Genomic DNA, 112856 nt, shown 5'->3' with positions numbered 1-112856 from the left:
CCACCGAGGGCGCGTGGCACTTCCTGCCCATGATCCCCTACGCCTACGTGCTGCCGATGTCGCTCGGCATCCCCTGGGAGGTCAGCGGACGGCTGATAACCGTCGCCGCCGACGTGGGGCTCATCGTTCTGGTCGGGAGGCTCGCCGGCAAGCACGAAGCCTTGGCCCGCTTCCAATACGCCTGCAACCCGATCGCGCTGATGGTCGCCGTCATCCATTCGCAGGTCGAGCCGGTGGCGCTGGTGTTCCTCGTCGCCGCGTACCTGATGGCCCGGTCGGCCCGTACCGCTCACGAGGCGTCCGCGCCCTGGGTCGTGAAGTGCGTCAGCGCGGGAGCGCTCTTCGGCCTGGCCCTGTCGGCGAAGAGCTGGCCGATCATCCTGCTCCCGGTGCTGCTCTCGATGCTGCCGACCTGGCGACAGCGTTTCTGGGGACTGGTGGCGGCCGGCGCTGTGCCGCTGCTGTTCCTCATCACTCAGCCTCTGTTCGTGCATACGACCTTCAAGAGCCTTCTGAACGTTGCCCAGTACCTCGGTGGGGTGCGCCCCATCGTGGGCGAGTGGGGATGGACCGCGCTGCTGACCGGCGGGAACTGGACGCTGGTGCCCGCCTATTCCCAGATCGGGCAGCTCGTGCTCTACACCACTCTCGCGATTGTGGCCTGGACGTGGCGGCGGGGCGACCGGGTTGACATCACCCTTGCCATGCTTTTGGTCTTCATGGTCGTGACACCGCGGATGGGCGCGCAGTATCTGCTCTGGTTCATCCCGTTCCTCGTGGCGAGGCCGACCCGCTGGGGCAACTGGGCGATCGCCGCCTCGGCGGTGTGGGCGGGCCTCGGCTACATCTACCTCACGCAGTTCGGCGACGCGGAGTGGTGGATCAACCATCGCTGGTGGGCCCAGAGCTCGATCCTGGTCATCCCGCTGCTCGTCGCAGCCATGCCGTGGGCACGACGCAAGACGCCCGCCGCGCCACCGCCGGAGGCGCCGCCCAGCGCGAAACCCGAGCTGGTGGGCTCGGCCTGACGCCGCACCTGGGCGGCCGACGGCCGCCCGGGTACCGTGCCGACCGCGATGTTCAGACCGAAAGCCACGCCAGAGGGATCACTTCGTCCATGGCCCGGTGACGCGCAAGGCCGACGCGCCGGGCGCGGATCAGTACCGGTCGATCTCGGTCAGGTCGATGTCGAGGTCGAAGGGGACGGTGACCTTCAGTCGCTCGTGGTGGATCCCGGTGAGGCAGTAAGAGCCGGTGGCGGGGTCGATCTCGTACACATAGACGGTGGGCCGCCCGGAGCTGTTCTCGACCCGCCAGAAGTGCGGGATACCGGCCTTCGCGTAGAGCTGCGGCTTGCGCTCCCGGTCGCGTTCCTCGGAGTCCGGCGAGACCACCTCGACGGCGAGCAGGACCTCGTCGGGCCGGAAGGTCGTCTGATCCGGTCCGCTGACGGCGTCCGCCCGGATGACTATCACGTCGGGCTCGGGGCGCTGTCGTCTGCCGAGGGTGACCGTCATCTCCCGGCGCACCCGCCGATCCGCGGGGGCGCTTTGGCGAAGAGCGCTCTCCAGCAGGGAGATGGTCAGCATGTGAAAGTTGGCCTGGGGGCTCACGAACACCAGGCTGCCATCGATTAGCTCTGTGTGAGCGGGCAACTGCGGAAGGTGATCAAGATCTTCCGCGCCGAAACCCTCGGGCGGCGGGATCAGCCAGCCCGGCACGGCAGAGGCCGGCACGGCAGAGGAACGCTCGGGAACGGGCCCGGGCGGAGGATCGGGCAGAGGTGCCGCTGTCATCACTGCTCCCAGATGGAGCCGACGGGTTCGGCCGGCTTTCTGTAGCCCATGTTACGCAAAGCACAGGCCGGGTGACCGAACGACGGCGGAGACGGCTCAGCCGGGTTCGCGGCGTACGGAGCCGAGTGCGAGCAGCGCGACGTGCAGGGACGCGCAGGACTCGACGTCGTCCAGGTCCACGTTGAGCACACGGGCGATCCGGTGCAGCCGCTCGTAGAAGGCGGGGCGGGACAGGTGCGCCTGCTGGGCGGCGACCGCCTTGTTGCGGCCGCTGGCCAGGTAGAGCGTGAGGATGCGGGTCAGGTCGGTGTCGCGCTGGGCGTCGTACTCCAGCAGGGGGCCGAGTTCCCGCTCGACGAACGTCTGCAGCCGCGCGTCGTCGCGCAGCAGATGCAGCAGACCGCGCAGCCGCAGGTCGGGCAGCCGGTAGAGCGGCCGGTCGCCGGCGCCGCGGGCGGCGACGTCCGCCACCTGCTCGGCCTCGAGGAACGAGCGGCGTATGTCCCGGACCGACTCGACCACCGATCCCGCGGCCATCACGTAGTCCTGCCCGAACTGGGCGCGCAGCCGCGAGGCGACCTCGCCGAGGGTCGCCTCCACCTCGGCGCGCGCGGGCAGAGACACTAGGACGCCCACTCTGGCCTGTGGGGTTCCCTCGCCGAGCACGCCGACCAGGGCGGCCAGGTTCACGTCACGGCCGGCCGCGGCGGTGGCCTCGGCGAGTTCGGTCAGCCGCTCCGGGGGCGGCGGCGCTCCGTGACCCGCCGCGGGCCGGTCGCCGGGGCCCGGCCGGCGCGGGCGCAGCATCACGCCCAGCAGCCGCCGCCCGTACAGGGGCACGCCGAGCGCGCGGGCCCGTGCCGCCGCCTCGCGCGGATCCGAGTAGGCGTGCGCGAGGATGCCGGAGATGATCGTGCCGTGCGCCTGCCGCTCCAGGCTTTCGGCGTGCTGGTCCAGGAGCCGCCCGAGGGCGAGCGTGGTGGCCGCCCGCTCGATCAGGACGACGTCACGCGAGGACGGGGCCGCACCGCACAGGATGATGAGCCGCCCCCAGTCCTCGCCGCGGGCGCCCACGATGGTGACCAGCCATCCGGAGGCCTCGTCGAAGGCCGTGCGCTGCTCCGGCCGCACCCCCCGGGAGCGGGTCTCCCAGGTGGCGAGCAGGTCGGTGGTGTCGGTGCCGGCAGAGTCGGCCGCCAGCACCTGGTGCGAGAGGTTCTCCAGTACGACCGGTCGCCCGCTGATGGCGGCGACCTGGCGTACGACCTCGGCCGGTGAGGCGCCTTCGACGGACAACTGGGTGAAGATCTCGTGCAGTTGCTCGGACGCGCGGAGCTCGGTCAGCTGGGCGTCCATGATCCGGGCGTGCAGCGCCTCGGTGACGTCCACGAAGATCGTCTCCCGGGCCAGTGCGATGACCGGGAGGCCGTGCTCCTCGGCGGCGGCGACCAGCGCGGCCGGCAGCTCGCTCGCGTAGCGCCGGCCGAGCTCGACGACCAGCCCGCTGACCCCGACGCGGGCCAGCTCGGCGACGTAGGTCCGGAGCCGGTGCGGCTCGTCGGGCAGCGCGATGCCCGTGGTCAGTACCAGTTCCCCGCCGCGCAGCAGGTGCGCTACGTCGGGCACCTCGGCGACGTGCACCCACCGGACCCGTGCGTCGAGCCGGTCGGCGCCCGCGACCACGCGCGGCTGGCCGCGGCGCACCGGCTCGAGCTTGAGGAAGTCGGCCAAGGTGGGAAGCATCTACCGTGATCCTATTCGATGGCCCTGGCCAGGCCGTAAAGCCGCCGGGTCGCCGGGCTCACACCCTGTCGCCCACCCTTGGCCCACCCTGTCGTCCCGCCGTGGACCCTGGCCCGGCGATGTGCGAGGCTCGAAACATGGAGCTGCTCGACGACGACGCGATCGCGCGGGAGCTGACGGATCTCCCGGAGTGGAAACGGGACGGGGACGCCATCGTCAAGACGGTCCGGCTCGCCGACTTCAACGAGGCGATGGGCTTCGTCAACCGGGTCGCTGAGGTCGCCGAGGCGCAGAACCACCATCCTGACATCACCATCCGGTGGAACAAGGTCACGCTGACCCTCTCCACGCACGCGGCCGGCGGGCTCACGCCGTTCGACTTCCGGCTGGCCCGGTTGCTCGACGGCCTTGACCAGGGCGCCCGCTGACGAGCACGTTCGCTGACGAGGTACGGGTGGCCGTGAGCATGCCTGACACCCTGTAACCCGCCGGGATGCAAGTCCGTCACTGTGCATCTGGCCCCACAGGGGTCTGAAGGGAAGAATTCCCCCATGTCGGATCGCACAGAGGACCTCCTGGCACGTCACCGCGCGGTCATCCCGAACTGGGTGGCGCTCTACTACGACCACCCCATCGAGATCGTGCGCGGCAAGGGCAACCGCGTGACGGACGCCGAGGGCAACACCTATCTCGACTTCTTCACGGGCATCCTCACCAACATGATCGGCTACGACGTGGCCGAGGTGCGCCAGGCGGTCGAGCGCCAGCTCGCCACGGGTGTCGTGCACACCTCCACCGCCTATCTCCTGCGGGGCCAGGTCGCGCTGGCCGAGAAGATCGCGAAGCTGTCCGGGATCAAGGACGCCAAGGTCTTCTTCACCAACTCCGGCACCGAGGCGAACGAGACCGCACTGCTCCTGGCGACCTACGCGCGCAAGACGGATCAGGTGCTCGCGATGCGGCAGAGCTATCACGGCCGCTCCTTCGGCGCGATCGGTGTGACGAGCAACCGGAACTGGAAGAACAACTCGTACTCGCCGCTCAACGTGCACTTCCTGCACGGAGCGGACCGGCACCTCCCGCAGTTCGCGCGGCTCTCCGACTCCGACTACATCAAGGTCTGCGTCGAGGACCTGCGGCACGTGCTCGCCACCGCCACGGGCGGCGACGTCGCGTGCCTGATCGCCGAGCCGATCCAGGGCGTGGGCGGTTTCACGATGGCGCCGGACGGGCTGTTCCTGGCCTACAAGGACGTACTCGACGAGCACGGCATCCTGTTCGTCTCGGACGAGGTGCAGACCGGCTGGGGCCGTACCGGTCAGAGCTTCTGGGGGATCGGCAACCACGGCGTCGTGCCCGATGCCATGACCTTCGCCAAGGGCCTCGGCAACGGGTTCGCGGTCGGCGGCGTGGTGGCCCGCGGTGACCTGCTCGACTCCCTGCACGCGGTCGGGCTCTCGACCTTCGGCGGCAACCCGATCTCGATGGCGGCGGCCAACGCCACTCTGGACTACGTCCTGGACCACGATCTTCAGGCCAACGCGGCCCGGACCGGATCGTCGATCATCGAAGGCCTCAGCAAGGCCGCCGAGGGCCTCTCCGTCGTCGGCGAGGTCCGCGGCAAGGGGCTGATGTTCGCGATCGAGATGGTCGACCCGGTCACCGGGGAGCCGAGCCCGGCCCTCGCCGGGCGGATGATGGAGGAGACCAGGACGCGTGGTCTGCTCGGCGGCAAGGGCGGTCTGTACGGCAACGTGCTGCGCATGGCCCCGCCGTTGACGCTGACCGATGCGGAGGCCGAGGAGGGTCTCGGCATCCTGGTGGACGTCCTGGAAGAGATCGACCGCGAGATGAGAGTGACCCTGTGAGCGCAGTGGCCGGCGGCCCGCCCCAGAACGCGACGCACGACGAGACGCAGGACGAGACGACCCGCAAGCACGTGACCCACTGGATCAACGGCAAGCCGTCCGACGCGCGAGCGGAGCGGCAGGGCGAGATCTTCGATCCGGCGACCGGCCGGGTGGCCGGCACGGTCGGCTTCGCCGCGCCCGCGGACGTCGACGCCGCGGTCGCCGCCGCGAAGGCGGCGTTCCCCGGCTGGCGTGACGCGTCGCTGTCGAAGCGGACGCAGATCCTGTTCCGGTTCCGCGAACTGCTGACCGCCCACCGGGGTGAGCTCGCGAAGATCATCAGTTCCGAGCATGGGAAGGTCGAGTCCGACGCGGCCGGCGAGATCGCCCGCGGGCTCGAGGTCGTCGAGTTCGCCTGCGGCATCCCGCACCTGCTCAAGGGCGGTTTCTCGGAGAACGTCTCCTCGCGCGTGGACGCCTATTCGATTCTCCAGCCGCTCGGGGTCGTCGCCGGCATCACGCCGTTCAACTTCCCGGCGATGGTGCCGATGTGGATGTTCCCCGTCGCCATCGCCTGCGGGAACACCTTCGTGCTCAAGCCGTCGGAGAAGGATCCGTCGGCGTCGGTACGGATAGCCGAACTGTGGGCCGAGGCCGGCCTGCCGGACGGCGTGTTCAACGTCCTCCACGGCGACAAGGTGGCCGTGGACGGGCTGCTCGAGCACCCCGACGTCAAGGCCGTCAGCTTCGTGGGCTCGACTCCTGTCGCGCGCTACATCTACGAGACAGCGGCCCGTGGCGGCAAGCGCGTCCAGGCGCTCGGGGGTGCGAAGAACCACATGGTGGTGCTGCCCGACGCCGACCTGGACCTGGCGGCCGACGCGGCGGTGTCCGCCGGCTTCGGCTCCGCCGGTGAGCGGTGCATGGCCATCTCGGTGGTGGTCGCGGTCGACCCGGTGGGCGACGAGCTCATGGCCAAGATCGGTGAGCGGGTGGCCGGGCTGCGGATCGGTCCCGGAGACGACGAGCGTTCGGAGATGGGGCCGCTCGTCACGCGTCAGCACCGCGACAAGGTCGCGTCGTACCTGGACAGCGGCGTCGAGCAGGGCGCCACCCTGGCCATCGACGGCCGCGAGACGCCGGTGCTCGGCGAGCGCGGCGACGGCTTCTGGCTCGGCCCGTCGGTGCTCGATCACGTCACGCCGGAGATGGACTGCTACCGCGACGAGATCTTCGGCCCGGTGCTCTCGGTCGTACGGGTGGCCTCGTACGACGCGGCCATGGACGTGATCGCGGACAACCCGTACGGCAACGGGACGGCGATCTTCACCAACGACGGCGGCGCCGCCCGGCGGTTCCAGAACGAGGTCGAAGTCGGGATGGTCGGCATCAACGTGCCGATCCCGGTGCCGATGGCCTACTACTCGTTCGGTGGCTGGAAGGCCTCACTGTTCGGTGACAGTCACGCGCACGGCATGGAGGGCGTGCACTTCTACACCCGGACCAAGGCCGTCACGGCTCGGTGGCTGGATCCGAGTCACGGCGGAGTGAACCTCGGCTTCCCCACCAACGGGTGAGCCGGCGGGAGGCCACGCGGCCGAGGTCCTGTAGCGGCGTGAGGGCGAGGCCCGCGGCGAGGCAGGCGAACGGCAGCGTCGGCACCACGTAGCGGTAGTCGAAGTCGGCGGTGGCGATGGGGAACACCAGCAGCGTCGCCGCCGCCGACCAGGCCGTCAGCGCGGCCGTCCGCCGGCGGTGCGCGACGGCGATCCCGGCGGCCCCGGCGACCAGCAGCACGCCGAGCGCCGGGCCGGGCAGGAAGACGTTCTGCTGGTAGCGGCGCATCCGCCCGGCGTACGGCTCCACCACCCTGCTCGGCGGCCCGGGGTCGTAGGCGCGCGCGTCACTGAGCGCGGTGCCGCCTCCGGCCCACGACCGGCCGCCGGGGAACAGCTGGGGGCGCTCCCGGAAGTGGTAGAGCCGCTCGGTGTTCGGATTCGGGTACCCGAACCGCTGTGAGCTCACGGCCATCTCGACGCCCTGCCGGATCGCGTCCGCGTAGTCGCCCGGCTGGGCCTTGACGGCGTGCAGCGCGAAGCTCCGGAGCAGCCTGTTGTTCTCGGGCGTGATCGGGCCGCCGGGGATCTGCCGGGGCGGCACCTCCTTCCGCCAGATCAGCGTGCCGGGGGCGATCCGGCCGGGCGGGTTGTCGTACAGGCAGAGAGGGCGCTCGGCCTCCGGTGGCCGGATCTTCGCGCAGTCCGCGAAGGTCGAGGTGCGTCCCCACAGATAGAGGCCGTCACTCATGGTCAGCCCGTACCTGCCGTGCTCGGAGTGGAACCACACTGCGTACGCGGCGAGGGGGGCCACTGCGCCCACGGCGGCGGCGACGCAGGCGCGCCACCCGGCGCGGCGCACGACCAGGCACGCGAGCGCGACGGGGATCATCGCGGCCCCGGCCGAGCGCACGAGCACCGCGTAGCCGAGCAGCAGTCCGGCGAACAGCGCCACCCACCACAGCGGCCGGCGCCGCCACAGGATGAGGGTGACGCTGACCGCGATCAGGAAGGTGAAGACCGACTCGGCCATGAGCAGGTGCTCGAGCTGGATCTGGTAGGCGTCGAACAGGATCGGCAGCGTGACCGCCGTGGCGGGCAGCGCGGGCAGGCCGTGCCTGCGCAGCAGTGCGTAGACCAGCACGGCGACCGCCAGCCCCATCAGGTGCTGCAGGGCCGCGACCAGCGTCAGGCTGTGGAACGGCTCGAGAACCTGCAGCAGGAAGGAGTACCCGAGGGTCTTGCTGAGCGACGGCTGCGGCCGTAGCGCGCCGCCCAGGTAGAAGTAGGAGTCGCCGGTGAACCACAGGACGCCTGGGTATCCGCGCATGGTGATCAGGCGGACGTATGTTCCACCGAGCAGTGCGAGGACGAATAGCCCGTGGTGCCACAGAAAGCTGATTATTGACCGTTTTGCCCGAGTGATGAACGGGGCCACTCTTTTGATCGTCATTGAGGGCGGAGAGCGTAACCAGCCGAGATGGCCGCGCGGTGAACGAACAATGACGGGTGGTGACCATATCCGGGTCATAGAGCGGCGATCACGGGAGTCGCCGCCACTCATTGCCCGCTTTTCTTGGGGTGTAAATAATTTCTACAACGCTTGACCCCAAGTGTGTCGTGCGACACAGTATGACTGTCTTGATTGATATGGGCAGAATGCCATATAGGCCCTGGTCGCAGGGAGTTACGACATGCCTGCTGACGACCGCGCCGCCGAAATGGATGTGCTTCGGAGGCGATATCCGCGCTGGACCATCTGGTTCGGTTCGAGCACGAACCATTGGTGGGCCCTGCCACCGGACGATCGAGACGTCTGTGACTTCGTCGAGGCCGAGACCGCCGCGAACCTCATCGCACGCATCGAGGTGATTCAGTACGCCGTCATCCTGGACAACCCCCGGAGGCAGAAGGAGAGGCGGCGTTCGGTGTCCCTCCTTCGCCTGGACGGTGCCGCCACCCCGCCGTTCGGCCGGGTGCCGGTGGCCGCATGGCCAGGCAGCGTTGCAAAGTGACCCGCTGTCCCAACCTGGTCATGCCACCGATGCCGCCGCGGCCCCGGGACGAGCAGGACCGCGCCACACCCCCTCCACCCACCTCCGTGTGTGGCGCGGATGCGCACCCACTGCTCCCCGGGCCCGTGGCGGTGTTCCCGCCCGTGGTACGCATCGAGGCCCCGAAACCCCGAGACCCGAGACCTGCCCGCGGTGATCATGCGATGGTCCCCACGCCCCCGGGGGGCCATCGCGTGATCACGGGCCGCGGGCGGTCCTGAGATCACACTCCGCGTGCGCGGCTGATGAGGTCCCGTAGCTCCGCGACGTCCCTGTCCTCGGTCGCCGAGGCCAGCTCGGTCACGTGGCCGGACAGCTCGTCGAGGCCGATCCGCGGTTCGCCCGGAACCAGTCCCCGCGTTACGAACGGTCCGGCGGAAGGAGTCACGTACGGGCTCTGCGGCGCGTGACCTGGATCCCCGTCGCGCAGATGCTCGGCGAAGAGCGCCGCCACCGCCGAGACCCGCAGCCGGGGGGAACCGTCCGACCACAGGCCGGGCGCGAGGTCCTCGACGGTGACGGTCCGCCCGGTCTCCTGGGCCTTACGGGTGTCCGGGTCCGCCCAGCGCACGGTGATGTCGGCGAGGTGCCCCTCGGCGTCCGGCTTGAGACGCACGGCGAACAGGGCCGTCACCGCGTGGCCCGGGCCGATCTCGCCGCCGTCGGCCGCGTCGTTGCGGAAGTCCTCGCTGCGCAGGCCCCGGTCGTCGAATCCGATCAGCCGGTACGACTCCACGCGCTGCGGATCGAATCCGACCTGTGCCTTGGCGTCCCGCGCCCGAAGCTCGACGGTCGCCGGCAGCTCTCGGCTGAACAGGTCCCGGGCCTTCGCCCGCTCCGAGACGTACACGGCGCGACCGTCGCCGTTGTCGGCGAGCTGTTCCATCAGCTTGTCGCCGTAGTCGCTGCCGACGCCGACGCAGAGCAGCGAGACGCCCTTGGCGGCCTCGTCGGAGACACGTCGCAGGATCGGGGCGGCGACGGTGGCGCCGGTGTTGGCCAGCCCGTCGGAGGTGAGGATCACCCGGTTCGTGACGCCCTCGCGGAAGCCGCGCCTGGCCACCTGGTAGCCGAGCACCATGCCCGCCTCCAGGTTGGTGCTCGCGCCCGCCGACAGCGAGTCGATCGCCCTGTGCAGTTCGGGCTTGCGCGTCGCGGGCGTCATCTCGCGCACCAGGCGGGCCCGGTCCTCGTACGCCACGATCGCCACGGAATCGCTCGGCCGCAGCTGGTCCACGAGAGTGTGCAGGGCGTCCTTCACCAGGTCGAGCCGCCCGGGCTCGGCCATGGACCCCGACGTGTCGATGACGAAGGTCAGATTGGCGTCACGCCGGGTGCCCGCGGAGGCGGAACGGGTCTGCAGGCCGACTCGCAGGAGCCGGATGTCGCCGTCCGCGGCCCCCTCGCCGGGCGACCCGGTCAGGCGGCCGCCGTCGGCCGCCACCGAGAAGCCGTCGCCGGACGGCTCCGCGTAGTCCTGGCGGAACTGGTTGACGAACTCCTCCGGGCGCACGGTGCTCGGATCGGGCCGCCGGCCCTCGGTGAGCGCCCGGCGGGCGAAGCCGTACGAGGCGGTGTCGACGTCCAGAGCGAACGTGGACAGGTAACGGGAGGGAGCCTCGCCGGGCAGGCGCGCCTCTTCGGGGGGACGCCGGTTCGGGCCGGCCGGGGCGCCCGCCTGGGGCGCCCGCGCGGCCTTGCCCGCTTCGTCATTGGTCGAGCGGCCCTCTTCACCGGTGCAGCCGGTGGCGACGAGCGTGACGCTGAGCGCGGTCACGGCGAATGCAGTGCGTCGGATCCTCATGGTGTTCCGACGCACCCACCGGCGTCCTGGGCTTCACCGGAGACCGAACCGAGACTTCTCGTACTCTTTCCGAGACCTGCCGAGCCCTTTCCGAGACCTACCGAGCGGCACCTCGGATTCCCGCGCTCCGTGAGATCGGTACGCTCAGTGCCTGCGGCGGTCGCGTGCGATCGATCATCTGTGGCCGGGCCGCGCCGCGCTGCGGAACGGCACTGGAACTTCGTCGGGGAGCGACATGGGGCATCCACGCAGGACACCACGGGTGATCGTGGCACTGGCGGTCGCGCTGGCGGTTCTCGTGGGGTGCAGCGACGACGGCGAGAAGCAGACGAGCACCGTACAGGTGGCCCGCACCATCGGGCAGGGCGAGGGCGCGCTGACACTGGTGGCCTGGCCCGGATACGCCGAGAACGGTTCCAGCGATCCCCGGGTGGACTGGGTCAGGCCGTTCGAAGAGCGCACCAAGTGCAAGGTCAGCGTCAAGCAGGCGGCGACCGCGCAGGAGATGGTCGAGCTCATGTCCAACCCGGAGCGGCGCTACGACGGCGTCTCGGCTCCCCCCGAGGCGGCCGGGCAGCTGATCGCCTCCGGGCAGGTCGCCCCGGTGAACCCGGACCTGATCGACGGCTTCAAGGACGTCGACCGGGACCTGCGCAGCCAGCTGACCAAGGACGAGAAGGTCTACGGGGTGCCCTTCGTCTGGGGCGTGAACCAGCTCATGTACGACCCGAAGGTCGTCCAGCCGGCGCCGACGAGCTGGTCGGCGCTGTTCGACCCGGCCGAGGCCAAGAAGTACGGCGGGCGGCTGATCGTACGGGACAGCCCGCTGACACTCGCGGATGCGGCCCTCTACCTGCGGTCGCGGGACCGGTCGCTGGACATCACCGACCCCTACTCGCTCACCCGCAAGCAACTCGACGCCGCCACGAATGTGCTGGCCGAGCAGCGACGCCATGTGCGGTCCTACTGGCTGCACCCCTCGGACGCGATCAACTCGTTCGCCGGCGGCGATGCCGTCCTCGGCGAGGTCTGGCCCTACCACGTCGACGTGCTGAGCCGCGCAGGGCGATCCGTCACCGGGGTCACCCCCAAGGAGGGCGTGACCGGATGGATGGACGCCTGGATGGTCGGAGCCCGTGCCGAGCATCCGAGCTGCATGTACCAGTGGGTGAACTGGATGACCTCGCCCGACGTTCAGCAGCAGGTGGCGGAGTGGGCCGGGGTCGCTCCCGCGAACCCCGAGGCATGCTCGCGCGACCGGCTGAAGGCGGAGTTCTGCACGACCTACCACGTCGGGGACCGCGCGTACATCGACAAGGTGGTGTTCGCCCACACGCCCTCCCGTGACTGTGGCGGCGGGCGGCGTGACTGCACCGACTACGAGGACTGGATGCGGGCCTGGAACAAGGCGTTGCAGGGCACCGGATGAGGGAAACGCGGCCGGCCGAAATGAAATGCGGGCCGCGGTGAATGCTTTGTGTGGGTGCGCGCCCGACCGCCCCCTGCCGGACGCGCACCCGGCGGCGCCTCGGGCCGTCCCCCCAGATGGCCCGAGGCGCCTTTTCCAGGAGCGGTCTAAAGCGTCGTCAGTTCCGGTTCGCGGTTTCGCCGTGTGGCGTCCGCGACCGATTCCGCGACGCGCGGTCTTGGCAGGGCGGGCGCGCAGTCGGCGCAGGCCAGCACCCTTGATCCGTCAGGAAGCCGGCCGACGCGCACCCGTGGCCGCGGCCATTTCTTATGGCAGACGACACAGGCGTCTCCGTAGATCTGCTCGGCGCTCAGTGCGCCGGGATCGAACGTCAGCTCGTCGGTATGGCTCATTTTTTACCCCCAACCCGGCTAGAGCCAACTCCATGGACTTCCTTTATAGGGGGACGCATGTGTGGTCTTCGTGACCTGTGATGCAAGCACGGGCAAAACCTCGCCGGGGTGGATCTCCTTGGCCCCAAGAGGTGGTCGGCCGCGTTCGTGTGACGGGGGGTCGGCGACCTCATGGCGTGTTTGGGACATGTGGTCGTCGGGCCCGTGCGCGCCGGACGCTAGTCGCAGGTCACAGGTGCTTCTCGAAGCACAGGCTGAGGATGCCGCCGGCGTACGGCCGGAAGTGCGGTACCCGGACATAGCCGGTCGATTGGTAGAGCCCCAGCGACTCGGGCTGGAGGTCGCCCGTCTCGAGCCGCAGGGTCGACTCCCCGCGTTCGCGCGCCAGCCGCTCGACGGCGACGAGCAGCAGCCGCGAGATGCCCTGCCCGCGGTGGGCCGGCCGCACGTACATGCTCTTGATCTCGGCCACTCCCGGCTCGAGCGCCTGCAGCCCGGCACAGCCGACCGGCTCCGCGTCCGCCCGGGCGACCAGGTACGAGATGTCGGTTCGGAGCCCCAGCGGGCCGTCGGCGGCACCGCCACGGCGAGGCTCCTGCAGTCCGGCCAGCTGCTCGGCGCAGAGCGCGATGACGGCCGGGTCGTAGGGCCTCGCTGCGCTGACCTCGACGAACACGGCGTTTCGCTTCACGCCTCGAACGTACGTCCGCTGTGTTAGCGCGGCGTTAAATGGACATGTCCATCGGCTGCGTCGTGCCCGCGGGCCATGCCCGTGACCGCTCACCCGCTCGCCGCGCGGCCGGTGCGCAATAGATCGCCCGCGGGCCCGGCCCCGGCCGTGGCGCGCAGGGGTGAGAATGGTGCCGTGATGCCTGCCTCGACTGTGATGCGCGATGTCGTCGTTCTCGGTTCCACCGGATCGATCGGCACCCAGGCCCTCGATGTCATCAGCCGCAACCCGGGCCGGTTCCGGGTGGTGGCACTGGCTGCCGGCGGAGGGCGGGTCGAACTGCTCGCCCGGCAGGCACTGGACCTGCGGCCCGAGGTGGTCGCGGTGGCGAAGGCCTCGGCCGCCCAGGATCTCCAGCTCGTCTTCTACCAGGAGGCGCAGCGACGCGGCTACGCCTCCGGCGACTACCGCATTCCCAAGATCATCGCAGGCCCCGACGCGGTCGCCGAGGTCGCCGCACTGCCGTGCGACGTCGTGCTGAACGGGGTCACCGGCGCACTCGGCCTCGCTTCGACGCTGGCCGCCCTGGACGCCGGCAGCGTCCTGGCGCTCGCCAACAAGGAGTCCCTCATCGTCGGCGGCGCGCTGGTCAAGGAGCGGGCCAAGCCGGGCCAGATAGTGCCCGTCGACTCCGAGCACTCGGCCCTGGCCCAGTGCCTGCGGGGCGGCGCGGCCAAGGAGGTCCGGCGGCTGGTGCTGACCGCCAGCGGCGGGCCGTTCCGGGGACGGAGCCGCGCGGAGCTGGGGGAGGTGACCCCCGATCAGGCGCTGGCGCATCCCACCTGGGACATGGGCCCGGTCGTCACGATCAACTCGGCCACCCTGGTCAACAAGGGGCTGGAGGTCATCGAGGCGCATCTCCTCTTCGACATCCCGTTCGACCGCATCGGCGTCGTGGTCCACCCGCAGTCGATGATCCATTCAATGGTCGACTTCGTCGACGGATCCACGCTGGCCCAGGTCAGCCCACCGGACATGCGGCTGCCGATCGCGCTCGGGCTGGCTTGGCCGGATCGAGTCGAGGACGCCGCTCCCGGGGTGGACTGGGCCCGGGCGCACACCTGGGAGTTCTTCCCGCTCGACGACGAGGCCTTCCCGTCCGTCGCGCTCGCCCGGCACGTGGGAGAGCTCGGCGGCACGGCTCCCGCGGTCTACAACGCCGCCAACGAGGAGTGCGTCGAGGCCTTCCGGCAGGGGCGGCTGCCGTTCCTCGGGATAGTCGACACGGTCGCGCGGGTAGTCAACGAACACGGCAACGAGACGGGGGGCCTGACACTCGGCGACGTCCTCGCCACGGACGAATGGGCCCGGATCCGGGCCAGGGAGCTGATCTGACACAGGGGGGCGGATGGCCTACCTCTTCGGCGTGATCGCCTTCATCGTCGCTCTCATGGTGTCGGTGGTGTTGCACGAGGCGGGCCATTTCCTCGCCGCGAAGCGGTTCGGCATGCGGGCCACCCAGTTCTTCGTGGGCTTCGGACCGACCCTGTGGTCGCGGCACCGCGGCGAGACCGAGTACGGGGTCAAGGCGCTCCCGCTCGGCGGGTTCGTCAAGATCGCCGGATATACGCCGCTCGAGTCCATCGCCCCTGAGGACGAGCCCCGGGCGTTCTACCGGCAACCGGCCGGCCGGCGGGCGGTCGTGATCGTCGCCGGTGTGGTCATGAACTTCGTCCTGGCCTTCGTGCTGCTCGTGGTCCTGGCCATGGCCGTCGGGCTGCGCACCCCCGGGACGGGGACCACGACGGTCGACGCGGTCAGCGCCTGCGTACCCGCCCGGCCGCAGAGTGCGTGCGTGGCGAGCGACCCGCCGTCGCCCGCCGCCGAGGCCGGGCTGCGCGCGGGGGACAAGGTGGTCTCTCTCGGCGGCCGGCCGGTCGCCGACTGGGAACAGCTGCGGCGGGCGATCCATGCCCAGCCCATCGGCACGCCGGTGCCGATCGTGGTCGAGCGCGGTGGGCGGCGGGTCGAGCTGAGCGTTCGCCCGGCGAAGGTGGGCGGCGGCCCGTTCCTCGGCATGACCGCGCGCGTCACGGGGCAGGGGTACGAGCGGCTCGGGCCGATGGGCGCCTCGGTCTTCGCGATCGAGGGCATCGGCCGGGTCCTCGGCGGGATCGGCACGGCGGTCGCCGATCTGCCCGCCGCCCTGCCCAGGCTGTTCTCACCCGAGCGGGCGGACACCCCTGGCGGCCAGGTGGGCAGTGTGGTCGGCGCCACGCAGGTGTCCGGTCAGATCTTCTCGGCCAAGGACTCCTGGCGTGACCGCATCGCCCTGTTCCTGTCCCTGGTGATCTCGGTCAACGTCTTCCTCGGGGCGCTCAACGTGCTGCCCCTGCTGCCGCTGGACGGCGGTCATCTCTCCGTGCTGGCGTACGAGCGGGCACGGGGGGTGGTCATGCGACTCAGGGGCCGCCCTGACCCCGGTAATGTGGACTTGGCGAAGTTGCTGCCGGTGACCTACATCGCCGTGATGCTGCTGATCGGCCTCGGGGTGCTGCTCATCCTCGCAGACGTCTTCAACCCGCTGACACTCCCGCGATAAGAGGAAAAGTGAGCGTCGAACTCGGAATGCCCAGGGTCCGGACCCAGCAGGCTCAGGTGGCCCAGCGCCGCAGGTCCCGCCAGATCATGGTGGGGCGTGACAAGAACGCGGTGGCGGTGGGCGGGGATGCCCCGGTGTCGGTGCAGTCGATGACGACCACGGTGACGGCGGACGTCAATGCCACGTTGCAGCAGATCGCCGAGTTGACCGCCTCGGGCTGCCAGATCGTACGGGTGGCGGTGCCGTCCCAGGACGACGCCGACGCGCTGCCGCAGATCGCCCGCAAGTCGCAGATCCCGGTGATCGCCGACATCCACTTCCAGCCGAAGTACGTCTTCGCCGCGATCGACGCGGGCTGCGCGGCCGTACGGGTGAACCCGGGCAACATCAAGAAGTTCGACGACAAGGTCGGCGAGATCGCTCGTGCCGCCAAGGACGCGGCCGTGCCGATCCGGATCGGGGTCAACGCCGGTTCCCTCGACGCGCGGCTGTTGGAGAAGTACGGCAAGCCGACGCCCGAGGCACTGGTCGAGTCGGCGCTGTGGGAATGCTCACTGTTCGAGGAGCACGACTTCCGCGAGATCAAGATCTCGGTGAAGCACCACGACCCGGTGGTGATGATCGAGGCCTACCGGCAGCTCGCCGCCCGGTGCGACTACCCGCTGCATCTCGGCGTCACCGAGGCGGGCCCGGCGTTCCAGGGCACCGTCAAGTCGGCGGTCGCCTTCGGCGCCCTGCTGGCCGAGGGGATCGGCGACACGATCAGGGTGTCGCTGTCGGCGCCTCCGGTCGAGGAGGTCAAGGTCGGCAACGCGATCCTCGAGTCACTGGGGCTGCGCGAGCGCGGCCTCGAGATCGTGTCGTGCCCGTCGTGCGGTCGTGCGCAGGTGGACGTCTACAAGCTGGCCGAGGAGGTCACGGCGGGCCTGACCGGGTTCCCGGTGCCGCTGCGGGTCGCCGTGATGGGCTGTGTCGTCAACGGGCCCGGCGAGGCCCGCGAGGCCGACCTCGGCGTGGCCTCCGGCAACGGCAAGGGGCAGATCTTCGTCAGGGGCGAAGTGATCAAGACCGTGCCCGAGGCGCAGATCGTCGAGACGCTCATCGAGGAGGCGATGCGGATCGCCGACGAGATGGGCATCGAGGTCGACCCCGATGGTGAAGGCCCGGGTCCCGACGTCGTCGTCTCCTGATCACCGGGCACCCCGCCGCGGTCGTTCCGTCCGGCGGCACCGACATGAGGATCGAGACGTTGCGCGACACCCGGCTGCACATCGCCGCGTTCGCCGACCTGGACGCCGCCACCCTGTACGGCCTGCTGCGTCTGCGCGTGGACGTGTTCGTGGTCGAGCAGGGCTGCCCCTATCCGGAGCTCGACGGGCGTGACACCGAGCCCGGAACGCGGCATCTGTGGCTGACCGACGGGTCCGCCCGCCCGGTCGCGTACCTGCGGATCGTCGACGAGCCCGGCGGCGTGCGGATCGGCCGCGTCGTGACCGCCGTGAACGCGCGAGGCGCCGGGCTCGCCGGGCGGCTGGTCGACGCCGCGCTCGAGACGGTCGGCGACCGGACGGCGCGGTTGCACGCCCAGGTCCACGCCACCGGTCTCTACACGCGGCGGGGCTTCGTCGCCGACGGCGAGACGTTCGTCGAAGACGGCATCGCGCACGTCCCGATGGTGCGCTCCCGGCCGTCCTGAGCCTCCGCCCGTCATGCTCATTCACCGGACGGCCGATCGGGTGCGTCCGCGTTGCCTCGATGTCCGCTAGTGGTCACATCTTCCTTCACATAGCGAACAAAGCTGACAATCTTCCTCTGATGGATCGTTGGCTCGCAGCCGAGCCGATGGCGGAGGGACTTCTGTGAAGAGACTCGCAGTCATGACGGCCACGGTCGTCTGCCTGGTGGGAACCGCGGTCGGAGCGCCGGCGAGGGCGGCGACCACACCCGCGAAGGCCCAGGCCGCATCGGTCGGATCCGTCGCATGGGCCCCGTGCCCGGCCGACGACCCCGCCCTCGGCGGGCTGCTGCAGGGCCTGGAGTGCGGCACTCTCAGCGTTCCGCTGGACTACCGCAAGCCGCACGGCAAGCAGATCGAACTCGCTCTTAGCCGGGCGAAGCACACCTCGCCCGACTCGCTGTACCAGGGCGTCGTGCTGCTCAACCGCGGCGGCCCCGGCGGCTTCGGACGCGATCTGCCCACCCGGTTCGCGAGGGGCACCTTCGGCCTGCCGACCGAGGTCGGCGCACAGTACGACTGGATCGGCTTCGACCCGCGCGGCGTGGCGGGCAGCGAGCCGGCCATCGCCTGCGACCCGAGTTACCTCTACCCCGGCAAGGCGCGGGCCGACTACGTGCCCGCGAACAAGGCCGAGGAGGACGCCTGGCGGGCCCGAGCCGGTGCCTACAGCGCGGACTGCGGCGCGAAGTACGCAGCGGTGCTGCCGCACCTCGACACCGAGAACGTCTCGCGCGACATGGACCGGATCCGCACGGCGCTCGGTGCCCCGCAGATCAACTACTTCGGGTACTCCTACGGCACCTACCTCGGCTCGGTGTACGCCTCGATGTACCCCTCGCGGGTGCGGCGCATGGTGCTCGACAGCGTCGTACGGCCGAGCGGCGTCTGGTACGAGGACAACCTGGACCAGAACGAGGCCTTCGAGAAGCGCGCCGACATCTTCTTCGGGTGGATCGCCCGGCATCACGCCGTGTACGGACTCGGCGCCACCGCCGGCGCGGTGGAGCGCAACTACTACCGGGGCATGGCGAAGATCGAGAAGAATCCGGTGGACGGCAGGATCGGCCCGTCGGAGTACAACGACATCTTCGTGGCGGACGCCTACCGCAACTACACGTGGCCCGACCACGCGCAGGTGCTCGCCGACTACGTGCTGCGCGACGACCCTCAGGGCCTTCGGGACAACTTCGGCGAGCCCGCCTGGCTGGACCAGAACAGCTACGCGATCTATCTCGCCGTCCAGTGCAGGGACGCCTCCTGGCCGCGGGACTGGAGCCGGTGGCATGCCGACCACTCCACGCAGTACGGCAAGGGCTACAAGTTCCTGACCTGGAACAACGCCTGGTACAACGCCCCCTGCGCCACGTGGCCGGTCAAGGGCGGCCCGCCGGTGCGGGTCGGCGGCGACGCGCGCGGCCCGGACATCGTCCTGGTCCAGCCGGAGAACGACGCCGCGACCCCGTACGGCGGAGCCCTCGAGGTGCACAAGCGGTTCCCCTCCTCGCGCCTGATCGTGGAGAAGGGCGGCAACAACCACGGCGCCTCGCTGTCGGCGAACGGCAACGCCTGCCTGAACGAGCTCGTCTCGGCCTACCTCGGCGACGGGACGCGGCCGGCGGCGCGGCCGGGTCCCGACGCGACGTGCGCGGCGAACCCCGCTCCCGAACCGGCGTTCACCACGTCGGCGGCCACGGCCGCACCCGCCGCGTACGAACCGCCGCTCGTCCCATGACCGATCAGGGCCGCTCCCCCGGAGACGGGGGCGCGGCCCTGGTAGTTTCCGAATGAATATCACGGTTTTGCATAGCTTTGGTCGACATCTATCGCGAAATCGCCCATCGGCAGCACAATCGCCGTCGGCAAGCACGCGGGCGCATTGGTGCGCCCGCGCCGACAAGGGGGTTTCGTGAAGAAGCTCGTACTCACCACAGCCGCGGTGAGCCTGGGGTTGGGCACCCTGGCCCTCGCGGTTCCGGCAGGGGCTTCGGGCGGCTCCGCGCCACGCGCGAAGGAGACCGTCGCCTGGACCCAATGCCCGGCCGACAATCCCTACCTCGAGAACGCGCAGTGCGCGCAGGTCGAGGTGCCGCTGGACCACCGCAAGCCGCACGGCAAGAAGATCTCGGTGGCGATCTCTCGGGTGAAGCACACCGCGCCCGACTCCGAGTACCGGGGCGTGCTCTTCGGCAACCCGGGCGGTCCCGGCGGCAGCGGCCTCTACCTCTCCGGTGGCCTGGCGAGCTGGCTCGCTCCGGAGACCGCCGCGAAGTACGACATCATCGGGTTCGACCCTCGGGGCGTCGGCGCCAGCAAGCCCGCGCTGACCTGCGACCCGGACTTCTCCGCCCCGGTGCGGCCCGACTACGTGCCGGCGTCGGCGAAGGAGGAGCTCGCCTGGATCAAGAAGTCCAAGGCGTACGCCGAGGCCTGCGGCAAGAAGTTCGGCTGGCTGCTCCCGTACATGCGCACCACTGACGCGGCCCGCGACGTCGACGCCATCCGCGCGGCGCTCGGCGTCAGCAAGATCAACTACTACGGCTTCTCGTACGGCACCTATCTCGGCGCCACGTACTCGACGCTGTTCCCGCAGCGGGTCGGCCGCATGGTGCTGGACGGCAACGTCGATGTGCGGACCGTCTGGTACGACGCGCAGCTGGAGCAGGACAAGGCGTTCGAGCGCAACATCGAGCTGTACTTCGGCTGGATCGCGAAGTACGACTCGGTCTACCACCTCGGCAAGACCGCCGCGGCCGTCGAGAAGGCCTACTACAGGCTGCTCGCCCAGGCGGAGAAGAAGCCGCTGGGCGGCAGGGTCGGACCCGCGGAGCTCACCGACACGCTGCTGAACGCCGGCTACTCGACCGGCTGGTACGAGGCCCCGGCCGAGGCGCTCGCCGCCCAGATCAACGACGGCGACTCCAGCAAGCTGGTCTACCTCTTCGACAACTACATCGCGTCGACCGACGACAACGGCTTCGCGGTCTACCTCGCCGTGCAGGCGGTCGACGCCCCGTGGCCGCGGAAATGGAGCACGTGGCACCGCGACGCGGTCAAGCTCTACAAGGCCGGCGTCACATTCGAGACCTGGGGCAACGTCTGGTTCAACGCTCCGATCGCCTTCTGGCCGGTCAAGGGCGGCCCCGCCCTGAAGATCAACGGCAAGGGCATGCCGCCGGCGCTGCTCGTCCAGTCCACCCTGGACGGCGCGACGCCGTACCCCGGCGGCGAGCAGATGCACAAGGTGCTGCCGTCCCGTCTGATCGCCGAGGTCGGCGGAAAGACGCACTCCAACACGCTCAACGGCAACGCCTGCCTCGACGACCGGGTCAACGCCTACCTGTCCACCGGCGCCCTGCCGGCGGACCGGCCAGGTAACGGTCCGGATGTCAGCTGCGCGGCGCTGCCGGACCCCGACCCGACCGCCGCCACCATGCGGGCCAAGTCGGCGGGCGGCTCACCGCGTGCTGAGGTGATCTTCGGCCGTCCATGATCCGGGCGTAACGCGTCGCGGCATCACCCCGGAGGCCCCCGTCGAATCGGCGGGGGCCTCCGGCATACCGGTGAACCGGATTCGGGCTCCGGGTCCTACTCTTGTAGCCGTGGCGTCGATGACATCCAGGGACGGGTGGACCATGCGCATGCTGGGTGCGTTGCCGGTACGGGTGCTCGACGATCGGTACCGCGACGAGGTCCTCGATCTCCTGGACTCGGCCCCCGTCTCGAACGTGTTCGTCAGCTCGCGGGTGCACGCCGTGGGGCTCGATCCGGGCCGCCTCGGCGCGCAGATGTGGGGTTACGCGCGCGACGGCCGGCTGGCCTCGCTCTGCTACTCCGGCGCCAACCTGATCCCGATCGCCGCCACCTCCGACGCCATACGCGCGTTCGCCGAGCGAGCGCGGTCGCAGGGCCGCCGGTGCTCCTCGATCGTCGGCCCGGTCGAGGCGGTCACCGAGATGTGGGAGGCGCTCTCGCCCTACTGGGGGCCGCCGCGCGCCGTCCGCGCGAACCAGCCGGTGATGGCCACCTCGGTACCGCCGATGATCGAGCCCGATCCGGCCGTCCGGCGGGTCCGGATGGAGGAGTTCGACATCATCTATCCGGCCTGCGTGGCGATGTTCACCGAGGAGGTCGGCGTCTCACCGCACTCGGGCGACGGCGGTGTGCTCTACCGGGCCCGGGTGGCCGAGCTGATCAGGGCCGGCCGGTCGTTCGCCCGGATCGAGGACGGCCGCGTTCTGTTCAAGGCCGAGATCGGCGCCGTCACGCCGCACGCCTGCCAGGTACAGGGCGTCTGGGTCGATCCGGACCTGCGCGGCCGCGGCCTGTCGGTGCGGGGGATGGCCGCGCTGGTCCGCGCCTCGCTGAGGGAGATCGCACCGACCGTCACGCTGTACGTCAACGACTACAACACCAGGGCGCGGGCCGCCTATCAGCGGGTCGGCTTCACCGAGGTCGACTCCTTCATGTCCGTGCTCTTCTGAGCCGTACCGCTCACCGGCCGCCTTGCCGGACATCACAGATTCGGCACTATCGGTCACAATAAGTGACGGCAACCGGCTAACGTTCCTATCGCCGAGCGGCGGTATGCGCGATATCTGCTCGACCGGAATAAGGAAGAGGAGTGATCGGTGGTGGACGGCGTCAAGCGGTGGGCTGACATCAAGCACAAGCACATCGCCAGGGTGGGAGCGCAGGAGGTCGCCGAAGGCCGTGACCGCTTGCTCGCCCAGGCTCGCGGTCACCGGCTCGCTGAGACGCGGCAACGGCGAGGGATGACCCAGGCGCAGGTCGCCGACGCCATGGGCGTCACGGCGAGCCGGGTCAGCCAGATTGAACGGGGCGAGGTCACGGATGTCGGCGTGGACGTGATCTCGCGGTACATCATCGCCCTCGGCGGCCGCCTCGAGCTCGTGGCCGACTTCGGGACCGAGCGGATGGCCGTCGGCTGACCGGCCTCACCTGCCTCACCGGACGAGGCGGTCGAGGAGCCGGTCGAGTTCACCGGCCGGATCGTCGGTGACGCCCGCGTGCACCGGGCCGGGCTGCACGATCGTGCTGCGCGGTGCGGTAAGCCAGCGGAACCGGCGGCCGGGGGGCTCTTTCGCCGCCTGGCCGGCCTTCTCACCGCCGCAGCAGATCAGATCGATGGCCCGCAGCGCCGCGCGCACACCGTCGAGATCGAGGTGCGGGTCGAGGGCCAGCAGCCGCCGCTCCGCGAGATGGGTGCGGCAGCCGAGGAAGTCCTTCGTCTGGCAGTAGACCAGCACACCGACGTTCACCGTCTCGCCGCGTTCGATACTCGGGATGACCCTCAGCACCGCGTACTCGTACACGGCGCCGCCACCACCCTTCGGCCCGCTCACGCCGCGCCACCTCCGAGCCACTCGGGCCGGCCGGTGCGCGACGACGGCGTACGACCGTTGGCGCCCGCGTCGCCGACGCCCGGCAGCCACGCGCGCGGAGCGGCGGCCCGCGCCAGCAGCTGCTCCACGTAGGCGTCCCGGACGGCTTGGGCGTCGGCGAACCCCGGCTCGCCGTCCAGCCATCGCTCGGGGACCAGCCCGACCACCTCGCGCAGCAGCTCCTCGGTCATTCGCGAGGCCAACTCGGCGTCGGCCTCGGGCAGCCGGGTGGCGAATCGCGTGAGCACGTGGTCGTCGACGTCGTAGGGGCGGGTGATGAGCTTGCCCGCGTTCGCCCACGCGTGGTGGAAGTACAGGCTGGCACCGTGGTCGATGAGCCAGACGTCGCCGTGCCAGACCAGCATGTTCGGGTTGCGCCAGCTGCGGTCGACGTTGGCGATGAACGCGTCGAACCACAGGACGCGGCTGGCCCACGCGGCCTCGGCCGTCCAGCCCAGCGGGTCGTAGCCGAGCGACCCGGGCAGGAAGTCGACCCCGAGGTTCCAGCCCGTGCTGGCCTTGAGCAGCGCCTGGACCTCCTCGTCGGGCTCGTGCCGGCCGATCACCGGGTCGAGGTCGACGATGGCCTGGTCGGGTACCCGGAAGCCGAGCCGCCGCGCCAGCTCACCGGCGATGATCTCGGCGATGAGGGCCTTGCGGCCCTGCCCGGCGCCGGTGAACTTCATGACGTACGTGCCGAGGTCGTCGGCCTCCACCACTCCGGGCAGAGAGCCGCCCTCACGCAGCGGCGTCACGTAGCGGGTGGCGGTCACGAAAGGGAGCACGCGGTCACGGTACCGGCTGAGTGGTTGACACACGTGGCAATTTCGATATCCAATATATTGCATGCCTTCATCGCCGTTGAGACGCGTCGACCGCTCGCTGCTGCGGGACGAGGCGTACGTCCTGTTGCGGGACGCCATCGTCGCGGGCGACCTCGCACCGGGCGAGATCATCCGTGACGTCGAGCTCGCCGAGCGCGTGGGCCTGTCGCGTACGCCCGTGCGAGAGGCTCTGGCCAGGCTGACGGACGAGGGGCTGGTCGAGGCGAAGCCGCACAGCTGGACCCGGGTCACCCCGCTCGTGGTGCGCGACGTGCGCGATGCCCATGTCGTCGTGTGCGCCATGCACGAGCTCGCAGTGCGCGAGGCGGTCCCGGTGATGTCCGAGGCGGACATCGGGCGGATGCGCGAGGCCAACGCGGCGTTCGCCGCCGCGCTCGACGCGGGAGACGTCGCCGCGGCGCTCGCGGCCGATGACGCCCTCCACCACGTGCCGGTCGGCGTGACCGGCAACAGGGCGCTCGCCTCGACGATCGAGCGCCATCTGCCGCTCATCCGGCGGCTGGAGCGGCTGCGCTTCGCCTCCCTGCCCGGCCGGCGGTCGATCGCCATGCACGACCGGCTCATCGACGCCTGCGCCGCCGGCGACGTGGTGGCGGCGGTCGCGTTGACTCGCGAGAACTGGACAACGCTCGGCGAACTGCTCGAGCGGGAAGGCGAGACGGAGACCACATGACCACCGCGGACCCGATGACGACCCTCGACTCCTTCCCCCGCGAGCGGCTGCTGCTCGGCCCCTCGCCCGTGCATCCCCTGCCGAGGCTCACCGAGCACCTCGGCGGCGCGCGCCTGTGGGCGAAGCGCGAGGACTGCAACTCCGGGCTGGCCTACGGCGGCAACAAGACGCGCAAGCTGGAGTACCTCGTCGCGGACGCCCTCGCCCAGGGTTGCGACACGCTCGTGTCGATCGGCGGGGTGCAGTCGAACCACACCCGGCAGGTTGCCGCGACGGCCGCGCGGCTCGGGCTGAAGTGCGTGCTCGTGCAGGAGAGCTGGGTGGACTGGTCCGACCCCGTCTACGACCAGGTCGGCAACATCCTGCTGTCCCGGCTCCTCGGCGCCGAGGTGCGCCTCGTCGAGGCGGGGTTCGGGATCGGGATCAAGGAGAGCTGGGAGCGGGCCCTGCAGGATGTCGAGGAGGCGGGCGGGCGGCCGTACGCGATTCCTGCGGGCGCCTCGGACCATCCGCTCGGCGGGCTGGGCTTCGCCGGCTGGGCGCGTGAGGTCGCCGAACAGGAGCGTGAACTCGGCGTCTTCTTCGACACCGTCGTCGTGTGCTCGGTCACCGGCAGTACCCAGGCCGGGATGATCGCCGGCTTCGCGCTGGACGGCCGCCCGCGGCGCGTCATCGGCATCGACGCGTCGGCCAAGCCCCGCGAGACGTGGGAACAGATCGCCCGGATCGCCCGCGACACCGCCGCGCGGATCGGTCTCGGCCGCGACCTGGCCGACGACGAGATCGTGCTCGACGAGCGCTTCCACGCCGGAACCTATGGCGTGCCCGACGAGGGCACGCTCGACGCGATGCGGCTCGTCGCCGGGCTGGAGGGCATGATCACCGACCCGGTGTACGAGGGGAAGTCGATGGCCGGGCTGATCGGCCTCGTCGCCGGCGGCGAGATCGAGCCCGGCTCGAACGTGCTCTACGCCCATCTCGGCGGTCAGCCGGCTCTCGACGGCTACCGCACGCTGTTCCCGTGATCGGGTGACCGGTGCCCCTTCTTGCGGCGTGCGTCAGTGCGACCTCGTAGGCTCTCAGCAACGTGATCGAAGGGATGTCGTGGAAGACCCGACGGGTATATCAGCGCTGGCCAAGGTCCTGCCTCCGGATCTCGGCGCAGACGAGGAGATCGACTGGTCGGCGGCCGAGGCGCGGTGGGGCAAGCGGTTCCCGCGTGACTACATGGCCTTCATGTCCATCTACGGCGCCGGTTCCTTCGCCGAGGTCAGCGTCCTCATGCCGTTGCCCAAGGAGTACATCCAGTGGGACCCCGGAACCTTCGAGGAGGAGACGGAGAACGCCCGTGACACCTGGGAGATGCTGGACGGCCAAGAAGGCCTCGACATCGACCCGGACCACATCCTCGCCTGGGGCATCACCTCGGGCCCCGACATCTTGTGCTGGCTGACCACCGACCCCGACCCCGACAACTGGCCCGTCCTGGTCTGTGGCCGACACACCCAAGACGACTTCACTCTCTTTCCCTGCGGCATGGTCGAATTCCTCCACAGGCTGCTCCTGGACGAGTACGACCCCTACCCCCTCAGCATCGACCTCCGCGACGCCTCTCCGCGCTACGTGCACTGGCTTGAACAACAAAAACGCTGGAAGGCGGGCTTGGACCGCTACTCCGGTGAACCACGATCAACCCACCATTAGCGTCTGTCGCGTGCCGGCTACGCGCTCACCACGCACCACCGAATCTGCGGGCCCGCATCCGGGGGTTCGTCACCAGGCCGATGTAGACGCCCGCCCTGTTCCGACGTTCCGCCCGTTCCTCAAGGGCCCTGCGGCGGGGGGTCAGGGCAGGTCGTGTTCGCTCGCCTTGACGCGGCGGATGAACGCTCGCCAGCCGACGGTGTCGAAGATTCACGTGACCGCGCTGACAAGGGAGAACGCATCTACCAAGGCGCCATGAGCAATGGTCAATACCTGTGGATCAGGATCTTGGTGGCGTGTGGTTGCCGGGGGGTGGTTTTCAGCCTCGGGTGAGCTGAGCCATGAGATGTTCACCTTCTGAGATCACCCAGTACTCGGTGAACCGGTTTCCGGAGATCCGTAGTAGGTCGTGCCCGGAGAACTCAACGGGGGTGCCGGCGGGCGCGGTCGCGCCGGGCAGAGCGTGCTTGCCGGCGACGTAGGTGCCGCGGCCGGTCCATCGAGCGGCGACCAGGTCTCCGGCGGCGATGGGGCCAAGCTGGGGGGTGAAGGTGAGACCGGTGAAGGGCAGGCGGCCTTGCCGAACGATGTCGGCCAGTGCGTCCGGGCCGCGGACCAGAGCGGGCTGGCCTGGCCAGTTCCCGACGAAGTCTTCGCTGACCAAGCTTGCAGCAGCTGCCGCAAGGTCGTTCAGGTCACCGTTCCATAGTTCAGTCAGCCACCGCTGGTAGAGCGTAGCGGCCGCTGTGGCCGCGTCCTGGTTCATCCGGTTTCCCTTCCTCATGTGGACGACTGGCTGTGCAAGCAATAGTCAAGACCTGTTGGATCAAGAACTTAGGCTGCTTCGGGTTGGGGCTCGTCGTCGGGTCGTTCGACGAGTTTGCCGTTGGTGAACGTTGCGCCGGTGCGGACGAGGGCGACCAGGTGAGGTGCGTTCACCGATTTCAAGCATTGCTCAGGGGCGCCATCGACGTCGCCTCGTGCTCTGCGTCGTAGTCATTCTTGCCGCCGAACCCGACTGAGTAGTCCCCGACGTAGAGGGTCCTGTCACACGTGAGTTGCTGGAACAGTTCCCGGAGATTACGCGCGACGACGCCGATCCCGCCTTCGTCTCCGAACACCACAACGGGCAGTGTCGCCAGGTCAGCGCGGTGGTCGATGCGCCAGAGGACGTAGATGGAACCCGATTTGTTGGCGTTCGCGAAGGCGAGGAGATTGTCGAGGAACTCGGGATCTTCCGACCAGGTGTCGATTCCGCACGTGTCGCCGAAATCCGTCAGGTGGAACCCGCGCGAGATGTTCCCGCCTGCGATGCGTTCTTGCAGTTCCTTGAGCAGGTTCAGTTCCGGGACGGGGGCCGCATCCATCGATGCTCTCCCAGAACCCGAGATCGAGATCCACGGGACAGGCCCTTGGGCGTGTTTCGAAGTCAGTGGAATTCCAGGCCGAAGTGCTTTCGCATCGCCTCCGCCTGCTCCGGCGTGGCGAGGACCAAGATGCTGTCGTAGTGGCGGTGTTCCTCGCGTTCAAAGTCGACGATGCGGAACGAGCGGGGGTCGTTGTCGGGGGAGAGGTGGTCGATGGCGTCGCAGGCCGCCAAATGGTCGTAGTACTGGTCCGAATAGTGCTCGGCTGAGATGGAAACGAGCTCACCGTTCCGTTCAAACTCCAGGACGTCGTCGCGGGACCCGGCGACGAACTCGCCTTCGTGGAGCCGGACGTTGGCGACGATGATCGCGCCGCCGGTGAGCGCGGCCGCTCTCTGCAGGAGGTTGGCGTAGCCCTCCTCCAGATAGTCGATGTCGTCCGCGTGGACCGAGACCGCAAGACCGAAGGCCTCAAGGGCGCATGCGACCTCGTAGGGATTCAGCCTGTCGTGCGCGTACTCGGCGAACCGCGCGAGAACGGCCAGCGCCCTCTCCCGCGACAGCATGCCCGATCTCTGGAGGACCGCAGCCATACGTTCGTACGTGATCGTCAAAGTGTCCGACATGGGGGAATCCTGGCAGACGAACGATCACCCATGGCCGCATTCGAGAGAGCATCATTAGTCGGCTCAAACGCCACCGCACAGTCGCCACCCGGTTCGACAAGCTCGCCGTTCGCCACGAAGCCACCCCCACATTGCCGTCCTCAACGACTGGCTGCCGACCTCACTTTGAAACAGGCTCTATACAGGAGGGCGTGTTGCGAAAGTGCTGGTCGGAAAAGCGTTTGACGCCCGTCGGCGTCCGGCGGTCGGATGACGTGCCATGAGCACAGGGCAGATGCATCCCGGCATGCACCCCATTGACGACGACCTTGTACGGCGGCTGATCGCCGGGCAGTTCCCGCAGTGGGCGCGGCTGGCGGTGGAGCGGTTTCCGTCCGGCGGCACGGTCAACGCCATGTACCGGCTGGGCGACGACATGGTCGTACGGCTGCCGCTGGTGCAGGGCGGGGCCAACGACGTGTCGATGGAGCGGACGTGGCTGCCCCGACTCGCCCCCCACCTGCCCACGCTCATCCCCGAGGTGCTCGGGGATGGGGAGCCCGCCGAGGGCTATCCGTGGCCGTGGTCGGTGTACCGGTGGCTGGTGGGGGAGAATCCCGAGGCGGGGGCACTGAGTGAGCCGGTGCTGCTGGCCGAGGATCTGGCCGCGTTCGTTGCGGTGATGCGGAGCATCACCCTGCCAGGTGCGCCGCAGGCCCACCGCGGTGGGCCGGTCGCCTCGCTCGACGCGGAGACCCGGGCGGCGATCGAGGAACTGCGCGGGATCCCGCAGGAGGGCGTCGACTGCGATGCCGCCGCCGCCGTATGGGAAGAGGCACTGCGGGCCCCGGACTGGGACGGGCCGCCGGTGTGGCTGCACGCTGATCTCATGCCGGGCAACCTGCTGGTGGACGGTGGCAGGCTGACCTCGGTAATCGACTTCGGGTGCCTGGGGGTGGGCGATCCGGCCTGCGATCTGTTCCCGGCGTGGAATCTGCTGCCGGCCAATGCGAGGGAAGTCTTCCGCGAGGCGCTGGGCGTGGACGACGCGACCTGGATCCGCGGCCGGGGGCGGACGCTCTCGCAGGCGCTGATCGCGCTGCCGTACTACCGGAAGACGAACCCGGCGATGGCGCACAACGCCCGGCACGTGATCCGGGCGGTGCTGGACGAAGGCTGAGGCATCCCACTGTGTGTTGGGACCGTGCTGGTATCACGCGCCGTGACTCCGTCACGGAGAGCGCGTGGCCGCGTAGCGACTCATACCGTACGGCACAGTCCGCGACCGCACGCGGCTCCTGGATCAGATTGCCCTGCCCCGCGGCCTCGGCATAGGCGACATCGGGTGAGTCATCGAATCCGAGGAGGGTGAAGCTGGCCGACAGCGCTCCTTCTCAGGGTCAGGGCAGGTCGTGTTCGCTGGCCTTGACGCGGTGGACGAACGCCCGCCAGTCGGCGGCGTCGAAGGTGAGCTTGGCGCCGCCGGGGTTCTTTGAGTCCCGTACGGCGATCGAGGGGCCGAGACCGGCGACCTCGACGCACTGACCGCCCTCGGCGCCACTGCGACTGCTCTTGCGCCACTGGGCGGCCGACATGTCCATCACAGGTCCTCCAACGCTGTCTCGATCTGGCGCCGTTTCGAAGATCAGGTCAGGTCGTATTCGCTCGCCTTGACGCGGTGGACGAAGGCCCGCCAGCTTGCGGCGTCGAAGGTGAGCTTGGCGCCGCCGGGGTTCTTTGAGTCCTGGACCGCGATCGCCGGGTCGAGGCTCGCGACCTCGACGCACTGCCCGCCATCTCCACCGCTATGGCTGCTCTTGCGCCATTGGACGGCCGACACGTCCTTCACAGGTCCTCCATCACCTTCTCGATCAGGTGCCGCGACTCCGCCACCGAGAGCGCATGGCCGCGCAGCGTCTCATACCTTATGGCACAGTCCGCGACGGCATGGGGCTCCTGGATCAGGTTGCCCTGCCCGGCGGCCTCGGCGTAGGCGACTTCGGATGAGCCATCGAATCCGAGGAGGGTGAGGCTGGCCGACAGCGCCCCTACGTACTGGTCGGTGGTGTGGCGCGGCAGGATCTGGATCATGGTGTGCGGGTGTTCGCCGAGCTCCAGCAGGTGGCGGAGCTGGTCGCGCATGACGGCGGGACCGCCGACGGTGCGGCGCAGCACCCATTCGTCGATCGTGAGCCACATGCGCGGGGGATGGTCGCCGGTGAGGATCTGCTTGCGCTCCATGCGCGTGGCCAGTGCTGGCTCGACCGCCTCGGGTGCCAGGAACGAGGCCAGCACCGTGCGGGCGTAGTCCGCGGTCTGGAAGAGGCCCGTGATAAGCAGCGCCTCGAAGGTCCGGATCTTCGAAGCCTGCTTCTCGAGCTCCACGTACCGTCGGAATCCCGGCGGTGCCGCCGGACGTCGTCCCGCGCCTTCGATCTCCTCCCACATGCGCTGGAAGGTCCGCGCCGGGATCTTGAAGAAGGTGTCGAGATCGATCGCGGATTCCTTGGAGGGCTTCTTGCCGGTCTCGAGCTTCTCGATCCACTGCGGTGAGCAGCCGAGCGCCTCGGCGAGCTGCGCGCGTGACAGTCCCGCTTCTTCGCGGTGCGCGCGCAGCACGGCGCCGAAGGCTCTGATCAAGGGGTCGCGGGTGTATTCGTGAGCGTCGTCAGACATGGGGGCGTCCTGGGTTGGGTCACGTCCGGATCATGGTGGTCGCGCGGGTGAACGGCGGGTGTGGCCGGTATGTGGCTGAGCGTAGTCAACCACGTGATCCTGGTCACCACGTTCCGGCAGACACCCCGACACGAGGCCCTTGATGGACATGTGCGCGTCCCCTGACGATCAAGATCTTTCCCGGCTCCGCGCCGATCACCCCGGCCATCGCATCTGGCGGTCGGTCCGGTCCGACGGGCGGCTGGGGGACTGGGTCGCGAGCCTGCACGACCCGATGGCCGGCATTGATCCGACGGTCATCCGCTCTACTCCGGCCGAGTTGCGCGAGGCACTCGCGGAGGAACGGGACCGGGCTGCCGCGAAGCGTAATGGGACCCGGTGATGGCGCACCGCTGGGAGCCGCCGTCACCGGCCGAGGCCGTACCACCCCCTCGTCAGGGTGCGGCCTCGCAGGGGAAGACCGAGGCGGTGCGGCCGGTGCGCGTGCCCCCGAGCGCACCGGTCGCACCGCCTTGGGCCGCCAGATGGCGGATGCGCCGTCACCTCGACCGGCTCGCCCGTGAGCTGCGGCGCGCCGGCTGGTCGAGCCTCACGCGGTACGAGGAGTCGCCGCCGTCGCTGCGGGTGTTCGCCGCGCGGGTGCCGTGCGTCGGCGAGACCGTGACCGTCGTGGCGGGCCCGGGGAAGGCGTGGTGGTTCCGGTCGTCGCTCGGACACCGGATCGCGCCGTGTTCCGACGTGGTCGGAGCCGCCTGGGAGATCGCCGTCCTGCTGACGCCGTGGGTTGCCGCCGCGCTCACCCCGAGACGGCGAGGGGCACCGTGACGTACGACCGGGCGATGCCACCTGACCCGAACGTCCCGCCGGAGGCCGCGCGGGCTGCGGCGGTGGCCGCTCTGCGGAAGCACTTCGGCCTGCCGTGCTGGTACGGACCGCATTCCCGCCGGTGGTGGGCCTTCATACCGATCGGCGAGCGGGGACGGCTTGTCGAGGCGGCCACCCCGCAAGAGCTCGCCGAAGCGATCAGCCGCGCTAGGGCGCAGCCGTGACCGTAGGTGACGGGCGCGGATGACCCTTCGGTCACCACTGGTGAACTGTCGGTGACGGTTGGTAGATAGGCCTGCTACTGGATATCGAACAAGACAGGGTGTTGAGTTAACTCAACGCCATGGATATGATCCGTTGGAGAAGGGGACATGAGTCGCCATCCCAACAAGGAGATCAGGGCCGCGATCGAAGAAATGATCCAAGCCGGCTGGCGAATCGAGAAGCGCGAGGGCCATTCCTGGGGGTGTGCCTTCTGTCCCGGGGGCCGGGCAGGATGCAGACCGCCGACGTCGATCTGGTCGACGCCGCGGGTACCGGAGCATCATGCCAGGCAGTTACGGCGCGCGATCGAACATTGCCCCCACCGTGTTCTGCGGACCAGCGAGGGAGAGTGACCACCAGATGCCCACCTACAGCTTCGAGGTGCATTTCACCGGCCCCGCCGGAGGCGATGCCCTCGCAGACGCTCTCTATGAAGCCGGATGGGCTGACGCCACGGTCTCCTTCGACGTCGAGCTCGGCGGCGAAGGATTCGCCGCGTTCGATCGTGAGGCACCCTCGGCCATCGACGCGATCGTGTCGGCCGTCAAGCAGGGACAGGCATGCGGGCTGAACGTGACCGGAGTGAGCGACGACACGGTGTCGCTGGGCGAGATCGCTGAGCGCATCGGCCGGACGCTCGCGGCCGTTGATCACTGGGTCCGGGGCCGCAGAGGGCCGGGAGACTTCCCCGCTCCCAGGGTGCCTCGTGACCGAGCAGCCCTGTGGAGCTGGGCCGAAGTGTCTGCGTGGCTCGTCGCCAATGGACTGGCCGACATCCCTCCGGAGGAGATCGAGACCGCTCGAGTATGCCGCGCCGTCGACATGGTGCTGAGAGCGAGTCATCAGATGTCGGCCGAAGGATGGCGCCGCATCCTGACCGTGGCTTCGACGGCCGCTTGAGTTGCGGCGTGTCGTTGGTTTCACGAGGCGCGCACCCGCGACACGCCGCAACTCAACAAGGCGGCGTCGGGGGCCTACCGTTGCGTTGTGGACGAACTGGTCGATCTGTCGGTGTCCATCGCGTCCGGAATGCCGGTCTATCCCGGTGACCCCGAGGTGTCGGTGACTCCCGCGCTGACGATCGCCGAGTCGGAGGTCAATGTGCTCAGGGTGCACATGGGTCTTTGCTGGTCGAGGGCTACGGCATCCCGCTGGGCCGAGTGCTGGCCCCGGCCAACCGCAACGACTCACCTCTCCTGGCGCCCACCCTGGACCTGCTGGACGACCTCGGCCCGCTGCCCGACAACATCACTGTTCACCTGGACGCGGGCTATGACTCCGGCAAGACCCGCGACCTGCTGGAAGGCCGCGACCTGATCGGCGAGATCGCCCGCAAGGGCGTCAAAGCCCCCGTTCAGGCCACGCAGCGCTGGCACATCGAGCGGACGAACGCATGGCACAACGCCTTCACCCGGCTGGCGCGCTGCTACGAACGGTGTACACGCGTCGTCGAGGCGTTCTTCGACCTGGCCGACGCAATCATCACCGTCTGTAGCCTCATCCGCCGCGCCTGGACCACCCACCGCTGGGACGAGCGCCCCACCAGGCGACCATGACCCTGGGCCCGTCGCGCGAGCATTTAGCCCGGTTGCTTGATGCTCTCGAAGATTCGGGCGAAGCCTTCCTCTCCGTGGCCCGCATCGATCTGGCGCTGGATGAGCCGCTGGACCATGGCGACCACCTCGGTGCTGATGCCCTGGTCGGAACTGGCGGCCAGGAGGTCACTGAGGTTGGAGAACTCAAGGCTCTGCTGCCCCTCGACGGTGTAGTCCCCTCCGTCGATGACCGCAGCGAACCCTTGGAACGCACCGGTCATGGCGGTCTGCCACGGTGCGGCCATGGCGGCGAACTCGCCCGCCGTGATGCCGGCCGGCGCGACCATGGCGGCGCCGTGCATGAATCCGGCGAACATGACGTACATGCCCGCGAGCAGGGCGAGGTCGTACAGAGACGCCAGCCCGGCATCCTTGCCGAAGTAGGTACTGGTTCCCCACAGGTCGAGCAGCGGCTTGTACTGGTCGAAAACGGCGGCCGATCCGCTGTAGAGGATCGATGCCCCGGGCTGGCCGATCATTGCCGGGACGGCCATGATGCCGCCGTCCAGGTACGCGACCCCGGCATCGGCCGCCCAGGCGGCCATCTCGCGCGACTGCTCCGGTGACGTCGTGGTCACGTTGATCAACGTTCGTCCGACCAACTCGTCGGCGAGCGGATCGAGCACCTCGTGGACCGACGCGTGGTCCAGCAGGCATGCAATCACCAACCGGCTGGCCCGGACCGCGTCGCCTGCCGTGGCGGCCGCCTGCGCCCCCTGCGCAACCAGGTTGTCCGCCTTTCCCGCTGAGCGGTTCCAGACCGTTGTCGCGTGTCCGGCCTCCACCAAGGCGGCTGCGAGAACGTTACCCATCGCGCCCAGTCCGAGAACGCTCACCTGGACGCTGTCGTTGGTTGTCATGTTTCGGGGCTCCCCTCGTGTTCGTCGTTCGGGGAGATCCTCTCCGCTGCCGGTAGGGTTGACCAGTACCGACTAATTAGTCAGATACCCACCTGAAGGTAAGTAGGCCTTGGAGGGGCGGATGGCAACTTCAGCACGACGTGGCCCCTACTTCTGCGGCATTGACACCGCGATGGACGTAGTCGCCGGGAAGTGGAAGTCCCTGATCCTTTGGGAGTTGCACAACTACGGGACCCGCCGGTTCGCCGAGCTCCGACGCGGTCTGCCGGGCGTCAGCGAAAAGATGCTGATTCAACATCTGCGGGAGATGGAAGAAGACGGGCTCGTGCATCGGGAGGTGTACCGCGAGGTGCCGCCGAAGGTGGAGTACTCCCTGACGGAGCACGGCGTCTCGCTCAACGCTGCCCTGGCCCCCCTGGGAAGATGGGGCACCGAACGCATGCGGCGGATCGGGGCCGAAAAGGTCTCCGTTAACGTTGCCGCGACGGTTCGGCGATAGAAGCGGATGGGCCGGATCGTAGATCGGGCGCTGTGGCAGCACCACGAATCGGTCCCACAGGGGGTCGGTCAGCCATGATGGCAGTGCAGGCACAGGTCTCCCGGCGATCACAGAGCGTCGCAACTCCGTGATCACCAGGCTCGGTGCCTGTTCTGCTCCTGGGGTTCTCCATCGCGCCTATCCGCGCGAGCTCTTACCACGTGGACGACGCCCTGCCGAGGCTGGACGAAACCCACCAGAGACGATCGACGATGTGCTGAGCGCGCTCGAGCGTGCCGGCCTGGTGGAGTCGGTTGCCGCGTTGCGGACACGGCCTGAGCGGTAAGTCCTCCCTCGCCCTCAGACCCGCACTTGGATCGTGAGTCGTGTGTCACGGCAATGGACGGCAGCCCCGCCGAGGGGCCTACCGTGGCGGTGTGGACGAGCTGGTCGATCTGTCGGTGCCCATCGCGTCGGGAATGCCGGTCTATCCAGGTGACCCCGAGGTGTCGGTGGCGCCCGCGCTGACGGTTGCCGAGGCGGGGGTCAATGTGCTCCGGGTGCACATGGGCTCGCAGTCGGGTACCCATGTCGACGCGCCGTACCACGTGGACGACGCCCTGCCGAGGCTGGAGGATCTGCCGCTCGGGCGGTTCACGGGCCCGGTGGTGGTGGCCGACGTGCGCGGGCTCGCGCCGCGCGCGCCCATCGGTGCCCGTCTCCTCGAAGGGGTGGCGGATCGGCTGCGCCCCGGCGTGGTCCTGCTGTTCGCCACGGGCTGGTCCGCGCACTGGGGGAGCGATGACTACCTGGCGCACCCCTGGCTGGAGCCGGCCACCGCCGAGGCCGTCGTCGCGGCCGGAGTCCGTACGGTCGGCATCGACGCGCTCAGCGTCGATCGCACCCCAGGGGAGGGGGAGGATTTCTCGCTCGCCGCCCACCGGGCGCTGTGCGGAGCCGGGGCCGTCATTGCCGAGAACCTCACCGGTCTCGACCGGCTGCTGCGGGCGCAGGCGTCGGGCATGGCGATCGAGGTCACCCTGTTCCCGCTTCCGCTGGCCGCCGCCGACGGAGCGCCCGTACGCGCCGTCGCCCGTGTCGGCGCACGGCCGCTGTAGAGCGCCGGCGCGGACGGTCTGACGGCACTACGGGGACCGCCAGGGGCGAGGCGGGGCGCCGTCAAGGATCGCCGCACCAGGGGCGGCGTAGCCGAGGTGGTGGTCCCCGCCTGTTGGGCCATAGAAGTTGAGCGTGGGGCATGACTCAGATACGCCAGAAACCCGGGCTGGTGGCATGGACCCGGGTGGAGGGCCGGGAGCTCCGATTTGACCTGAAGCTTGATTGAGGTTCCAGACTGCTCGGCGAAGACATCGAGATGGTCGGCGCGAGAGGTGTGATGGTCATGCGGCAGGTACTGGTGAACCGATTCGGCGGCCCTGAGGTGCTGGAAGTGGACAAGGGGCCCGACCCCGTCGCGGGTCCGGGGCAGGTCGTAGTGGGCATATCCGTTGCCGACATCATCTTCCTCGACACGCTGCTGCGCAGCGGCGCGGGCAAGGACTATTTTCCACTCCGTCCTCCGTACGTGCCTGGCCACGGTGGCACCGGACACGTGATCGCGGTGGGGGAGGGCGTCGACCACGACTGGACCGGACGCCGCGTCGCCGTCGCAACATCGGACGGCGGCTATGCGGAGCAGATCGCGGTCGCCGTAGAGGAGCTGACGCCGGTGCCCGATGGCTTGGGCCTCCAAGAGGCGGCGGCGCTCCTGCACGACGGTCCCACGGCGGTGAACATCACCGACGTCGCCGGGATCAAGGAAGGCGACTGGGTGCTGATCACCGCGGCCGCAGGCGGCACGGGGGCGTTGGTCGTGCAGCTCGCGCGCGCGGCCGGGGCCCGCGTCGTCGCCGCAGCCCGCGGCGCCCGCAAGCTGGAGCTGGCCCGGGAGGTGGGCGCCGAGAAGGCGTTCGACTACACCGAAGCAGGTTGGATCGACAAGGTGCACGCGGCGACCGGCGGCAACGGGGCGAACGTCGTCCTCGACGGCGCCGGCGGTCCGCTCGGCACCGAGGCGTTTGAAGCGGTGGCCCACGGCGGCAGGTTCGTGAGCTACGGGACGTCCAGCGGTTTCGCCCAGGTCGATCCGCACACGGCCGAACAGCGAGGTGTGCGGGCGACCGGCCTCATGGACCTGAACAACTCCGCCCCGGCAGAGGCGAAGGAGCGGGTCGAGAGGGCGCTGTGGCTCGCGGCTGAGGGGCGGATTCGCCCGGTCATCGGCCAGACCTTCCCGTTGGAGCAGGCTGCCGACGCCCACGCCGCGATCGCGGCGCGCAGCGCTCTCGGGAAGACGCTGCTGCTGGTTTGACCTCGCCGCACGGTCCGGCGGCCTATTCCGCCGGCTCTCCGGTCCGTTCCTACTGGACCACTCGGCCTAGCGGGGCGTCACATCTCGGCCATGACCTCGGCGGCGAAGCGCTCCATGGTGGCGAGCTTCAGGTCAAGGCCGTCGTAGCGCCGCCGCTCCTCGTCGGTGGCGAGCCACCACGGGGCGGCCATGGTGCCGTTAACGCCTCGCTCGGCCCATCTGCGGTACAGGTCGGCGCTCGGCATCGCCCTGATCGGCGCGATCACCTTCAGATCGTCCAGAGTGCGGCCCTGCTCGGCGAGGAACCCCGACAGCCGGTCGAGGAGCGCGGCGAGCGCGTCCTCGCGGTAGATGCGGTTGCCGATCCAGCCGTCGCCGATCCGGGCGGCGCGCCGCAACGCCGCGTCGCTGTCCCCGCCGATGTAGATCGGCACCGGCTCGGTCGGCACCGGCGCGATGCTGAGCGGGCCGAAGTCGTAGGCGGCGCCGTGGTGCTCGACCGTTCCGCCCTTCCACAGCTCTTGCAGGGCCGGGATCATCTCGTCGAGCCGCCTGCCCCTGGTGCGGAAGTCCTGGCCGGTCTGCCGGAACTCGTCCTCGCACCAGCCGACGCCGACCCCGAAGATCGTACGGTCGTGCGAAAGAACGGCCGCTGTCGACACGGCCTTCGCCACGGTGAACAGGTCCCGCGCCGGGGCGACATAGACGTTGGTGGCGAACCGCACGCGATGGGTGACGGCGGCCATGGCGCCGATCGTGACCCACACGTCCGGCCAGTGGGTCCCCGGCTCGTACGGCGGTGCGCCGGTCTCCGAATAGGGATACGACGCCTGGTAGTCGGTATAGAAGATGTGGTCCGACACCGCGATCACGTCGTAGCCGAACCGCTCCGCCCCCTCGGCCAGCGGAACGAACTCGTGCGTGTCGACGAAAGCCGCTCCGAGCCAGAACTCCACGCCGCCCTCCAAGTCGTGATCTCGCCGTTGTCCGCAGGGTCGCAGCCCTCTGGCCGCTCAGTCGTGGAACTCGGGGATGACCTTGGTGGCGAACAGCTCCAGGTTGCGCTTCACCGTGTCGAGCGGCAGTACACCCTGCTGGCCCTGCATGAACAGGCCGAACCATTCCAGGTCGGGCATCCGGTCGAGCATCCGCTGGATGCCGCGCTTGACGTCGTCCGGGCCGCCGAGCAGCGCCATCTCGACGTCGTTCATGCGCTTGAAGTCGCCCTTCTCCGGGCTGATCGGCTGGTGCTTGTCGTCCTCCTTCTGGCGCAGGACCTCCAGGTAGCCGAACGGGCCGAAGAAGGCGGCGAAGTCCTTCTGCATACCCTGGCCGTACGTCGCGATGGCCTCCTCACGGGTGTCGGCCATCCCGATGATCTTGAGGATCCCGGTGTGCTCGCCGAGCTTGTAGTCGCGCCCGTGCTTGGCCGCCTCCTCCTGGTACAGCTTCGCCTTGGCGGCGTGCTCGTCGGGGTTCGGGGTGAACATCCACGGCAGGATGTCCTCCTGCGCGGCGCGGATCACCGACCGGTCCGAGATGGTGAAGGGCTGCCACAGCTCGGGGTGGGGGTCCTGGTACGGCTTGGGGCACACCGACACGGCGCGGATCACGCCCTCTTCGTCGATCTCGCCCGGCGCGCCGAACGTCCTGGTCCACTCAGCCGCCGGCCAGCCTTCGATGCCCTCGTGCGGGAAGGGGACCTCGTAGTCCACGACGTCGCTCTTGTACTTCAGCGTGTCCTGGGTCCACGCCAGCTTCATGATGTGGAGGATCTCGCCGAACACGTCGAAGTTGCGGGTGTCGGTCTGCGAGCCGTCCGATCGCGCGGCGGCCGCCTGCCAGCGCTGGCCGAGCACGTTGGCCCAGCGGCTCTGGTAGCCGCGCGCCACCCCGAGCCGGAGCCGTCCCTTGCAGAACTGGTCGAGCAGCGCCACGTCCTCGGCCGCCCGGATCGGGTCCCACGCGGGAAGCACCAGGCCGAGCGGCGCGAACAGGATCCGCTCGGTTCGCGCCGCCAGATCGGTGAGGAACATCAGCGGGTTCACCGAGAACTCGAAGCCCTCCGAGTGGAAGTGGTGCTCGGTCATCATGAGGGCGTCGAAGCCGATCTGGTCGGCGTGCACGGCGATCTCACGTACCTCGTGCAGAAGCCTCTGATAGGACTCCACGTCCCGGCCGATCGGCCGCCTCGCCTTGGCGTTCTCCTCGGCGCTGAAACCGGACCCGGGGATCTGCGGGTTGAGGAAGATCGAGAATTTCACTGCCAGCTTCTCCTTCTAGCCGAGCGACGTGAGCCAGTCCTTGGCGACGAGCAGGAACTCCGCCGGTCGTTCTTCGTGCAGCCGGTGGCCGGCCCCGGGCCAGCTCAGGGTGGTGGACGCGGGATGCTTGAATAGACCCGCCTCCCAGGTCGCGGACGCGGACCGGGCGGCGGACCAGCAGGACAGCACGGGGCACTCACGCCGGGCCAGGTAGTGGTCCGCGGCGGGACGCAGGCAGAACTGGTCGGCGCCCGAGAACATGCCCGCGAACGACTCGGCGAGCGCGTGCGGGGGCGTCGCCAGGATCTTGCGGGCGTGCGAGGTACGGACGTACGGCGGCGTCGCCGGCGTGTAGCACCACGCATCGTTGGCGAGCGCCGTCGCGTGCGCGTCCGTCCGCAATCCCTCGATCATGGCCGGGAAGGCCGCCGCGATCTCGGGCGGCTGGCCGTACCCCGGATCCACGCACACCAGCGCGGACACCCGGTGCGGGTGCTCGACCGCCAGCGCGCTGACCACCACCGCTCCCATGGAGTGGCCGAAGGCGCTGACACGCTCGATGCCGAGCCGGTCCAGCAGCCGGACCAGGTCGCCGGCGAAGTCGCGCGGGCGGTATCCGGAGGCGGGCGCCGAGGAGTGGCCGTGGCCGCGCAGATCGGGGGCGATCACCCGCTGGTCCGTCGCGAGGTCGGCGATGTGCGGGTCCCAGTCGCCCGAGTCGGCGCCGAAGCCGTGCACGAGAAGTACGGGCGGGCCCGCCGCCTCGGCATTGTCGTCGGTGTAGAAGAGCCGGACGTCTCCCAGGTCGGCGAACGGCATACGGCCCCTCTCTCCATACCGAACAAGCGCACGCTACAGCAGAATGGCTCTACCGAGCAATCGCTTGGTCGATCACCTCGATCGCCGACCGAGGACGGGAGCCGGCCCATGCGGCTGGGGATCACCATGTTCGCGACCGACCGGGCGATGCCGCCGCATCTGCTCGCGCGCGAGGCGGAGGCCCGCGGCTTCGGCTCGCTGTACCTGCCCGAGCACACGCACATCCCCACCGCCCGCCTCACGCCGCCGCCGACGGGGGAGGAGACGCTCCCCGAGGCGTACGCGCGCACGCTCGACCCCCTCGTCGCGCTCGCCGGCGCGGCCGTCGTGACCGGGCGCATCACCCTCGGCACCGGGATCTGCCTGCTCGCGCAGCGGGAGCCGATCGTCACCGCCAAGGCCATCGCGACGCTCGACCGGATGTCCGGTGGCCGGTTCGCGCTGGGCATCGGTTACGGCTGGAACGTCGAGGAGGCCGCCGACCATGGCGTGCCGTGGCGGCGGCGGCGCGCGGTCGTACGAGAGCACGTCCTCGCGATGCGCGAGCTGTGGACCCGCGACGAGGCGTCCTTCGAGGGGGAGTTCGCCCGCTTCGAGCCGAGCTGGTCCTGGCCCAAGCCGATCGGACGGGTGCCGGTCCTGATCGGCGGCGCCGCCGGGCCGACGCTGTTCGCGCACATCGCCGAGTACGGAGACGGATGGCTGCCCATCGGGGGCGCCGGAGTGCGGCAGGCGCTGCCCCGGCTGCGGGAGGCATGCGAGGCCGCGGGCCGCGCTCCGGTCCCGGTGATCCCGTTCGGTACCGTGCCGACGGCGCGCAAGCTCGACCACTATGCCTCGCTCGGCATCGAACAGGTCGTGCTGCGGGTCCCGGCCGGTGACCGGGACGAGGTCCTGCCCGTCCTCGACGCCTACGCCGAGAGTTATCTAACTTAGCCGAGCGCGGGCCGTCGTGATCGTCGGCCGAATGCCGGATTCCCGTTCCTCTGTGTGACATATACAGTACTCTCCGTAATCGACGCAGAGGATCCGCACGACGGGAGAGAACAGGGGATGATGGAGCCATGGCCCTCGCGACGGTCCTGGAGGTGGAGCACACCGTGGCTGACGACACCGGCGGTCCGACGATCGAGGAACTCTACGAATCGCTGGACCTGCCAGGTCATCGGGTCGAGCTGCTCGAAGGGCGCATCGTCGTGAGCCCTTCGCCGATCAAACTGCACACGCTGATCGTGATGTGGCTGGGTGACGCTCTCCGTGAGGTCTGCGACCAGCATGGCTGGGACCGGTTGCCGCACGGCACGGTCGATCTGCACGCGACGTCAGAGCGCTTCCAACCTGATCTGTTCATATGCCCGGCGGATGAGTCGACCCACCGTGAGTGGCTCCTTGACGCCAAGAACGTCCTTCTCGCCGTCGAGGTGGTCTCTCCGTCCAGTCGGCGCGACGACTACGAGGTGAAGCGGGCGGGATATGCGCAGAGCGAGATTCCGCTCTACCTCATCGTCGACCCACGGGAGTCGATGATCACGCTGTTCGCCGGGCCGAGCGCGCGCGGCTACCTGCGCTCGGTCGCCGTGCCCATCGGCGACAAGCTCGATCTGCCGGAGCCGTTCGGGATCGTCCTGGACACGGCGACGATGCCCGGCAGGCGCCCGGAGCAGTAGCCGCGGCGCCGGGGAGGCCTAACGGATCATCCGCCAGCAGGTCCAGGCCGGGAAGGTGTACATCTCGCCCCGGGCCGATCTGATGGTTCCGAGGATGATGAAGACGTACTGCGCGATCGTGTGGGCCAGGAACACCGGTATGAGGAGCAGGAGCCACACCGGGTCGTTCGCCAGGATGGCTATGGGAAGCACGATCGCCACCGCGATGAGCATGTGCAGGATCACGGTGATCGTGTAATTGAGCGCCTGGGCGGCATGGTGCCGGATGAACGCCGACTGGTTCCGCTTCACGAAATAGATGACCAGGGGCGCGATGAACCCGACGATGATCATTCCTATGTAGGAGAACAGCGCCCACGTGGTGTCGTCGCCGACCACCTGGGTGCGGGGTCCCCCGGGGTTTCCAGGCGGTCCGTAGCCCCACTGCCCGTCGTACGGTCCTTGCGGGCCGCCGGGTCCCTGCCCGCCGGGTCCCGGTTGCCCGTACGACGGTGCATGGGGCGGCTGCGCGTACGCCCCGGCATGGGGTGGCTGCGCGTACGCCCCGGCATGAGGCGGCTGCCCGTAGCCGGGCGGCGGGGTGCCCTCAGGTTGCCCGTAGAGCGATCCGTGCGGCGGGGGCCGCTCCTCGGCGGCGGGCCCTCCTCCCTCCGGCTGGGCGGAAGGCGAGCGTTCGTCGTCGATCGGCTGTGACATGGGGGGCTTCCTCTGGTGAGGTGCGGGGGCGGATGTGGTGGACGGCTCGGCCCGGGGGGGCGACGATCAGGAATCTACCGTCACCACCGCACCTGGGCAGCCCGCCAAGGCCCAGTGCCCCCGCGCCGCCTCGCTAGGGCCGGGCCGGTGGCCGCTCGGCGTCCGCGTCGAAGACGATGACCGACCGGGCGACGGCGCCGGAGCGAACGTGCTCGACCGCCTCGTTGATGTCCTCCAGCGGTACGCGTTCGCTGACCAGGCCCTCCAGGTTCAAGCGCCCCCTGCCGTAGAGGTCGACGAGTAGTGGCAGGTCGCGTGCCGGTACGGCGTCGCCTCCCTGCGTGCCCATCAGCCGCCGGGAGCCGAAGAGGGTCTGCGGTGACACCGCGATCGTCTGCGCGGAGGGCGGGCTGCCGACCATGACCGTGGTGCCGCCAGGTTGCGTCGAGTTGAAGGCCCGGGTGAGCACGTCGCCGTTGCCGGTGACGTCGAAGGCGTAGTCGGTCCCGCCTCGTACGATCTCGCCCACCTGCGCGGCCAGGTCGCCCGCGAGGATCGTGTGGGTGGCCCCGAACGCCCGTGCCGGTTCGAGCTTGGCCTCGACCACGTCGGCGGCGATGATGGTCGTCGCGCCGGCCAGCACCGCCCCCTGGATCACGTTGAGGCCGACGCCGCCGCAGCCGACCACCAGCACGCTGGAGCCGGGCTCCACCCGGGCGGTGTTGAGCACGGCGCCGACGCCGGTGACGACGCCGCAGGCGGTCAGCGCGAGCAGGTCGAGCGGCGCGTGCCGGCCGACCTTGACGCAGCTGGCCTGACCCACGACGGCGTACTCCGCGAACGAGCCGATCCCGATCATGGGTCGGACGGGGGTGCCCCGCAGGCTCAGCCGGGTCGTCCCGTCGCCCATCAGGCCCATGATGGCGCTGAGCCGTGCCCGGCCGCTGCACAGGTGCACGCGTCCGCGCGCGCAGTTGCGGCAGCCGCCGCAGGGCCCGTTCATCGCGATGATCACATGGTCGCCGGCCTTGACGGAGGTGACGCCGGGGCCGGTCGCCGCGACGACGCCCGCGCTCTCGTGGCCCAGGATGAAGGGCGGTTCGCGCACGACGGGGCTCTTGCCGTCGAGTGCCTTGAGGTCGGAACCGCAGACGCCGGATGCGGCGATCTTGACCAGCACCTCCCCGCCGCGGGGATCCTCGATCTCCACCTCGGTGATCTCCATGGGTGCGCCGAACTCCCGTAGCACCGCCGCCCGCATTGTGGTCATGGGCCGAGCTCCGTCTCTCACTCGCGTGTGCGTCCAGGGATGTGCCGCGCCGGCCTCGCCATCGGCGTTCCGTCACGCTAGCACCAAGCAATTGCTTGGTCGAGATCACTTCGCCATGCCAAGCCTCCTTCGCCGTGATCATGCATTTATGCGCGCGCCCACTCGCTGCATGATCATGTAGTTACTCGTGCCTGACTGCCGCGTGGTATCCGTGTGCGCCTGCGACGCAACACCCCAATGCAGTGAGCAGCTCCCGGCGGCGCGCTTAACTGCATGATCACGGGTGAGGAGGGGGGCCGTGCGGGTGCGTTCCGACCCAGGGGCGCCCTTCTCCCCGCTGTGATCATGCATTTGCGCGGGCATTGGTCGTGTGTTGTCGGTGCTCGTCCACCGGCTGGTCATGCGTGGTTCTCGTGTGGGCTCCGATGCGGCGCGCGGCGCCCGAGTGCGTGCTCAACTGCATGATCACGGTTACGAGGGGGGGCGATCGGGGGTGCTCAACTGCATGATCACGCGTGAGGAGGGACCCGATCGGGGGTGCGTTCCGGCCCGGGCTCCGCGTGATCATGCACTTGTGCGCGCCCGCGGGCCGCGTGATCATGCAGTTGCTCGTGCCCGCGTCCTGCTCGGCCAGGGGCGTTGGTGTGGCTGCCGTGCGACGCGTCGACGCGGGGAGGAGTTCCCGGGGGCGTGCTCAACTGCATGATCACGGGTGATGGGCGGGACGGGCACTGCGGAAGCGAGGCGGCCGGCTGCGGGGCTCGCCCGCCGCCGGCCGCCTGGGCGTCCACACCGATCGCGCGCTAGCGCGGCAGGAGCCTCACCACCGCGAGCACCAGTGGGTCGGTGACCGACCCGGCTTCCACGTGCGCGAGAAGCTGCGAGCGCATCCGCGGGTCCCAGAAACTGCGGATGTGCGCGGCGATCTCGGCGGCCGCCTCGTCCTGCGGACGGTGGCGGAACTGCGCCGCGATCTCGGTCACCAGCCGGACCTGGGGGTTCGTGGTCATCGACACCTCAGTCGCTCAGGGTCTGCAGGTCGCGAGCCGTCGCCTCGGCCGAGCGTCCCGAGGCCGACTGCTTGAGCCCGACCTGGACGGCCGTCACCTTGTACTCGGGACAGTTGGTGGCCCAGTCGGAGTTCTCGGTGGTCACCACGTTGGCGCCGGTCACCGGGTGATGGAAGGTCGTGTAGACCACCCCCACCGGCATGCGGTCGACGATGCGCGCCCGCAGCGTGGTCTCGCCCACCCGGCTGGCCAGGCTCACCGTGTCGCCGTCGCTGATCCCGCGCACCTCCGCGTCGTGCGGGTGGATCTCGAGCAGGTCCTCGGGATGCCAGACGACGTTGGCGGTGCGCCTGGTCTGCGCGCCGACGTTGTACTGCGACAGGATCCGCCCGGTCGTGAGGATGAGCGGGAACCGCCGGGTGCTGCGCTCCTCGGTCGGCACGAAGGCGGTCTGCACGAAGTGGCCCCTGCCACGGACGAACTGGCCGACGTGCATGATCGGCGTGCCTTCGGGCGCGGACTCGTTGCAGGGCCACTGCACGCTGCCGAGCTTGTCCAGCTTGTCGAACGACACGCCCGCGAACGTGGGCGTCGTGGCGGCGATCTCGTCCATGATCTCGCGCGAATGGTCATAGTGCATGTCGTAACCCATGGCCTGGGCGACCTCGCACACGATCTGCCACTCGTGCTTGCCGGTCTTCGGCGCCATCACCGGCCGCACCCGGTTGATGCGGCGCTCGGCGTTGGTGAACGTGCCGTCCTTCTCCAGGAACGAGGTGCCGGGCAGCAGGACGTGCGCGTACTTGGCGGTCTCGTTCTCGAACAGGTCCTGCACCACGACCAGCTCCATGGCCTCGAGCGCCGCGGTGACGTGCTTGGTGTTCGGGTCCGACTGGGCGATGTCCTCGCCCTGCACGTACAGGGCGCGGAAGGAGCCGTCGATCGCGGCGTCGAACATGTTCGGGATCCGCAGGCCCGGCTCGTCGAGGATGGGGCTGCCCCACAGGTTCTCGAACACGGTGCGCACCGCGTCGTCGGACACGTGCCGGTAGCCGGGCAGCTCGTGCGGGAACGACCCCATGTCGCAGGAGCCCTGCACGTTGTTCTGGCCGCGCAGTGGGTTGACGCCCACGCCCTCCCGGCCGATGTTGCCGGTCGCCATGGCCAGGTTGGCCATGCCCATGACCATGGTCGAGCCCTGGCTGTGCTCGGTGACGCCCAGGCCGTAGTAGATGGCCCCGTTGGGCGCGGACGCGTACAGCCGGGCCGCGGCGCGCAGCTCGGCGGCGGGCACCCCGCTGATCGGCTCGACGGCCTCTGGACTGTTCTCCGGGCGGGCGATGAACTCGGCCCACTCGTCGAAGCCCTCGCAGCGCTCGGCGGCGAAATCCAGGTCGGCGAGTCCCTCGGTCACCACCACGTGCGCCAGCGCGTTGACGATGGCGACGTTGGTGCCCGGTGCGAGCTGCAGGTGGTGGGCGGCCTCGATGTGCGGCGAGCGCACCAGGTCGATCCGCCGCGGGTCGATGACGATGAGCTGCGCGCCCTCGCGCAGCCGCCGCTTCATCCGGGAGGCGAACACCGGGTGGCCGTCGGTCGGGTTGGCCCCGATGAGCACGATGACATCGGCCTTGGCGACGGACTTGAAGTCCTGGGTGCCGGCCGAGGTACCGAAGGTCTGCTTCAGCCCGTAGCCCGTCGGTGAGTGGCACACGCGGGCGCAGGTGTCGACGTTGTTGTTGCCGAAGACGGCGCGGACCATCTTCTGGACGACGTACACCTCTTCGTTGGTGCACCGCGAGGAGGTGATGGCGCCGATGGAGCCGGTGCCGTGCCGCGCCTGGATGTCGCGCAGCCGCGTGCCGACGAATCCGATGGCCTCGTCCCACTCCACCTCGCGCCACGGGTCGGTGATCCGCTCGCGGACCTTCGGCCTCAGCACCCGGTCGGGGTGCGTCGCGTAACCGAAAGCGAACCGGCCCTTGACGCAGGAGTGGCCCTCGTTGGCTCCGCCGTCCTTGTACGGGACCATCCGGACGACCTGGTCACCGCGCAGCTCGGCCTTGAACGAGCAACCGACGCCACAGTAGGCGCACGTGGTGATCACGCTGCGGCTCGGCATGCCGAGATCGACCACCGAGCGCTCCTGGAGCGTGGCGGTCGGGCAGGCCTGGACGCACGCGCCGCAGGAGACACAGTCGGACTCCATGAACGACCCACCGGCACCGGGGGAGACCTTGGACTCGAAGCCCCGGCCCTCGATGGTCAGCGCGAACGTGCCCTGGACCTCGTCGCAGGCCCGTACGCAGCGGGAGCACACGATGCACTTCGACGCGTCGAAGTCGAAGTAGGGGTTGCTCGTGTCCTTCGGCGCGTCCAGGTGATTCTCACCCTCGTAGCCGTAGCGCACCTCGCGCAGCCCGACGGTGCCCGACATGTCCTGCAGCTCACAGTCGCCGTTCGCCGAGCAGGTCAGGCAGTCGAGCGGGTGGTCGGAGATGTACAGCTCCATCACGCCCTGGCGAAGCTTCTCCAGCTTGGGGGTCTGCGTGCTGACCCGCATTCCCTCGGTGACGGGCGTGGTGCACGACGCCGGGGTGCCCTTGCGGCCGTCGATCTCCACCAGGCACAGCCGGCACGAGCCGAAGGCCTCGAGGGTGTCGGTGGCGCAGAGCTTGGGGATGTCGATGCCGGTCAGCGCGGCGGCCCGCATGACGGAGGTGCCCTCGGGCACGGCGACGGACATGCCGTCGACCTGCACTGTAACGGTGGGTTCGCCCGGTCGGCCGGGGGTGCCGAGGTCGGGTTCCTTGATGAGTGCCATGACTGCCCTTCTTCGTCGTCCCGCAGCTAGGGCGCCGGTGGCCCGGACGCGGCGTCTTCGGGCACCGGCCGCCCGGCCGTGCCCGTACGGTCACCCGCGTCGCGGGCAAGGAAGTCCTCGGAAAAGTGCCGCATCGCACTGCGTACCGGTAGCGGGGTGAGCCCGCCCATCGCGCACAGCGAGCCGTCGGTCATGAGCTCGCATAGGTCCTCGAGCAGGTCCAGATTGGTGTCGCGGTCCTCACCGGCGATGATGCGGTCGACCACCTCGACGCCGCGCACCGAGCCGACGCGGCAGGGCGTGCACTTGCCGCAGGATTCCTCTGCGCAGAACTCCATGGCGAACCTGGCCTGCTTGGCCATGTCGACGGTGTCGTCGAAAACGACGATACCTCCGTGTCCCACCATCGCGCCCGCCGCGGCGAACGCCTCATAGTCCATCGGCAGGTCGAGGTCGGAGGCCGGGATGTAGGCGCCGAGCGGCCCGCCGACCTGGACGGCGCGCACGGGGCGGCCCGAGCCGGTACCGCCGCCGAACTCGTTGATGAGCTCGCCCAGGCTGATGCCGAAGGCGGTCTCGACGATCCCGCCCCGCGCAATGTTGCCGGCCAGCTGGAACACCTGGGTGCCGCGCGAGCGCTCGACGCCGCGCGCCTGGTAGGCGTCGGCGCCGTCGGCCATGACCATCGGCACCGAGGCGAGGGTCAGCACGTTGTTGACCACCGTCGGCTTGCCGAACAGCCCGGACAGCGCGGGAATGGGCGGCTTGGCCCGGACCATGCCCCGCTTGCCCTCCAGGCTCTCGAGCATGGAGGTCTCTTCGCCGCAGATGTACGCGCCCGCGCCGACCCGGACGAACAGCTCGAAGTTCGTCGCCGAGCCGAGGATGCCCTCGCCCAGCCAGTTCTGCGCGTGGGCGATGTCGATGGCGGCGCGCATCGTGTCGATGGCGTCCGGGTACTCGGAGCGGATGTAGATGTATCCCTCGGTCGCCCCGGCGGCGTACGCGGCGATCAGCATGCCCTCGATCAGGCAGAACGGGTCGCCCTCCATCAGCATGCGGTCGGCGAAGGTGCCGCTGTCGCCCTCGTCGGCGTTGCAGCAGACGAACTTGAGCGGGCCGGCCGCCTCGAGCACCGTCTTCCACTTGATGCCGGCCGGGAACCCTGCGCCGCCACGGCCGCGCAGCCCTGAGGCGGTGACCTCCTCGACCACCTCGGCGGGTGTGCGCTCAAGCGCGCGGCGCAACCCGGCCAGGCCGCCGTGCGCGACGTAGTCGTCGACCGACAGCGGGTCGGTCACCCCGACCCGGGCGAAGGTGAGCCGGTCCTGGCCGCGCATCCACGGGAGCTCGTCGACGAGGCCGAGGCGCAGCTCATGGTCGCCGCCGTCGAGCATGCCCGCGGCGAGCAGCCCGTCGACGTCCTCGGGCCGTACCGGGCCGTACCCGATCCGGCCCTCGCCGGTCGCGACCTCGACCAGCGGTTCCAGCCAGAGCATTCCGCGCGATCCGTTGCGGACCACGCGGATCGGCCGGTCGGCGGCGCTGCGGACGGCCGCTGCGACCTCGTCGGCGCCCACGGACCGGGCGGCGGAGTCCCTCGGCACATAGACGGTCACCGGCGTGCTCATCGGGCATCCGCCTCGGCCATCAGGGTGTCCAGCCGCTCAGTGCCGACCCGGCCGTACAGCCTGCCGTTCACCTGCACCGACGGTCCGAGCGCGCAGTTGCCGAGGCAGAACACCTGCTCCAGCGTCACGTCGCCGCCCGGTGTCGTCTCGCCGGTGGACACCCCGAGGCGCCGCTGCGCGTGCGCCATGAGGTTCTCGGCCCCGACCGCCTGGCAGGCCTCGCCGCGGCAGACGCGCACCTCGGTGCGGCCGGCCGGGGCCTTGCGGAAGTCGTGGTAGAAGGTGATCACACCGTGCACGTCGGCGCGGGAGATGTTGAGCTCCTGGGCCAGCACGGGGACGACTGCCTCGTCGACGTAGCCGAACTCGGCCTGGATCCCGTGCAGGATCGGCAGCAGCCTGCCCCGCTCGCCGTCGTGAGCCGTCACGATGGCGCGCACCCGGTCCTCGATCGAAAGACTATGGCCCACTGTCACTATCGTCTCCGTCCGCCGCCGGTGTCCCGGATGTCCGGCTGAGTCAGATTGTATACGGTATGGAATTTTTCACGCAATAGTGCTCTTTACCTGCAGAAGAGGGCGTTCGGGGCTTCTCGTCAAGTCATCGCGGCGGACCGAACGGCGGCAGTGGCCCGTCGCCCGGGACGGTGTGCTCGGCGAGCGCGGCGGCCATGCCCCTGAGCTCGAGACCCTTGCGGGTCAGGTCCTGGCCGAGCCCGTCCATGGTGGCCAGCGTGATGTGCAGGAAGACGTCGGGGGCGAGCCGGGTCACCTCGGCGTCGTACGTGTTTCGCAGGTCCGGGTCGCCGGTCAGCTGGGCGAGCACCCCGGCCCTGATCCGCTGGGTGATGGCCTGCCAGACGTGCTCGCGTTCGGGCGCTCCGTCGCCGGCGCCGGGGGTGCGCCAGGCTCCGGTGTAGTCGAGCCGGCGGATGAGGTCGGGGGCGGGATCGCCGGCGCGCAGGTCCCAGAGCACGGCCCAGTAGGCGAGCAGCCAGTTCATCCCGTTCAGCACGCGCAGCGGATCGGTGTCGAGGGCCCCGAACAGTTCCGACCGTGCCGGCGCCTGGGTCGGCAGGGAGGCCCAGTGGAAGGCGAGGTCCTCCAGCCGGACGAGGTCGTCCATGGGCAGCCGCTCGGCCGCCGGCCGGCGGACCATGGCCCTGCGCCCCGACGCCTGGTCGTGGAGCAACGCGGCGTAGGCGTCGGCGTGGGGAGACCACACGTACGACCCGGACGCCACGGCCCAATGCTACGGCCCATCTGCCGAAATGGGCAGGTGGTCACCCTGAACCGAAGCGCCGTTCCGTCCGTGGGCGCCCCGCTCGGCCCGCGTGTCGCGGGCGACGCCACCTTGCCGCGGGGCGATATGCGGACTAAAATACCAAGCGGTCGCTAGGTTGGTTCGCGGAGGATGTGTGGATCTCGTCTTCACCGAGCGTCAGCGGGCCTTCCGGGCCGAGGTGCGCGACTGGCTCGCCGCCCACGTGCCGCCCGAGCCGCTGCCCTCGATGGACACCGAGACCGGCTTCGAACGGCACCGGGAGTGGGAGCGCACGCTTGCCGGCGCACGCCTGTCGGCCGTGTCATGGCCCCGTGAGCACGGTGGGCGGGACGCCGACCTCATCGACTGGCTCATCTTCGAGGAGGAGTACTGGTCCCACGGGGCGCCCGGGCGGGTGAGCCAGAACGGGGTGTTCCTGCTCGGCCCCACGCTGATGGCCCACGGCACCGAGGAACAGAAGCGGCGGCTGCTGCCGCGGATGGCCCGGGCCGACGACATCTGGGCGCAGGCCTGGTCGGAGCCCGAGGCCGGCAGCGACCTCGCCGCCCTGCGCGCCACGGCCACGCCGGACGGCGACGGCTGGCGGCTGACCGGCCAGAAGACCTGGAGCTCGCGGGCCGCCCACGCGGACTGGTGCTTCGGCCTGTTCCGCTCCGACCCGGGGGCGCGGCGGCACCGCGGCCTCACCTACTTCCTGGTCCCCCTGACCGCGGACGGCGTGACAGTACGGCCGATCGCCCAGCTCGACGGCGAGCACGGATTCGCCGACATCTTCTTCGACGACGTGTACGCACCCGCCGGCCAGGTGCTCGGTGAGCCCGGCGCGGGCTGGCGGGTCGCCATGGCGACGGCCGGTTCCGAACGCGGCATCACGTTGCGCAGCCCCGGCCGCTTCATGGCGACCTCGGACCGGCTGCTCGCGCTCGCGCGGGAGAGCGACGATCAGACGCTGCGCGACGCCGCGGTGCGGGCCTGGGCGGATGCCGACGCCTACCGCCTCTACGCCTTCCACGCCGCCGCGCGAGCGGCCGGCGGCGCCGAACCGGGACCGGAGGCCAGCCTGACGAAGGTGTTCTGGTCCGAGCTGGACCTGCGCATGCACGAGGTGGCCCTCGAACTGCTCGGCCCGCGGGTCACGGCCCAATGGCTGGACGGTTTCCTGTTCGCGCTGGCCGGGCCCATCTACGCGGGGACCAACGAGATCCAGCGCAACATCATCGCCGAACGCGTGCTCGGACTGCCGCGATGAGATTCGCCGTCACCGAGGACCAGCGGCTCCTCGCCGGCGCCGTCGGCGAGGCGCTCGCCGCGACCTGCCCGCCGGCCGCCGTACGAGAGGCCGGCCGCGACCCCGCCGCCCGGCGGGCGGCCGCGTGGCAGGCACTCGCCGAAGTCGGCCTGCTCGGCGCGCTCGTCCCCGAGGAGCACGGGGGTCTCGGGCTCACCATCGCCGACACGGTGCTCGCCTATGTGGAGACGGGGCGCCACGCGGTGCCGGGCCCTCTCGTGGAGTCGGCCGTCGCCGCGCCGTCGCTCGTGGGTCCCGACTGGCTGGTGAAGCTGGCCGCAGGCGTGGCGACCGTGTCGGTCGCGATGCCCCATCTCCTCGACGCCGACCTCGCTGACCTGCTGGTCGTACGGTCCGGGGCGGCGATCGTGCTCGCGGAACCCGGCGAGATCACGTTGATCCCGAACGTCTCGATCGACGCGACCCGGCGGCTGTTCTCGGCGGGCCCGTACCGGCCCGGCCCGCCCGGCCGAAAGACGCACGGAACCGAGGCCGCCGGCGGTGCGCTCGCTTCGGACACGGGCATCGCCGGCGGCTTTCACGAGGGCTTCGACCGCCCGGTCGAGCACGCCTTCGACCAGGCCTTCGACCGTGCCGCGCTCGCCACGGCCGCCCAGCTGATCGGTCTCGGGCGGTGGCTGCTCGACGCCTCCGTCGCCCACGCGCGGCGGCGCCGGCAGTTCGGGGCGGCCGTCGGATCCTTCCAGGCCGTCAAGCACCGGCTCGCCGACGTCGCGATCGCGCTGGAGTTCGCCGCCCCGGTGGTCTACCGCGCCGCGTACGCCCTGACCCACCGCACGCCGACCGCACGCCGGGACGTCGCCGCGGCCAAGATCGCCGCGGGCGAGGCGGCCGGCGGCGCCGCCCGCGGGGCACTGCAGGTGCACGGAGCGGCCGGATACACGGGCGAACTGGACCTGCACCTGTGGCTCACCAGGGTTTGGGCGCTGCGCGCGGCGTGGGGCGACGAGAGCCTGCACCGCGCGCGGCTGCGGGATGCGCTCCTCGGCGACTCCCCGGTCGAGCGGCTGCCCTGAGGAGCACGATGATCACTTTGGCCACCGACGTCGGAGGGACCTTCACCGACGTCGTGCTCACCGGTGCCGACGGCCGGACGCACGTCGCCAAGACCCTGACCACGCCCCGCGACCCGACCACCGGCCTCCTGCGCGGGATCGCCCGGGTGCTCGCCGCGGCCGGCGTCGAGCCGGGTGAGGTGGACCGGTTCGTGCACGCCACCACCCTCGCGACCAACGTGATCCTGGAGCGGCGCGGCGTGCCCGTGGCCTTCGTCACCACGCGCGGGTTCCGGTCGATGCTCGCGCTCGGGCGGCGGGCTCGAGTCGAGGAAGAGCGGTTCGACCTCGCGTTCACCCCGGTCGAGCCCCCGGTGCCGCTCACCCGCACCTTCGAGGTGCCGGAGCGGATCGCGGCCTCCGGCGCGGTGCTGCTGCCGCTCGACGAGGACGCCGCCGGGCGGACGGCCCGCGAGATCGCAGGCAGCGGGGCGGCCGCCGTCGCGATCTGCCTGCTGCACTCGTACGCGAACCCCGCGCACGAGCGGCGGCTCGCGGAGCTGATCGCCGCGCGGCTGCCCGAGGGCACGCCGGTCGTCGCCTCCTCAGAGGTCTGGCCGGAACTGGGGGAGTATGAGCGGGCCACCACCACTCTGATGTCGGCCTACGTCGGCCCGGTCATGGCCGCTTACCTGCGGCGGCTCGGCGCCGAACTGTGCGGCCTCGGCGTCAACGCGCCCGTGCACGTCATGGAGTCGGCCGGTGGCGTGCTGCCCGCCTCGCTCGCCGCCGACCGCGCGGTCTTCACGATCGAGTCGGGCCCCGCCGCCGGCGTCATCGCCGCGGCCCGCCAAGGCGCGCGGCGGGGCCTGTCCGATCTGATCTCCTTCGACATGGGCGGCACCACGGCCAAGGCCGGGCTGGTCCGGGACGGCCGGCCGGGAGTGACCCACGAGTTCCAGGTGGGCGGCAAGGGCAGCTTCGGCGGACGCCGCCCGGGCACCGGAGTGCCGATCAAGGTGCCCGCCATCGACCTGGCCGAGGTGGGTGCGGGCGGCGGCTCGATCGCGTGGGTCGACGCGGGGACGCTGCGGGTCGGGCCGCGTTCGGCCGGCGCCTCGCCGGGCCCGGCGTGCTACGCGAGGGGAGGAACGCGACCGACGGTCACCGACGCCGACCTCGTGCTGGGCTATCTCGACACCGGCGGCTTCGGTGAGTTCCGGCTCGACGCCGGGCTCGCCGAGGACGCGATCGCCGAACACGTCGCCAGGCCGCTCGGCGCCGGCGTGGTCGAGGCGGCGGCGGCCGTGCACGACGTCGCGAACGCCCAGATGGGCGCGGCGATCCACGTGGTGACGGTGCGGAGGGGGATCGACCCGCGCACCTTCACGCTGGTGGCACTGGGCGGGGCGGCGCCGACGCACGTCGCCCGGCTGGCCGAGCGGTTCGGGATCGGGCGGGTCCTGGTGCCGCCGCACGCGGGCGTCGGCTCGGCCGCTGGGCTGTTGCACGCCGACCTGGCCATGGAGCGGGCGCGGACTTTCGCCGCCCCGGCCGGCACGCTGACGTCCGGCTCGGCCGGTCGTGACGCGCTCGCCGAGCTGACACGGGTGTTCACGGAACTGGAGCACACCGCCGCAGGGGACCTGGGCCTTCCGGTCGGCATGGCGGATACCGAGGTCGAGGCCGTCGTCGTCCGGTCGGTCGGCGTACGGTTCGTCGGCCAGTCCCACGCGTTCACCATCGAGCTGCCCGCCGGACCCGTCACTCGCGAGGCGATCGGGCAGGTGACCGAGGAGTTCTACCGGCGCTACCGCGAGTCCTACGGCATCGACCTGCGCGACCCGGCCGAGCTCACCACCGCACGCGTCCGGCTGGTGCTGCCGGCAGCGGCGACCGCCGCCCCTCCGGCGCACCGCCCCTCCCGCCGTGATCATGCAGTTGTTCGCGGGGAGAAGCGGCGGGCGTGGTTCGGCGGCGAGTTCGTCGACGTGCCGGTGCGGGCCCGCGAGGACTGCGCCGAGGGCACGGAGCTCACCGGTCCGTGCATCGTCACCGAGCCGCAGGCATCGCTGCTCGTGCCACCGGGCTGGCGCGGCACGATCGACGCGCACGGCGCGGTGCTGCTGGAAGCACGCCCCAGCGACCAGAGAGGAGGGCGAGCGCCGTGAGCACCCCTGCCGATCCCACCGCCGAACCCACCGCGGATCTCACCGCGGAGATCCTGCGCAATGCGCTATGCGTGGCGGCCGAGGAGGCGAGCATCGTCGTCGTCCGGTCGGCGTACTCGACCTTCATCGTTGAGGGCGCGGACGCCGCGGCGGCGATCCTCGACGCCGCGGGCAGGCTCGTCGCGCACTCGGCGTCGACCGCCCTCATCCAGTGCGCGAGCCTGCGCAGCGCACTGCCGTACGTCCTGGAGGCGTTCCCGCTCACCGCCATGGCACCGGGTGAGGTGTTCCTGCTCAACGACGTCTACCAGGGCGGCATCCACGCCAACGACCTTCTGATCTTCCGCCCGGTGTTCGTGAACGGGGCGCCTGCCTACTTCACCGGGACGCTCATCCACGTGGCCGACCTGTCCGGCCTTTCGGCGGGCGGGATGGCCTCCGACGCGGCCGACGTACTCCTCGAGGGCGTGCAACTGCCGCCGGTGCGGATCGCGACCGCGGACGGGCTCGTCGACGACCTGGTCCGGGTGCTCGCCGCGAACAGCCGGACCCCCGAAAAGCTCGTCGGCGACCTGCGGGCCCTGATCGCCGGGGCCAATGTGGCGGCCCGCCGGCTCGAGGAGATCATCGACGCGCACACCGCCGAGGGTCTGGCGCGCGGCGTCGACGGCTATCTCACCCACACCGAGCGGCGGATCCGGGCCGAGCTCGCGGCGCTGCCGGAGGGTACCTACATGGGGGAGTACGGTCTCGACGACGGCCGCCGGATCCGCGTCGCGGTCACCATCGAGGCGGGCCCGCCCGGTGCCGCTCCGAGCGGCGCGCACGTGGTCGTGGACTTCGACGGCACCGACGAACAGGCCGCGTCACCGGTCAACTCCGGGTTCTCCCAGACGCTCGGCGGGGTGATGTACGCGCTGCGCTGTTTCGTCGACCCGTCGCTGCCCATGAACGAGGGGTGTTTCGTGCCCGTCGAGGTACGGATGCCACGGGGCAGCCTGGTCAACTGCACTTGGCCCTACCCCGGCGGAGGACGCTGGGCCACGGTCGCCGCCGCCGAGGAGGCGATCTTCGCGGCGCTGACCCGTGCGCTGCCGGAACGCGGCGTGGCCGCCTCGGGCATCCTGCAGGGCTTCAGCATCAGCGGCACGGCACGCCCCTGGTTGCACATGTCGTTCGATCTCGGCGGCATGGGGGCGAGCGCCGAACGGGACGGTCCGGACGCCACGGGCGCGCTGTTCGGCGGCGGCCGCAACATCGTGCCGCAGGTCGAGCCCATCGAGGCCCGGCTGCCCCTGAGAGTCGAGGAGGTGTCCCTCATCCCCGACTCCGGCGGAGCGGGGCGGCATCGGGGCGGCCTCGGTACCCGTACGGTGCTGCGGATGCTCGAGGACGCCCAGGTCGACACGCGCGGTGACCGGCTCCGGCGTCCTCCGTCCGGTGCGGCGGGAGGTGCGGCGGGGCGGGCCGGCGGCTACTACCGGGAGCGCGCGGACGGGGCCCGCGAGCCGCTCGACGCCAAGGCCACCAGGCAGCCCCTGCGAGCCGGGGAGGCCCTCGTGGTCGAGACCTCCGGAGGCGGCGGCTACGGAGACCCGGCCGAGCGCGTCCCGGAAGCCCTGCGCAAGGACCTGGCCGACGGCAGGGTCACTCCGAGGGAGAGGACGTGAGGTTCGGGGTCCCGCTCGGGCTGGTCCATCCCGCGATTTGGCGGGATCTCGCGATCGAGGCCGACCGGCTGGGGTTCGAGTCCCTCTGGATGCCCGAGCACCTCGTGTTCGCGACCGACCTGTCGACGGCGGCCTACCCGGGCACGAGCGAGCCCGGTATCGAGCCGCGCACCCCGCTGTTCGACGCGCCCGCCTACCTGTGCGCGCTCGCCGCCGTCACCTCACGGATCAGGCTGGGCACCGCGGTCCACCTCTTCGGCCTGCGGCACCCGTTCGTGTCCGCCCGGGCGTTCGCGACCCTCGACCAGATCTCCGGCGGCAGGGCGGTCACGGGGGTCGGCGCGGGCTGGTACGAGGGGGAGTGGATCGCGGCCGGGCTGGACTTCCGTACGCGTGGCCGGCGCCTGGACGAGGCGATCGCGGTCGCGCGCAGGCTGTGGACCGAGGACGCCGTCGAGCACCACGGTGAGTTCTACGACTTCCCCGAGGTGGCCTTCGAGCCGAAGCCGGTGCAGGACCCGCTCCCCGTCGTCGTCGGCGGGGAATCCGACGCGGCCCTGCGCAGGGCGGCGCGCTGGGACGGCTGGCTCAGCATGCCGCAGACGCTCGGGGCGGCGGCGGGCCGGCTGGAACGGCTCCGGCAGTTCCGCGAGGAGGCCGGGCGGGCGGACCGGCCGTTCGAGGTCACCGTGCACGCCTACGAGCTGACCGGCCCGGACGAGGTCGAGGCCTGGGCGGCGCTCGGCGTCGACCGGTTGATCGTGCGCCCGTGGCGGCGTACCCGCGAAGCGCTCCCTGGGCTGCGAGACTTCGCCACGGCCTACGGGCTCACCGACCCGCCGTCGTAGCCGACCCGGCAGAACGCCGCGCCGAGCGCCGCACCGGGCCGGCGGTTCCGCCCCGGCAGCGCGGTGCGCCGGTGACGGTGACCCGTGGAGCGGCGGTCGCCGGCCGGTGTTCAGTAGCCGGCGCCGGTGATCATGCCGCCGTCGACCAGGACCTCGCTGCCGGTGCAGTAGCTCGACTCGTCGCTGGCGAGGAAGACGACCAGCCCGCTCACCTCGCGGGTCCGGCCCATGCGGCCGAGCGGCAGGTTCTTGAAAAACGCCTCGGCGCTGTCGGCCGTGGCCGCCACCACGTCCGGATCCATCACCATCGCGGTGATGATGCCGCCCGGATGGATGGAGTTGACCCGGATGCCGTAGCCGCCGAGTTCGCGGGCCGCCGCCTTGGTCAGCCCGCGCACGCCGAACTTGCTGGCGCTGTAGGCGGCCAGGCCGGAGGCCGCGATGAAGCCCTCGGTCGACGACACGTTGACGATGGAGCCTCCGCCGGCCGTCTTCATCGGCTCGATCACCGCCTTCACCCCGAGCCACTGGCCGACCAGGTTGACGTCGAGGATCCGGCGGCACTCCTCGAGGGTCATCTCCTCGATCGTTCTGTGTTTGATGATCCCGGCGTTGTTCACCAGGGCGTCGAGCCGGCCGAACGTGGTCACCGCGGTGTCCACGGCGCGAGTCCAGTCCTCGGGTTCGGTGACGTCCATCCGGATGAACCGGCACGCGTCGCCGACCTCGGCGGCGAGCCTCCCGCCCTCCTCCTCGAGGACGTCGCCGAAGACCACCTGGGCACCCTCGGTCACGAACCGCCGCACATGCGACCGGCCCATGCCACGAGCGCCACCGGTGATCAGCGCCACCTTGCCGTCGAGCCTGCCCATGTTCACTCCTGCCGATCCGTGCCGCCGGCCGTCCGGCGGCTCGCCTGCCATCTGCGGCCCGCGGCCACGGCGACCGCCGCCGCCTCCATCGTCCGGTAGACCGGTACGCCGGCGGCGCGCGCGATCGACCGTACGTCGCTCTCGACCTCAGTCGGGGCGCACTCGGCGTTCCGGGTGACCAGCGTGACGCGGACGTCCCCGTACTCCTCCTGCAGCGCGCCGACGGCGTGGGCGTACGCGGGCAGCGCGCCGGTGCCCGTTCCGCCGTAGCTGACGAAGCTCTGCACGTTGACGTGCGCGACGACGTCGGCGTACGGCCGGTGGCCGAGGACCGCGGTGACCGCGCGCCGCACCGTGGCCGGGTCGGCACGCGGCCCGACCGGGGTCTCGAGGGGGTTGGCGAGCACGCCGCCTGTACCGAGACCGAGCTCGCGGAGCGGAGCCAGGGTGCCCTCGGGCAGCGGCGTGAGATCGAGCCCGGCGGCGTCGAACACGTCCGCAGCGAGCACGCCCGCCCCGCCGCTCGGCCCGATCACCAGGACACCCGCGTCGCCGGGCGCCGCGCGGCACGCGTGCAGGTCGAAGAAGTGCAGGACGCCGAGGAGGTCGTCCTGGCTCGTGACGACGCTGACGCCGGTCTGCGCCCCCAGCGCGTCCCACACACGGGCGTCGCTCACCATGCCGCCGGTGTGCGACGCGGCGGCGTGCCGTCCCTGGCCGCTGAGTCCGCCGATCAGCGCGACGACGGGCTTGGCCGTCGCCTGGAGCGCCTCGAACAGGCCCCGGCCGTCGCGTGGATCCTCCAGGTACAGCCCGACGGCGCTGGTGCCGGGGTCGCCGGAGAAGTGGCGCAGCAGTTCGGCGGGGGTCACGTCGGCGCTGTTGCCGACCGTCGCGACCTTCGAGAACGCCAGCCCCCGCCGCTCGCCGACCTTGACGACCTCGCCGGCCATGCCGCCGCTCTGCGAGGCGACCGCGATCCGGCCCGGTCGGCCCGGCTCACCGCCGAGGAACGTCTGGCCGCCCGCGGGGGAGTAGACGCCCATGCAGTTCGGGCCGAGCAGCCGCACGCCCGCCTCCCGGGCCGCCGCGACGAGGTCGCTCTCGAGGTCCGCGCGGCCCGCCTCACGGAACCCGCCGCTCATGACCTGGACGTACGGGATGCCCGCCGCCCGCCGTACGACGCCGGGACACCGTTCGGCCGGGACGGCGACCAGCGCGTAGTCGGTCTCGCGTGGCACCTCTGCCAGCGACCGCACGCAGGGCACGCCGTCGATCTCGGCCGCCGTGGGGTGCACGGCCACGAGGGTGCCCGGGACGCCGCTCGCCCGGTAGAAGCCGAGGAACATGTTGCCGAAGTTGGGCCTGGTGGCCGAGGCGCCGACGACCGCGATGCCTCGTGGCGCGAACAGCCGGTCGAAGTCGTCGCGGCGGCGCGGTGCGGGCCGGCGCCCGGGGTTCACGGGCTCGCCGCGCGCCGGCGGCGGCTCGCGCAGACCGGTGAGGCGGGCGTCGACGGCGATCGCGCCGCCGGGGCCGCAGACCACCGGGTTGAGCTCGAACTCCGCCGGCGCCTCGCCCAGCCTCTCCGCGACGCCGCCGGGGCCGCCGACCGCGAGGAGCACTCTGACCAGGGCGTCGCGATCCACGGGCGGCCGGCCGCGCGAGCCGTCGAGCAGGGCGGCTCCGCGCAGCTCCCGGAGCATGGAGCGCGCGTCGGCCTCGGTGACCGGGCACAGCCGCAACACGGTGTCGCGGAGCACTTCGGTCCACACGCCGCCCAGCCCGGCCAGCAGCACGGGTCCGAACGCCGGATCGAGGACCGTTCCGACGATCATCTCGACGCCGGCCTCGGCCTGCTCCTCGACCAGGAAGCCGTCCGGCGTGATGCCGTGACCGGCGAGGGTCTCCAGCATTTCGCGGGCCGCTTCGGCGGCGGCCGCGCCCGTGGCGAGGTCGAGCCGTACGGCCCCTGCTTCGCTCTTGTGCACCAGCCCGGGACCGTACGCCTTCACCACCAGCGGGGGCGTGAGAGCACTCGCGACCGGCTCGACGGCCCGCGGATCCGGTGCGGTGCCGGCGCGCGGCACGGCGATGCCGAACCCGCGGATCCAGGCCTTGACCTCGTGTTCCGCGAGGAACCGCATCGACGTTCCCGTCACCTGGCCGTCCCGCCTGCTCAGAGGCTGCCGGCGTACTGATCGCGGATGCTCCGGCGGAGCAGCTTGCCCGGCCCGCCGGACGCGTCCTGCGTGTGCGGCAGCTCGGCCGCCACCACGACCGCGTCGGGCGCCTGGTGCGCGGGCAGCCTGGCCGTCAGTGCCGTCCGTACGGCGTCGGCGTCCAGGTCGGCGCCGGAGCGGGGCACGACCGCGACGAGGATCCGCTGCTCGACGGCGTCCCCGCCGTCCGGGTGGGCGGGCACGCCGACGGCGCCGGCCTCGGCGACGCCGTCGACCCCGGTCGCCGCCTCCTCCAGCTGGGCGGGCTGCGTCCATTGCCCGCCCTTGAGGATGGAGTCCTCGCGGCGGCCCAGCACCGTCAGGAAGCCGCGTTCGTCGACGATCCCGAGGTCGCCGCCCACGTACCAGCCGTCCCGCAGCACCTCGGCGGTCTTCTCCGGGCGCCCGTCGTAGCCCGCCATCACGTTGGGCCCGGCCAGATTGATCTCACCGACCTCGCCCACGACGCGATCGCCGCCCGGCCCGGTGATCCGCACGGCGCACGACATGCGCGCCCGCCCCACCGATGAGATGTCCTGGCTGCCGTCGTGCTGCCGGCCGAAGCAGGTGTACGGGGCCTCGGTCTGCCCGTAGTAGCTGTAGATCCCGGCACCGGGCACCCGGTCGAGGATGCGTTCGCGCAGTGAGGGCAGCAGGGGCTCGCCGCCGAGCACGATCGCCCGCAGCGACGACAGGTCCGCGTCCTCGTGCTCGGCGCCGCCGAGCAGCGCGGAGAAGAAGCTCGGGATCAGGCTGACGTGCGTGACCCGCTCCCTCGGGACGACCTTCAGGAAGTTCGCCGGGCCCCAGTCCTGCTCGAGGACCAGCTTCATGCCCGCGTAGAACGCGGGGCCGACCAGGGCGGGGAAGCCGATGCCCCAGATGATCGAGCCGGTGCCCATGACCGAGTTCTCGTCGCGGTCGACGTCCAGCCAGATCTGGGCGGTCGCGAGGCTGGAGAAGTGGGTGTGCGCGACCGCCTTGGGCAGGCCGGTCGTGCCCGAGGTGTAAAAGAGCGCGAGGACGTCGTCGCCGTGCCCTCCGAGCGGTGGTTCGGTGTCCGGTGCCCCGGCGGCGAGCGCGTCGACGTCGACGGCGTCCTCGGAGCCGCCGCAGACCCGCAGCCACAGCTTCACGCCGGGCGACCTCGGGCGGATCCGGCCGATGAGCTCCTCGACGGTCGCGTCGTAGACGAACGCGGTGCACTGCGAGTGCTCCACGACCTGGGCGAGCGTGTCCTCGGTCCAGTACGGATTTAGCGCGGCGACGACCGAGCCGATCTTCATCTGGGCGAGGTAGACCTCGGCGACGTGCAGGGTCTCGTTCATGAGCGAGGCGACCCGCATGCCGGGCGTCACTCCCGCCGCCAGCAGCGCGTGCGCGACCCGGTTCACCCGGCGGTCGAGCTCGGCGTAGGTGAAGCTCCGCTCGCCGCAGTAGGTCAGCGCCACCTTGTCGGGCGTGCGCAGCGCGTTGGCGGTGAGAATGGCGTAGGCGTAGTTGCCGAAGGGGGAGTTGTCTCGCGCCACGGCACAGGTCCTTTCGGAGTGGTGCGGGCCGACGTGCGGGCTCGGGTGGACTTGGCCGGCTCGGGCTGGCTCGGGCTGGCTCGGGCTGGCCTGGGCGGGCTTCGGGTGCGGGCTCGGGTGCGGGGCCGTGGGCACGGGTCAGGAGCGGGGCGCGTACAGGACGAGGGGATTGCCGGCCGGATCGCGCAGTACGGCGCGGACCTCGTGCGGCCCCTCCTCGGGCCCCCGGACCAGGAGGGCACCGGCCGCCGTGAGCCGGTCCACCATGGCCGTGACGTCGTCGACCTTGAACGACACCACGGGACCGCTGACGACCCGCTCCTGCGGCCCGGCGATCGCGAGGGTCGTCCCCTCCCCGTCGAGAGCGGCGAACCGCTCACCGTCCTGGAACCTCATCTCGAGGCCGAGGACGTCGCGGTAGAAGCGGACGGCCGCGCCGACGTCGTCGACGGGGTACATGACATTGCCGATCCGGGTCACGCCGGGCCTCCTCGTCGGTCGGACTGCGGGTTGATCGGTCGGGGCTGCGGGTTGATCGGTCGGGCTGCTCATCGGTCGGGCTGCTCATGGGTCGGGCGGGGGCACAGGGTCGAGCAGGAGTCTCCAGCGGGGCACGGTGCCGAAGCCGGGCAGGTCCTCGAAGCACACCCGCACCCGCGATCCGATCCGTACGTCCTCGGGCGGGCATCCGACGACGTCGCCGAAGGCGCGCGCGCCCTCGTCGAGATCGATCCAGGCGAGCACGTACGGGGTGTCGAAGCCGGGCAGGAAGGCGCGGTGGACGACGCTGTAGGTGTGGATCCGGCCCCGTCCCGAGACCTGGTCGTACGGCAGGTCGGCGCCGCCGCAGAAGGGGCACGCGGGTTCCGGGAAGTGCACGAATCGGCCGCAGCCGGCGCAGTGCTGGATGAGGAGCTCGCCCCGCCGGCAGGCGTCCCAGTAAGGAGCCGTCAGCGGGGTCGGCGAGGGCAGCGGGCGCGCGTGGTCCATCGCGCGCCAAACTAGCGCACGCTTGGTTGGTCGACAAGGGCCGGTGACGGGTCGACCAGGGCCGGTCCGAGCGGGCGGTGCGCGTGGGTCAGGCGGCCCGGCGGAGCGCCTCGCGGCACAGCCGGTCGGCCTGCCGCGTCGTCTCGGGCAGCCGGTAGCGCGGGCTCAGCGCGAGCACATGGCGGCAGGCGGTGTCGAGGTCGATGCGGTGCCCGACCGACACGAAGACCGGCTTGACCCGCGGCTGGGTGCGCAGCGCCCGGCCGACTACCTCGCCGCCGTCGGTGAGCGGGCTCGCGTCGCCGCGCCGCTCGCCGGGGGGATCATAGGAGCCCAGCAACCGGGTCTTGCCGACCCCGATCGACGGCAGCCCGGTGAGCGCGCCGACGTGGCACGCCAGCCCGAACCGGCGCGGGTGGGCGAGGCCGTGCCCGTCGCTGACCAGCAGATCCGGCACGATCGTGAGCCGGCGCAGCGCGTCGACGAGGGCGGGCAGCTCCCGGAAGGCGAACAGCCCGGGGACGTAGTCGAAAGCCGCCGTGCCGACCACAGTCGACTCCTCGATCACCTTGAGCGTCGTGGTGTCGAGCACCACGACCGTGGCGGCGAGCCGGTCGCCGTCCTCCGCGTAGGCGACGTCGAGACCCGCGGCCGTGCGGACGGTCCGCGGCCCGGGGTGGCCGAGGTCGAGCAGTGGCCGCAGCCGGTCCTGGATCGCCGCCGCCTCTTCGGGTGTCTCGGGCCACGCGTGCAGTTCCCGTATGTCCACGGAGATCATTGTCGCCCGTGCAGGTCGTTTCCAACTACCCAAGCAAGTGCTAGGTCGATACTGTGGGAGTCGTGACGATCGATCTTGCCGGGCTGGTCGAACCCGGGCACACCGCGATGCTCGTCATGGAGATGCAGCGCGGTGTCGCGGGCGACCTCAGCCGGTTCCCGGAGCTGGCCGCCGTGTGTGCCGAGCGCGATGTGGTGGCACACGCGTCGCAGGCCGCGGCCGCCGCCCGCGCCGCCGGGGTACGGGTCGTGCAGTGCACCGCCGCGTTCCGCGCCGACCGGGCCGGCACACATATCGGGAACAGCCCGTTCATCAGGCGCCTGCTCCGCGACCCCGAGCACATGCTGGAGGGCACCGGCGCGGTCGAGGTCCTGCCCGAGCTGCTCCACGCCGACGACCTGGAGTCGCGGCGCCACCACGGGTTCTCTCCGTTCACCGGCACCTCGCTCGACACGACGCTGCGCGCGCTCGGTGTGCGCACGGTCGTGGCGACCGGCCTCTCCCTCAACCTGGGGATTCCCGGGCTCTGCATCGAGGCGGTCGACCTCGGCTACCGCGTCGTCGTGGTGAGCGACGCGGTGGCGGGCGTCCCCGCGGAGTACGGCGACGAGGTCATGGCGCGGACCATCGGCCTGCTGGCCGCGCGCGTCACCGCCGACGAGCTCGTCCGTGCGTGGAAGGACGGCGAGTGACCGGCGGGGGACGGCCGGGGGACGGGCGGCCATGGACGGGCTGACGCTCGCCGGCCGTACCGCCGTGGTCACCGGAGGCGCGGGCGGCATCGGCCGCGCCATCTGCGCCGACCTCGCGGCGCTCGGTGCACACGTCATCGTCGCCGACCTGGACGAGACCGGTGCGAACGAGACGGCCGCGGCGCTGCCGGAAGCGAGCGCGCTCCATGTGGACCTCGGCGACCCTGGCGACATCGCGGCCGCCGTCACGCGCCTGCGCCCGGTCGACGTGCTCGTCCACAACGCCGGCGTGAGCATCGTCGAGCCCTTCACCGAGAGCGACCCGGCGCACTGGGACCTCATGTGGAGGATCAACCTGCGTGCTCCCATGCTGCTCACCAGGGCGCTGCTGCCGGGCATGGTGGACCGCGGCTGGGGCCGGCTGATCTTCATCTCCTCCGATGGCGCCCGGGCCGGCTCGGGCGGCGAGGGCGCCTACGCGGCGACCAAGGCCGGGCTCTTCGGCCTGGCCAAGACCCTCGCCCGCGAGGCGGCACGCGGCGGTGTCACCAGCAACGTCGTCTGCCCCGGGCCGACCGACACCCCGATGACGCGGGCCGTCGCCGAGCGGCATCCGGGCCTGCTGGACCGGCTCGAACGGCAGATCCCGCTCCGCCGCATCGGCCGGCCGGACGACGTCGCCGGCGTCGTCGCGTTCCTGTGCACAGAGCGCGCCGGCTACATCACCGGCCAGACGCTCTCGGTCAGCGGCGGGATCACGATGCATTGAGGACCGCACTGTGACACCTCAGCGGGCGACCTCCGCGTCCCCGCCGCGCGAACGGCGACCGGGGTACGGAGGGCGACCGGGGTACGGAGGGCGACCGGGGTACGGAGGGCGGCCGCGGTGCGAAGGGCGGCCGGGGTCACGCCAGGGCGGAGTAGACGGCCTCGAGCAGGTTGTAGGCGCGCGGATCGCCGGAGAACTGACCGCCCATCAAGTTGGGGATGTAGGCCATGCCGATGCCGCGCTCGATGTCGCCCAGCCCGATCGAACCGCCGTAGCCGCTGTGGCCGAAGCCCGTCTCGGCGGCCTCCGGCGGGGTGAAGAAGGCCATGGCGGGACGCATGTAGCCGAGCCCGAAGGAGGTGTCGACGAGCATGACCCGGTCGGGCCCGGTGACCCGCCGCTCGATCGCCTCCCGCAGCGTCCCAAGCCCCACGATCCGCCCGGCGAGCAGATCCCGGTAGACGCCGGCGAGGCCCTTCGCCGTGGCGAGCATTCCCACGGCCGGCCAGCCGCCGCGGAGCACCACGGGGTTGTTGAAGCCCCGCTCGCCGGGGAAGGGGTTGTCGAGGGCCCGGTTGAGCGCGCTGTCCCCGCTGAGGTACGCGGCGGCCAGCCGGGCCAGTACGCCGGTCCCCGTGCCGGTGTCAGCGCCGGTGCCCGCGTTTCCGCTCGGCACGTTGGCGTCGGCGCCACTCGCGGCCGATCCCCTGGTGGTCAGCTTCGCGGCCCGTTCGATGACGTCGTCCGGCGCGCCGATCCACAGGTCGAGGTCACCGGCGAACTCCCGCCGTACGAAGTCGCCGACGCTCAGCCCGGACAGCCGCCGTACGATCTCGCCCGCGAGCCAGCCGTAGGTCACCGCGTGGTAGCCGTGCGCCGTGCCCGGCGTCCATTCCGGCGCCTGCCCGGCGAGCTCGGCCGCCATCGCGGCGGGGTCGACCGCCTCCTCGGCCGTCACCGGCCGGGCGAACGCGGGCAGCCCGGCCTGGTGGGTCAGCAGGTGCGCCGCCGTGGTGTGCTCCTTGCCGTTCACCGCGAACTCCGGCCACCAGTCCGCGACCGGCCCGTCGACGTCGTACGCACCTCGCTCGGCGAGCAGCAGCGCGGCCGTCGCGGTCACCGCCTTGGTGCAGGAGAACGCGACACACGGAGTGTCCGGCAGCCACTCGCGGCCGGTGCGCCGGTCCGCGACGCCACCCCAGAGGTCCACCACCAGCCGGTCTCCGGCGTACACCGCCACGGCGGCGCCCACCTCGCGGCCGCTCGCGAAGCCCGCCTCGAAGACGTCGCGTACGCCGGTGAAGGCCGGATCGCAGTGACCTTGGACAGTGCTCATCTCGCGGTCCTCTCACCGAAGGGGGTAACAGAATAGTGTTCGGATCCGGGAACTGGGGGCGGTGGGGGGACGCCGACGAGCGCGGGACGCTCAACCTCCTCACCCCCGAGGCGGTCCTCGCCGCGGCGTCCTGCGTTCGCGACGGCCGGGTGCTCGGCCTGTCGCTGCCCATCCGCGGGTCGACCTCCTCGCCCGCGCCCACCACGGTGCCGCACCTGCGCGGCCGGCCGTTGCCGCAGCACTTCATGTCGGTGGACGGCGGCGACTACGCGGCCGGCGCACGCGCGATCGGCGCCGGCCTCAAGATGGCCGACGACGCGCTCATCGTCACCCCGCACGGCACCACGACCCACATGGACGCGCTGTGCCACATGTGGTCGGGGGACGAGCTCTACAACGGGCATCCCGCCGGGCGGGTCCGCTCGTACGGCGCCGGGAGGTGCGGCATCGACAAGGCCGGGCCGGTCGTCGCGCGCGGCGTGCTGTTCGACGTGCCGGCCCGGCGAGGGGTCGCGCGGCTCGCCGCCGGTGACCGGATCGACGGCGCCGATCTGGCGGCGTGCGGCGTGGAGGTGCGCCCCGGTGACGTCGCGGTCGTACGGACCGGCTGGCCGCTGACCTGGCACGCCGATGGCCCCGACGCCTACTGGGCCGGCCAGCCCGGGCTGTCCGCCGACGGCGGCCGCTGGCTGGCCGAGCGCGACGTCGCCATGGTCGCCAGCGACAACGCGGCCATCGGCGGGCTCAACGCCGACCAACTCGCCGGCGAGGAACTCACCGACGACCTGCATCTCATCCTCCTGTGGCGGTACGGGATCCACCTCGCCGAGATGCTCTGGCTCGAGGAACTGTCCGAGGCCCTCCGCGCCGACACAGGCTCGAGCGCGGCGGCCGACGACACCGGCGCCGGACCGGCGGGCGACGACACCGGCGCCGGGCCCTCCGCGACGCCGCGAACCGACTTCCTTTTCGTAGCCGCGCCGCTGGCCATCGAAGGCGGCACAGCCAGCCCCATCAACCCGATAGCCGTGCTCTGACCACGTAGCAGCGAACGACCGATGAACCGTGAGGCGAAGGCCGGCCAAGCCGAAGGGAGCACGAACAACCGCATGATCACGACAGGTGTGGACGGACGGCCACCGAGACCAACACGGATGGGCGTGTCGGGGGATGGTCTGGCTGCGATACCCGGCGACGGATGGGTCACTGAGGCGAATGAGTGCGTGATCACGGCGGGGAGGGTGGATGGGTCGGGATTAAGTGCATGATCACGGTGGGAGGTGGGGGTGCCCGTCTCCGGTGGTGGCGCACTGTCCCCCGTGATCATGCAGTTGTTCGCGTCTGGGACGTCTTACGGGTGCGCACGCGATCATGTGGGTCGGGCGCCCATGCGGGTCGGGCGCCCATGCGGGTCGGGCGCCCATGTGGGTCGGGCGCTATGTGGGTCGGGCGCCATGTGGGTCAGGTGCCGGGGTAGGCGCCGCCGCCGTAGCGCTCGTCGAGGACGTCGTAGTCGGGGAGGTGGCCCTTCTTCGGGATCGACTCGGCGAACTCCACATGCCGTGGTCTCTTGTACGAGGCGATCTGTGAACGCACGTGCTCGACGATCTCGTCGGCTCCCACGTCCGCATCGTCGGCGAGCCGCACGATCGCCTTCACGGTCTGCCCGAACCGCTCGTCCGGGACCCCGATCACGGCGGCGTCAGCGATGGCGGGGTGGGTCTTGAGTGCCCGCTCGACCTCGGCCGGGTAGACGTTCTCGGCCGCCGACTTGATCATGCGGAGCCTGGGGCCGATGAAGGTGATCGTGCCGTCGGCCTCGCGGCGGCCCAGGTCACCGGTGTGGTGCCAGCCGCCGGCGCTCTTGGCCGCGCTCAGCTCCGGCCGGGCCCAGTAGCCGCTGAAGACGCTCTGGCCCCTGGCGCAGATCTCGCCGACCTCGCCGGCCGGCATCTCCGCGTCGTCCGCGTCCAGGATCCGTACGTGCGTCAGCGGGGACGGGCGGCCCGCGTGGCCGGCGCCGCCGAGGCCCAGGCCGAGGAAGGTCAGCATGCCGCCCACCTCGGTCTGGCCGTAGCCGCCCATTTTGGCGGCGCACCACGGGCTGTCGTCCACCGTGATCATCGCGTCCCACTCCGGGGAGTGCGAGACGAATCGCAGAGAGGACAGGTCGTGGTTCGCGCTCTGGTTGGCCTGCACGAGTCCGTCGATCATCGGGCCGAACAGGAACGCCTGGGTGCACTTCTCGGCCTCGATGAGCCGGCAGACCTCCTCGGCCTCGAAGGCCGGGGTGAAGACGTTCGTACCGCCGAGCTGCAGGGTGGCCAGGCAGAACATCATCGTGCCGACATGGAACAGCGGCCCGCAGTTCAGGAACGTGAATCCGTTCTCCATCTGCCGGATGTGCAGCAGCGACATCGAATGCGCGATGAGCGCCGCGTGGCTGAGCAGGGCCGCGTTCGGGCGGCCGTCGAACGCGGCGGTGTAGAGCGCGAGCACGGGGGCGTCCACCGCCACCTCGGCGGCCGGCTCGCCGGCGGGGGCCGCTTCGACGTACGACTCGTACTCGTCTCCGGACCGTACCCAGCGCGCGTCCGGAGCGGCGCCTCCGTCGCCTCCGGTCATCTCCCGGGCCTTGCGCACTTCCTCGGAGTCCGCCCACACGACGACGCGCGGGGTGAGGTCGCCGAGGACGAAGGCGAGTTCGTCCGCGCTCTGCCGCCAGTTGGCCGGGCAGCAGATCGCTCCCAGCCGGGCGGCGGCGAGCAGCAGTTCGAGGACGCGGAAGGAGTTCTGCCCGAGCCACAGAACGCGGTCGCCGGCGCCCACGCCGTCGGCCGCGAGGGCGTTCGCCAGGCGGTTCACCCGCTCGTCGAGGTCGGGATACGTGAGCCGTACGTCGCCGTCGACGCACGCGATGCCGAGCGGCCGGCTCCGCCGGTGCTCGCCGAGGACGTCCCCGAGTGTGAGCCGATGAACCTCGCCCATGCCGTCGCGCCTCCTTGTGGAACGGGTAAGCGGGTGGGATTACCGGAAGGCCGGGATGACCTCGGCCGCGAAGAACTTCAGGACCTTGCGCATCTCCTCGATCGGGATGGGCCGGGTACTGCCGAAGTCGCACATGAGGTTGTCGTAGCCCATCGCCTGGATCATCTTGATCTGCTCGATCACGCGGGCGGGGTCGCCGATGACCTCCAGTTGTTCCCAGCGGAAGTCGGCACCGACCGTGCCGCCCTTGAGGTACTTGTCCTGCCAGTACTCGAAGCCCTTGGCGACCTCGCCGGTCTTCGAGTCGATGGGTGCGCTCTGCGCGTTGAAGATGCGCGACCGGTCGAACGACGCCTCGAACCGGGCCTGGTCCTCGCGGGCCTGCTCGACGGTCGGGGCGACGTACACCGATCGGCTGGCGACCAGTTCGACGCCGTCGGTGTCGACGCCGTGCGCCTGAGCGGTCCGGTGCCAGGTCTCGGCCGCCTTGGCTATTTTGCGGAACGGGGCCGCCGGGTCGGCCAGGATCGGCAGCCCTCGGGCGGCGTACAACTCGACGGTCTCGGGGCTGACCGCGGCGATGTGCAGGGGCGGGTGCGGCCGCTGCAGCGGCTTGGGCATCAGGGTGAGCGGATGCCGCGTCTCGTGGAACCGGCCCTTGAACTCGAAGTCGTCGTTCGTCCAGAGCCCGATGATCATGTCGAGCGACTCGTTGAACCGGTCCCGCGCCTCGCTGAGATCGAGCCCGAAGGACTCGAACTCGATGCTCTGGTAGCCGCGGCCGATGCCGACCTCCAGCCTGCCGTCGGACAGCAGGTCGACCATCGCGGCCTCTTCGGCGACGTGGATCGGATTGTGCAACGGCAGGACCACGATGCCGGTGCCGAGCCGGAGCCGCTCCGTGCGGGCCGCCAGGTTCGACAGCAGGTTGAAGATGTTCGGCACCGTCCCGTACGGACGGAAGTGGTGCTCGGCGACCCAGGCCGCGTCGAACCCGAGCTCCTCCAGGAGTTCGACGACCTCGATCTGGTAGTCGTACACCTCCTTCGCCGACTGACCGGCGAACTGGTGAAAGAGGTGGAAGCTCGAGAACTTCATCGGACGATCGGCCACGGGTCTCCCTCTCAGCCTGGCGCCGGCCGGGTGGGCCCCGCCTCGCCGGGATTCCAGGCCCATCATTGCGTACCAAGCGCTCGCTTGGGAAGCCTAACAGGCCACCGCGCTCAGCGCGGCGGCCTGTCGCCGGAGCGTCCTTCGCCCGGCCGTCAGTCGTCGTGGCCCCGGTCGTCGTGGCCCTGGTCGTCGTGACCACTGTCGTCGTGGCCCCGGTCGTCGTCGCCCTTGTCGTCGTCCTTCCGGTGCCTGAGCACCTCTCCGGTCCGGGCGTCGATATCGAGGTCGTGCTCGGCGGCGCCCGCGATCACGTCGATGTCCCACACGGCCCGGCCGTGCTCGGTCTCGCGTTCCACCGACTCGATCCGGCCACCGGGAACCGTCCGCAGGGCGATTCGTACCGCCTCCGCCCGGTCGATCGCCGTCGGTGCGGACGGCATCGGGGACGCAGATGGCGATTCCGGTGCCGATGGTGACGACGGCGATGGCGTCGTCGACGGGCTCGCCGTCGGGAACGAATCGTCGGTGGGTGCGCCCGACTCCACCTCGGGGCTCGCCGGCGAGGTCACCGCCGTACGGCCCGCGGACCCGGGCGACGCGCCGCCGCCGTCGAACGCCAGGGCGATACCGCCGCCGAGAACGATCGCGGCGCCGGTGACACCCGCGATCACTGTTGTCCTTCGCATCAGCCGACCTCCTTCTTCCGGCCCCCACTTCAGGAGTCCGTGTTCAACAGGAGGTTCGCCCGAACGCGGATAGGGCCGCGCTACCACGTCACTAAGGCGGTGTTAACGTCCGCCGAGGTCGAGCACGACCAGCGCCCCGCCGCCCGCGGACCGGTCGACCGACAGTGCCCCGCCCGAGGATTCGGCGGCGCGCCTCACGATGTCGAGGCCGAGGCCGCTCGACCCGCCCCCGCTCGCACCCCGCTCCAGCGGTCGGGAGGTGGCGAACCCCGGCCCGTCGTCGGCGACGGTCAGGCGCGCGCCGCCGAGGGGCCGGGGTTCCAGGCGCACCGTGAACGCCGTGCCTTCGGGCGTGTGGGCGAAGACGTTGCCGAGCAGTGCGTCGACGCACGTCGTCAGGTCGTCGCGGCCCAACGCGACCGGCAGTGGCACCTGAGGGTCGGGGGCGGTGAGGCGGCGATCCTGGTCCTCGGCGAGGACCGCCCAGAACCGCACCCGGTCGGCCACGACCTCGGCCGCGTCGCAGCCCGAGGCGTCCCTCGCGCGGGCGGGCCGGCGGGCGTCCTCGATGATCTGGGTCACCGCGCGTTCCAGGGCGTCGACCGACGCGCCCACCCGCGCGGCCTCCTCCGGGTCACGCAGCGACTCGGTGTCGAGGCGCAGCGCGGTGAGGGGGGTGCGCAGCCGGTGCGACAGGTCGGCCGCGGCCTCCCGTTCCTGGGCGAGCAGTTCCCTGATCCGCCCGGCCAGGTGGTTGAGCGCGGCCGAGACCTCGCGCAGCTCGGGGGGGCCGCTCGGCTCCGCCCGCGCGTCGAGATCCCCCGCGGCGAGCCGGTGCGACACCGAGGCGAGGTCGAGCGTCGGATGGACGAGGGATCTCGCCATCCGCCGCGCGACCACGAGGCTCAGCCCGAGGAGGACGAGTCCCAGCGCCGCCAGGATCAGCCAGGCCCGCATGACGCCCCGGGTGAGCTCGGTGTCCGGCACGAACGTGCGCACGACCGCCGTGCCGTCCGAAAGGCCCTGGACGGCCACGAGGACCTCACGCCCGCCGGGCGCCTGCGCGGTGATGCTGTCGCCCCGCGCCGCCAGGTCCACGGCGGGCGACCGCGGCGCCGGCGTGCCGAGGATGTTCCCGCCCGCAAAGAACACGGTGACCGGCCACTCGCCGGTGCCGGCCTGTTCCAGCGCGAGCCCGAGCGCCGACCGGTCGAGCGTGGTCACGAGCGCCGCCACCGACTCGGCCTCGAGCGTCGCCGCGCCCACCGCGCGGTCGGCCGCCACCGTGCGGACGAGCAGGGCGAGCGGCACGAGGAAGGCGAGCAGCACCAGGGAGGTCGTGGCCGCCACCAGCAGCGTCAGCCGGCGCCTCATCGGGTCGGATCGACGAGCTTGACGCCGACTCCGCGCACCGTGTGCAGGTAACGCGGGTCCTGCGCGGTCTCGCCGAGCTTGCGGCGCAGCCAGGACAGGTGCACGTCGACGGTCTTGTCCGCTCCGCCGTACGACGTCCGCCACACCTCCGTGAGCAGTTCCCGCTTCGTGACCACCTCGCCGGGCCGCTGGGCCAGGTAGTGCAGCAGATCGAACTCCCTCGGGCTCAGATCGAGCGGCGCGCCGTCGAGCGCGGCCTCGCGCGCCCGCTGCTCCACCCGGAGCCCGCCCACCACGAGGACGGGGTCGGCCTCCTCCTGCCCGGCGCGGCGGAGCACCGCCCGGATGCGGGCGTCGAGCTGTGCCGCGCCGAACGGTTTGATCACGTAGTCGTCGGCACCCGCGTCGAGCACCCGTATGATCTCCTGCTCGTCGTCGCGCGCGGTCGCCACGATCACCGGAACGCGGCTGACCGCGCGGAGCATGCGGAGCACCTCCCGGCCGTCGAGGTCGGGCAGTCCGAGGTCGAGCACCACCACGTCGGGCCGGTCCTCGACGGCCTGCCGGAGCCCGCTCATCGCGGTGTGCGCCGACGACATGGCGTGGCCCTGCTCGCTGAGAGCCCGTACGAGCGTCATCCGGATCTTGGAGTCGTCCTCGATCAACAGCACCTGTGGCACAAGTGCACGGTAACTCCGGACGAGCGGCCCGGGGTTCGCGCGGGCGCGCCGTTACCGCCGCCTTAACCCTGTCTTAGGGATGTTCCGATGATGATGGGCGGATGAGGCGACGCGTTCTGCTCGGCATCGGGGGCTGGCTCGCGGCCGTGGTGGCCGCGACGGGGGTCGGCGTCGCCGCGATCGGCGTGCTCGAAGACGGCATTACGGGTTCGCGAACGCGGGCCCTCGACCAGGGCACCGTCCAGCGCGCACTGAGCAGTCCGTCCGCACCGCCGGAGTCTCCGGTGGCGTCGCCGGCGCCGCCCGGCTCATCGGCCGAGCCCGGCACGCCCGCGCCCACCGGTGACGGCATCACCCGGGTCCTCTCCACCAAGGGCGGCACCGTGACCGCGGCGTGCTCCGGGGGCCTGGTGCGGCTCGTGGCCTGGAGCCCGGCACAGGGCTACGGGGCCGACGACGACGAACGGGGGCCGGCGCGCGTGGCCTCCCTGACGTTCGAGTCCGACGACGTCGAGTACGAGGTCACGGTGACGTGCGCGGCCGACGGGCCGGTCGCCCGCACGCACAAGGACGACGGCCACGGCCGCCACGGACGCCACGGCCGAGACGACCGCTGACCTGCGGGGACGCGCCGGCGGGCGCGGGCCGGTCTGCCGTGACGCGGCAAGATCCGCTAACGTCACCGTCAGGTGTGGAGGAGGAACGCATGTTGCGTCATGTGGTGCTGTTCACCTGGGCCGAGGGCACGACCGGCGAGCAGCTGGAAAGGCTGACGACGCGGCTGGCCGAGCTGCCCGGTCTCATCCCCGAGATCGAGTCGTTCGACTTCGGCTCGGACGCCGAGATCAACGAGGGCAACCACGACTTCGGGATCGTGGCGGAGTTCGCCGACCGCGACTCTTTCGTGGTGTACCGCGATCATCCCGCGCACCAAGCAGTGATCAAGGAGTGCATCGCGCCGATCCGCGACCAGCGCGCCGCGTTGCAGTTCGAGACGGGCTGATCGCCCCGGGCTGGCCGAGAGGGGCCGATCCGGCCGAGCAAGCGCTTGTCTGAACCTCGAGTCCGGGTTACCGTCGGGCCCGGAGGACGCGGGTGCGACAGGCTTTCTCAGGACGGCAGGGCTTCTCGGAACGGGCCGCCATCGCCGGGATCGGGATGACCGCGCTGTCGCGTGCGTCCGGCCGCACGGAGCTGGACCTGGCGGTCGAGGCGTCTCGCGCGGCGCTCGCCGACGCGGGCGTCGACGCGCCCGACGCGATCCTGAGCTACCACCTGGCCGACTCGGCGCCGGTGCTGTACGTGGCCGGTGAACTGGGAATGCGCCATATCGGCTGGCACAACGAGCTGTACGGCGGCGGCACGCAGTGCGCTTCCATCCTGGCCGACGCGGCGATGCTCGTCGACGCGGGCCTCGCCGGCACCGTACTCGTCTACCGGGCGCTCAACGGCCGGTCGGGCCGCAGGCTGAACGCGATGGGGCTCCGGCTGGGGGAGGGGACCGAGGAGCAGTTCACCCACCCGTACGGCCTGGCCGGGCCCGTCCAGCAGTTCGCGCTCGCCGGTCGCCGCTATCTGCACGACACGGGCCTGACCGAGGAGCACCTGTTCGCCGTGGTCGCCCGGTCGCGGGCACACGCGATGCGCAATCCGCGCGCGCTGCGGCGTGACCCGATCGGCCTGGACGAATATCTGGCGAGTCCCATGGTCGCGTCTCCGCTGCGCAGGGTGGACTGCTGCCAGGAAACCGACGGTGCCTGCGCGCTTGTCGTCACCTCGGCCCGGCGGGCTCCGCGCGCCCCGCGGATCCACACCGTCGTCAGGGGCGGCGACCCCGGCGCCTCGGCCATGGACAAGGCGCCCGACGTCACTCGGATCTTCTCCCACCACCTCGCGGGTCCGCTGTACGAGGCGGCGGGCATGCGGCCGGCGGACGTCGACCTGGCGCTGCTCTACGACGCCTACAGCTGGCTGGTGCCGAGGCAACTCGAGGACTTCGGCCTGCTCGCCCGCGCCGACCTGGGCGACGGCCTCAGCGCCGCGCTCGACACCGTCAACCCGCACGGCGGGCTGCTTTCGGAGGGCTACGTGCACGGCCTCAACAACGTGGCCGAGGCGGTACGGCAACTGCGCGGCGACGGCACGAACCAGGCCGGCGGCGCGTCGGTCGCCCTCTGCACCGGATTCGGCGGCGGTTACGGGAGCGCGGCCGTTCTGACCGCCCCCTGACGCACGCGGTGTTCTCGCGCGTCGGCGATGCGCCTGCCGGAGGCCGGGGCACCGGTGCCGCCGGTGACCGTCCCGGTCGAGTGACCGCCGGTCAGTGGGTCGATCAGTGCGTACAGATGCCGTCGAAGAGGACCTTGAGGTAGTGGTCCGACAGGCCCTTGGCGTTGAGTCGGCCGCCGGGCTGGAACCAGCGCACCGCGACCCAGATGGTGTCCCGGATCATGCGGTAGGTCAGCTTGGGATCGATGTCCTCGCGGAACAGGCCGGTCTTCTGGCCCTTCTTGATCTCGGTGACCCACATCTTCTCGACCTCGTCCTCGGACTCGGTGAGGTAGGCGAAGCGCTCCTGCGCCTTAAGGTAGTTCCAGTCGTTCTGCATCACGGTGATGGCGGCGCGATGCGGCTCGAGCGTGCCGAAGCAGATCCGGACCAGCGCGGAGATGACCTCTCGCGGTTCGCCGCCCTTGTCGACGGCGGCACGGTTGGCGGCCATGAGCTCGTTGAAGAAGCCGGACAGGATCTCGTCGACGATCGACTCCTTGGAGTCGAAGTGGTGGTAGAGGCTGCCGGACAGGATTCCCGCCTCATCGGCGATGTTGCGGACCGTGGTGGCCTGGAAGCCCTTTTCGGCGAAGAGTTCCGCCGCGAGCCTGACAAGGTGCTCGCGGCGCTCTGAGGCCAGCGCCGGAGTGCCCTTCGCGCGGGTTCTGCCCCCGGACCGTCCGCTGTTGGTGCTCGTGGTCGTCACCTTTCCAGTATGCCGGTTGCCTCCGGCCGCCTGTTCGAAGAAGTGTACGGACACCAGCATAGAGTGCGTGGCCAAGCGCTTGTTAGGCGGCCCGCCGGTGCGTGGCGGCCGCGGGTGGGCACGCGGCGGGCGGCCGGCGCGCCCGCATAGGGTCGTGGGATGCCGCAGACGATCGTTTTCGACCTGTTCGGAGTCATCGCCCGCACTCAGGCCGACGAGGCGAGGCGCCACATCGAGGAACTGGCCGGGGTGACCGGTGAGCCGTTCTGGGACGCGTACTGGGCCGGTCGCGCGGCCTACGACGCCGGGCTGTCCAGCCGGGACTACTGGGCCGACACCGCCGGGCGGCTCGGGGTGAGCTTCGACGCCGCCACCGTGGACGCGCTGATCCAGGCCGACCTGGAGAGCTGGACCAGGGTCGACGAGCGCATGGTCGAGCTGGTGGCCGAGCTCGCCGGCCAGGGCCGAACCCTGGGCCTGCTGTCGAACATCATCGAGGATCTCGTCCCAGTGTTCGAGGGCCTCCACGGGCACTGGCTCGGGCACTTCACCGCCCTCACGTACTCCTGCCGGATCGGCGTCGCGAAGCCCGATCCGCGGGCGTACGAGATCTGCGTGCGGCGCCTCGGGGTCGCCCCGGCCGACGTGGTGTTCTTCGACGACAGCGAGCGCAACGTGGTGGCCGCCCGCGCGACCGGCATGGCCGCCGAGGTGTTCGTCTCACCCGAGCAGGTGCGCAAGATCCTCGCCACGGCGACGTGATCGACATCGCCCTCGTCGGCGGGGCCGGGCGAGGGTACGGTCTGGATCGAGCGGCCTTGAGCGGACGGGAGTGACCTTGACCGAACTCGACCTGGTCGTCCGCGCCCGCAGGGTGCTCACAGAAGGCGGCGAGTCGGCCCGGTGCGTCGGTGTGGCCGGCGGCCGGGTGGTCGCCGTCGAACCGTACGACTCGGCCCTGACGGCACCCCGCTCGGTGGTCCTGACCGACGACGAGGTTCTGCTGCCGGGGCTCGTGGACACCCACGTGCACGTGAACGAGCCCGGCCGTACGGAGTGGGAGGGCTTCGCCTCCGCCACGCGCGCGGCGGCGGCCGGGGGCGTGACCACGATCGTCGACATGCCGCTGAACTCGGTGCCCCCGACCGTCGACACCGGCGCCCTCTCCGTCAAGCGCGCGGCCGCCGGCCGGCAGTGCCATGTCGACGTGGGCTTCTGGGGCGGGGCGGTCCCGGGGAACACGCCGCGGCTGCGGGCACTGCACGACGCCGGGGTGTACGGCTTCAAGTGCTTCCTGGTGCACTCGGGCGTGGACGAGTTCCCGCACCTGTCGGCGGACGGGCTCGAGGAGGCGCTGGCCGAGCTGCGCTCGTTCGACGGCCTCATGATCGTGCATGCCGAGGACCCGGTGGTCATCGACGAGGCGCCGGACCCGCGAGGGACGCACTATGACCGCTTCCTCGCCTCCCGGCCGCGCGCCGCGGAGGACGTCGCGATCGCCCAGGTGATCGAGCTGGCCCGCCGTACCGGAGCGCGGGCGCACGTCCTGCACCTGTCGTCCTCGGACGCCCTTCCGATGATCGCTTCGGCGCGCCGCGACGGCGTGCGGATCACCGTCGAGACCTGCCCGCACTACCTGACGTTCACCGCCGAGGACGTGCCCGACGGCGCCACGCAGTACAAGTGCTGCCCGCCGATCCGCGAGGCCGCGAACCGCGAGGCGCTCTGGGACGGACTCGCCGCCGGTGTCATCGACTGTGTCGTCTCCGACCACTCACCGTGCGTTCCCGAGCTCAAGCGGCCGGACACCGGCGACTTCGGCGAAGCGTGGGGCGGCATCTCCTCGCTGCAACTCGGGCTCTCCGCCGTGTGGACCGAGGCCAGCGCGCGGGGGTTCACGCTCGCCGACGTGACCCGGTGGATGGCGGAGCGGCCCGCCGAGATCGCCGGGGTGCGCGGCAAGGGGCGCATCGCGGCCGGTTTCGACGCCGACTTCTGCGTCTTCGCCCCGGACGCCGTCCAGGTGATCGACCCCGCCGCCCTGCACCACCGGAACCCGGTCACGCCGTACGCCGGCGCGGCGCTGTCCGGTGCCGTACGCGGCACCTGGCTGCGCGGTGCACCGATCGACCCGGCGCGACCGCGCGGGCGCCTGCTCACCCGCCTGGGCGCCACCGCGGAGTCACCCGGCGGCGGGCAGGAGGACATGTGAACGACTTCCAGCGGCTGCCCGACCTCGCGTCGCGCGCGGTGGGCGGGTCGGTGGTCGCCGCCAACGACGAGTCCTTCGCCGAGCGCGAGAACCTCGTCAAGCCGTCGGCACCGGTGTTCTCCCCACGGACGTTCGGGCACAAGGGGCAGGTGTACGACGGATGGGAGACCCGCCGTCGCCGCGAACCCGGGCACGACTGGGCGATCGTGCGGCTCGGCATGCCCGGCGTCGTGCGCGGTGTGGTCATCGACACCGCGTTCTTCACCGGCAACTTCCCACCGCACGCCTCCGTCGAGGCCTGTTCGGCCGAGGGCTACCCCGGCCTCGCCGAACTTGAAGAGGTCGCCTGGGTGGAGATCGTGCCGAGAATGCCGCTGCGAGGCGACACGGCGCATCATTTCGACGTGGCCGCCGGTGACCGCTTCACCCACGTACGCCTGCGGATCTACCCCGACGGCGGGGTGGCGCGGCTGCGCGTGCACGGCGAGCCGGTCGCCGACCCCCGGTTGCTCGCCGGGCTGCCGGTCGACCTGGCGGCGCTCGAGAACGGCGGCATGGTCGAGGACTGCTCGAACATGTTCTACTCCTCGCCGAACAACCTCATCGCGCCCGGCCAGGCGACGGTGATGGGGGAGGGCTGGGAGACGGCGCGGCGCCGCGACGACGGCAACGACTGGGTGCTGGTCCGGCTCGCCGCCCCGGGCATCGCCCGCCTGGCCGAACTGGACACCACCCACTTCAAGGGCAACGCGCCCGGCGCCGCCGCGCTGCGGGGCTTCGACGCGCGTACGGCGGTGCCCGGCGACGAGGCCGCGTGGGTTCCACTGCTGGAGCGGACCCGGCTGCAACCGGACACGCGGCACCGGTTCCCGCTGGCCGGCGGCGACGAGATCACGCACGTGCGCCTCGATATCCATCCGGACGGCGGCATGGCGCGGTTCCGCCTGTTCGGCGAGCTGACCGCGGACGGGCGGCTGGCCCTGGAGCGGCGCTGGGCGGAGCCCGCCGGCTGACCGTCCGGGCGACGGGGCCCGCCGGTCGCCGCGGCATTGACAGGTCACCGGCGGTGCCGCAGCGGCGATGACGTACCGCCCCGGCCCCGTGATGACGCCGGCCGCACTCATGCCGATCCCGTCGGCGCCTTGGTGGAGTGCACCCGACGCGGTGCAGGATTCCCGCTTCGGCTCCGGCCCGCCCCTCGTGGGCGGCGCCGGAGCCACCGCACGTCACAACGCATGTCATGGCGCACTTCACGCAGCGATCTGCCAGGAGCACACATGATCATGGAAGTTCACCCGCCCGGCGCGCCGAGCTGGGTCGAGATCGCGGTCCCCGACGTCGGCGCGGCCCGGGAGTTCTACGGCTCCCTGTTCGGCTGGGAGTTCGCCGGCGGCTCGCCCGTCGCCGGCGGCTACACCACGTGCCTGCTCCGCGGGCAGCCGGTCGCCGGCATCACCGGCACGGGGGATGGGCCCGGCCGCAGGTGGACCACCTTCTTCGCCACCGACGACGCCGACGCCAGCGCTCAGCGGATCACCGCGGCGGGCGGGTCGCTGGTCCTCGCGCCCAGGGACGTCGCGGACCAGGGCCGGGTGGCGCTGGGCGAGGATCCGGAGGGGGTGCTGTTCGCGGTCTGGCAGGGCCGCGAACACCGGGGTGCGGGCATCGTCGGCGAGACCGGTGCGATGAGCTGGCACGAACTCGGCACCGCCGATCCGGACACGGCGGTCGAGTTCTACGGCACCGTCCTCGACCGCCCGGTGCGGCCCATGGGCATCCCCGGCTTCGACTACTGGACCGTGTCGGTCGGAGAGAATCGGGTGGCGGGCATCTGGGCCGACGCGAGAGCGCCGCGGCAGTGGACCACCTACTTTTCCGTCGAGGACGCCGACGAGGCCGCGCGCCGGGTCACCGCGGCCGGCGGACGGGTCCTGCGGGGCCCGATGGACTCCCCCCAGGGCAGGCTGGCCGTCGTCGCCGACCCGTTCGAGGCCCTCCTCGCCGTGGTCCGGCCGCCGGAGCCGTAGACCCTGTCTCGGCGGCGTGCCACCACCCACCCGTGGTGCCGATGAACCGGGTACCGAACACCCCGATGATGGCCTCTAGCGGCTGTCTCGTCCGGTCTCGTACTGTTTGACTTGCTTGTAGAGATCATCTAGCGGACCACAGTGGGGTGGGGAATGAGCCAGGAGCCGCAGAGCATCGCGCCGTGGGCGTCGCCGGTCGCGCGCGCCCGTATCGCCGAGGTGGCGGCCGGGTTCACCGACCTGTCGCTCGACGGCGTGACCGGCACCGTGCGGCGCGCGCTCGGCGAGCATGCCCGGCGGTTCGACGACGAGGGCATCGTGCTCTACGCGGGCACCAATGTCATGAGTCCCGCGGCGCAGCGGGTCAGCGAGCCGCTCGTCAGCGCACGGCCCAGCATGGGCTGGCCCGGCGAGAAGTACCAGACCGGTCTCGACCAGCTTGACATCCTCGAGGTCCTCGCCCCGACGCTCGTGGCCCGCCTGGTCGGAGCGCGTTTCGCGGAGGTGCGCAGCCAGAGCGCGACCTTCGCCAACCTCGCCGTCTACACCGCACTCGCCGCGCCCGGAGACACGATCGCCGTCCTGCCGCAGCGGGCCGGCGGGCACACCAGCCACCACGCGGTCGGGGCACCGGGCGTGCGCGGGCTGCGGGTGGTCGACCTGCCCTACGACGTGGGCGCCCTCGACGTGGACCTCCACGCGCTGCCGGAGTTCCTCGAAGACCAGCGACCGCGGGTCGTCGTCATCGGCGCGAGCCTGCTGCTGTTCCCCCACCGCGTCGAGGCGATCCGCGAGATCACCGAGGCGGCCGGTGCGGTGCTGGTGTACGACGCCTCGCACATGGCAGGTCTCGTCGCGGCCGGGCGCTTCCAGCGGCCCCTGGCCGAAGGCGCCCAGCTGCTGACCTTCTCCACGTACAAGTCCTTCGGCGGCCCGCCCGGCGGTGTCATCGCCACCAATGACGCCGACCTCGCGGAACGGGTCTCGACGATGGTCTTCCCCGGGCTGACGGCCAACTACGACGCGGGGCGGCTGGCCCCGCTCGCCGTCACGGCGGCGGAGATCCATCAGGACGGCGGAGCGTACGCCGACCGCTGCGTGGCGAACGCCAAGGCGTTCGCCGCGGCGCTGCACGACGAGGGATTCACGGTCGCGGGTGCCGACCGCGGCTTCACCGAGTCGCACCATGTGGCCGTGGACGCGCACCTGCTGGGCGGCGGGCGGGCCGCCGCGGCCCGGCTCGCCGCCGCCGGAATCTATCTCAGCGCCGTGGGGCTGCCGTGGCAGAACGATGACGACCCGGCCGGGGACCGGGGGCTGCGGATCGGGACCCAGGAGGTGACCCGGCGCGGGTTCGGCCCCGACGAGCTGCGCCAGACCGCCGCCTGGATGGCCGAGGTGCTGCTGCGCGACGCCGATCCCGACGCGATCCGCAAGGCCGCCGCCGATCTGCGCACAGGGCTTCTGGCCAGGTGACGATCAAGGATCGTGGTCGCCCTGGGTGCTCGGATGCTTGATCGACTCGGGGAACCGACAACCACGCAGGGCGTCGAGAGCCGCCGAGGCGTCGCGCATGACACGGGTGATGAGCTCCTCGCATGAGGGCAGGTCGTCGATGAGGCCGACGACCTGGCCGGAGGCCATCACACCGAGGTCGGCCCGGCCGTCGACCATGGCGGCCCTGAGCAGCATGGGGGTGTTGGCCGCCATGAGCACCTGCGCCCACGTCAGCTCCCGCCCCCGTCTCATCCGGCTCCCCTCGCGGACCAGCTCGCCCCAGCTCAGGCCGGACAGCCTCCTGAACCGAGAGCCATTGCGTGCCGCCCGCAGCAGGCCGCGCAGCCGGCCCGCCGACTCCAGTGACGACACGAGGTCCGAGGACAGCACGCGATGCGGGACGCCGTCGACCTTGGTGGTCACGATGGTGTCGCGCACGGAGCGGCTCAGATAGACCCGCTTCACCTCGTCGGGCACCGGCGAGTCGGAGGTCAGCAGGAACCGGGTCCCCATCGCGATGCCCGCCGCGCCGTACGCGAGGGCGGCGACGAGGCCGCGGCCGTCGAAGAAGCCACCCGCGGCGATCACCGGGATGTCGACGGCCGCCACAACGTCGGGAAGCAGCAGCGTCGTGGGCACCGGGCCGGTGTGGCCGCCGCCCTCGCCGCCCTGCACGATGACGGCGTCCGCGCCCCAGGCGGCGACCTTCTCGGCGTGCCGCCGGGCGCCCACCGACGGGATCGTGACGACACCGGCGTCCTTGAGCCTGGCGATCAGCTCCGGCGTGGGGGCGAGCGCGAACGACGCGACCCGCACGCCCTCCTCGATCATGATGCCCACCCGCTCAGGGGCGTCATCGGCGTCGGCGCGGATGTTCACCCCGAAGGGCGCATCCGTACGCTCCTTGACCTCGCGGATCGCGCGGCGGGTCTGTTCCACGGAAAGGGTCGAGGCCGCGATGATGCCGAGCCCACCCGCCTTCGAGGTGGCGGCGGCGAGCCGCGCGCCCGCGACGTAGCCCATGCCGGTCTGCACGATGGGGTACCGGATTCCGGTCAGCTCCGTCAGGGGCGTACGGATCACGCGCCGACCTCGCGGTCGCGGAGCCCGCCCGGGTCGAGCACCTCACGGATGATGCGCAGCTCCTCGCCCGTGGGCCGCCTGGTCTCGGGCACCTCGTTGTCGATCACGAGGTCGAAGCCGGTACGGCCGACGACGTCCGCCACGGAGACGCCCGGGTGGACCGACCGAAGCCGCATCCGCCGGTCGGGCGTGGCGAAGTCGAGGACCGCGAGGTCGGTGACCACCACCCGGATCTCGTGCGCACCGCGATCCCAGCCGACGCCGCTCACCATGTCGACCCGGTCGACGAAGACCCGGGGCGAGTGCTTCGGGATCCAGTAGCTGGTCGTGTTGCAGCGGGTGTTCCCAGGGGCGCCGCGTGAGCCGAGAAGCTGTGCCTTGGGTCTCGTCCAGTCGCCGATGCACGAGATGTTGCTGTTGCCGTGCCGGTCGATCTGGCCGGCTCCCAGCATGACGTGCCGCCTGCCGTTCAGCACCAGCCACAGGTGGTCGCGGAAGGGCAGCCACCCGTCGACCTCCTTCGGCGTCCCGCCGAGCGCGGGCACGTCACCGGTGAGCAGGCAGACGCCGTCGTGGGTGATGAGATCGGGCTCGAACGTCAGCCGGGCCAGCCGCGCGCCGAGCACGGTGATCGCGCCGCCGATGCCCGCCGCGAGGATCTCGCCGTCGCCGCGGAACGCCTCGGCGCAGGCGACAGCGCATACCTCCGCTCTCGTCGCGCTCATCGGGAGTCCTCCTCGTGCCAGCGACGCACGGCGGCCTGGTAGGCGCCCTCGTCGCCGCTCAGGAACCGGTCGCGGAACAACGCCCACTCCGCGGGTTCGGCGGCGGACCGGGCGTACAGACGCTGGAAGGCCTCGTCGCGCTCCGCGTCGGGTTCGCACGTGGTGGGATGCGCGCCGTTCGGTGCCTCCACGACGCCTGTCACGTGGGCCCGGCTGACCAGCAGGCTCTGCACCGGACCCTCCTTGAGCAGCTCACCGGTGCCCACAAGGCGCTCGCAGCTGACGTAGGCACGGTCGGCGGCCTTGCAGTAGAGGTCGTCGAAGTAGGGGTCCGGGCCGAGGTACTGCCCGTTCCCCCGGTGATCGGCCCGGTTCAGGTGCACGAGCGCCACGTCCATCGTCAACGGCGGCACCGCGACCAGCTCCTCGCCTCCATAGGGCGACCGTACGGTCCTCAGCCCGGGGTTCACGCGCAGCACATCCGACCCGAGCCCCGCATAGGTCGGCAGGAACGGCAGCCCGTGCGCGGCGGCCAGCAGGCCGAACATGAACATTCCCTCGTCGTACTCCACGAACTCCACCGACCCGCTCTGCCGAGCCGACCGGAAATGCGGCTCCAGGGGGATGGAATCGAGCGTGACGAACGGCGCGAAGAGCCGGCGTACCTTCCCGTACGCGCACAACAGCCCGACGTCCGCGCCGCCGTACGACACGACCGTGAGATCGGTGAGCCCGGAACGGCAGATCGCCCGGACCAGCGCCATCGGCTTGCGCCGCGACCCCCAGCCGCCGATCCCGATCGTCATGCCACTCCCCATCGATCCCACGACCTGCTCGATCGACATCACCTTTTTCATTGGCTCGCTCCGCTCGCCGGTTCGCGGGCGCTTTGACGCGGCGGCTTCCCTCGTCGCTCCGGTCGCAGGCTCCCTGCGCTCCTCAGTCCAGCCACCGCGCGCCCGCTCACAGTGCTCATGGGCTCGCTCCGCTCGCCGGTTCGCGGGCGCCTTGACGCGGCGGCTTCCCTCGTCGCTCCGGTCGCAGGCTCCCTGCGCTCCTCAGTCCAGCCACCGCGCGCCCGCTCACGGTGCTCATGGGCTCGCTCCGCTCGCGGGCATCAGGTCTCCGGTCCGGCGGTCTCCTTGCCGAGGAAGGCGTCGCGGTGGGCGTCACCCGCTCCTGACAGGTTGAGCTCGTACGTGAAGCCCTGCTCGAAGCGGTAACTGCTCTTCACGTCGACGGGGTCGATGCCGTTGAGCGACTCCTTGGCGCGCCGGATGACGTACGGATCCTTCGTCGCGATCTGTGCGGCCACCGCGAGGGCGGCGTCCCGGAGCCCTTCGCGCGGCACGACCTCCAGAACGGAGCCGTGGTGGTGGAGTTCCTGTGCCGTCACCGTTCGGCAGGTGTAGACCATGGCGCGCATCAGATGCTGGGGGACCAGCCGGGCCAGATGGGTCGCCGCCCCGAGCGCGCCGCGGTCGACCTCGGGCAGACCGAACGTGGCGTCGTCACCGGCCACGACGATGTCCGCGTTGCCCACCAGCCCGACGCCGCCTCCCAGGCAGAAACCCTGCACGGCCGCGATCACCGGCACTTCGCACTCGTAGACGGCGGCGAACGCCGCGTAGCAGCCCCGGTTCGCACCGATCAATGCCTCGAAACCGGCGCTGCTCTGCAGCTCCTTGAGGTCGACGCCCGCGCTGAAACCGCGGCCCTCGGCACGCAGCACGACCACACGTACCTCTTCATCGGCCCCCGCCGCGCGGAGCGCGCCGGCGAGCTCGAACCAGCCGCCGACGGTGAGCGCGTTGACCGGCGGTACGTCGATGACGACCTCGAGCACGCCGGGAGCGGCCACCTGACGCGTGATGCCCATACACCACCTCAATACCTAACGCTTGCTTGGTAACGTAGCATGGCGGTGGTTCGAAGATCAGGGAGGACCGTGGCGATCTCCTATGACTACGACGGCCGGACGGTCCTCGTCACCGGAGGCACGAAGGGCATCGGCGCGGGCATCGCGTCGGCCTTTCTCTCGGCGGGCGCCGACGTCGTCGTGTGCGCCAGGCGCGAGCCGGAACGGCCGCCCGCGGCGGGTGGTCGTACGGCGTGGTTCGTGCGGGCGGACGTGCGTGACCCACACCAGGTCGACGGCTTGATCGATGCCGTCGCGGAACGGCACGGCCGGCTGGACGTGGTCGTCAACAACGCGGGCGGGTCCCCGTACGTCCCGGCGGCCGACGCCTCGCCGGGCTTTCACACCAAGGTGATCGAGCTCAACCTGACCGCTCCGCTGCACGTGGCGCAGCGCGCCCATCGGCTCATGCGGGAGCAAGAAGGCGGCGGCGCGATCGTGATGATCGGCAGCGTCAGCGGCGTCCGGCCGTCGCCGGGAACGGCCGCCTACGGTGCCGCGAAGGCGGGGCTGCGCCATCTGGCCGCCTGCCTCGCGGCCGAATGGGCACCGAGGGTACGGGTCAACACCGTGGTGGTGGGGCTCGCCGACAGCGGAGCGGCAGACGAGCACTACGGCGGTGCGCGGACCCTCGCCGAGGTCGGTGCGACGGTCCCGGCCGGCCGCCTCGCCACTCCCGCCGACGTCGCGGCGGCCTGCCTGTTCCTCGGCACGCCCGAGGCCTCGTACATCACCGGCTCGACCCTGACCGTCGACGGTGGCGGAGAGCGGCCGGCCTGGTCGCATCTCGTCGCCGAGGGCGCCGCCCGCGAGGCCGCGCGCTCGACTTCCCCACCCTGACCGCGAAGCCGCCCGCGCTGACGACCGCTTGGAGCACGACGGGGAGGGAGAGAGGAACCATGAGCCTGATGGCGGGACGGGTTGTGATCGTCACCGGGGGCGGCCGGGGGATCGGACGGGAGCACGCACTCGAGTTCGCCCGGCAGGGCGCACGGGTGGTCGTCAACGACCTGGGCGTCGAGTCGGACGGTAACGGCGGATCCGGCGAGGTGGCCGAGTCGGTCGCGGCGCAGATCCGGGAGTCGGGCGGAGAGGCCGTCGGCAATGCCGACGACGTCGCCGGCTGGGACGGGGCGGCCGCGCTCGTGCGGGCGGCGGTCGACGCCTTCGGTTCGCTCGACGTGCTCGTCAACAATGCCGGGTTCGTGCGGGACCGGATGATCGTCTCCATGGGCGAGCAGGATTGGGACGACGTGGTGCGCGTGCACCTCAAAGGTCATTTCGCGCCGCTGCGGCACGCCGCCGCGTACTGGAGGGAACGCTCGAAGCGGGGCGAGGACGTCGATGCCCGGGTCATCAACACCTCCTCGGGCGCGGGACTGCTGGGCAGCGTGGGCCAGGTCAATTACGGCGCGGCCAAGGCCGGCGTCGCGGCGGTGACGCTCATCGCGGCCGCGGAACTGGCCCGCTATGGCGTGACGGTGAACGCCATCGCGCCCGCCGCCCGCACCCGCATGACCGAGAGGGTCTTCGCCGACACGATGGCCAGGCCGGGAGCCGGTTTCGACACCATGCACCCGGCGAACGTGTCCCCGCTCGTCGTCTGGCTCGGCAGCGCGGAGTCGCGGCACGTCACGGGCCGGGTTTTCGAGGTGGAGGGCGGGGTGATCGGCCTGGCGACGGGATGGCGGCACGGACCGCGCGTCGACAAGGAGGCGCGCTGGGAGCCGTCGGAGATCGGCGCGGTCGTCGACGGGCTGCTCGCCGAGGCCCCCGACCCTGAGCGCGTCTATGGGGCATAGAGGGCCATCTCGGGTGAGTTGTCGTGTTCGGGTTGAACAGACGTGCCTTGATCGTCAAGCTGTACCGATCGAGTCGCACTGACGTGCCGGATGCGAGGACCCCGTGAGCCGACCCACGTATCTGCGCATCGCCGATGACATTCGGCACCGCATTCAGGACGGCCGGCTCTCTCCTGGAGAGCGGGTGCCGTCCCGCGCGCAGTTGTCCCGCCGTTACACGGTGTCGGACCGCGTCGCGATCGAGGCGATCAAGGTTCTGATGAACGAGGGCCTGGTGGAGGGCCGGCCGGGCTCGGGCACCTATGTGCGCCGCCGCCCCGAGGCCAGGCGCCTGCACCGTGAGCCGCCCGGGGTCTCGCCGCCCGTCACGCTGCACGGTGCGAGGCGGGCGACCTCGCAGGAGGCCGCCGCACCGCCGTCGATCGCGGAGCGGTTCGGCGTCGACGCCGGGTCGGAGGTCATGCGGACCGACCATGTCTTCTGCGACGGGGATGAGCCGGTCATGCTGGCCACGTCATGGGAGCCGCTGTCGCTCACGCGCGGCACCCCGGTCATGTGGCCGGATCGAGGGCCGCTGGCCGGGCTCGGCCCGCTCGACCGGATGGGCTCCATCGGTGTCACCGTGACGCGCGTCGAGGAGGCGATCTCGGTGCGCCCCGCCCTGGAGGAGGAGTCACAGGGCCTCGACCTGCCGAGGAGCGCGATCGTCATCGTGCTCAGCCGGACCTGCCTGGCGGAGAAACGGCCGGTGGAGATCGCCGACTTCGTCTTCAGCGCCGAACGACATGAGCTGTGGCAGGAGTTCGGGGTGTAACGAGCCCCGTTTCTCATCCTCCAGCGTCTTTCCAGCCTGGTTCGAGTCTTGCAAATGACGCTCTCCGCGGAGGCTCGCCCCACGCCCGGGGCGCGCCAGGCGTCGAGACGGACTCACCCCGGTCCGCTCCGCAAACGTGAGAGGCGCTGACCAATGATCGGATCCAAGCGACATCGGAGCCCGCGAATCGCAGGCCTGGCCATGCTGTGCTCCGCAGCTCTCGTCGCCGGCACCATCGGTACCGGCCTGGCGGCGGCCGGTACAGCCCGGGTGGCCCCCCGGCTCAACTCCATCGATTTCGATTTCGACAAGGGCAACGCGCTCCCCGACGTCCTGTACGGAAGGGTCGGCGAGGCCATCAAGAAGTACGTATCCCCCAAGGGAACCGACGCCACGCTCGTCTTCCGCATCGCGGCCCTCGCCTCGGTCGCGCACTTCGACGCGATCGCGCCCTACCGTCCCACGGCCGTGGGAATCTACTCCAACCTCGGCCGTCGTCCGGCTGAGGAGAGCGCCGGCAACCGGAACAGAAACATCGCGATCCTCTACGCGTCCTATCGCGTCTACAACAGCCTCATCCCAGAGGGCGCGGCGGACTGGCGCAAGATAATGACCGACGTCGGGCTGAACCCGGACGACGACCAGGAGAACGCCACCACGGCGATCGGCATTGGCAACCTCGCGGGCAAGTCCGTCAACGCCGCCAGGCTGCATGACGGCATGAACCAGCTGGGCGACGCCGGCGGGCGCAAGTACAACCTGCAGCCCTACGCCGACTATCTCGGATTCAAGCCGGCGAACACGGCCTATGAGATCCGGGACCCGTCGCTCTGGCAGCCCGCCGTCGTTACCAAGGGCAACGGCATCTTCCAGGTTCAGCAGTTCGTGACGCCACAGCTGATGGTCACCAAGCCGTTCACCTACGACGACCCGAAGAAGTTCCTCATCCCCCCGCCGCACAACAGCGACTACGAGGGGAACCGTGCGGGGTACAAGCGCCAGACGGACGAGGTTCTCGCGGCGTCGGCGGGGCTGACCGACGCAACGAAGATGAGGGCGGAGTTCTTCGACGACAAGTTCCGGGGCATCGGCTACTCGAGCGCCGTTGTCGCACTGAACAGAGGAATCGGCATCGACAAGTTCATCGACCACGTCACCGCGGCCGACATCGGGGTGTTCGACGCATCGATCTCGGTCTGGTACGACAAGTGGAAGTATCAGGCCGTCCGCCCGTTCACCACCGTCCGCGTTCTCTACGGCGGCCAGAAGGTCACCGCGTGGGGCGGGCCCGGCAAGGGCACCGTCGAGGACCTGCCGGCCAAGGATTGGCGGCCGTACCTGGGCACTCCAGATCACCCGGAGTACCCCTCCGGCTCGACCGCCGCGTGCGCAGCGACCGCGCAGGCCGGGCGGCGCGCCTTCGGCACCGACGACATCACACTCTCGTACACCTTCGCCAAGGGTTCCTCGAGCGTCGAACCGGGGCTCACGCCGACCGCGGCCACGACCCTGAGCTGGACGACATGGTCCGACTGGCTCCGGGACTGCGGTCTCAGCCGGCTCAACGGCGGCGTCCATTTCAAGGCGGCCATCGAAGCCTCGAAGAAGCTCGGTCCGCAGTTCGGCGACCGGTCCTACGACCTCGTGCAGGCTCATGTCGCGGGGAAGCGCGGCTCGGGCGGCTGAACCGCCCCCCGCACCAGGTGATCCGCACCGAACCGCCGCTCCCCAGGGGCCGGGTCGACGAGGTGGATCCGGCCCCTGGCCATGACGATGCCGACCGAGGCACTGGCCCCGGACACGGGCTACTCACCCGGTGGCCGGCGGGAGTTCGCTTCCGGCGTCGGCCGCTTCGGCGAGCCGGTCGCGCAGGGTGCGCACCAGTTCGTCGCTCTGGTGGGTGAGCCGTTCGATGGCCGGCAGGGCAAGGTCCTCCCGTACGGTGTCGGCGAGCAACTCGTCGTACTCCTCGGCGCGTGCCGACAGCGTGTCCAAGTGCCGGTGCGCGCGGAATGCCTTGTCGGCGGCCCTGGTCCGCTCCGCGTAGCGCTCCAGCGCCTCGATCCGCCGGGTCACCGCCGCTACCGACAGGTCCAGCTTGTGGCGGAGCGGCCGGATGGCGGCCTCGACCTCGGGCGCCGCCCCCGACGCGAGGAAGGCCTTCTGCTCGCCGCGCAGCCGCGCCTGCCGGGCCAGCACCTGGGCGATCTCCCACTCCTGCCGGGGCAGCGTCACGGCGTTGTCGACGGTGTCGAGCAGACCCTCCTTGTTGACCTCCGACCCCTGCACGGTGTCGATGGCGCCTTGTACCCGCGCCAGCAGTGTCCGGCCCTCCTCGTCGAAGTCCTCCGGCGTCACGTAACGGTCCCGGCGCAGCTTCAGCGCGCGGGCCCGGCGCATGTCGTCGCTGAGGTAGCGGCCGGTGAGCGCGATGACCGCCAGCGGGATCAGGCTGAGGCCCCAGGCGCCGCCGAACGCGATGCCGAGCACGCACAGCAGGGGGATGGCCAGCGGAGCCGTGCGATGCAGGATCCCGTGCTGGGCGACGAGCGCGTCGAGTTCGGGTCGCAGGCCGGGGTCGGCCACGGGGCGGGTTTCCGCCGGAGCACGCTCGTCGGCGTCCGAGGGTGCCCCGACGAGCCGCCAGTAGGTCGAGACGTGCGTCTCGAAGGCGAAGTCGTCGGGCCTGATCTCGACCTCGGTCGGGCCGATCGGCAGCGGCCACGAGCCGATGGGGTCGCCGCCGCCGGGCCCGGCGAACCGGACCCACCAGCCCCCCTTGCCATCGTCACAGCGGTAGCGGCCAGGGGCGATGTCGATCCCGACGAAGAACGTGCCGGTCCCGGGGATGGTGTGCCTGCCGACACCACTGGTCACTGCGCGACCTCCGACCAGAGGAGTTCCCGATCACCCTCATCAAGGAGACGTGTACCGGACGGTACAAGTTGCCCCTTACCCACATGAGGTTGTTGGAAGTCGTCCTATCGCGGACCAGTCAGCCGACTTCCTCGATCAGGCGTAGCAGTGTGTAGGCGGCGATGGTCGGAGAGTCGGTGATCTCACCGTCGCGGATCATCTGTTCCACGTCGCCTCGGCCGAACCAGCGTTGTGTCATGCCCTGTTCGGTGTGCTCCCGGGCGACCGGGCCGGCGGTCAGGTCGGTGGCGAGGAAGGCTTCGCACTCCTGGCTGGTGAGGCCCGGTGCCAGGGCCAGCCGGCCGAGCCTGCGCAGCGTCCCCGCCCGCAGGCCCGTCTCCTCGGCCAGCTCGGCGTGCGCCAGATCCTCGGCCGGTGCCGCCCGGTCGTCCGACCAGGTCCCCTGAGGGAACTCCCATGACCGCCGGCCGACCGGATAGCGGAACTGCTCGATCAGATGGAAGCCGTCGTTCTCCATGGGAATGATCAGTGCCGCCGTGGGTTTGTCGACCACGGTGTAGATGCCCGACGAACCGTCGGGCAGCCGGATCTCGTCCTCTCGCAGGGAGATCCAGCGGTTCTTGTACAGCAGGGTGGTGGCGGTCTGAATCATTCGACCACTGTGGCAGGTGCGCTGGCCGCGATCGTGCGGGCCCGGCCGGCCGTCATCCCAGGGACCCCCTCCAGCAGCGCGATGGCGATCATGATGGCGACCGGAAGGGTCCAGCCGTTCGACAGGTCGTGCAGGAGTCCCACGGCGAACGGGCCGATCGCCGCGATGAGGTAACCCACGCCCTGGGCCATGCCGGACAGGCGGGCGGCCACCCGGGCGTCGCCGGACCGCAACCCGATGAAGGCGAGCGCGAGGGCGAAACCCGCGCCCTGGCCGAGACCGAGCGCGACCGCGCTGACCCAGATCAGCCCGACGGGTGCCCAGGCGACGCCGGCGAAGCCGACGGCGGTGAGCGCGACGACCGCGAGCACGATCGGCCGCTGGTCGCGCAGGTGCCGGTCGATCGCGGGCACGAGGAGCGAGCCGGTCGCCTGTACGAGGCAGGAGACCGCGAGCACCAGGCCCGCGCCGCCCTCTCCCATGCCGCGGTCCTGGCACAGCGTGGGAAGCCAGGCGAAGACCACGTAGGCGAGCAGGGACTGCAGGCCCATGAAGCCGGTGACGTGCCAGGCCAGCCGGTTTCGCCAGAGCCCCGCCGAGACGGTGCCGCCTGCGATGGGCCGGCGCGCGGCCCGGAGGGCTCGTGGCGACCAGACCAGGCCGGCGAGCAGCGCCGGGGCGGCGAGCAGGACGAGCGGAAGCCGCCATCCGGAGCCGGCCGATTCCTGGATCGGCACAACGACGCCCGAGGCGATGGCCGCTCCCAGCGTCACCGCGGTCGTGTAGACCGCCGTGACGAACGTCACGGACTCGGGTTGGTCCCGCTTGATGAGCGCCGGTGCCGCGACGTTGCCGACGCTGATCGCCAAGCCGACCAGCAGCGCACCGGTGAAGAGCGTGAGCTGCCAGGGACCGGAGCGGACGAGGATCCCGACGATCAGCAGCGCCATGCTGCCCGCGAGAAGGACCTCCTCCCGGACTCGGCGGGTCAGCGCGGGGGCGATCAGCCCGAAGAGCCCGAAGCACAGCACCGGCAGGGTGGTGAGCGCCCCCGCGGCCGCGTTGGACAGGCCGAGATCCCCACGGATGTCGGCGAGCAACGGTGCCACGCCGGTGACCGCAGGCCGCAGGTTGATCGCGATCAGCACGATGAGGATCAGCGACCGGCCGTGCCGGAGCAGGAAGGGACGCGAGGGTGTTGTGATCAGCTGGGGGGTGGGCCTGGCCACGAAAGAGACCTCCGATTCTGTTGCGGTCGCCAGGGTTTCATGCCGCGATGTCCGGGTCGTCGGCGCCATCGGCCGGTGGAAGACTCGTAGGGCCGTCCGCCCGTTCCGCAGGGAGTTCGATGAACGCCGATCATGACCCGCCATGGGCGATGCAGCTCGCCGTGCGCGCCGAGAGGGCGGCGCCGCCCGCGCACAGCGCAGTGTGCGCGGCCGCCGCGATGGCCGTCGTGCGCCTGCTCACCGATCCCCGCTCGACCGATGGGGAGTGGTCTGAGGCGGTGGGCAGGTGGGAGTCGGGCCGGATCCGCAAGGTCGCGCGGCGGGCCCGCGGTGTGCGCTGGCCGGCCGCTCAGGAGATTCCCGGCGTGACCGTGGACCACGGCGGCGCGCAGGTTCGGGCGTTCCCGCCCGCGCCGGTCACCGAGGTGCCGCCCGAGCTGGCCAGGCTGCAGGTGGCCGGGCTCGATCTGGACGACGACGAGGAGCCCAAGCCGCCTCCTGCGCGGCCGTACGCCGCCATCGCGCTCAACCCGCACGTCACGATGAGCACCGGCAAGGCAGCGGCGCAAGCCGGGCACGCCGCCCACCTGCTGCTGCGTCAGTCCGGAGCGGCCGCCCGCGAGGACTGGCTCGGGGCCGGTCTCGCCGTCCATCTGGTGCGTGGCGTGCCGTGGGAGGAATGCGTAGGACAGGCCGCCGTCGCGGTACGGGACGCGGGCTACACCGAGGTGCCGCCCGGCACGATGACCGCCATCGCGTGGATCGTGTCGCACTGAGCCGGCGGGCCCCGAGTCCCAGGTCCCCGAGCCCGGTCCAGAATCCTTAAGTCCGCTTTCGGTGTCCTTTGTTGTGATCGTGCGTACCGCCCCGGAAGGCCGGGACGGTCGAACACAGCGGAGGGAAGCGGAGCATGGCTCTCAGCAGACGAGTCAAGATCACCTTGGCCGGAGCAGGGCTGGCCGGGGTGGCGTTGGTCACCGCCGGTGGCACGGCGCTCGCCGCCGGTCCCGACGGCGGAATGACCGAGCTTCAGATCGTCGACCGGCACGGCGCGGGAACGGCCGCCGCGGCGGAATCGGTGACGGCCCCGGACGAGGACTGCCCTGAGAAGACGGCGTCGGCCACCGGAGCGGTGGACACGCGATGAACGAGCCGGACACCGCCCGGGCCCGCATGGGCTCGGGCGGCCCGCCGGGGCAGGACCCGGGCCCGGCCGGTGCCCTCACCGGGACGGCGCTGCTGGAGCGGGCGGTGTTCGAGGTCAAGCGGGTCATCGTCGGGCAGGACCACATGGTCGAGCGACTGATGGTCGCGGTGCTCGCCGGCGGGCACTGCCTGCTGGAGGGCGTTCCCGGTGTGGCGAAGACGCTCGGCGCCGAGACCCTCGCCACAGTGGCGGGCGGGACGTTCGCGCGGATCCAGTTCACCCCCGACCTGGTGCCCTCGGACATCGTGGGCACCCGTATCTACCGGCCCTCGACCGAGAGCTTCGACATCGAGCTGGGCCCGGTGATGGCCAACATCCTGCTGGCCGACGAGATCAACCGGGCGCCCGCCAAGGTGCAGTCGGCCCTGCTCGAGGTGATGGCGGAGCGCAAGGTCAGCATCGGCGGCCGCACCTTCACCGTGCCGGAGCCGTTCCTGGTGCTGGCCACCCAGAACCCGATCGAGTCCGAGGGGGTCTACCAGCTCCCCGAGGCACAGCGGGATCGGTTCCTGATGAAGATCGACGTGGGCTACCCATCGGAGGCCGAGGAGCTGGCGATCCTCTACCGGATGAGCGTGAACCCGCCCACGCCCTCCGTGCTGCTCGACACCGACCGGCTGATGGCGCTGCGGTACGAGGCGGACCGGGTGTTCGTGCACGACGCCATCGCGCGTTACGCCGTACGGTTGATCGCCGCCAGCCGTGACCCGGTCGGCTGCGGAATCCCCGACGTGGCCCGGCTGATCTCCTATGGGGCCAGCCCACGGGCCACCCTCGGGCTGGTCGCCGCGGCCCGCGCACTGGCCCTGCTGCGGGGCCGGGGTTACGTGCTGCCCTCCGATGTGCGCGACCTCGCCGGTGACGTGATCGCCCATCGCCTGGTGCTGTCGTTCGACGCGCTCGCCGACGGGGTGTCGGCGCGGTCCATCGTCGACCGGATCGTCGACGCCGTTCCGCTGCCCAGGGTCGCGCCGCGCGACGACGACGCCCTCGACGGGCGGCCCGGCGACGGGACACCCCCCAACGGGCGGCCGATGAAGGGGGCGGCCGCGTGACGACGCCCGATCTGCGCGACCTTGCGCCCGAGCAGGCGCTGCGGAGGCTGGAGCTCACCATCGTCCGGCGCTTGGACGGACTCCTGCAGGGCGACCACCTCGGTCTGGTGCCCGGCCCCGGCACCGAGGCCGCCGAGGGGCGCGAGTACGTGCCGGGCGACGACGTGCGGACCATGGACTGGAACCTCACCGCCCGTACGACGGCGCCCCACGTGCGCGACCGCATAGCCGACCGGGAACTGGAGACCTGGGTGCTGGTGGACGCGACCGCCAGCATGGACTTCGGCACCGGCCGGGTGGAGAAGCGCGATCTCGCGGTCGTCGCCGTGGCCGCGATCGCCTTCCTCACCGAGCGCGCCGGCAACCGGATCGGTGCGCACATCCTCGTCGACGGTGAGGCGCGGCACGTGCCGGCGCGCACCGGACGCCCTCACCTGCTCGGACTGCTCCGGGCTCTGCTGAACGTGCCACGCGCCGCCCCCGGTGGCCGCGCCGCCGCCTCGCTCGGGGCGGGCGCCCAACTGCTCGGCCGGACGACCGGGCGGCGCGGGCTCGTGGTCGTGGTGTCGGACTTCCTCGAGCCGGTGGAGTCGTGGGAGCGGCCGCTGCGGCTGCTGGCCGGGCGGCACCAGGTGCTGGCCGTGGAGGTGCTCGACCCGCGTGAGTTGACGCTGCCGGACGTCGGGCTGCTCACGGTCGTCGATCCCGAGACCGGCCGGCGGCGGGAGATCCCGACCGCCGCCAGGCGGCTGCGCGAGCGCTACGCGGCGGCCGCCGCAGAGCAGCGGACGGCCATCGCGACGGCGGTGCGCCGGACCGGGGCGGCGCATCTGCGGCTGCGCACCGACGGGGACTGGATGCGCGACATCGTCGCGCACGTCCTGGCCCGGCGCAGGACGGCCGCCGCCGCGCCCCCGCCGGCGGCCGGCACGGGGGTGCGCCGATGAACTTCCTCGCGCCCGGCCGGCTCCTGCTGCTCACGGCCCTCCTCGTCCTGACCGCCCTGTACGTCGTGCTGCAACTGCGGCGTGGCAGGTACGCGGTGCGGTTCACCAATCTCGCCCTGCTGGAGAAGGTCGCCCCGGTGCGGCCGGGCTGGCGCAGGCACGCTCCGGCGGCAGCATTCCTGCTCATGCTGGGGCTGTTCGTGACCGGCTTCGCCCGCCCCACCACCGATGTACGGGTCCCGCGTGAACAGGCGACCATCATGGTGGCCGTCGACGTGTCGACCTCCATGGAGGCGACCGACATCGAGCCGAGCCGGATAACTGCGGCCAAGGGGGCCGCCCGCGCGTTCGTGAACTCGCTGCCCGCCCGCTTCAACGTCGGGCTGGTCGCCTTCTCCGGCAGCGCCACGGTGACCGTCGCGCCCACCACCGACCGGCGCGCGATGCTCGCGGGCATCGACCGCCTCACCCTCAGCCCGCGCACCGCGATCGGCGAGGGCGTCTTCACCTCGCTCCAGGCGATCACGGACTTCGGCGTGCAGTTCGGCGAAAGTGCCCCACCGGGACGCGTCGTGCTGCTGTCCGACGGCACCAACACCGCCGGCCGCAGTCCCGTGACGGCCGCCGAACGGGCGGCGCAGACGCGCGTCCCGGTCTCGACGATCGCCTACGGCACCGCCGAGGGCGTCATCTACCAGAACGGGACACCGGTCGCGGTGCCGGTCGACGGGCCCGCGCTGGAACGGCTCGCGCAGGAGACCGGCGGACGGTTCTACGAGGCCGCCACCGGCGACGAGCTGCGCCAGGTCTACGAGGACATCGGCAGCAGCGTGGGATACCGCACCGAGCGGCGGGAGATCTGGGCGTGGTTCATCGGCGCCGGTCTGCTCTTCGCCTGCGCCGCGGCCGCCGGGTCCCTCCTCTGGTTCTCCCGAATCCCCTAAGGAAGTGTGCTTGACGTCCTCTCCCGCCTGAAGACGGGAGATTCCAACCTCTCAGACAGGAGAAGCCGGTGGTTCGCGGTTCACGGCCCCGTCCAACGACTGGAGGGCTCCCCGCACTGTCACGGCCCGCCCGGCCGCGAATCCGCTTGGCTATCGCGGACTCACTCAACGTAGCAGAAGGGAGGGAGCGGCGTTTCCTCTCCGGCCGGAAAACCGGAGTCCCCACGCCGCGATCTCAATGAGCGACAGAATCGCGCTCGATGGGGGCAGGACGGGACCGTCCAAGATCGGACAGAGCGAACCCTGGGCCACCCGTGGTGACGTCCGGATCGGACTCGGCGAACCGCGCGGCCCGGACTTCCTGCCCCCGCGCCCCGGCCCGGCGGGGCCGCCCGGTGGACCGGTGGCCGGACCGTTCGCCCCCTTGCCGTCGGCACCGGCACCGGCACGGCCCGGCGGATCCCGCGCCGGCGGGCGCATCATGGCCATGGCCATCCTGGCCGCGGCGCTGACCGGCGGAGCGGCCGGGATCGCCGGGGCCACGCTGACCTCCGACCGGGGGCTCGCGCCACCGGCGCAGTCCACCGCCGGTCCGGTGAACGGCGGCGGCGACCTCAGCGACATCGCGGCCCGCGTACAGCCGAGCGTCGTGTCGATCGAGATCCGCGGGACGAGTTCGCGGGGGACCGGATCCGGTTTCGTCATCGACCGCGGCGGTCACGTGCTCACCAACGCGCACGTCGTCGACGGGGGAGGCGAGGTGACGGTCGTCCTCCCCGACCGGCGCCGGCTGCCGGCCCAGGTCGTGGGCACCGATTCCGCGCACGACATCGCCGTACTGTCCATCGCCGCCGCCGACAGCCCGCCGCCGCTGGTCTTCGGCCGCTCGGCCGACGTGCGGGTCGGCGACCCGGTGCTGGCGATCGGCTCTCCGCTCGGGCTGGCCGGCACTGTCACCGGAGGTATCGTCAGCGCGATGAACCGGGAGGTACGGCTGGGCGGCGGCGAGCGGCAGACCGCGCTACAGACCGACGCGTCCATCAATCCCGGCAACTCCGGCGGGCCACTGGTCAACGCGCGCGGGGAGGTGGTCGGCGTGAACACGGCGATCGCGACGCTCAGCCGTGGCGGCGGTTCCGGCTCCATCGGCATCGGGTTCGCGATCCCCGTGGACCGGGCCGTGGATCGTGCCCAGCAGCTCATCCGTTGACGTGACCGTGGGCGGAGAGACAGGGAGCGTGGACTGATGCGAGTGCTGGTCGTGGAGGACGAGGAGGACCTCGCCGAGGCGCTTCGGTTCGGGCTGGTGAGGGCGGACTACGCGACCGACATCGCCTTCGACCTCGCGGAGGCGTCGCAGAAGCTCTACGCCACCTCGTACGACCTGATGGTCCTTGACCTCAACCTTCCGGACGGCGACGGCACCGACCTCTGCAGCGCGATCCGCCGTGGTGAACTGGCCGGGGAGACCGGGGCCGACCTGCGGATCCTGATGCTCACCGCGCGGGACCGGCTCGCTGACCGGGTGCGCGGTCTGGATGAGGGGGCCGATGACTATCTCGTCAAGCCGTTCGCCTTCCCGGAGCTGCTGGCCCGGGTACGGGCGCTGCTGCGCCGCGACAGCGGGGGCGCCTCGGCCGTGTGGACGGTGGGCGAGCTGACGCTCGACACGGCGCGGCACGAGGCGTACCGGGGTGATCGGCGGCTGAACCTGAGTCCCAAGGAGTTCTCGGTGCTGCGGTATCTGATGAGCCGGCCCGGCGAGGTCGTGTCGTCCGAGGACCTCCTCGAACACGTGTGGGACGAGAACGCCGATCCCTTCACCAACACGGTACGGGTCACTCTCGGTACCCTCCGGCGCAAGCTCGGCGACCGGGACGGTGAGCGGCTCATCGAGACGGTGGTGCGTCAGGGCTACCGGCTCATGGAGCAGCCGGCGGAGTCCGCGTCATGATCCGTCGCCCGGCGCCGCCGAGCCGGCTGAGGCTGCCCCAGGTCGCGCAGTCGATCAGGTTCCGGCTCACCGTGCTCTACTCGACGCTGCTCTTCGCGCTGGCGGCGCTGGTGCTCGGGGGCATCTACCTGGTGCTGGCGGAGCGCACCGACGCCGGTCCGATCACGACGCAGTACGCGAAGAACTACCGGCAGGAGTCCGACGGCACCAAGACCTACCTCGGCACGATCGCCGTGGCCGAGGTCAGGGAGGTCGAACAGGCCGTCAACTACGAGACGCAACAGACCGTCAAGGACTACTCGCTGGGCATGCTGGGCGGGTTGTTCGTGGCGAGCCTCGGTATCGGCTGGGTGCTGTCGGGACGTGCGCTGAAACCGGTGCGCGCCATCGCCCGCACCGCGGAGGAGATCCAGGCCACCGATCTCTCCCGGCGGATCCGGCTGGACGGGCCGAGGGACGAGCTGCGCTATCTCGCCGACACCGTCGACTCCATGCTCGACCGGTTGAACAACGCGTTCGACGCGCAGCGCCGGCTCATCGACGACGCCTCGCACGAACTGCGCAGCCCGCTGGCGATCATCAGGGCGAATCTCGACACGGTGCTCACCGTTCCCGACGCCACTGACGAGGACCGCCGCCGGGCGGCGCTGGTCGTCGACCGGGCCACCACCCGGATGACGCGGCTGGTCGAAGACCTGCTGGCCACCGCGCGGCGCTCGACACCGGCCCTGCACGACACCGACGTGGACCCGGCCGCGATCGCCCGCGAGGCGGCGGAGGAGTTCGACCCGCTCGCGGCCGGCCGCGGGCTGACCATCGAACGCGACCTTGGCGCCGGCCCCACGATCATCGGCGACCACGACGCGCTGCGGCGGGCGGTGGGGAATCTGCTGTCCAACGCCGTACGGCTGGCTCCCGTGGGCACCCGGATCACCGTGGCCACCGGCACGGAGGAGGGCTGGCGGTGGATCGCGGTCAGTGACGGCGGCCCCGGCATTCCGGCCGACGACCAGGCCCGGGTGTTCGACCGGTTCTGGCGGGGGGCCGACGTGCGCCGCTCCCGCGAGCGGCGCACCGGCCTGGGGCTGGCGATCGTACGGCACATCGTCGAGGCGCACGGCGGGCATGTGCGGCTGTTCTCCGAGCCGGCCGTGGGCAGCACCTTCGTGCTGTGGCTGCCCTGCTCCGCCGCGGACGGCGGGGCGGGGCAACCGCCCGGCCATGACCCGCTCGGCCGGCAGCACCCGCCCGCGGCGACCACGAAGACGGCCGACGAGGCGACCACCGAAGACGGTCACCAAGGCGGCCACCGAGCCGGCGGCTAGCGGCGACCGTGGCGTGAACCGGGCAGCAGGACCTCGGCGATGACGGGCAGGTGGTCGGAGGCACCGGGATCGCTGGTGACGACCGCCGCGGTACGGGTGATCACCTTCGTGGACGTCAGCACGTAGTCGATCCGGCTCGTCGGGTTCTCACTGTCGTAGGTGAGGCCGTCGCCGACCCCGCCCTCCACCCACGAGTCGGCCATGTCGTCGGCGAGCGCGCGGATCTCCGGCTGCTCGGGGGTGGCGTTGAGGTCGCCGAGCAGCACGAACGACTCCCGCGGCCGGCCGATCAGCGTCTTGATGGCCTGGGCCTGTTCCAGCCGCTCGGCCGCGTTGTTGTGCTGGAGGTGGGTGTTGTACACCTGCAGCGGAACACCGCGCACCTTGACGCGTGCCCTCAGCAGTCCGCGCTGCTCGTGTCCCTCGTACTTCGGCAGGTACCTGTTGTCCCAGTCGGTGATCCGCGAACGCGACAGGATCGCGGTGCCGTACTGACGGCGCGGTGCCCCCGGCGCCAGCGGGTCGAGGTCGAGGTTGGCGCCGTACACGACGTGCATGTCGAGCCGGCGGGCCAGCCACGACGCCTGGTCGACGAAGTCACTGCGCTCGGACCAGTGCCGGTCGACCTCCTGCAGACCGACGACCCCGGGATCACGGCCATCGATCACGTCGGCGATGCGCTCCAGGCTCACGTTGCCGTCGGTGCCCGCACCGTGGTGGATGTTGAAGGTCATGACCTTCACCGCGCGGGGCTTCGAGCTCGCGTCGGCGGGGGCGGCGAGGCCGAGCATGGCGGTGACGGCCATGGCGAGGATGATGGGCGGGCCGGTGATGCGCATGGGGGCTCCTGGGAGGCGGGGGATCGGCGCCGCCAGGCTGACGCCCCAGCATGTCGATCAAGAAAACGGCGGGCGAAGCCCGCGCATCGCGCGTGGGGCGGAGCGCCCGCACGCGGCACCAGCTGTGATCATGCGATTGCTCGCGGCGCCGGGGCGGTCCGCCGCGCGAACTTCTGCATGATCACGACGGACGGTCCGGCTCAGTTCGGGTCGCGTCCGCCGAACGCCGCGATCCGGTCGTACAGGGGAGCGTCGTCGGGCACCCGCAGCTGCGGGCCGATGTGGTGCCCGTCCGCCTCGTTGCCCCGCATCTGCGGCGTGAGGTTCTCCTCGGACCACTGGAGTGCCGCCCGCCCGGGCTCGGGGTCGAGGTCGGTCGGTTGGCCGGTGGCCTTGCAGATGTCCCAGGCATGGATGACCAGCTCGGTGATCTGCTGGCCGACCGTCCAGATGGCCGGTACCTCGCCGAAGGGCAGCTTCTGCGTCCGGTCGAGGGCGCCCGGCCGCCGCCACGCGGCCAGCAACTCGGCCGCGGCCACGCGGTAGGCGCCGCGCCAGTCGTCGCCGATGACGTCGACGCCGAGGTGGTTCCGCTCGCCGCCGGCGGTCACCACGGCGAACTGGTGCACCTCGTCCACGATGTGGTTGACCAGTGCGCGCACGTCCCAGGAACGGCACGGGGTCGGCGACGACGCCTGCTCCGGCCGGACATTGGCGATGGCGGTGCCGGTCTGGTCGAGCGCACGTGACAGCAGGGCGATGGGGCCGTGGGACGTGGTCATCGTGGTTCCTCCGGTGTTCTCGCGTGTCCTCGTGACATGAAACGTGCGCGGCCGGGAGACTCATCGGTCCGCGTCGCCCGCAATCCGTGGCGGGTGGCGACGAGGGCGAGGATCAGCCGGTCACCGGTTCGCGGCGGCCAGGGGGTCGCCGGAGCGGGTGCGCAGGTCGAGCACTGAGCGCCCGTACGCGCCCGTACGCGCCCGTACGCGTCCGTACGCGTCCGGGCGAGACCGGTCCGCCCGGTGCCCGCCTACGACGGACCGGAGTGAGGCGGACCGGGGTTGGGCGGACCGGCGTGGGCAGGGCCGTTCCGCGCGTCCTGCCCGGTGCCGCGCTGCCAGCGGCTCAGTGCCGCGAGCGCCATCTCCTGGGTCCGGGTGAGGTTCCGCGCCGGCGGCTCGCCGGCTTGAGGAGGCGCGGGCGGGGCCGCCCGGCCTATCCGGACCTTCACGCTCAGCGTGTACGACACGAACAGCAGCAGGGTGAGCACGAGCAGGGACACCAGATGTTCGACCAGCCGGCCCATGAATCCGGCCCACACGTCGAGTACGCAGAAGACGGCGAATCCGATCATCCAGCCGACCAACGCGGGCAGGAGCCACACGTCCTTGCGACGCAGCATCCCACCGAGCACGGCGACGAACAGCAGCAACTGGACGGTCTTGACGAGGATGAGCACAGGGGTCGCGAGACCGGTGCCGAGCCCCGCGGTCTCGGTGAGGTAGCCCGCGATGTCGCTCCGGCGGTCGTCCCAGCCGATCAGGCTGCTCAGCAGCCCGGTGAGGCCGAAGGTGAGCAGGAAGACCCCGATCGGGTAGTGGTGGCGGTGCCAGCCGGGCCGCTGCCGTTCGGGTGGAGCGAGCGGAGGCGGCGATGGGAGCGGAGCGGGCGACTCGGCACGCAGGGGCGGAGCGGGCCGCTCGCCGCGCGGAGCGGGTGCGTCCGGCTGCTCGTAGCCGCTCTGCTCCGGCGAGCGCCGTGGGGCCGGGGGAGTGATCAGCGGGAGCGGCAGATCCCGCCGGGTCTGGTCGGCCGGGGCGGGCGGCTCGTAGCCGGGCCGCTCGGTCCGAGGTTCCCCCGGCGCGGGGTCCTCGCTCTCCGGCTCCTCGGCATCGGGTTCCCCGGTCTCGGGTTCGCTCTTGGGTTCCCCCGTCTCAGGCACCTCAGGATCGGCTTCCCCGGTCTCGGGTACCTCGGGATCGCCGAGTTCCCCGGTCTCGGCCACCTCGGGATCGCCGAGCTCTCCGGTCTCGGGCGCCTCAGGATCGGGTTCCCTGGTCTCGGCCACTTCGGGATCGCCGAGCTCTCCGGTCTCGGGCGCCTCAGGATCGGGTTCCCTGGTCTCGGCCACTTCGGGATCGCCGAGCTCTCCGGTCTCGGGCGCCTCAGGATCGGGTTCCCCGGTCTCGGACACCTCGGGATCGCCGAGTTCCCCGGTCTCGGCAACGTCAGGTTCGGTCTCTTCGGGAACGGGTTCCTCGGACGTTGGTCGTTCCCCGGTCCGGGCCTCCTGCGGTTCGGGCGTCCCCGCCTCGGGCTCTTCGGGGACCTCATCAGCCGGCTGTGCGGCGGGGGGAAGCGGTGCGGCGGCCTCCGGATCGACCGGGGCCGGCTCCGGATCGACCGGGGCCGGCTCCGGGTCGGCGGCCGGTCTTCTCGGCCGTGGCATCTCGATCGTCCCCGGGCGGCCCGCGGGCTCGATGCCAGGCGGGGCTGGTTTCTCCTGCGCGGTCGGCGTCTCCTCCGGGGTCTGCACCGCCTCTTCACCCTCCACCCGTGGCCCCCGCGGATCTTTCGGTCCCGATGGACCGTCCCCGGCGGGGTTGGACGCTCCTTGGCCGGCGCCGGTTGGCATATGCGCAAGATATCCCGGATCTTGCAGGTCGAGTGCCGCACGCGCGGGACCCGGCATCACGATCTCGGCAGACCCAGGGTCCGTTCGGCGATGATGTTGCGCTGGATCTCGCTGGAGCCCGCGTAGATCGTGTCCGCCCGGCTGAACAGCAGCAGCCGCTGGGCGGCGGTCGGCTCGTAGGGATCGGCGTTCGCCGCCACCATCCCCTCGGCCCCTCGCACGTCCACGGCGAGCTCGCCGAGCCTGCGATGCCATTCGGACCAGAAGAGCTTGGCGATCGAGACCTCCGGCCCCGGTTCGCCGTCGGCCGGCGACCGCATCGTCCGCAGCGCGTTGAACCGCATGATCTCCAGTTCGATCCACGCCTGGGTCAGCCGGCTCCGCAGGATCGGATCCGCCGCCGCGCCGCCGGCGCGCGCCTGTTCCATGACGCGGTCCAGTTCCCGGCGGAAGCCGATCTGCTGCCCGAGGGTCGACGCGCCCCGTTCGTACCCGAGCGTCGCCATCGCGACCCGCCATCCGTCGCCGGGCGCGCCCAGGATGTTGCCCGCGGCCGTCCGGGCGCCGTCGAAGAAGACCTCGTTGAACTCGCTGGTGCCGGTCAACTGGACGATGGGGCGCACCTCGACGCCCGGCTGCCGCATGGGCACGAGGAGATAGGCCAGTCCCTTGTGGCGCTGCGAGCCCGGTTCGGTCCGGCAGAGGACGAAGCACCAGTCGGCCACGTGCGCGAGCGAGGTCCACACCTTCTGCCCATGGACCACCCATTCGTCGTCGACCAGCTCGGCACGCGTCTGGACGGCGGCCAGATCGGATCCGGCCCCGGGTTCGGAATAGCCCTGGCACCACAGCTCTTCGCCGCGCCGGATCGGCGGCAGGAAGCGGCGCTTCTGCTCGTCGGTGCCGAAGTCGATGATCGTGGGTCCGATCAGCCCCTCGCCGATGTGCCCCATCCGCTGCGGGGCGTCCGCCCGGGCGTACTCCTCGAAGAAGACGACCTGTTCGTCCATGGCGGCGCCGCGCCCGCCGTGCTCCACGGGCCAGCCCAGGCAGGTCCAGCCCGCCTCGCCGAGCAGCCGCTCCCAAGCGAGGCGCACCTCGTGCCCCTGGTGCTCGAGGCCGGGGCCGCCGAGCCCCCGTGCCTTGGCGAACTCGCCGCTCAGGTTCAGCGTGAGCCAGTCGCGCACCTCGGCGCGGAACCGGTCGAGGCGGGTGCCGGGGCGGCCCGCCGGGTCAGCCATCGAAGCGGCCGTACCCGCCCTTGTAGAACAGCAGCGGGTCGGCCTCGTGGTGCTTGTCGAGGTGGTGCACCCGGGCGACGATGATCGTGTGGTCACCGGCGACGACCTCGCTCTCGACGGAGCACTCGATCCAGGCCAGTGCCTCCTTGAGCACGGGGCTGCCGCCGGGTGCGGCCGTCCACTCGAGGTCGGCGAACTTGTCGCCGCCCTTCGCCGCCAGCCGGACGCAGATGTCGAGCTGCTGCCGGCTGAGGATGTTGACGCACTGCCGGTCGGCCCGGCGTAGCCGTGGCCAGGTCGTGCTCGTGTGCGCGACGCAGAACGCGACCAGCGGCGGGTCGAGTGACACGGACGTGAACGAGTTGGCGGCCAGCCCGGCCGGCCGGCCATCGGCCGGATCGATGGCGGTGATGGCCACGACTCCGGTGGCGAACCGGCCGAGTATCGACCGGAACCGCATGCTGTCGATGTCGGTGACCGGTGCGGCCGGGGCTCCGTTGGGCGACCCGGGCAGCCGGCGTCGCGAGCCGTGGCCGGAGGGGCGATCGGCCGAGTCGTAGCCGGGCGCCGTGGTGGCAAATGCACCGTCGGCCATTGGCCCGATCCCTTCTCTTAGCCAAGCGCTTGCTTGGACGATAGGCGGGTGCGGTTCGCGGTGTCAAGCCGATCGCCCGCCGCCCAACGCGACTCGATGGGTCTATCGCCTGGTGGGAAGGGGTGATGGGTGCGCGGCCGAGATGGCTCGACGGCGGTGAGGGTGTCCGCCGGCCCGGCCGGGGCGTTGACAGTCTCCGCGTCCGGATGCTTGTCTCTTGGCCAAGCGCTTGCTCGTCATCATCGACCACGCCGGGACACGAGCGGGCCGCACGCCGTCGCGGAGAGGTCGCGGGAGAGGGGTCTCGTGGGTTCAGGGCACTTGCGAGACCGGGCCGCCATCGCCGGCGTGGGCTACACGCCCTTCAGCGCGAACTCGGGCGTGTCCACCCTCACCCTGGCCGTCGACGCGATCCTCGCGGCGCTCGACGACGCGGGGCTCACCGTCGGCGACGTCGACGCGCTCGCCACGCACCGTGTCGGCGACTCGACGCCGCCCTGGGTGGTCGCCCCGGCCCTCGGCGTCCCCGAGGTCACGTGGTACCTCGACCAGTTCGGCGGCGGCAGCGTCTCCCACTCGGTCGTCGGGCAGGCGGCCATGGCGGTGGCGGCGGGCATCGCGACGACCGTGGTCTGCTACCGGGCCGTCAACGCGCGGTCGGAGTTCCGCATGGGCGGCACCGGCCGCGGACCGGCGCCGGTCTTCGACGTGCAGTACCAGGCTCCGTACGGTCTTCTCGCGCCCTCGCAGCAGTTCGCCATGTACGCGCGGGCGCACATGATCGCCTACGGCACGACCCACGAGCAGTTCGGGCACATCGCGGTGAACCAGCGTGCCAACGCCGCGAAGAACGACAGGGCGCTCAAACGCGAGCCCATCACGCTGGACGACTACCTGGCCTCGCGCTGGATCGCGGAGCCGTTGCGGCTGCTGGACTGCTGCCTGGAGACCGACGGTGCCTGCGCGGTGGTGGTCACCTCGGTCGAGCGGGCCCGGCACCTGCCCCGCCCGCCGGTGCTCATCTCCGGGGCGGTCTGGGGCGGTGGTGACAGCTTCCTGTCCGGCACCGGGACCGACTTCACCGTCTCCGAGGCGGCCCGCGTGGCACCGCGCCTCTACGCCATGGCCGGAGCCGGGCCGGCGGACATCGACGTCGCCGAGATCTACGACTGCTTCAGCTACTCCGTGCTGGTGCAGCTCGAGGACTACGGCTTCTGCCCGAAGGGAGAGGGAGGGCCGTACGTCGCCTCGGGCGCCACCGCCCTCGGCGGGACGCTGCCGGTGAACACTCATGGCGGGTTCCTGTCCGAGGGGTACGTGCACGGGCTCAACCATGTCGCCGAGGCGGTGTCGCAGCTGCGCGGCACCGCGGGCGATCGCCAGGTGCCTGGCGCCGAGGTGGCGCTGTCCACGGCACAGCCGGGATACGTCCTGGCGGGCACGTCCGCCCTCATCCTGCGGGCGGACCGGTGACCGGGGGGAGCGGGGGATGAGCGCGCCACCACGTCCGCGGCCATGGCCGGACCGGGACTCGGCCCCCTGGTGGGAGGCCGTGCGACGGCACGAACTGCTGCTCCAGCGCTGCGGCCACTGCGGCACGCCGCGCTTCCCACCCCGCGCCGTCTGCAACCGCTGCCGGTCGCGCGAGTCCGGGTGGGTGCCCGCCATGGGCACCGGCCGGGTCTACAGCTGGATCGTGAACCACCACGCGTTCATGCCCGCGATGGCCGCCGAGGTGCCCTTCGCGGTGCTGATGGTCCGGCTCGACGACGCCGACGACCTCTTCATGTACGGCAACCTCGTGGCGGCCGGCGTGGCGGACCTCGTGCCCGGGCTGCCGGTGGAGGCGGTCTTCGCCGACGTGCTCGGGGACGATGGCGAGGGCTTCACCCTCGTCCAGTGGCGACCGCGCCGGCGAACCCCCTGAAGAACACGCTGCGGAACTCAGCGGGCCGTGGCGGCGCGGGCGCGCAGCGCCGGCTTGTCGACCTTGCCGTTGACATTGGCCGGGAGTGCGTCAACGACGATCACACGGCGCGGCACCTTGTAGTTGGACATGTTCTCCCGGGCCCACGCGAGGACGGCTCCGGGCTCGGGAACCGCGCCCGGGCGCGGCACGACGTAGGCCCAGCCGACCTCGCCGAGCCTGGCGTCGGCCACGCCGATGACGGCCGCCTGCGCCACGTTCGGATGGTGCAGCAGCAGCGCCTCGATCTCGGCGGGGTAGGCGTTGAAACCGCCGACGATGAACATCTCTTTCTTGCGGTCCACGACGGCGAGGTCGCCCCGCTCGTCGAGGACGCCGATGTCGCCGGTGTGCAGCCAGCCGTCGGCGTCGACGACCTCGGCGGTCTTCTCCGGATCGTCCCAGTACCCGGGCATGACGCCGTACCCGCCGACCAGGATCTCGCCGCGTTCGCCGTGCGGCAGGTCGCGTCCGGCGTCGTCGACGATCCGCAGGGAGACGCCGGGCACCGCCCGCCCGGTCGATCCCGCGATGACCTCCACCGGGTCCTCGGCCCGGGTCATCGAGACGACCGTCCCCTCCATCAGGCCGTACGCGTTGATCATCCGTTTCAGCCCGACCCGGTCGAGCAGCCGCCGGATCAGCTCGGGAGGCACGGCCGCGGCGCCGCAGATGGCCACCCGCAGCGAGGACACGTCGCGGCCGGCCGTTCCGAGCTCGTCGAGGATCCGGTGGAAGAGCGTCGGAGGCCCGGCGAGGACACTGATCCGGTCGCGTTCGATCAGGTCCATGAGCTCGTCGGGCGCGAAGAGCGCGACCGGGATCATCGTGGCACGCTTGAGCACGCACGCGAGAAGCCCGGCGTTGATCCCGAATCCGTGCGAGAACGGCGCGATGATCGGGTAGCGGTCCTCTTCGCCGAGTGTGACGATCTCGGCCCAGTCCCAGTAGCCGCGCAGCAACTGACCGTGCGGCAGCATGACGCCCTTGGGCGCTCCCGTCGTCCCGGAGGTCGCCATGATCTCGGCAAGATCGTCCTCGCGCACGGCGAGCGCACGCCGCTCGGCCTCCCGCGCGGGCACGCCTGCACCGCGCGCGGCGAAGTCCGCCCACGGCAGGACGCCGGGGCGGGGCGGAACCGAGGGCCGCCCGAAAGTGATCACGTGACGCAGATCGGGGAGCCCGCCGAACGGCCGGCCCGCGGCCGGCTCGCCGTACGCCTCGGCCAGCATGCCGAGGAAGGAGGTGTCCATGAACCCTTCGGCGACGAAGAGCACCCTCGCCCCGACGCGGTGCAGCATCCGGCCGGCCTCGATGCCCTTGAACCGGGTCGACAACGGCGCCACGACGGCACCCGCGTCCCACACGCCGTACGCGCTGATCACCCACTCGGGGGTGTTCGGCGCCCAGATCCCGACCCGGTCGCCGGGGGACACCCCGAGCGCGATGAGCCCCCGGGCGGCCTCACCCGCCCGCCGGGCCAGTTCGGCGATGGTGAGCCGCACCGGTCCGGCCACCACGGCCTCGACGGCACCGTGGCCGGCGGCCTGGTCCCTCAGCATGCGCGGGATCGTGCCCCACTCCGGCACCGGTCGTGGCTCCACGGGCCAACCTCCCGACCTGTGTCTCTTCTCCCTCTCGCCGTCCGGCCTGGCGGTCAGGGCACCGGGCGGCCGCCCACCGCCGTCCGGTCGCGGGCGAGGTGGTGGCCGCGCAGATCGTTGATCGACCCGGGCCGCCTCTCGGCCGAGACCTCGGGGTCGACGACCACCTCGACCGTCACCGGGGTGAGGGCGGCCAGCGCCTGCGCGATGCGCGACCTCCACATCGGACTCGCGACGAGCGTCTCGCGGTCGAAGGTGACGTGCAGTGCCGCCGCGTCGAGCGTGCCGGCGCGACTGATCCGCAGCTCCCAGTGGCTGATGCCCTCGATCCGGGACAGCGCGCCGGCGATCCTGGGCACCGAGATCCAGCGGCCGCGGACGAGCACGTGCTCGCCCACCGTGTGCGAGGGTGCCGGCAATCCCTCCTCACCACCGGACAGCGGCACGACGTGACCGGTGCGCAGGGTCGCCTCCCGCAGGGTCGAATGCCAGCGAGGGCACACGACGATCTCTCCGAACCCCTCCGGGTAGGGCGGGTCGAGCACCGTGTCCTTGTCCAGCGGCGCGAGCCCGAGCACGCCCTCGCGCACCGGCGAGAAGCAGGCCTGCCCGGCCCGGCGATGCGCGACCGGCACCCCGGTGAAAGGGTCGGTGTACAGCTCCACCACCGAGGCGCCGAACTCCGACGCCAGCTGTTCGTGCGTGCCCGGCGAGGTGATCTCGCCGGTGATCATGACGTGCCGCAGGTCCAGGTCGAGCGGGTCGACGAGGAATTCCAGGTGCAGCCGGGCGAGCAGGTCCATCGCTCCGGTCGGCGTGGTGATCAGGGCGGTCGCGCGTACGGCCTCCAGCGCGCGGTGCAACCGCATGCGGCCGCGCGGACCGACCGACGCGGCGGCGCCCGCGACCGACGTGGCGGCGTGGGCGAGCACCACGCCGGTCTGCTCACCGTCGTTGTTCAGCGCCACCACGACGCGGTCGGACCCGTCCAGCCCCGCGTCCGCGAGGGTGGCCGCCGCCAGTTCCAGGGCGTGTACGTGATCGTCGGCCCCGAGCGGCGTCGCGACGTCGGATTCGGGCGACAGCAGCAGGAGGCCCGCCGCGGCACCGGGCGTGACGGCGAAGGAGTCTCGTGTCGCCCAGGTCAATTGGCCACCTCCCGCATGAACAGCCGCATCGAGTCGCAGACGTGATCGTGGGCCAGCCCGCCCACCTGGCCCTGCAGGATCAGGTCGGTGGCCCCCGCCGCCTGGATCAGCTCGACCGCCTTGCGCGAGCCCTCGACGTCGTCGACCACGACCATGTGGTGCTCGCGGAGCGTGTCCATCGCCTCGGCGGGGGGCATGCCGGCGGCGAGCTGCCCGAGCACCCGGTGCGTGGCGTGCCGGGCGTCGTAGTAGCCGGGCGGCGTGACCAGGTTGACCTGCCGGCGGATGTACCAGAGGACCGGGTCGGCGGCGGCCTGGATCGCCTCGTCCCTGGTCGGCGCGACGAACCATGGGATCATCAGGGCGACGCGGCGAGTGTCCGGGTCGTGGCCGTTGTCCACCAGGCATCGCTTGTACTCGGCGATGTCCTGGGCGACGTCGTCCAGCCCCTTGAGCATCGTCATGCCGAGCAGGTTGTAGCCGTTCCTGGCCGCCGCGAGATAACCGTCCAGCGAGGTCGACGCCACCCACACCGGGGGGTGCGGCCGCTGCACCGGCCGTGGATAGACGGCCACGTTCGGAACCGAGAAGAACTCGTTCTCCCGCGTGACCGGCTCGCCGTCCGCGTTCCAGATCGCGAGCACGGCCTCGAGCGTGTCCTCCCAGATCCTGCGGGACTGCTCGAAGGGCCGCTGGAACGCCTGGTACTCGAGCGGCGAGGCGCCGCGGCCGGTGCCGAACTCGACCCGGCCGCCACTGATCACGTCGAGCGTCGCCACCCGCTCGGCCGTACGGATCGGCGACTGGAACGGCAGCAGCACCACACCGAGGCCCAGGTGGATCCGCGTGGTGCGCTGGGACAGGCCGGCGAGCACGAGGTCGGGTGCCGACGAGTGGGAGAAGCCTCGGGTGAAGTGGTGCTCGACGAACCACGCGGTGTCGTACCCGAGCTCGTCGGCCAGCACGACCTGGTCCATGACGTTCGCGAAAGATCGCTGCTCGACGTCTCGAGACCGTCCGCGCACCTCGAGTTCGTAACCGACGCTGACCCGTAGGGACGTCATCAAGCCTCCGTGGTACGTGACCAAGCGCTCGCTTGGGAGCGTAGCAGCAGCGAGGACACGCAACAAGTCGATCATCTGACAGGCACCCAGCGGTGACGACGGAGGGAGTCGGCCATCAGCCCTCCAGCACCTTGGCCAGACGGTTGGTCTCGGCTGCGGGGCGTCTGCGCACGTCGGTCAGAGCGGCGATGCGTTCGTCGAGCGCACCGAGGCGTTCGGAGAAGGTCCGGATCAGGGCCACGCAGTCCTTCGGCGGCTCCGAGTTCCCCTTACCCAGGCAGTGGACGAACTGCAGCACGTCCTCCGAACTGAGTCCGGCGTGCAGGAGGCGGGCGATGTCGCGCACGAGGAGGACAGCGTCGCCGTCGTAGATCCGGTAGCCGTTGTGGTCGCGCTCCGCGCAGCACGACCATGAGAAGGGGTGCGGCGAGCACACCGCACAGGAGGAGCATCAGCGCGCGGAGGGCGCCCAGCGCGTCCACCAGTTGACCGCCAACGAACACGCCGACGATCCCGGCCAGACCCACGGCGGTGATGAGCGGGGCGACGGCGGAGCCCCGGATGCCGCCGATCCGGCCGACGATCTCTGTGATGTAGACGTAGGACATCATCCCGCCCGCGCCGCTGGGGATCATCGCCAGGAGCGCCGCGGCCGTGGCCGGACGGCGTAGCGGCGCTAGGCGGTCCTTGAGCCCGGCCCTCTCCCCGCCCGGCAGCGGCGGCAGGGTCA

At 71.1% G+C, this 112856-nt stretch carries 112 protein-coding genes and 3 pseudogenes (2 of these 115 only partly in view); 59 read left to right on the top strand and 56 right to left on the bottom strand.

The genetic code is table 11. From position 1 onward, the window contains the following. A protein-coding gene (locus HKK74_RS01650) for a glycosyltransferase family protein (RefSeq protein WP_187241122.1) crosses the window boundary here: on the top strand, window positions 1-1028 show its 3' portion. Its footprint begins 232 nt before the window's first position; 1028 of the gene's 1260 nt are visible here — the last part of the coding sequence; its start codon lies off the left edge, out of view; it ends in the stop codon at window positions 1026-1028. 129 nt (window positions 1029-1157) lie between these two features. On the opposite strand, the gene HKK74_RS01645 is transcribed toward HKK74_RS01650, so the two are convergent. Further along, a complete protein-coding gene (locus HKK74_RS01645; RefSeq protein ID WP_187241120.1) occupies window positions 1158-1796 on the bottom strand; it encodes a Uma2 family endonuclease in 639 nt (212 codons plus the stop codon). Window positions 1797-1892: 96 nt separating this feature from the next. Then, window positions 1893-3539: a PucR family transcriptional regulator gene (locus tag HKK74_RS01640; protein WP_187241118.1), complete on the bottom strand. Its 1647-nt coding sequence runs from the start codon at window positions 3537-3539 to the stop codon at window positions 1893-1895. Window positions 3540-3676: 137 nt separating this feature from the next. Between HKK74_RS01640 and HKK74_RS01635 the strand changes: the two genes are divergently transcribed. From HKK74_RS01635 to HKK74_RS01625, 3 genes are all read left to right on the top strand, one after another. Beyond that, complete coding sequence (locus HKK74_RS01635) at window positions 3677-3967, top strand: 4a-hydroxytetrahydrobiopterin dehydratase (RefSeq protein ID WP_187241115.1); 291 nt, start codon at window positions 3677-3679, stop codon at window positions 3965-3967. A 123-nt stretch (window positions 3968-4090) separates the two neighbouring features. Continuing rightward, window positions 4091-5407, top strand: coding sequence for an aspartate aminotransferase family protein (locus tag HKK74_RS01630; protein WP_187241113.1), 1317 nt, complete (start codon window positions 4091-4093; stop codon window positions 5405-5407). A 5-nt stretch (window positions 5408-5412) separates the two neighbouring features. Then, a complete protein-coding gene (locus tag HKK74_RS01625) occupies window positions 5413-6966 on the top strand; it encodes a CoA-acylating methylmalonate-semialdehyde dehydrogenase (protein WP_187241415.1) in 1554 nt (517 codons plus the stop codon). Here the strand turns inward: HKK74_RS01625 and HKK74_RS01620 are convergent. After that, the gene (locus HKK74_RS01620; RefSeq protein ID WP_187241111.1) at window positions 6902-8275 is read right to left on the bottom strand and encodes a phospholipid carrier-dependent glycosyltransferase; all 1374 of its coding nucleotides are present in this window, start codon (window positions 8273-8275) and stop codon (window positions 6902-6904) included. The two genes, HKK74_RS01625 and HKK74_RS01620, sit on opposite strands and share 65 nt — an antisense overlap. Window positions 8276-8639: 364 nt before the next feature. Here HKK74_RS01620 and HKK74_RS01615 point away from each other — a divergent pair, with 364 nt between their 5' ends. Next, a complete protein-coding gene (locus HKK74_RS01615; RefSeq protein ID WP_187241109.1) occupies window positions 8640-8960 on the top strand; it encodes a hypothetical protein in 321 nt (106 codons plus the stop codon). A gap of 262 nt (window positions 8961-9222) precedes the next feature. On the opposite strand, the gene HKK74_RS01610 is transcribed toward HKK74_RS01615, so the two are convergent. Beyond that, window positions 9223-10803 (bottom strand): vWA domain-containing protein, encoded by a 1581-nt coding sequence (locus HKK74_RS01610; protein WP_187241107.1) that lies wholly within the window; start codon window positions 10801-10803, stop codon window positions 9223-9225. A 235-nt stretch (window positions 10804-11038) separates the two neighbouring features. Here HKK74_RS01610 and HKK74_RS01605 point away from each other — a divergent pair, with 235 nt between their 5' ends. Continuing rightward, a complete protein-coding gene (locus tag HKK74_RS01605) occupies window positions 11039-12232 on the top strand; it encodes an ABC transporter substrate-binding protein (RefSeq protein WP_187241105.1) in 1194 nt (397 codons plus the stop codon). Window positions 12233-12853: 621 nt separating this feature from the next. Here the strand turns inward: HKK74_RS01605 and HKK74_RS39535 are convergent. Next, complete coding sequence (locus HKK74_RS39535) at window positions 12854-13315, bottom strand: GNAT family N-acetyltransferase (RefSeq protein WP_187241103.1); 462 nt, start codon at window positions 13313-13315, stop codon at window positions 12854-12856. A 177-nt stretch (window positions 13316-13492) separates the two neighbouring features. Between HKK74_RS39535 and dxr the strand changes: the two genes are divergently transcribed. The 8 genes from dxr to relB all read left to right on the top strand — a co-directional run bounded on the left by dxr (window position 13493) and on the right by relB (window position 22583). Then, window positions 13493-14689, top strand: coding sequence for a 1-deoxy-D-xylulose-5-phosphate reductoisomerase (gene dxr / locus HKK74_RS01595; RefSeq protein WP_222721740.1), 1197 nt, complete (start codon window positions 13493-13495; stop codon window positions 14687-14689). A gap of 13 nt (window positions 14690-14702) precedes the next feature. After that, a complete protein-coding gene (locus tag HKK74_RS01590) occupies window positions 14703-15896 on the top strand; it encodes a M50 family metallopeptidase (protein WP_187241101.1) in 1194 nt (397 codons plus the stop codon). An 8-nt stretch (window positions 15897-15904) separates the two neighbouring features. Further along, a complete protein-coding gene (gene ispG, locus HKK74_RS01585) occupies window positions 15905-17086 on the top strand; it encodes a flavodoxin-dependent (E)-4-hydroxy-3-methylbut-2-enyl-diphosphate synthase (RefSeq protein WP_312881166.1) in 1182 nt (393 codons plus the stop codon). A 44-nt stretch (window positions 17087-17130) separates the two neighbouring features. After that, window positions 17131-17592: a GNAT family N-acetyltransferase gene (locus HKK74_RS01580; RefSeq protein ID WP_187241099.1), complete on the top strand. Its 462-nt coding sequence runs from the start codon at window positions 17131-17133 to the stop codon at window positions 17590-17592. Between the two features lie 181 nt (window positions 17593-17773). Continuing rightward, window positions 17774-19366: an alpha/beta hydrolase gene (locus HKK74_RS01575; protein ID WP_222721739.1), complete on the top strand. Its 1593-nt coding sequence runs from the start codon at window positions 17774-17776 to the stop codon at window positions 19364-19366. A gap of 174 nt (window positions 19367-19540) precedes the next feature. After that, on the top strand, window positions 19541-21124 hold the full coding sequence (locus HKK74_RS01570) for an alpha/beta hydrolase (protein WP_187241096.1): 1584 nt from the start codon (window positions 19541-19543) through the stop codon (window positions 21122-21124). 148 nt (window positions 21125-21272) lie between these two features. Further along, window positions 21273-22115: a GNAT family N-acetyltransferase gene (locus tag HKK74_RS01565; RefSeq protein WP_187241412.1), complete on the top strand. Its 843-nt coding sequence runs from the start codon at window positions 21273-21275 to the stop codon at window positions 22113-22115. A gap of 147 nt (window positions 22116-22262) precedes the next feature. Next, on the top strand, window positions 22263-22583 hold the full coding sequence (gene relB / locus HKK74_RS38915; protein ID WP_312881165.1) for a type II toxin-antitoxin system RelB family anti-toxin: 321 nt from the start codon (window positions 22263-22265) through the stop codon (window positions 22581-22583). A gap of 15 nt (window positions 22584-22598) precedes the next feature. On the opposite strand, the gene HKK74_RS01555 is transcribed toward relB, so the two are convergent. Continuing rightward, window positions 22599-22997, bottom strand: coding sequence for a DUF3037 domain-containing protein (locus HKK74_RS01555; protein WP_187241095.1), 399 nt, complete (start codon window positions 22995-22997; stop codon window positions 22599-22601). Beyond that, window positions 22994-23821, bottom strand: coding sequence for a HipA family kinase (locus tag HKK74_RS01550; RefSeq protein ID WP_187241094.1), 828 nt, complete (start codon window positions 23819-23821; stop codon window positions 22994-22996). Before HKK74_RS01550 ends, HKK74_RS01555 begins: the two co-directional genes overlap by 4 nt. 61 nt (window positions 23822-23882) lie before the next feature. On the opposite strand from HKK74_RS01550, the gene HKK74_RS01545 reads away from it, so the two are divergent. From HKK74_RS01545 to HKK74_RS01535, 3 genes are all read left to right on the top strand, one after another. After that, window positions 23883-24554, top strand: coding sequence for a GntR family transcriptional regulator (locus tag HKK74_RS01545; protein ID WP_187241093.1), 672 nt, complete (start codon window positions 23883-23885; stop codon window positions 24552-24554). After that, the gene (locus tag HKK74_RS01540) at window positions 24551-25579 is read left to right on the top strand and encodes a 1-aminocyclopropane-1-carboxylate deaminase (RefSeq protein WP_222721738.1); all 1029 of its coding nucleotides are present in this window, start codon (window positions 24551-24553) and stop codon (window positions 25577-25579) included. The genes HKK74_RS01545 and HKK74_RS01540 overlap by 4 nt, the downstream gene beginning before the upstream one ends. A 79-nt stretch (window positions 25580-25658) precedes the next feature. Next, window positions 25659-26258, top strand: a complete 600-nt coding sequence (locus HKK74_RS01535; RefSeq protein WP_187241092.1) for an SMI1/KNR4 family protein — start codon at window positions 25659-25661, stop codon at window positions 26256-26258. A gap of 319 nt (window positions 26259-26577) precedes the next feature. Here the strand turns inward: HKK74_RS01535 and HKK74_RS01530 are convergent, their stop codons facing one another. The 3 genes from HKK74_RS01530 to HKK74_RS01520 all read right to left on the bottom strand — a co-directional run bounded on the left by HKK74_RS01530 (window position 26578) and on the right by HKK74_RS01520 (window position 28251). Beyond that, window positions 26578-27024, bottom strand: coding sequence for an ester cyclase (locus tag HKK74_RS01530; RefSeq protein WP_187241091.1), 447 nt, complete (start codon window positions 27022-27024; stop codon window positions 26578-26580). Window positions 27025-27202: 178 nt separating this feature from the next. Then, entirely contained in the window at window positions 27203-27625 is a 423-nt protein-coding gene (locus HKK74_RS01525; RefSeq protein WP_187241090.1) for a hypothetical protein, read from the bottom strand. 62 nt (window positions 27626-27687) lie between these two features. Next, window positions 27688-28251 carry a hypothetical protein gene (locus tag HKK74_RS01520; protein ID WP_222721737.1) on the bottom strand — a complete coding sequence of 188 codons (564 nt, stop codon included), beginning with the start codon at window positions 28249-28251 and terminating at the stop codon, window positions 27688-27690. Window positions 28252-28510: 259 nt separating this feature from the next. Here HKK74_RS01520 and HKK74_RS01515 point away from each other — a divergent pair, with 259 nt between their 5' ends. Next, the gene (locus HKK74_RS01515; protein WP_187241089.1) at window positions 28511-29410 is read left to right on the top strand and encodes an aminoglycoside phosphotransferase family protein; all 900 of its coding nucleotides are present in this window, start codon (window positions 28511-28513) and stop codon (window positions 29408-29410) included. A 43-nt stretch (window positions 29411-29453) separates the two neighbouring features. Here the strand turns inward: HKK74_RS01515 and HKK74_RS41785 are convergent. The 4 genes and pseudogenes from HKK74_RS41785 to HKK74_RS01500 all read right to left on the bottom strand — a co-directional run. Beyond that, window positions 29454-29615: pseudogene (locus tag HKK74_RS41785) on the bottom strand (Scr1 family TA system antitoxin-like transcriptional regulator); the annotation flags it as partial. Between the two features lie 15 nt (window positions 29616-29630). Continuing rightward, window positions 29631-29831, bottom strand: a complete 201-nt coding sequence (locus tag HKK74_RS01510) for a DUF397 domain-containing protein (protein ID WP_187241088.1) — start codon at window positions 29829-29831, stop codon at window positions 29631-29633. Window positions 29832-29875: 44 nt separating this feature from the next. After that, window positions 29876-30079 carry a DUF397 domain-containing protein gene (locus HKK74_RS01505; protein ID WP_187241087.1) on the bottom strand — a complete coding sequence of 68 codons (204 nt, stop codon included), beginning with the start codon at window positions 30077-30079 and terminating at the stop codon, window positions 29876-29878. After that, a complete protein-coding gene (locus HKK74_RS01500) occupies window positions 30076-30906 on the bottom strand; it encodes a helix-turn-helix domain-containing protein (protein WP_187241086.1) in 831 nt (276 codons plus the stop codon). The genes HKK74_RS01505 and HKK74_RS01500 overlap by 4 nt, the downstream gene beginning before the upstream one ends. A 148-nt stretch (window positions 30907-31054) precedes the next feature. On the opposite strand from HKK74_RS01500, the gene HKK74_RS01495 reads away from it, so the two are divergent. The 5 genes and pseudogenes from HKK74_RS01495 to HKK74_RS01475 form a co-directional block, all read left to right on the top strand. Further along, window positions 31055-31288 carry a hypothetical protein gene (locus tag HKK74_RS01495; RefSeq protein ID WP_187241085.1) on the top strand — a complete coding sequence of 78 codons (234 nt, stop codon included), beginning with the start codon at window positions 31055-31057 and terminating at the stop codon, window positions 31286-31288. After that, window positions 31288-31731 carry a hypothetical protein gene (locus tag HKK74_RS01490; protein WP_187241084.1) on the top strand — a complete coding sequence of 148 codons (444 nt, stop codon included), beginning with the start codon at window positions 31288-31290 and terminating at the stop codon, window positions 31729-31731. The genes HKK74_RS01495 and HKK74_RS01490 overlap by 1 nt, the downstream gene beginning before the upstream one ends. Continuing rightward, entirely contained in the window at window positions 31728-31955 is a 228-nt protein-coding gene (locus tag HKK74_RS01485; RefSeq protein ID WP_312881163.1) for a hypothetical protein, read from the top strand. Before HKK74_RS01490 ends, HKK74_RS01485 begins: the two co-directional genes overlap by 4 nt. A gap of 400 nt (window positions 31956-32355) precedes the next feature. Beyond that, the gene (locus HKK74_RS01480) at window positions 32356-32895 is read left to right on the top strand and encodes a hypothetical protein (RefSeq protein ID WP_187241083.1); all 540 of its coding nucleotides are present in this window, start codon (window positions 32356-32358) and stop codon (window positions 32893-32895) included. 230 nt (window positions 32896-33125) lie between these two features. Further along, window positions 33126-33551 (top strand): annotated as a pseudogene (locus HKK74_RS01475) (transposase); the annotation flags it as partial. 23 nt (window positions 33552-33574) lie between these two features. Here HKK74_RS01475 and HKK74_RS01470 read toward each other — a convergent pair. Beyond that, window positions 33575-34450: an NAD(P)-dependent oxidoreductase gene (locus HKK74_RS01470; protein ID WP_187241082.1), complete on the bottom strand. Its 876-nt coding sequence runs from the start codon at window positions 34448-34450 to the stop codon at window positions 33575-33577. Window positions 34451-34571: 121 nt separating this feature from the next. Here HKK74_RS01470 and HKK74_RS01465 point away from each other — a divergent pair, with 121 nt between their 5' ends. Continuing rightward, complete coding sequence (locus tag HKK74_RS01465; RefSeq protein WP_187241081.1) at window positions 34572-34949, top strand: winged helix-turn-helix transcriptional regulator; 378 nt, start codon at window positions 34572-34574, stop codon at window positions 34947-34949. Here the strand turns inward: HKK74_RS01465 and HKK74_RS41235 are convergent. Further along, window positions 34950-35042 (bottom strand): annotated as a pseudogene (locus tag HKK74_RS41235) (IS5/IS1182 family transposase); the annotation flags it as partial. Between the two features lie 34 nt (window positions 35043-35076). On the opposite strand from HKK74_RS41235, the gene HKK74_RS42165 reads away from it, so the two are divergent. The 3 genes from HKK74_RS42165 (at window position 35077) to HKK74_RS01450 (ending at window position 37299) form a co-directional block, all read left to right on the top strand. Further along, window positions 35077-35274, top strand: a complete 198-nt coding sequence (locus tag HKK74_RS42165; RefSeq protein WP_486303389.1) for a VapC50 family PIN domain-containing toxin — start codon at window positions 35077-35079, stop codon at window positions 35272-35274. A gap of 91 nt (window positions 35275-35365) precedes the next feature. Next, complete coding sequence (locus tag HKK74_RS01455) at window positions 35366-36046, top strand: cyclase family protein (protein ID WP_187241080.1); 681 nt, start codon at window positions 35366-35368, stop codon at window positions 36044-36046. Between the two features lie 284 nt (window positions 36047-36330). Beyond that, on the top strand, window positions 36331-37299 hold the full coding sequence (locus HKK74_RS01450) for a zinc-binding dehydrogenase (RefSeq protein WP_187241079.1): 969 nt from the start codon (window positions 36331-36333) through the stop codon (window positions 37297-37299). Window positions 37300-37376: 77 nt separating this feature from the next. On the opposite strand, the gene HKK74_RS01445 is transcribed toward HKK74_RS01450, so the two are convergent. Genes HKK74_RS01445 through HKK74_RS01435 form a run of 3 tightly spaced genes read right to left on the bottom strand, consistent with a single transcriptional unit; the run spans window position 37377 to window position 40382 of the window. Next, window positions 37377-38255, bottom strand: a complete 879-nt coding sequence (locus HKK74_RS01445) for a TIGR03619 family F420-dependent LLM class oxidoreductase (RefSeq protein WP_187241078.1) — start codon at window positions 38253-38255, stop codon at window positions 37377-37379. A 57-nt stretch (window positions 38256-38312) separates the two neighbouring features. Next, window positions 38313-39563 (bottom strand): LLM class flavin-dependent oxidoreductase, encoded by a 1251-nt coding sequence (locus tag HKK74_RS01440; RefSeq protein ID WP_187241077.1) that lies wholly within the window; start codon window positions 39561-39563, stop codon window positions 38313-38315. 15 nt (window positions 39564-39578) lie between these two features. Continuing rightward, window positions 39579-40382 carry an alpha/beta fold hydrolase gene (locus HKK74_RS01435; protein ID WP_187241076.1) on the bottom strand — a complete coding sequence of 268 codons (804 nt, stop codon included), beginning with the start codon at window positions 40380-40382 and terminating at the stop codon, window positions 39579-39581. Between the two features lie 108 nt (window positions 40383-40490). Between HKK74_RS01435 and HKK74_RS01430 the strand changes: the two genes are divergently transcribed. Together HKK74_RS01430 and HKK74_RS01425 are read left to right on the top strand one after the other, a co-directional pair. Beyond that, the gene (locus tag HKK74_RS01430; protein ID WP_187241075.1) at window positions 40491-41318 is read left to right on the top strand and encodes an LLM class F420-dependent oxidoreductase; all 828 of its coding nucleotides are present in this window, start codon (window positions 40491-40493) and stop codon (window positions 41316-41318) included. A gap of 128 nt (window positions 41319-41446) precedes the next feature. Next, window positions 41447-42049, top strand: a complete 603-nt coding sequence (locus tag HKK74_RS01425; RefSeq protein ID WP_187241074.1) for a Uma2 family endonuclease — start codon at window positions 41447-41449, stop codon at window positions 42047-42049. 18 nt (window positions 42050-42067) lie between these two features. On the opposite strand, the gene HKK74_RS01420 is transcribed toward HKK74_RS01425, so the two are convergent. The 7 genes from HKK74_RS01420 to HKK74_RS01390 all read right to left on the bottom strand — a co-directional run bounded on the left by HKK74_RS01420 (window position 42068) and on the right by HKK74_RS01390 (window position 50722). After that, window positions 42068-42745 (bottom strand): magnetosome magnetite crystal formation protein family, encoded by a 678-nt coding sequence (locus HKK74_RS01420; protein ID WP_187241073.1) that lies wholly within the window; start codon window positions 42743-42745, stop codon window positions 42068-42070. Window positions 42746-42878: 133 nt separating this feature from the next. Beyond that, window positions 42879-44015, bottom strand: a complete 1137-nt coding sequence (locus HKK74_RS01415) for an alcohol dehydrogenase catalytic domain-containing protein (protein WP_187241072.1) — start codon at window positions 44013-44015, stop codon at window positions 42879-42881. Window positions 44016-44818: 803 nt separating this feature from the next. Further along, on the bottom strand, window positions 44819-45025 hold the full coding sequence (locus tag HKK74_RS01410; protein ID WP_187241071.1) for a formate dehydrogenase subunit delta: 207 nt from the start codon (window positions 45023-45025) through the stop codon (window positions 44819-44821). Window positions 45026-45032: 7 nt separating this feature from the next. After that, window positions 45033-47849: a formate dehydrogenase subunit alpha gene (fdhF, locus tag HKK74_RS01405; protein ID WP_187241070.1), complete on the bottom strand. Its 2817-nt coding sequence runs from the start codon at window positions 47847-47849 to the stop codon at window positions 45033-45035. Between the two features lie 26 nt (window positions 47850-47875). Further along, window positions 47876-49480 (bottom strand): formate dehydrogenase beta subunit, encoded by a 1605-nt coding sequence (locus tag HKK74_RS01400; RefSeq protein ID WP_187241069.1) that lies wholly within the window; start codon window positions 49478-49480, stop codon window positions 47876-47878. Then, window positions 49477-49950, bottom strand: coding sequence for a formate dehydrogenase subunit gamma (locus HKK74_RS01395; RefSeq protein ID WP_222721734.1), 474 nt, complete (start codon window positions 49948-49950; stop codon window positions 49477-49479). Before HKK74_RS01395 ends, HKK74_RS01400 begins: the two co-directional genes overlap by 4 nt. A 130-nt stretch (window positions 49951-50080) precedes the next feature. Continuing rightward, entirely contained in the window at window positions 50081-50722 is a 642-nt protein-coding gene (locus HKK74_RS01390; RefSeq protein WP_187241067.1) for a hypothetical protein, read from the bottom strand. 175 nt (window positions 50723-50897) lie between these two features. Here HKK74_RS01390 and HKK74_RS01385 point away from each other — a divergent pair, with 175 nt between their 5' ends. Genes HKK74_RS01385 through HKK74_RS01365 form a run of 5 tightly spaced genes read left to right on the top strand, consistent with a single transcriptional unit; the run spans window position 50898 to window position 57757 of the window. After that, entirely contained in the window at window positions 50898-52013 is a 1116-nt protein-coding gene (locus HKK74_RS01385) for an acyl-CoA dehydrogenase family protein (RefSeq protein ID WP_187241066.1), read from the top strand. Continuing rightward, window positions 52010-53089, top strand: coding sequence for an acyl-CoA dehydrogenase family protein (locus HKK74_RS01380; protein ID WP_187241065.1), 1080 nt, complete (start codon window positions 52010-52012; stop codon window positions 53087-53089). The genes HKK74_RS01385 and HKK74_RS01380 overlap by 4 nt, the downstream gene beginning before the upstream one ends. A gap of 8 nt (window positions 53090-53097) precedes the next feature. Then, complete coding sequence (locus HKK74_RS01375) at window positions 53098-55239, top strand: hydantoinase/oxoprolinase family protein (protein ID WP_187241064.1); 2142 nt, start codon at window positions 53098-53100, stop codon at window positions 55237-55239. Then, the gene (locus HKK74_RS01370) at window positions 55236-56909 is read left to right on the top strand and encodes a hydantoinase B/oxoprolinase family protein (RefSeq protein ID WP_187241063.1); all 1674 of its coding nucleotides are present in this window, start codon (window positions 55236-55238) and stop codon (window positions 56907-56909) included. The genes HKK74_RS01375 and HKK74_RS01370 overlap by 4 nt, the downstream gene beginning before the upstream one ends. Next, window positions 56906-57757, top strand: coding sequence for a TIGR03619 family F420-dependent LLM class oxidoreductase (locus tag HKK74_RS01365; protein WP_187241062.1), 852 nt, complete (start codon window positions 56906-56908; stop codon window positions 57755-57757). Before HKK74_RS01370 ends, HKK74_RS01365 begins: the two co-directional genes overlap by 4 nt. Window positions 57758-57867: 110 nt before the next feature. Here the strand turns inward: HKK74_RS01365 and HKK74_RS01360 are convergent, their stop codons facing one another. From HKK74_RS01360 to HKK74_RS01335, 6 genes are all read right to left on the bottom strand, one after another. Further along, window positions 57868-58629, bottom strand: a complete 762-nt coding sequence (locus HKK74_RS01360) for a glucose 1-dehydrogenase (protein WP_187241061.1) — start codon at window positions 58627-58629, stop codon at window positions 57868-57870. Between the two features lie 2 nt (window positions 58630-58631). Continuing rightward, the gene (locus HKK74_RS01355) at window positions 58632-60776 is read right to left on the bottom strand and encodes an acetate--CoA ligase family protein (protein ID WP_187241407.1); all 2145 of its coding nucleotides are present in this window, start codon (window positions 60774-60776) and stop codon (window positions 58632-58634) included. A 32-nt stretch (window positions 60777-60808) separates the two neighbouring features. Beyond that, on the bottom strand, window positions 60809-62380 hold the full coding sequence (locus tag HKK74_RS01350) for a class I adenylate-forming enzyme family protein (protein WP_187241060.1): 1572 nt from the start codon (window positions 62378-62380) through the stop codon (window positions 60809-60811). Between the two features lie 138 nt (window positions 62381-62518). Continuing rightward, window positions 62519-62860, bottom strand: a complete 342-nt coding sequence (locus tag HKK74_RS01345; protein ID WP_312881160.1) for a VOC family protein — start codon at window positions 62858-62860, stop codon at window positions 62519-62521. Between the two features lie 84 nt (window positions 62861-62944). Next, entirely contained in the window at window positions 62945-63370 is a 426-nt protein-coding gene (locus HKK74_RS01340; RefSeq protein ID WP_187241058.1) for a Zn-ribbon domain-containing OB-fold protein, read from the bottom strand. An 88-nt stretch (window positions 63371-63458) separates the two neighbouring features. Further along, complete coding sequence (locus tag HKK74_RS01335) at window positions 63459-64148, bottom strand: endonuclease V (RefSeq protein WP_187241057.1); 690 nt, start codon at window positions 64146-64148, stop codon at window positions 63459-63461. Between the two features lie 62 nt (window positions 64149-64210). Between HKK74_RS01335 and HKK74_RS01330 the strand changes: the two genes are divergently transcribed. Further along, a complete protein-coding gene (locus HKK74_RS01330) occupies window positions 64211-64840 on the top strand; it encodes an isochorismatase family protein (protein ID WP_312881158.1) in 630 nt (209 codons plus the stop codon). Between the two features lie 31 nt (window positions 64841-64871). After that, complete coding sequence (locus HKK74_RS01325; protein WP_187241405.1) at window positions 64872-65609, top strand: SDR family NAD(P)-dependent oxidoreductase; 738 nt, start codon at window positions 64872-64874, stop codon at window positions 65607-65609. A 136-nt stretch (window positions 65610-65745) separates the two neighbouring features. Here the strand turns inward: HKK74_RS01325 and HKK74_RS01320 are convergent, their stop codons facing one another. Then, a complete protein-coding gene (locus HKK74_RS01320; protein ID WP_187241056.1) occupies window positions 65746-66945 on the bottom strand; it encodes a serine hydrolase domain-containing protein in 1200 nt (399 codons plus the stop codon). 32 nt (window positions 66946-66977) lie between these two features. Here HKK74_RS01320 and HKK74_RS01315 point away from each other — a divergent pair, with 32 nt between their 5' ends. Next, a complete protein-coding gene (locus HKK74_RS01315; protein ID WP_187241404.1) occupies window positions 66978-67982 on the top strand; it encodes a cyclase family protein in 1005 nt (334 codons plus the stop codon). A 424-nt stretch (window positions 67983-68406) separates the two neighbouring features. On the opposite strand, the gene HKK74_RS01310 is transcribed toward HKK74_RS01315, so the two are convergent. The 5 genes from HKK74_RS01310 to HKK74_RS01290 all read right to left on the bottom strand — a co-directional run bounded on the left by HKK74_RS01310 (window position 68407) and on the right by HKK74_RS01290 (window position 73786). Next, a complete protein-coding gene (locus HKK74_RS01310) occupies window positions 68407-69933 on the bottom strand; it encodes an AMP-binding protein (RefSeq protein ID WP_187241055.1) in 1527 nt (508 codons plus the stop codon). Between the two features lie 39 nt (window positions 69934-69972). Then, on the bottom strand, window positions 69973-71031 hold the full coding sequence (locus HKK74_RS01305) for an LLM class flavin-dependent oxidoreductase (protein ID WP_187241403.1): 1059 nt from the start codon (window positions 71029-71031) through the stop codon (window positions 69973-69975). Window positions 71032-71198: 167 nt separating this feature from the next. Beyond that, window positions 71199-71732 carry a PepSY domain-containing protein gene (locus HKK74_RS01300; RefSeq protein ID WP_187241054.1) on the bottom strand — a complete coding sequence of 178 codons (534 nt, stop codon included), beginning with the start codon at window positions 71730-71732 and terminating at the stop codon, window positions 71199-71201. A 102-nt stretch (window positions 71733-71834) separates the two neighbouring features. After that, a complete protein-coding gene (locus HKK74_RS01295; protein WP_187241053.1) occupies window positions 71835-73106 on the bottom strand; it encodes a sensor histidine kinase in 1272 nt (423 codons plus the stop codon). Then, entirely contained in the window at window positions 73103-73786 is a 684-nt protein-coding gene (locus tag HKK74_RS01290) for a response regulator transcription factor (RefSeq protein ID WP_187241052.1), read from the bottom strand. Before HKK74_RS01290 ends, HKK74_RS01295 begins: the two co-directional genes overlap by 4 nt. 101 nt (window positions 73787-73887) lie before the next feature. Between HKK74_RS01290 and HKK74_RS01285 the strand changes: the two genes are divergently transcribed. From HKK74_RS01285 to HKK74_RS01275, 3 genes are all read left to right on the top strand, one after another. Then, window positions 73888-74403, top strand: coding sequence for a hypothetical protein (locus HKK74_RS01285; protein ID WP_187241051.1), 516 nt, complete (start codon window positions 73888-73890; stop codon window positions 74401-74403). Between the two features lie 89 nt (window positions 74404-74492). Next, window positions 74493-74789, top strand: coding sequence for a Dabb family protein (locus HKK74_RS01280; RefSeq protein ID WP_187241050.1), 297 nt, complete (start codon window positions 74493-74495; stop codon window positions 74787-74789). Between the two features lie 155 nt (window positions 74790-74944). Continuing rightward, a complete protein-coding gene (locus HKK74_RS01275) occupies window positions 74945-76015 on the top strand; it encodes a thiolase C-terminal domain-containing protein (RefSeq protein WP_187241402.1) in 1071 nt (356 codons plus the stop codon). 103 nt (window positions 76016-76118) lie between these two features. Here the strand turns inward: HKK74_RS01275 and HKK74_RS01270 are convergent, their stop codons facing one another. Next, window positions 76119-76763: a TetR/AcrR family transcriptional regulator gene (locus HKK74_RS01270; protein ID WP_312881199.1), complete on the bottom strand. Its 645-nt coding sequence runs from the start codon at window positions 76761-76763 to the stop codon at window positions 76119-76121. Between the two features lie 159 nt (window positions 76764-76922). Between HKK74_RS01270 and HKK74_RS01265 the strand changes: the two genes are divergently transcribed. The 5 genes from HKK74_RS01265 to glyA all read left to right on the top strand — a co-directional run bounded on the left by HKK74_RS01265 (window position 76923) and on the right by glyA (window position 82478). Then, window positions 76923-77525 carry an HAD family hydrolase gene (locus HKK74_RS01265; RefSeq protein ID WP_187241048.1) on the top strand — a complete coding sequence of 201 codons (603 nt, stop codon included), beginning with the start codon at window positions 76923-76925 and terminating at the stop codon, window positions 77523-77525. A gap of 76 nt (window positions 77526-77601) precedes the next feature. Next, complete coding sequence (gene allB / locus HKK74_RS01260) at window positions 77602-78975, top strand: allantoinase AllB (protein ID WP_187241047.1); 1374 nt, start codon at window positions 77602-77604, stop codon at window positions 78973-78975. After that, window positions 78972-79988, top strand: coding sequence for an allantoicase (gene alc / locus HKK74_RS01255; protein ID WP_187241046.1), 1017 nt, complete (start codon window positions 78972-78974; stop codon window positions 79986-79988). Before allB ends, alc begins: the two co-directional genes overlap by 4 nt. A gap of 264 nt (window positions 79989-80252) precedes the next feature. Next, a complete protein-coding gene (locus tag HKK74_RS01250) occupies window positions 80253-81002 on the top strand; it encodes a VOC family protein (protein ID WP_187241045.1) in 750 nt (249 codons plus the stop codon). 153 nt (window positions 81003-81155) lie between these two features. Next, entirely contained in the window at window positions 81156-82478 is a 1323-nt protein-coding gene (gene glyA / locus HKK74_RS01245; RefSeq protein WP_187241044.1) for a serine hydroxymethyltransferase, read from the top strand. A gap of 3 nt (window positions 82479-82481) precedes the next feature. Here glyA and HKK74_RS01240 read toward each other — a convergent pair whose 3' ends face one another. The 4 genes from HKK74_RS01240 to HKK74_RS01225 form a co-directional block, all read right to left on the bottom strand. After that, window positions 82482-83579 (bottom strand): NAD(P)H-dependent flavin oxidoreductase, encoded by a 1098-nt coding sequence (locus HKK74_RS01240; RefSeq protein ID WP_187241401.1) that lies wholly within the window; start codon window positions 83577-83579, stop codon window positions 82482-82484. After that, window positions 83579-84307, bottom strand: coding sequence for a CoA-transferase subunit beta (locus HKK74_RS01235; protein WP_187241043.1), 729 nt, complete (start codon window positions 84305-84307; stop codon window positions 83579-83581). The genes HKK74_RS01240 and HKK74_RS01235 overlap by 1 nt, the downstream gene beginning before the upstream one ends. After that, the gene (locus HKK74_RS01230) at window positions 84304-85164 is read right to left on the bottom strand and encodes a CoA transferase subunit A (protein WP_246491102.1); all 861 of its coding nucleotides are present in this window, start codon (window positions 85162-85164) and stop codon (window positions 84304-84306) included. The genes HKK74_RS01235 and HKK74_RS01230 overlap by 4 nt, the downstream gene beginning before the upstream one ends. A 260-nt stretch (window positions 85165-85424) precedes the next feature. Beyond that, complete coding sequence (locus tag HKK74_RS01225) at window positions 85425-86186, bottom strand: enoyl-CoA hydratase family protein (protein WP_187241042.1); 762 nt, start codon at window positions 86184-86186, stop codon at window positions 85425-85427. A 69-nt stretch (window positions 86187-86255) separates the two neighbouring features. On the opposite strand from HKK74_RS01225, the gene HKK74_RS01220 reads away from it, so the two are divergent. The 4 genes from HKK74_RS01220 (at window position 86256) to HKK74_RS01205 (ending at window position 90527) form a co-directional block, all read left to right on the top strand. Then, the gene (locus HKK74_RS01220) at window positions 86256-87065 is read left to right on the top strand and encodes an SDR family oxidoreductase (protein ID WP_312881156.1); all 810 of its coding nucleotides are present in this window, start codon (window positions 86256-86258) and stop codon (window positions 87063-87065) included. A gap of 59 nt (window positions 87066-87124) precedes the next feature. Beyond that, window positions 87125-88027, top strand: coding sequence for an SDR family oxidoreductase (locus tag HKK74_RS01215; RefSeq protein WP_187241040.1), 903 nt, complete (start codon window positions 87125-87127; stop codon window positions 88025-88027). A 103-nt stretch (window positions 88028-88130) separates the two neighbouring features. Then, window positions 88131-88841 (top strand): GntR family transcriptional regulator, encoded by a 711-nt coding sequence (locus tag HKK74_RS01210; RefSeq protein WP_187241039.1) that lies wholly within the window; start codon window positions 88131-88133, stop codon window positions 88839-88841. A 153-nt stretch (window positions 88842-88994) separates the two neighbouring features. After that, a complete protein-coding gene (locus HKK74_RS01205) occupies window positions 88995-90527 on the top strand; it encodes a DUF6851 domain-containing protein (protein ID WP_187241038.1) in 1533 nt (510 codons plus the stop codon). Between the two features lie 123 nt (window positions 90528-90650). Here HKK74_RS01205 and HKK74_RS01200 read toward each other — a convergent pair whose 3' ends face one another. The 3 genes from HKK74_RS01200 to HKK74_RS01190 form a co-directional block, all read right to left on the bottom strand. Continuing rightward, window positions 90651-91718, bottom strand: coding sequence for an Rv1352/Rv1906c domain-containing protein (locus HKK74_RS01200; protein ID WP_187241037.1), 1068 nt, complete (start codon window positions 91716-91718; stop codon window positions 90651-90653). Between the two features lie 118 nt (window positions 91719-91836). Further along, window positions 91837-92370 carry an NUDIX hydrolase gene (locus tag HKK74_RS01195; protein WP_187241036.1) on the bottom strand — a complete coding sequence of 178 codons (534 nt, stop codon included), beginning with the start codon at window positions 92368-92370 and terminating at the stop codon, window positions 91837-91839. Beyond that, window positions 92367-93599, bottom strand: coding sequence for a CynX/NimT family MFS transporter (locus tag HKK74_RS01190; RefSeq protein ID WP_312881154.1), 1233 nt, complete (start codon window positions 93597-93599; stop codon window positions 92367-92369). Before HKK74_RS01190 ends, HKK74_RS01195 begins: the two co-directional genes overlap by 4 nt. Before the next feature lie 119 nt (window positions 93600-93718). Between HKK74_RS01190 and HKK74_RS01185 the strand changes: the two genes are divergently transcribed. From HKK74_RS01185 to HKK74_RS01150, 8 genes are all read left to right on the top strand, one after another. Continuing rightward, window positions 93719-94375: a hypothetical protein gene (locus tag HKK74_RS01185; RefSeq protein WP_246491101.1), complete on the top strand. Its 657-nt coding sequence runs from the start codon at window positions 93719-93721 to the stop codon at window positions 94373-94375. A 134-nt stretch (window positions 94376-94509) separates the two neighbouring features. Further along, complete coding sequence (locus tag HKK74_RS01180) at window positions 94510-94746, top strand: hypothetical protein (RefSeq protein ID WP_187241034.1); 237 nt, start codon at window positions 94510-94512, stop codon at window positions 94744-94746. Further along, complete coding sequence (locus HKK74_RS01175; protein WP_222721732.1) at window positions 94743-95861, top strand: AAA family ATPase; 1119 nt, start codon at window positions 94743-94745, stop codon at window positions 95859-95861. Before HKK74_RS01180 ends, HKK74_RS01175 begins: the two co-directional genes overlap by 4 nt. Then, window positions 95858-96808: a DUF58 domain-containing protein gene (locus tag HKK74_RS01170; RefSeq protein ID WP_187241033.1), complete on the top strand. Its 951-nt coding sequence runs from the start codon at window positions 95858-95860 to the stop codon at window positions 96806-96808. Before HKK74_RS01175 ends, HKK74_RS01170 begins: the two co-directional genes overlap by 4 nt. After that, window positions 96805-97752 (top strand): VWA domain-containing protein, encoded by a 948-nt coding sequence (locus tag HKK74_RS01165; RefSeq protein ID WP_187241032.1) that lies wholly within the window; start codon window positions 96805-96807, stop codon window positions 97750-97752. Before HKK74_RS01170 ends, HKK74_RS01165 begins: the two co-directional genes overlap by 4 nt. A 238-nt stretch (window positions 97753-97990) precedes the next feature. Beyond that, the gene (locus HKK74_RS01160; protein ID WP_187241031.1) at window positions 97991-98962 is read left to right on the top strand and encodes a S1C family serine protease; all 972 of its coding nucleotides are present in this window, start codon (window positions 97991-97993) and stop codon (window positions 98960-98962) included. Window positions 98963-98998: 36 nt separating this feature from the next. Next, window positions 98999-99706, top strand: a complete 708-nt coding sequence (locus HKK74_RS01155) for a response regulator transcription factor (RefSeq protein WP_187241030.1) — start codon at window positions 98999-99001, stop codon at window positions 99704-99706. Further along, window positions 99703-101031 carry a sensor histidine kinase gene (locus tag HKK74_RS01150; RefSeq protein WP_187241029.1) on the top strand — a complete coding sequence of 443 codons (1329 nt, stop codon included), beginning with the start codon at window positions 99703-99705 and terminating at the stop codon, window positions 101029-101031. The genes HKK74_RS01155 and HKK74_RS01150 overlap by 4 nt, the downstream gene beginning before the upstream one ends. Here HKK74_RS01150 and HKK74_RS01145 read toward each other — a convergent pair. The 5 genes from HKK74_RS01145 to HKK74_RS01125 all read right to left on the bottom strand — a co-directional run bounded on the left by HKK74_RS01145 (window position 101028) and on the right by HKK74_RS01125 (window position 106344). Further along, window positions 101028-101870 (bottom strand): endonuclease/exonuclease/phosphatase family protein, encoded by an 843-nt coding sequence (locus HKK74_RS01145; protein ID WP_187241028.1) that lies wholly within the window; start codon window positions 101868-101870, stop codon window positions 101028-101030. The genes HKK74_RS01150 and HKK74_RS01145 overlap by 4 nt on opposite strands. A gap of 200 nt (window positions 101871-102070) precedes the next feature. Further along, on the bottom strand, window positions 102071-102652 hold the full coding sequence (locus HKK74_RS01140) for a TIGR03086 family metal-binding protein (protein ID WP_187241027.1): 582 nt from the start codon (window positions 102650-102652) through the stop codon (window positions 102071-102073). Between the two features lie 251 nt (window positions 102653-102903). After that, a complete protein-coding gene (locus tag HKK74_RS01135; protein ID WP_222721731.1) occupies window positions 102904-104427 on the bottom strand; it encodes a hypothetical protein in 1524 nt (507 codons plus the stop codon). A 137-nt stretch (window positions 104428-104564) separates the two neighbouring features. Continuing rightward, window positions 104565-105749, bottom strand: coding sequence for an acyl-CoA dehydrogenase family protein (locus HKK74_RS01130; RefSeq protein ID WP_187241025.1), 1185 nt, complete (start codon window positions 105747-105749; stop codon window positions 104565-104567). Beyond that, on the bottom strand, window positions 105742-106344 hold the full coding sequence (locus HKK74_RS01125) for a flavin reductase family protein (protein ID WP_187241024.1): 603 nt from the start codon (window positions 106342-106344) through the stop codon (window positions 105742-105744). Before HKK74_RS01125 ends, HKK74_RS01130 begins: the two co-directional genes overlap by 8 nt. A 306-nt stretch (window positions 106345-106650) precedes the next feature. On the opposite strand from HKK74_RS01125, the gene HKK74_RS01120 reads away from it, so the two are divergent. Both HKK74_RS01120 and HKK74_RS01115 read left to right on the top strand, forming a co-directional pair. Continuing rightward, window positions 106651-107817 carry a thiolase C-terminal domain-containing protein gene (locus HKK74_RS01120; RefSeq protein ID WP_187241023.1) on the top strand — a complete coding sequence of 389 codons (1167 nt, stop codon included), beginning with the start codon at window positions 106651-106653 and terminating at the stop codon, window positions 107815-107817. A gap of 16 nt (window positions 107818-107833) precedes the next feature. Beyond that, window positions 107834-108271 (top strand): Zn-ribbon domain-containing OB-fold protein, encoded by a 438-nt coding sequence (locus HKK74_RS01115; RefSeq protein WP_187241022.1) that lies wholly within the window; start codon window positions 107834-107836, stop codon window positions 108269-108271. Between the two features lie 17 nt (window positions 108272-108288). Here HKK74_RS01115 and HKK74_RS01110 read toward each other — a convergent pair whose 3' ends face one another. The 5 genes from HKK74_RS01110 to HKK74_RS01090 all read right to left on the bottom strand — a co-directional run. After that, window positions 108289-109872, bottom strand: coding sequence for an AMP-binding protein (locus tag HKK74_RS01110; RefSeq protein ID WP_187241021.1), 1584 nt, complete (start codon window positions 109870-109872; stop codon window positions 108289-108291). Between the two features lie 95 nt (window positions 109873-109967). Further along, window positions 109968-111062 (bottom strand): phenylacetate--CoA ligase family protein, encoded by a 1095-nt coding sequence (locus HKK74_RS01105; RefSeq protein WP_187241020.1) that lies wholly within the window; start codon window positions 111060-111062, stop codon window positions 109968-109970. Further along, window positions 111059-112126, bottom strand: a complete 1068-nt coding sequence (locus HKK74_RS01100; RefSeq protein ID WP_187241019.1) for an LLM class flavin-dependent oxidoreductase — start codon at window positions 112124-112126, stop codon at window positions 111059-111061. The genes HKK74_RS01105 and HKK74_RS01100 overlap by 4 nt, the downstream gene beginning before the upstream one ends. Before the next feature lie 115 nt (window positions 112127-112241). Then, window positions 112242-112424, bottom strand: coding sequence for a hypothetical protein (locus tag HKK74_RS01095; protein WP_187241018.1), 183 nt, complete (start codon window positions 112422-112424; stop codon window positions 112242-112244). After that, a protein-coding gene (locus tag HKK74_RS01090; protein ID WP_187241017.1) for an MFS transporter crosses the window boundary here: on the bottom strand, window positions 112396-112856 show its final stretch. It continues 592 nt past the right edge of the window; only the last 461 of its 1053 coding nucleotides appear in the window; its start codon lies off the right edge, out of view — the gene reads right to left on this strand; the stop codon is at window positions 112396-112398. The genes HKK74_RS01095 and HKK74_RS01090 overlap by 29 nt, the downstream gene beginning before the upstream one ends.

The sequence above is a fragment of the Actinomadura alba genome (assembly GCF_014323705.1).
GTDB classification, from domain to species: domain Bacteria; phylum Actinomycetota; class Actinomycetes; order Streptosporangiales; family Streptosporangiaceae; genus Actinomadura_C; species Actinomadura_C alba.
Note: the sequence above shows the minus strand (reverse complement) of the source record. Positions and strands in the feature narration are given on the sequence as shown.

Coding starts and splice junctions, on each gene's coding strand:
- HKK74_RS01645 (WP_187241120.1), bottom strand. CDS start 1,796: ATGACAGCGGCACCTCTGCCCGATCCTCCGCCCGGGCCCGTTCCCGAG.
- HKK74_RS01640 (WP_187241118.1), bottom strand. CDS start 3,539: ATGCTTCCCACCTTGGCCGACTTCCTCAAGCTCGAGCCGGTGCGCCGC.
- HKK74_RS01635 (WP_187241115.1), top strand. CDS start 3,677: ATGGAGCTGCTCGACGACGACGCGATCGCGCGGGAGCTGACGGATCTC.
- HKK74_RS01630 (WP_187241113.1), top strand. CDS start 4,091: ATGTCGGATCGCACAGAGGACCTCCTGGCACGTCACCGCGCGGTCATC.
- HKK74_RS01620 (WP_187241111.1), bottom strand. CDS start 8,275: ATGCGCGGATACCCAGGCGTCCTGTGGTTCACCGGCGACTCCTACTTC.
- HKK74_RS01615 (WP_187241109.1), top strand. CDS start 8,640: ATGCCTGCTGACGACCGCGCCGCCGAAATGGATGTGCTTCGGAGGCGA.
- HKK74_RS01610 (WP_187241107.1), bottom strand. CDS start 10,803: ATGAGGATCCGACGCACTGCATTCGCCGTGACCGCGCTCAGCGTCACG.
- HKK74_RS01605 (WP_187241105.1), top strand. CDS start 11,039: ATGGGGCATCCACGCAGGACACCACGGGTGATCGTGGCACTGGCGGTC.
- dxr (WP_222721740.1), top strand. CDS start 13,493: ATGCCTGCCTCGACTGTGATGCGCGATGTCGTCGTTCTCGGTTCCACC.
- HKK74_RS01590 (WP_187241101.1), top strand. CDS start 14,703: ATGGCCTACCTCTTCGGCGTGATCGCCTTCATCGTCGCTCTCATGGTG.
- HKK74_RS01580 (WP_187241099.1), top strand. CDS start 17,131: ATGAGGATCGAGACGTTGCGCGACACCCGGCTGCACATCGCCGCGTTC.
- HKK74_RS01575 (WP_222721739.1), top strand. CDS start 17,774: ATGACGGCCACGGTCGTCTGCCTGGTGGGAACCGCGGTCGGAGCGCCG.
- HKK74_RS01565 (WP_187241412.1), top strand. CDS start 21,273: ATGCTGGGTGCGTTGCCGGTACGGGTGCTCGACGATCGGTACCGCGAC.
- HKK74_RS01545 (WP_187241093.1), top strand. CDS start 23,883: ATGCCTTCATCGCCGTTGAGACGCGTCGACCGCTCGCTGCTGCGGGAC.
- HKK74_RS01540 (WP_222721738.1), top strand. CDS start 24,551: ATGACCACCGCGGACCCGATGACGACCCTCGACTCCTTCCCCCGCGAG.
- HKK74_RS01530 (WP_187241091.1), bottom strand. CDS start 27,024: ATGAACCAGGACGCGGCCACAGCGGCCGCTACGCTCTACCAGCGGTGG.
- HKK74_RS01525 (WP_187241090.1), bottom strand. CDS start 27,625: ATGGATGCGGCCCCCGTCCCGGAACTGAACCTGCTCAAGGAACTGCAA.
- HKK74_RS01520 (WP_222721737.1), bottom strand. CDS start 28,251: ATGTCGGACACTTTGACGATCACGTACGAACGTATGGCTGCGGTCCTC.
- HKK74_RS01515 (WP_187241089.1), top strand. CDS start 28,511: ATGAGCACAGGGCAGATGCATCCCGGCATGCACCCCATTGACGACGAC.
- HKK74_RS01510 (WP_187241088.1), bottom strand. CDS start 29,831: ATGGACATGTCGGCCGCCCAGTGGCGCAAGAGCAGTCGCAGTGGCGCC.
- HKK74_RS01500 (WP_187241086.1), bottom strand. CDS start 30,906: ATGTCTGACGACGCTCACGAATACACCCGCGACCCCTTGATCAGAGCC.
- HKK74_RS01495 (WP_187241085.1), top strand. CDS start 31,055: ATGTGCGCGTCCCCTGACGATCAAGATCTTTCCCGGCTCCGCGCCGAT.
- HKK74_RS01490 (WP_187241084.1), top strand. CDS start 31,288: ATGGCGCACCGCTGGGAGCCGCCGTCACCGGCCGAGGCCGTACCACCC.
- HKK74_RS01480 (WP_187241083.1), top strand. CDS start 32,356: ATGCCCACCTACAGCTTCGAGGTGCATTTCACCGGCCCCGCCGGAGGC.
- HKK74_RS01470 (WP_187241082.1), bottom strand. CDS start 34,450: ATGACAACCAACGACAGCGTCCAGGTGAGCGTTCTCGGACTGGGCGCG.
- HKK74_RS01465 (WP_187241081.1), top strand. CDS start 34,572: ATGGCAACTTCAGCACGACGTGGCCCCTACTTCTGCGGCATTGACACC.
- HKK74_RS01450 (WP_187241079.1), top strand. CDS start 36,331: ATGCGGCAGGTACTGGTGAACCGATTCGGCGGCCCTGAGGTGCTGGAA.
- HKK74_RS01435 (WP_187241076.1), bottom strand. CDS start 40,382: ATGCCGTTCGCCGACCTGGGAGACGTCCGGCTCTTCTACACCGACGAC.
- HKK74_RS01430 (WP_187241075.1), top strand. CDS start 40,491: ATGCGGCTGGGGATCACCATGTTCGCGACCGACCGGGCGATGCCGCCG.
- HKK74_RS01425 (WP_187241074.1), top strand. CDS start 41,447: ATGGCCCTCGCGACGGTCCTGGAGGTGGAGCACACCGTGGCTGACGAC.
- HKK74_RS01420 (WP_187241073.1), bottom strand. CDS start 42,745: ATGTCACAGCCGATCGACGACGAACGCTCGCCTTCCGCCCAGCCGGAG.
- HKK74_RS01415 (WP_187241072.1), bottom strand. CDS start 44,015: ATGACCACAATGCGGGCGGCGGTGCTACGGGAGTTCGGCGCACCCATG.
- HKK74_RS01410 (WP_187241071.1), bottom strand. CDS start 45,025: ATGACCACGAACCCCCAGGTCCGGCTGGTGACCGAGATCGCGGCGCAG.
- fdhF (WP_187241070.1), bottom strand. CDS start 47,849: ATGGCACTCATCAAGGAACCCGACCTCGGCACCCCCGGCCGACCGGGC.
- HKK74_RS01400 (WP_187241069.1), bottom strand. CDS start 49,480: ATGAGCACGCCGGTGACCGTCTATGTGCCGAGGGACTCCGCCGCCCGG.
- HKK74_RS01380 (WP_187241065.1), top strand. CDS start 52,010: ATGAGATTCGCCGTCACCGAGGACCAGCGGCTCCTCGCCGGCGCCGTC.
- HKK74_RS01375 (WP_187241064.1), top strand. CDS start 53,098: ATGATCACTTTGGCCACCGACGTCGGAGGGACCTTCACCGACGTCGTG.
- HKK74_RS01360 (WP_187241061.1), bottom strand. CDS start 58,629: ATGGGCAGGCTCGACGGCAAGGTGGCGCTGATCACCGGTGGCGCTCGT.
- HKK74_RS01355 (WP_187241407.1), bottom strand. CDS start 60,776: ATGCGGTTCCTCGCGGAACACGAGGTCAAGGCCTGGATCCGCGGGTTC.
- HKK74_RS01340 (WP_187241058.1), bottom strand. CDS start 63,370: ATGGACCACGCGCGCCCGCTGCCCTCGCCGACCCCGCTGACGGCTCCT.
- HKK74_RS01335 (WP_187241057.1), bottom strand. CDS start 64,148: ATGATCTCCGTGGACATACGGGAACTGCACGCGTGGCCCGAGACACCC.
- HKK74_RS01325 (WP_187241405.1), top strand. CDS start 64,872: ATGGACGGGCTGACGCTCGCCGGCCGTACCGCCGTGGTCACCGGAGGC.
- HKK74_RS01320 (WP_187241056.1), bottom strand. CDS start 66,945: ATGAGCACTGTCCAAGGTCACTGCGATCCGGCCTTCACCGGCGTACGC.
- HKK74_RS01310 (WP_187241055.1), bottom strand. CDS start 69,933: ATGGGCGAGGTTCATCGGCTCACACTCGGGGACGTCCTCGGCGAGCAC.
- HKK74_RS01305 (WP_187241403.1), bottom strand. CDS start 71,031: ATGAAGTTCTCGAGCTTCCACCTCTTTCACCAGTTCGCCGGTCAGTCG.
- HKK74_RS01300 (WP_187241054.1), bottom strand. CDS start 71,732: ATGCGAAGGACAACAGTGATCGCGGGTGTCACCGGCGCCGCGATCGTT.
- HKK74_RS01295 (WP_187241053.1), bottom strand. CDS start 73,106: ATGAGGCGCCGGCTGACGCTGCTGGTGGCGGCCACGACCTCCCTGGTG.
- HKK74_RS01285 (WP_187241051.1), top strand. CDS start 73,888: ATGAGGCGACGCGTTCTGCTCGGCATCGGGGGCTGGCTCGCGGCCGTG.
- HKK74_RS01280 (WP_187241050.1), top strand. CDS start 74,493: ATGTTGCGTCATGTGGTGCTGTTCACCTGGGCCGAGGGCACGACCGGC.
- HKK74_RS01275 (WP_187241402.1), top strand. CDS start 74,945: ATGACCGCGCTGTCGCGTGCGTCCGGCCGCACGGAGCTGGACCTGGCG.
- HKK74_RS01265 (WP_187241048.1), top strand. CDS start 76,923: ATGCCGCAGACGATCGTTTTCGACCTGTTCGGAGTCATCGCCCGCACT.
- HKK74_RS01250 (WP_187241045.1), top strand. CDS start 80,253: ATGATCATGGAAGTTCACCCGCCCGGCGCGCCGAGCTGGGTCGAGATC.
- glyA (WP_187241044.1), top strand. CDS start 81,156: ATGAGCCAGGAGCCGCAGAGCATCGCGCCGTGGGCGTCGCCGGTCGCG.
- HKK74_RS01235 (WP_187241043.1), bottom strand. CDS start 84,307: ATGAGCGCGACGAGAGCGGAGGTATGCGCTGTCGCCTGCGCCGAGGCG.
- HKK74_RS01230 (WP_246491102.1), bottom strand. CDS start 85,164: ATGAAAAAGGTGATGTCGATCGAGCAGGTCGTGGGATCGATGGGGAGT.
- HKK74_RS01225 (WP_187241042.1), bottom strand. CDS start 86,186: ATGGGCATCACGCGTCAGGTGGCCGCTCCCGGCGTGCTCGAGGTCGTC.
- HKK74_RS01215 (WP_187241040.1), top strand. CDS start 87,125: ATGAGCCTGATGGCGGGACGGGTTGTGATCGTCACCGGGGGCGGCCGG.
- HKK74_RS01205 (WP_187241038.1), top strand. CDS start 88,995: ATGATCGGATCCAAGCGACATCGGAGCCCGCGAATCGCAGGCCTGGCC.
- HKK74_RS01195 (WP_187241036.1), bottom strand. CDS start 92,370: ATGATTCAGACCGCCACCACCCTGCTGTACAAGAACCGCTGGATCTCC.
- HKK74_RS01185 (WP_246491101.1), top strand. CDS start 93,719: ATGAACGCCGATCATGACCCGCCATGGGCGATGCAGCTCGCCGTGCGC.
- HKK74_RS01180 (WP_187241034.1), top strand. CDS start 94,510: ATGGCTCTCAGCAGACGAGTCAAGATCACCTTGGCCGGAGCAGGGCTG.
- HKK74_RS01175 (WP_222721732.1), top strand. CDS start 94,743: ATGAACGAGCCGGACACCGCCCGGGCCCGCATGGGCTCGGGCGGCCCG.
- HKK74_RS01165 (WP_187241032.1), top strand. CDS start 96,805: ATGAACTTCCTCGCGCCCGGCCGGCTCCTGCTGCTCACGGCCCTCCTC.
- HKK74_RS01160 (WP_187241031.1), top strand. CDS start 97,991: ATGAGCGACAGAATCGCGCTCGATGGGGGCAGGACGGGACCGTCCAAG.
- HKK74_RS01155 (WP_187241030.1), top strand. CDS start 98,999: ATGCGAGTGCTGGTCGTGGAGGACGAGGAGGACCTCGCCGAGGCGCTT.
- HKK74_RS01150 (WP_187241029.1), top strand. CDS start 99,703: ATGATCCGTCGCCCGGCGCCGCCGAGCCGGCTGAGGCTGCCCCAGGTC.
- HKK74_RS01145 (WP_187241028.1), bottom strand. CDS start 101,870: ATGCGCATCACCGGCCCGCCCATCATCCTCGCCATGGCCGTCACCGCC.
- HKK74_RS01140 (WP_187241027.1), bottom strand. CDS start 102,652: ATGACCACGTCCCACGGCCCCATCGCCCTGCTGTCACGTGCGCTCGAC.
- HKK74_RS01130 (WP_187241025.1), bottom strand. CDS start 105,749: ATGGCTGACCCGGCGGGCCGCCCCGGCACCCGCCTCGACCGGTTCCGC.
- HKK74_RS01125 (WP_187241024.1), bottom strand. CDS start 106,344: ATGGCCGACGGTGCATTTGCCACCACGGCGCCCGGCTACGACTCGGCC.
- HKK74_RS01115 (WP_187241022.1), top strand. CDS start 107,834: ATGAGCGCGCCACCACGTCCGCGGCCATGGCCGGACCGGGACTCGGCC.
- HKK74_RS01110 (WP_187241021.1), bottom strand. CDS start 109,872: ATGCTGAGGGACCAGGCCGCCGGCCACGGTGCCGTCGAGGCCGTGGTG.
- HKK74_RS01100 (WP_187241019.1), bottom strand. CDS start 112,126: ATGACGTCCCTACGGGTCAGCGTCGGTTACGAACTCGAGGTGCGCGGA.